The sequence below is a fragment of the Noviherbaspirillum massiliense JC206 genome, assembly GCF_000312045.1.
GTDB classification, from domain to species: domain Bacteria; phylum Pseudomonadota; class Gammaproteobacteria; order Burkholderiales; family Burkholderiaceae_D; genus Noviherbaspirillum; species Noviherbaspirillum massiliense.
Window position 1 is genome coordinate 1,705,609 of record NZ_HE978634.1, and the last position, 115,343, is coordinate 1,820,951.

Below are 115,343 nucleotides of genomic sequence, written 5' to 3' on the forward strand. Positions count from 1 at the left end.
CGGCGTGGCGCTCCATGCCCTCCCGATGCCCCAGGACAATGGGCACTGTCAGTCATCACTGCCTGCATCGAGACCGGGAAACAGAATCTCGGTGAAGCCGAACCGTGAAAAGTCAGTGATCCGCATTGGATAGAGAATGCCCGCCAGATGGTCGCACTCATGTTGCACCACGCGTGCGTGAAAGCCTTCGACATCCCGGCTGATTCGGCTGCCATGCTGGTCGAAGCCCTCATAGCGCAGCCTGGTCCAGCGCGGCACCATCCCACGCAGTCCCGGCACCGACAGGCAACCTTCCCAGTCCTCTTCCTTGTCCTCTGACAAGGGTGTCAGCACCGGATTGATCAGCACGGTTTCCGGTACCGGCGGCGCATCTGGATAGCGCTGACTCTGCCTGAAGCCGAAAATCACAACCTGGGAATTGACACCTATTTGTGGCGCGGCCAATCCTGCTCCGTTGGCCGCATGCATGGTGTCGAACAAATCGCGGATGAGCTGTTCGAGTTCGGGCGTGCCGAACGCGGTAACCGGCTCGGCCTGCCGCAGCAGGCGCGGGTCGCCCATCTTGAGAATTTCCCTGACGCTCATTTCACCGTTCGCAGATATTCAGAAAACGCCGCGCCCAATTCCGGATGTTTCTGTCCCATTGCCACCGTTGCCTTCAGATACCCGAGCTTGGACCCGCAGTCGTAGCGCGTTCCCATATAACGATAGGCAAGCACTGGCTCGGCGTCGAGCAATGCGGCAATGCCATCCGTGAGCTGAATCTCTCCGCCCGCGCCTTTGCCGAGCACTTCCAGGTAATCAAAAATCCTGTTGCTCAGCACATAGCGCCCGACTACGGCCAGCGTCGACGGCGCGTCTTCGGGCGCAGGCTTTTCCACGATTCCGCGCACACGGGCGGCGTCCGGCTTGTCCGGTGTCACGCTTACGATGCCATACTGCCTGGTCTCTGCACGGGGGACGTCCTGTACCGCCAGCAAACTGTTGCCTTCACGCGCAAAAACGTCCGTCATTTGCGCCAGCACCGGCTTTTCACCGGGCTGCACATCCATGAAATCATCCGCCAGCAACACGGCAAATGGCTCATCGCCGACCACGGGCCGCGCGCACAGAACAGCATGGCCCAGGCCGAGAGGCGCCGACTGGCGGATATAAATGCAATTGATCCCCTTCGGCACCGCGCTGCGCACCACTTCCAGTAATTTGGTCTTGCCCGCGGCATCGAGTTCCGCTTCCAGCTCATATGCCGTATCGAAATGGTCTTCGATCGCGCGTTTGTTGCGGCCCGTGATGAAAATGAGATCTGTGATGCCCGCCGCGACTGCCTCTTCCACCGCGTACTGGATCAGGGGCTTGTCGACGATGGGCAGCATTTCCTTCGGCTGCGCCTTGGTCGCCGGCAAGAAGCGGCTACCCAGGCCTGCAACGGGAAATACGGCCTTCCTGATTTTTTTCATTTTTCCTCCAGTAATTTGAGCAAGCCGGCTTCATCGATGATGGGCACGCCAAGCTCCTGTGCCTTGGCCAGCTTGCTGCCGGCTTCTTCTCCGGCCACGACGTAACTGGTTTTCCTGGACACGGAGCCGGCGACCTTGCCTCCGGCCGCCTCGATTTTTTCTGTTGCCTGATCGCGGGTCAGGGTCGGCAGCGTGCCGGTCAGCACAAGAGTCTTGCCCGCCAATACACCTTCGCTGCCCGCCTGTTCCGGCATTAGTTTCAGCAAATCCGCCTGCATCTCCTGCAGCGCACGCAGTTGCTCCCTGTTTGCCGGGGCATCCAGCCAGCCGGCGAGCGCCGTACCTATCTCGGAAGGCAGGCCATAAGCGTCTATCGCAGTGCGGTCGGCATTCGCCAGAGCGGCCAGGCTCACGCCCTTCGCGGCAAGCTGAGCTGCACGGGTTTCGGTCAGCTTCGGGATTGCGAGCGCACCCAGCAATTCCTGCGGCTGCAGCAGATTGCGCAGCTTTGCGCTTGGTGCATGCTCATCCGTGGGCACCACACCAGCGCGCAGCAATTCGTCCAGCGCTTTCTGGTTTTTTGGCTCGGCAAAGAAATCGGCAATCGATTCCGCCACCGCGCCACCGATATCCGGCAGCAGGCGCAGCAGCGGCGCCGGCGCGCGCCGGATCAATTCCAGCTGGCCCAGCCAGTCGGCAAGCGTCTTGGCAGTCGATTCACCGATATGGCGTATGCCGAGCGCAAACAGCAGACGTGCCAAGGTAGGTCTCTTGCTGGCTTCAATGCCATCAATCAAGTTCTCTGCCCACTTGGTGGCAATCTTCCCTTTCTGCACTGTCTCCGGTATGACACCGTCGCGCTCTTCGGCGCGCCGCTTCATCGCGAGCAAATCGGCCACCGTCAGCCGATACAGGTCAGCCAACGCATTCACATAGCCGAATTCGACCAGGCTGTCGATATAGCGATCGCCCAAACCCTCGATATCCATCATGCGGCGACCGGCAAAATGCGCGATCGCCTGCCTGCGCTGCGCCCCGCATACCAGGCCGCCGGTGCAGCGCCAGTCCGCCTCGCCTTCCTCACGGTGGATATGGCTGCCGCAGACCGGGCATTTACCTTGCAGATGGCGGAACATGTCGAACGGCTGGCCGGCATCCGCAGGACGCTTTTCCAGCACCACCGCAACCACTTCCGGGATCACATCGCCGGCGCGGCGCACGATGACCGTGTCGCCCACCCGCACATCCTTTCGCCGCGTCTCGTCCTCGTTATGCAGCGTTGCATTGGTGACGGTCACGCCGCCGACGAAAACTGGCTCCAGCTTTGCGACCGGCGTCAGCTTGCCGGTGCGACCGACCTGCACATCGATATCGCGCACGATCGTCATCTGCTCCTGCGCGGGATATTTGTGGGCCACCGCCCAGCGCGGTTCGCGCGACAGGAAGCCGAGCCGGCGCTGCAGCGCGAAACTGTTGACCTTGTACACGACGCCGTCGATGTCGAATGGAAGCGCATCGCGTATGGCTGCGACATGCGCATGGAATTCCACCAGGCCGTCCGCGCCCTGCACCACCCGTCGCTCGGCATTGACCGGTACGCCAATCTTCTCCAGCGCGTCGAGGGTACCGCTGTGCGTGTCGGGAATGCGCCAACCCTGCACGTCACCGAGGCCATAGGCAAAGAAACTCAATGGACGCTGTGCCGCGACCGCTGGGTCGAGCTGGCGCACTGCACCTGCCGCTGCGTTGCGCGGATTGACGAAGGTTTTCTCCCCCTTCTCGCGCTGGCGCTCGTTCATGCGTTCGAAGTCGTCACGTCGGATATAGACTTCGCCGCGCACCTCCAGCACGGGCGCGCTGCAATTGGTGAGCCTGAGTGGAATTTGCCGGATCGTACGGATGTTTTGCGTCACATCTTCGCCGGTCGCGCCGTCGCCCCGCGTTGCTGCCTGCACCAGGATGCCGTTCTCGTAGCGAAGGTTGATCGCCAGGCCGTCGAACTTCAGCTCCGCAGCGTATTCGACCGGCGGTGCATCGGCATCGAGTCCGAGCTCGCGGCGCACGCGCGCATCGAAGGCGATTGCTCCACCGCTGGTGGTATCGGTTTCGGTGCGGATCGAGAGCATGAGCACGGCATGGCGCACCGGCGCAAATTCCGGAAGCGGCTGGCCGCCCACGCGACGTGTTGGAGAATCGGCTGAGGCAAGCTCTGGATGAGCTTGCTCCAGGTCGACCAGTTCGCGAAACAGCTTGTCGTACTCCGCATCGGGGATGGTCGGATTGTCCAGCACGTAATAGGCATGGCTGTGACGGTTCAGCTCCGTCCGCAGCCATTCTGCGCGCACCTTCCAGTCGGCGGCATCGGGGCCTGCGGAATTCTTTCCGGCCCGCTCATCGCTTGAGAAGAGATCTGACTGCATCGTTAACTGAACAGCCGCAATGCGCGCGTCGAACCGGCCGGAACATTCGCCGTATCCATCTGGCCGTAAAAGGCATAAACCTGGGCAGCGATCTCTTCCAGGGCCGCGTCTGCCAAAGGCTGATTGTCATCGTCGACGACCTTTCCGTCCAGCCTCGCCGCCAGCATCTTCGCGCAGGCCGTCATTGCCCCGAAGCCGTCACGAGCAGGTGCAACGCGCGGCACATCCAGGAGCAAGGTCAGCCGTGAAGTGGTCTCCGCTGCCAGCGGCGCGTTTACCGAAAGCGAAAACAGGCTACCTCCCTCGCCGTCGGGCATGACCAGCCGTCCGTCCGGTCGCAAGTCGAAACCCTGGCGTTCCAGAGCGGAAAGCAGGGTATTGACAGCCCATGGCGCACTATTCGATTGAACGTTCACGCTGAGCTGGGCATCGTATTCGGTCGCGAACTGGTGGAGCGAGCGTGCAGCCGCCATCACTTCCGCCATGTCCGGAACATCGAGTTCGGCATTCATTTCATCCGCAATCTGACGCAGGCGGGTAATGAATTCGGAATATTCCAGTTCGGTCAACGGGGTACTGCGGTTGGCAAGCTGGACGCTTGCGCGCAATCCATAATAAATGCTGCGGTAGGTGATCGGCTCCCAGTTGCCATCCTCGAGCTGCCCGATGAAATGCACCGGCTTGTTGCCCACATGCCGCAGCGACTGCAGCTTCGCCAGGACCTTGTCGCCACGTACCGGACCTTCGAGCGCCAGCGGAACGCAACAGTCGATCAGTTCATCGATGGGGAGGTCCCTGACAGGTACGCGTTGCGAAGGTACTGCCTCCACCGTAGCCGGATTGGACAGATCCGGCGGCATGACCGGCTCCGGAGCGATCGGCATCTGCTCCGGCGCGAAGCTCGGTTCCTGCCGCGGCTGCTCGTCCTCCACAAGTGATGCAGCCGGCTTCATCAGCACATCGTCATGCTCGGAACCGAAAACCCTCTCGACGCTCTTTCTGGCCTTGTACTCCTGCCATTTGTTGTAGGTAATGACAGCGGCCACGATGGTACCGCCGATTGCGATGAGGCTTGCCTGTAAGTCTGTCATGCCATTAATACCTCAAATCCGGATATCCATACTAAGTGCCGATATTGCGCAATGATGCGCAGCTGTAAAGCAAACATCATTTCATTCCATGCATAAAAATCTGCATAGAACGATGTCTATTCTGCCCTATTGCCCCCGCAACCAATACGGCTTCATTACGCACAGACGGGGCAACCGTGCCAAGGGATACCGTGCGACTATCCTGTCACTGTCTATCCAAGTCATGAATTCGCCGAAAAATAATTCCTTGTGCGCAATCTTTTTTTCGTGAAACAAAGTAGCCCCGCAACCCATGGGTTACAGAAACTTACGGTTGACTCTTGTCAATACGGCTACATACCGCTCGCTAATAAAATATGAATCATCGAGAAAACGATCTTGCTGGAAATTTCTGCCGAGGACGTTTCTTTTCAGCGAGAAGCCAGGGTCAAGAGGAAGCGTGCATTCAAGACTTCCTACCTTTCTAACACGGAGGATTGCATGAAGAATGATTATAAGGAAGGTGCGACAAAAACCCGCACAAGTTTTTTTTTCGGCAAGGAAGAACCGTTGAACCCGTACCGGCCGAAAGATAAACGTACCCTGGCCTATGCAAGCCTCGACAAATCCTCTCTCGGCATCCGCGCCAGCGGCACAAGTGGCGTTATGGGATCGAGGGAATTCAAATTTCAGGAGCTCGCCATGCTGTCGATCAGTCCGATTTTCCGCAGCATCCAGAACTGGTGGCTGCAGCGCGCCGAGCGCCATTATCTGATTTGCGCCGACGTTGAGCTGCAACGTGCCCGGGAGGCACAGCTGAATGTGGCTTACTACCAGAAGCGGGCGGCACTTGCGCGTTCGGCGCGCCATTGAATCAGGACTCCATCCTTATGGTTAGTCCAAGGCAGCTGACAGAACTACACCTCGGGCCCGAGGATATGAGGATTCCTCGGGCGACCATCTTGCCTTGATTCAAATCAGGCCGCCTGCGCTTCGGATGTAAGATTCGCGGCCGACTCCATATCCACCGCCACGATACGCGACACCCCCTGCTCCTGCATCGTTACGCCGATCAGCTGCTGTGCCATCTCCATCGCGATCTTATTGTGGGAAATGAACAGGAACTGGGTCTGCGACGACATGCGCTTGACCATGTTGCAGAAGCGCTCGGTATTGGCGTCATCCAGCGGCGCGTCCACCTCGTCAAGCAGACAGAACGGCGCAGGATTCAACTGGAACATCGAGAACACCAGCGCCGTTGCGGTCAGCGCCTTTTCGCCGCCCGACAGCAAGTGAATCGTTGCGTTTTTCTTTCCCGGGGGCTGCGCCATGACCTGCACGCCGGAATCGAGAATCTCTTCCCCGGTCATGATCAGCTTTGCATTACCGCCGCCAAACAAGATCGGGAACAATTCGCCGAAGTGGCGATTGACCTTGTCGAAGGTTTCCTGCAGCAGCTCGCGGGTTTCCTTGTCGATCTTGTTGATCGCATCTTCGAGCGTGTTGATCGCCTCGGTCAGGTCGGCGTTCTGCGCATCAAGGAAATTCTTGCGCTCCGACGCTTGTGCCAGCTCATCCAGAGCGGCGAGATTGACCGGACCGAGTGCAGCAATCGCATTCGTCAGCCGGGTTACTTCGCCCTGCAGGTAGGATGGCCGCATGTCCGGGTTCAGCTTCTCGGCAAGCTGCGCTTCATCAGCTTGGGCTTCCGCCAGTTGCTGCGCGTATTGTTCCTGGTTGAGGCGAGCCGCCTGTTCCTTGAGCTGCAGCTCCATGATGCGCTCGCGCTGCGGTTGCAGACCGCGTTCGCTTTGCAGGCGCAGCTCCTCCTGATGACGCAGTTTCTGCGTGAGCTGGTCAAGCTCGTGACGTGCATCGGCCAGCGCGCGTTCCTGCTCGGTGCGCTTCTCCAGCAAGGCCTGCAGGCCTGCTTGCGCCGCCTGGTCATCCAGGCTTTCAAGCTCCAGATGGCCTTGCTGCATGTTCTCGTACAACTGGGCCGCCTGCTCCAGCGCAGTGGCGATATTGCGCTTCAGTTCCTCGATCCGGTTGCGATGCGACTTCTCGGCAAATTCCGCTTCCTGTGCCGCACGCTCCAGTTCGCGCAAGCGTGAACGGGCATCATTGAGCTGCTGCTCTTTCGACAGGTAATCGGTCTGCCCTTGCTCATGGCTTTCCTGCAATTCCGCCAGCTCCGCATCGAGCTGCTCGAACCTGGCTTCCGATTCCGCCTTGATCTGCTGCTGCTCCGCTTCCTGGGCAGCAATTTCGGCCAGGTCGGTTTCGATCTGCGCACTGCGCTGATTGAACCTTTCCTGGACTTCCGACAGCTTCATCACGTCGATCTGCAAACCATGCGCCGCCTGGGTCAGCGCCGTGACGCGCTGGCGCAACTCCTGCAGCCGCTGCGTGGCCTGCGACAATGCCGCTTCGGCCCGGATGGCGCGCGATTTCGCTTCCTCGGCCAGCATCTGCTGGGCCCGTAACTGCTTGGCGAGATTCTCGATTTCCTGCTGGCGCGCCAGCATGCCGTCCTGCTCGGAATCGGAAGCGTAAAAGCGCACGCTCGACTTGCCGATCACATGGCCTTGCCTGGTAACGAAGCAGCCGCCGACTGGCAGCTTGGCGCGGTCGACGAATGCCGCCGCCGCATCCTCGATGGCAAATACGTTTTGCAGCCAGTCCTGCATCAGGACGCGCAGGCCGGGATCGTTCAGCTGCAGCAGGTTGATGAAGGGTTTCAGCCCCGGCACGGCCTCGGCTGGCGCCGCATTTGCAGCGCCAGCATTCGCGCTGTACAAGGCCAGCTTCGCTGGCGGCGCATCGTTGAAAAATGCCTTGGCCCAGTCGAGGTTGGACACTTCCAGCGCAGAAGTACGCTCGCGAAGGACCGACTCCAGCGCGGTTTCCCAGCCCTGGTCGATGTGCAACTTCTGCCACAGGCGCGGCAGATCGCCCAGCTCATGCTTCTTCAGCCAGGGCTGGACCTTGCCCTGCGTCTGCACGTTTTCCTGAAGCTGCTTCAAGGCACTCAGGCGCGCCTCGAGCTGTGCATTGTTGGCCAGCTCGGCATTGACCTGTTGCTGGGCGGCATTGCGCTCTTCCTCAAGCTTCGGCTGCTGCTCCTGTGCCGCCTCCAGCTGTACCCGCGCCTCTTCCAGTGCCGCCTGCTTTTCTTCCAGCTGCAGCTCCAAGTTGGACAGGTGCGAGCTGTCTGGCATGCTCATGCCATTCTTTTCCTGCGACAGCCGCTCCCTGCGGGATGCCAGGCCGGCAAGGATATTGGAAGCATTGCGCTGGTGGGCCGATTCCAGCTCGATCTGCTGCTGGACCTGCATGATCCTGCCGCGCGATTCAGTCGTCTTGAGCTGGGCTTCGCGCCATGCCTGCTCCAGCGCCGGCAACTGGTCGCTCTGCTGCTGCGCCGCCTGCTGCGCCTGCTCGACTCGGGCCGCATGCTCTTCGAGGCGCATTTCGGCCTCGACCAGCTCTTCCTGCTGCTGCTGGCCCTGGCGCTGCCATTGATCGCGCTGGGCAGTCAAGGAATTGATCTGCGCCTGCAGGCGGGTACGGGACTCGATCACGAACTTGATCTGCGCTTCCAGGCTGCCGATTTCGGAATTGGTCTGATACAGATGCCCCTGCGCCTGGTGCATCCTGTCGCCAGCCGCATAGTGCGCCTGCCGCATGTGTTCGAGTTCGGCCTCGACATGACGCAGCTTGGCGGTTTGCTCTTCCAGTTCGATCTGCGCCTTTTCGATATCGCGGAAAAACTTTTCCTGCTCGGCCTTGGCTTCGTTCTTGCGCAGCAGCCACAGCAGCTTCTGCTTTTCATCCTGGTCGGCCTGCAGTTCGCGGAATTTCTGCGCCACCGCAGCCTGTGCCTCGAGCTTTTCGAGGTTTGCGTTCAACTCGCGCAGGATGTCTTCGACGCGCGTAAGGTTTTCGCGTGTGTCATGCAGCCGGTTCTCGGTTTCCCGGCGACGCTCCTTGTATTTCGACACGCCGGCGGCTTCTTCGAGGAAGATTCGCAACTCTTCCGGGCGCGCTTCGATGATGCGCGAAATCATCCCCTGCCCGATGATCGCGTATGCGCGCGGCCCGAGGCCGGTGCCAAGGAAGATGTCCTGGATGTCGCGCCGGCGCACCGCCTGGTTGTTGATGTAATAAGTCGAGGTGCCATCGCGGGTCAGCGTGCGCTTGACCGCGATTTCCGCATACTGGCCCCATTGGCCTGCGGCGCGACCGTCGCTGTTGTCAAAAACCAGCTCGACCGAGGCGCGGCCGGCAGGTTTCCGGTTCGTAGACCCGTTGAAAATGACGTCCTGCATCGACTCGCCGCGCAACTCGGACGCCTTGGATTCGCCCAGCACCCAGCGCACCGCATCGATGATGTTCGATTTGCCGCAACCGTTCGGACCGACTACGCCGACCAGCTGGCCGGGTACCTGGAAGTTGGTGGGATCGACGAAGGATTTGAATCCCGATAATTTGATGGAAGTTAGACGCACTTTATCGACTATTCTTGGAGTAAGCAGATGTATAGACAAATGCTGCGCTCAAACGAGCAAGCTATGGACGCTGACCCGGTCCCCTGAAAGGGGCTTATCATATCATCTTAGGGTTGCTGGACAGCATTTACTGACAGGCAAGCATTGGCGAAACGCCCTTGAGAGCGGGCGGTATAATGCCGCGTTTGATCAGCTAGCCCCTCAATTGTTTCCGTTCTTCCCATCAATCCCGTGAATCCACTTCTCGACAAGCTTCAGCCTTATCCGTTTGAAAAACTGCGGCAACTGTTTTCCGAAGTCACCCCCAATCCGGCTTTTTCGGCAATCAGCCTCGGCATCGGCGAACCCAAACACCCCACGCCGGCCTTCATCCAGGAAGCGCTCGCCGCCAATCTGAGCGGGCTCGCAAGTTACCCGACGACTGCCGGCTCGGACGCCTTGCGCACAGCGATCGCCGGCTGGCTGGAACGCCGTTACGGATTGCCGCCGCCCGATCAGGCCACCCAGGTTTTGCCGGTAAACGGTTCCCGCGAAGCCTTGTTCGCACTGGCACAGACGGTCATCGATCCTGCCCGCGACGCACTCGTCATGTGTCCGAACCCCTTCTATCAGATCTATGAAGGATCGGCCTATCTGGCGGGAGCCGCCCCCTATTTCGTGAATTCCGATCCGCAGCGCAATTTCGCGCCGGATTACGGTCGCGTTCCGCCCGACGTGTGGGCGCGGGTCCAGCTTCTCTATGTCTGCTCGCCCGGCAATCCCACCGGCGCGGTTCTCACCCTCGACGACTGGCGCGAACTGTTTGCCCTGTCGGACCGCTACGGTTTCGTGATCGCCGCGGATGAGTGCTATTCCGAAATCTACTTCAAGGACGAACCGCCACTCGGTGCGCTCGAAGCGGCGCACAAGCTGGGGCGCAGCGGCTATCCGCGCCTGATCGTATTTTCCAGCCTGTCCAAGCGCTCGAACGTACCGGGCATGCGCTCCGGATTTGTCGCCGGCGATGCCGTCATCCTGAAGAAATTCCTGCTGTACCGCACTTACCACGGCGGCGCGATGAGCCCGGCAATTCAGGCTGCATCGATCGCGGCGTGGAACGATGAACAGCATGTCGCGGAGAACCGCGCCAAATACATTGCGAAGTTCAAGCAGATCACGCCGATGCTGCAGGAAGTGCTGGATGTCGCGCTGCCCGACGCCGGTTTCTACCTGTGGGCGAAAGTCGACAAATGCGTTCCCATCTCGGACACCGAGTACGCGAAGCGCCTCTATGCCGAATATAATGTGACGGTTTTGCCAGGAAGCTATCTCGCACGCGATGCGCACGGCGCCAATCCGGGCCAGAATCGCATCCGCATGGCTTTGGTGGCCGAGGTCGACGAATGCCTGGAAGCCGCTCAGCGCATCGTCGAATTCACTCAAAAGCTCGCCAAGATTCATTAACCAAACCGATACTCCATCCAGATGACTCAACAACTTCAACAGATCATTGATCAGGCCTGGGAAGACCGTGCCAATTTTTCGCCGAAATCCGCTCCTGCGGAAGTCCGTGACGCCGTTGCCCATGTACTTCATCAGCTCGACCAGGGCACGCTGCGCGTGGCGCAAAAGGAAAGCGGCAACTGGACCGTAAATCAGTGGGTGAAGAAGGCAGTGCTGTTGTCCTTCCGCCTGGAAGACAATGTGCCGATGCCGGCCGGTGCCAACATGCAGTTCTATGACAAGGTACCGACCAAGTTCGCCACCTACACCGCGGACGATTTCGCCAAAGGCGGTTTCCGCGTGGTGCCGCCGGCCGTTGCCCGCCGCGGGAGCTACATCGCGAAAAACGTTGTGCTCATGCCATCCTATGTGAATATCGGCGCCTACGTCGATGAAGGCACCATGGTCGATACCTGGGCCACCGTCGGCTCCTGTGCGCAGATCGGCAAGAATGTCCACCTGTCCGGCGGCGTCGGGATCGGCGGCGTGCTGGAGCCGATGCAGGCCAATCCGACCATCATCGAAGACAACTGCTTCATCGGCGCGCGCTCGGAAATCGTGGAAGGCGTGATCGTCGAAGAGAACTCGGTGATTTCGATGGGTGTCTACATCGGCCAGTCAACCAAGATTTACGACCGTGCAACCGGCGAAGTCAGCTATGGCCGCATTCCGGCCGGCTCGGTCGTGGTGTCCGGCAACCTGCCGTCCGCAGATGGCAAGTACAGCCTCTATTGCGCGGTGATCGTCAAGCGCGTGGATGCGAAGACGCGGGCTAAAACCGGCATCAACGAATTGCTGCGCGACGCGTGATTGCACGCCTTGCCGTGCGCTGACAAAAGGAGAGCATGATGGCGATGGATCGCTTGTTCCAGCTGATGAAGGACAAAAAAGCGTCGGACTTGTTCATGTCGGTGGGCTCGCCGGTCCACATCAAAATCAACGGCAACCTCGTCCCGATCAACCAGCAGAAGATGGACAATGCGACCATCCTCAACCTCTTGGGCCAGGTGGTCACGCCGGTACAGCTGGCGGTACTCCAGAGCAGCAACGAGCTGAACATGGGCATTCCGGTCGACGGGGTCGGCAGCTTCCGCCTCTCGGCTTTCCGTCAGCGCGGCACCTTCTCCGCCGTGTTCCGCTACATCCCCGGCGACATCCCGCCGCTCGAAACCCTGCATGTGCCGCCGGTGCTGTCCGAGATCATCATGGAAAAGCGCGGCCTCATCCTGGTCGTCGGTGCCACCGGTTCCGGCAAGTCGACCACTATTGCAGCCATGCTCGACCATCGGAACGCCCTCAAGTCGGGGCATATCCTGACGCTGGAAGATCCAATCGAATTCCTGTTCAGGAACAAAAAATCGATCGTGAACCAGCGCGAGATCGGCACCGATTCGGAAGACTTGAAAACTGCGCTGCGGAATGCGCTGCGTCAGGCGCCGGACTGCATCCTGATCGGTGAAATTCGCGACCGGGAAACCATGTCGGCCGCGCTTGCCTACGCCCAGTCGGGACACCTGGTGGTGGCTACCCTGCATGCAAACAACAGCTACCAGGCACTGACCCGCATCATCAATTTCTATCCGATCGAAACCCGCCCCTCCCTGCTGCCCGATCTCGCCGGCACCATCAAGGCCGTGATCTCGCAGCGGCTGGTGGCGACCGTCGAGAAGACGCGCCGACCGGCGGTCGAGGTACTGGTGAATTCGCGCCACATCGCGGAACTGATCGAACAGGGCGAAATCAGCCAGATCAAGGAAGCCATTGAAAAGAGCATGTCGCCCGGCTCGCAAACCTTCGAGCAGGCGCTGATCCAGATGATCCACGAAGGCGTGATCACCCAGGAAGAAGCGCTCGCCAATGCGGATTCCGCAACCAACCTGTACTGGCTGCTCAACAATTCGCAGACCAACAAGCAGGCCGAACCGGAGCCCGAAGAAAAGAAGGATGACGGCCCGACATTCACCGAATTCACCCTGAACGTGTAAGGCAATGACGACGACCCTGTACGGCATCCCTAACTGCGACCAGGTCAGGAAGGCCCGTACCTGGCTGGACGAAAAAGGCATCGCGTATCACTTCCACGACTTCAAGAAAGCCGGTCTCAGTCGCGAACTGGTCGATACCTGGCTTGGCGAAGTCGAATGGGAAACGCTCGTCAACCGCAGGGGCACGACCTGGCGCGCGCTGAGCGAGGAACGCAAGGCATCCGTCACCGATGCGGAAAGTGCCGCAGTCCTGATGCTGGAATCTCCTTCCATCGTCAAGCGCCCGGTCCTGTCCAGCGGCGGCAAAATCCATGTCGGTTTTTCCGACGCACTTTACCAACAGATTTTCAAGAACTGAACATGAGCAAGACGCTTGCGCTCACCGAAGAGTTGATCGCCCTTTCCTCAGTGACCCCGGATGACAAAGGCTGTCAGCGGCGCCTGGCCGAGTTGCTGACGCCGCTCGGATTCCACTGCGAGACGATTCAATCCGGCGAAGTCACCAACCTCTGGGCGCGCAAAGGCGATGCGCAGCCCTTGCTGGTGTTTGCCGGCCATACCGACGTCGTGCCGACCGGCCCGCTGGAGCAATGGCAATCCCACCCTTTTGCTCCGACACAACGCGGCGGCAAGCTGTACGGACGCGGCGCCGCCGACATGAAGACCTCGATCGCCGCCATGGTAGTGGCGGTCGAAGAATTCATTGCAGCCCATCCCGACCACAAGGGCTCGATCGGATTCCTCCTTACCAGTGACGAAGAAGGACCGGCGACCGATGGCACGGTCGTAGTGTGCGACAAACTGAAGGCCCGCGGCGAACAACTCGATTACTGCATCGTCGGCGAACCTACATCCACCGGAGAGCTCGGCGACATGATCAAGAACGGCCGCCGTGGTTCAATGTCCGGAAAGCTCATTGTCAAGGGCATCCAGGGCCATATCGCCTATCCGCAGATGGCAAAGAATCCTATCCATCTCGCGGCGCCCGCGCTGGCGGAACTCGTTGCCGAAAAATGGGACGACGGCAATGAATACTATTCGCCAACGTCCTGGCAGATCTCGAATATCCATGGCGGCACCGGCGCATCAAACGTGATCCCGGGCGAAGTGGTGATCGATTTCAATTTCCGGTTTTCGACTGCCAGCACTGTCGAAGGCTTGCAGCGGCGCGTGCATGCCATCCTTGACAAGCATGGCTTGGAATACGACTTGAAGTGGACTGTCAGCGGACTGCCCTTCCTCACGCCGCGCGGCGCCTTGAGCGATGCAGTCACGGCGGCAATCAAGGCAGAAACCGGTGTGACGGCGGAGCTGTCCACGACGGGCGGCACTTCCGATGGGCGTTTCATTGCACAGATCTGCCCGCAAGTCATCGAATTCGGGCCGCCGAACGCGAGCATTCACAAGATTGATGAACATATCGAAATTCGCTTCATCGATCCATTGAAGAACATCTACCGCCGCACGCTGGAAAATCTCCTGCTGTAGTTTTCGGACCAGCCTCGCCTGGCGAGGCCAACTCCTCGCGGTGGATACTTCTGCCGCATTCCATAGGTTCCGTCATGACCGCACATCCATTTTCAACCCTGCGTGACCTGTTGCGTTACGCAGTAACTCGCTTCAATACCGCGCAACTGTTTTTCGGGCATGGCAGCAGTAATGCCTTTGACGAAGCAGCCTACCTGCTTCTTCATACTCTCAAACTGCCGCTGGACAAGCTGGATCCTTTCCTCGATGCCCGCCTGCTCCCGGAAGAAATCGACACTGTGCTCAAGGTCATCGATCGCCGTGCAACCGACCGGTTGCCCGCCGCCTACATCACGCATGAAGCCTGGTTGGGGGATTACCGCTTTTATGTCGATGAGCGCGTGATTGTCCCCCGCTCCTTCATCGCCGAGTTGATCCCCGAGCAGTTTGCGCCCTGGATTACTGATCCGGAATCGGTCACGCACATCCTCGAGCTTTGCACCGGTTCCGGCTGCCTGCCCGTCATGCTGGCCGACGCCTTCCCGAACGCGCATGTGGATGCGGTCGATATCTCGCCGGATGCCCTGGCGGTTGCGCAGCGTAATGTTTCTGACTATAGATTGGAAGATCGGATCAACCTGATCGAATCGGACCTGTACGCCAACGTGCCGAAACGAAAATACGACCTGATCGTCACCAATCCGCCCTACGTCAATTCCACATCGATGTCCCAATTGCCGCAGGAGTACCAGCATGAGCCTCGGCTTGCCCTGGCGGGCGGCAGCGATGGCATGGATCTGGTGCGCAGGATTGTGGCTTGTGCCGGACAGCGGTTGAAAAAGGATGGCTTGCTGATCGTCGAGATCGGAAACGAGCGTGCGCATGCCGAAGCCGCTTTTCCCGAGCATGAACTTACCTGGCTGTCGACCAGCGCAGGCGACGACATGGTTTTCCTGCTGAGCGCGGAACAGTTGCAATGATCCGCTTTCAGAATGTCAGCCTGACGCGCGGCATCAAGCCGCTGCTCGAGCAAGCCGATGCAACGCTCAATCCTGGCGAAAAGATCGGCCTGATCGGCGCCAATGGTGCAGGCAAGTCGAGCCTGTTTGCCATGCTGCGCGGAGATTTGCATGCAGACCAGGGAGAAGTCAGCTTTCCATCAGGCTGGCAGCTCGCACATGTGGCACAGGAGACACCTGCGCTGGACCGTCCCGCGCTGGAATATGTGATCGACGGCGACACAAACCTGCGTCGCCTGGAAGCTGAGCTGGCAAGGGTGGAACAACTGCCGGAAGGCCAGGCCGACGGAATCCGCATCGCGGAGCTGCATACCGCACTGGCCGATGCTGACGCCTATACCGTACGCTCGCGCGCCGAGCAATTGCTGATCGGCCTGGGATTTTCGCTCGAGCAAATGCAGCAGCCCGTGGCAAGCTTTTCCGGCGGCTGGCGCATGCGCCTCAATCTGGCGCAAGCCCTGATGTGCCCATCCGACCTGCTGCTGCTCGATGAACCGACCAACCACCTCGACCTCGATGCCATCATCTGGCTGGAGGACTGGCTCAAGCGCTACAGCGGTACCCTGCTCATCATTTCCCACGACCGCGATTTCCTCGATGGTGTGGTGAATGTGATCCTCCATATCGACGAACGCAAGCTCAAGCGCTATGCCGGAAATTACTCGGCTTTCGAAAGGCAACGCGCCGCCCACCTTGCATTAAGCCAGGCGCTGTTCGAGAAGCAGTCGCGTCAGCGCGCGCACCTGCAATCCTTCATCGACCGCTTCAAGGCGAAGGCGAGCAAGGCGAAACAAGCCCAGAGCCGTGTCAAGGCGCTGGCGAAGATGGAAGAACTGGCTCCGCTCAGGGCTGCCGCGGAATTTTCCTTCGAATTCCGCGAGCCCCTTTCGGCGCCAAACCCGTTGCTGGTAATGGAAGATGTGGATGCCGGCTATCGAATCACAACGGAAGACGGAGAACTGGAAGCGTCCCGGACGATCGTTTCCGGTATCAATTTTTCACTTCAGAGTGGCCAGCGCATCGGCCTGCTGGGCGTCAACGGCGCCGGCAAATCGACGCTGATCAAGACCATTGCCGGGGAGCTGCCCCCACTGGAAGGCAAGGCGCATCTCGGCAAGGGCCTCGTCATCGGTTATTTTGCGCAGCACCAGGTGGAGATGCTGCGGCATGACGAATCGCCGCTCTGGCATTTGTCCCGCATCGCGCCCGACGTGCGCGAGCAGGAGTTGCGCAATTTTCTGGGCAGCTTCAATTTTCCGGGGGAGATGGCCACGGCCACGATCGCCCCTTTTTCCGGCGGTGAAAAGGCGCGCCTGGCGCTGGCACTGATCGTATGGCAGCGGCCGAACCTTTTGCTGCTCGATGAGCCCACCAACCATCTCGACCTCGAAACCCGGGAAGCCCTGACAACGGCGCTGGCCCAGTTTGAGGGAACGCTGCTGCTGGTATCCCATGATCGACATCTGCTTCGTGCAACCACCGACCAATTCATGATCGTGACCGATGGCCGGCTGCAGCCCTTCGACGGCGATCTTGACGACTATCGCGACTGGCTGTTCAAGACCAAGCTGAACAAGGCCGATGGCACTACTACGGGGAAAGACGGGGCCAATAGCGGTGCTGATCGCAGCATGAGCCAGGCGGGACCACGCGAAAACAGGCAAGAGAAGCGCCGCCTGGAGGCGGAAGAACGTCAGCGGCTCGCAACTTTGAAGAAACCGATCGAAGCACGGATCAAGCGACTGGATGAGCAGATGGCTAAACTGCACCAGCGCAAGCAGGCCGTGGATGAGCGACTGGCGGTTCCAGCGATCTACGATGACGCCCACAAGGAGGAGCTGAAAGCGCTTCTTCTCGACCAGGCTTATCTGGCCAGGGAATTGGAGCAACTGGAAGCCGAGTGGTTTGAGCAGCAGGAAGCATTGGAAGGGATCGCCGCAAATTCGACCTGATGATTGCCGAATCTGCTGTCGCCCTTGCTGCGCATGCATACCGGCATTTCGGCCGGGCACCGGCGATCAGCGTGTGGAAGGCTGATGCAGCGCAAGATCCCCGCTCATGGGGACAGCCGTTCGGCCGTAACTGCGGCGGTAAAATTCACGGGACGTGATGTCCAACCTGATGCCACTTGCCCGCCCTTTATGAAAATGCACCCGTCCTTTCCGGTACTCGCCACACCGCGTCTCAGGCTTCGGCAAATCCGTTCCTCTGATGCGGAAGCTCTGTTCGCCATTCACTCCGATGCGGAGTGGATGAAGTGGTACGGTGTCGACCCGGTGACTGAACTCAGACAGGCCGATCAACTGGCCGAATTGTTCGCAAGCTGGTTCCCTGCCGGAACCGGTTATCGCTGGGGGCTCGAGCGCCTTGCGGACAGGCGCCTGATCGGCACTTGCGGCCTGTTTCGCTGGAATAAGAGCTGGCACAATTGCGTGATCGGGTATGAGGTGGCACGGGATTGCCAGGGCCAAGGCTATATGCGCGAAGCACTGACGGCCGTGCTCGACTACGGGTTCGACGTCATGCATTTGCACCGGATTCAGGCCGAAACCCATCCTGACAACATCGCTTCCATTGGCCTTGCCACGCGACTTGGATTTCGCTTCGAAGGCGTGCATCGCGAGCAGGCATTCTGGGCAGGCCGCTACCATGACTTGAATTGCTACTCTCTCCTGGCTCGGGAATGGCATCAAAGCGCAGCCTGAAACCTGAGAATCCTGTCTTGTTATCCGTAAGGCATGGTGAAGCAAGACCGTGGTGAAGGAATACAGCCTTGAGCAAGACCCTGAACATTATTGGTGCTGGAAACGTCGGAAAGACGCTGGGGCGACTCTGGTCCATCCACCAGACATTTGCCATCCAGGATGTCATGTGCCGTTCGCTTGACAGCGCGCAGCGCGCCGTAACCTTCATCGGCGCCGGGCGGGCCGTCGACAAGAATGAGGACTTGCGTCGCGCCGATGTTTACATGATCACGACACCGGATGACCGGATAGCGGCTATCTGCGCAAGCCTGGCGGAGGCAAGCTTATTCTCGAATGAAAGCATCGTCTTCCACTGCAGCGGCGCCTTGCGCTCGACGGAATTGCAAGCGGCGCACGGCCGAGGCGCGGCGACCGCGAGCGTCCACCCCATCCGAAGTTTCGCCATGCCCGGGCAGGTTGCGAAGAATTTTGCAGGCACCTTTTGCGGTGTGGAAGGCGATCCGCAAGCCCTTGAAGTGCTTGCCAGTGCATTTTCAGCAATCGGCGCACAACTCGTGCCGATTCTTTCAGAGTCGAAGGTTCTGTACCATGCAGCTTCGGTTTTCGCCTGCAACTACCTGACGACCTTGCTCGATGTTGCCAAAGCATCGTATGTCAAATCCGGAATCCCGCCGGATGTCGCACTCAAATTGATGGAACCCTTGGTGCGGGAAACCGTCGACAACATCTTTCGCATCGGGACTGCGAATGCACTGACGGGGCCTGTCGCACGCGGCGACATGCAAACCGCAGAAAGGCAGCGCAAGGCGCTTGCGGAATGGGACGCGCGCTATGCACGGCTTTACGCGGATTTTATCGAACTGACATCCGAACTTGCGAGGAAAAAGCAGAGGCCGGAGGATTAATTCCCGGGATTGGTTTTGCACTTAGGCTTCGACGCTTTGTTGCCGGCAGCTTGCGCCTCTCTCCTGCTTCAAGCCTGAGTGGCCAATACTGCAATGTCGATGCGAGGCAGTGATTGACGAGAAACCTATGAACCACAGGGAATGCAGCTTCCCGGCCAATGGCATCAACGCTTTTGCGTATAGATATCGTGACTGGCTTCGTCAATCTGGCGACGCAAGGTCCGGCGATCCTCGGGTGACAATTTCCCTTGTTTTTTAGGACTATCCGAGGCACCATTCATGCCGTTTCCTCTTGCCACTTCATAGTCACCTGTCTCGTACAGGCTTTCGCGCAACCGGATGCGGGTGTTCTGCCGATTCGCTTGCTGCTCAATGCGTTGCACGTCGCTATCCGTGAACACTTGCTGAACAAATCGGGCGGACGGTGCTTCCGGCGACTCCCAGTGGCCGCCAGGGTTCGCAAAGGTGTATGCAGCACCTAAAGTCAACAGGAGAATTACAGTTAGTTTTTTCAGTACCGTGTTCATAAATCACTGTTTCCTGATACCCGGCACCAGTCCTCGATATCAGGAGAAGCGCCTTGTCCCGGTCAAGCGGCAAGATGAATCCTAGTGTATTCCTCATCATTGACTGTCATAACGGGTTTAACGTAAAGTCTGTAACAGTTTGTAATGGTTTTGACAACCGATATCGTTCTCCGAATTTCTGAAGTTACCATAGCGCCATGAATACAATGAATGCAACGACGACTCCGCCCAATCAGGGTTCCGGCGGCCACCAGGGCAAAATTCTTGTAGTCGACGACGACCTCCGTTTGCGCGACCTGTTGCGCCGCTATCTTGGCGAACAAGGATTCAATGTCGTCACCGCCGAAAGCGCCGCTGCAATGAACAAGTTGTGGATCAGGGAGCGCTACGATCTGCTGGTGCTCGATCTGATGCTCCCTGGCGAAGATGGCTTGTCGATTTGCAGGCGCCTGCGCGGGGCTGGCGATCAAACGCCGATCATCATGCTTACCGCCAAAGGGGAAGATGTAGACCGGATTGTCGGCCTTGAAATGGGCGCAGACGACTATCTCCCCAAACCGTTCAATCCGCGCGAACTGGTTGCCCGCATCAATGCCGTCTTGCGCCGCAAGGGGCCTGATGAAATTCCGGGCGCGCCTTCCGAAACTCCACAAACTTTCCAATTCGGCGATTTCGTGCTCGACCTTGGGACCCGCACGCTGAAAAAAAACGGCGAAACGATTTCGCTTACCACCGGGGAGTTTTCGGTGCTGAAGGTGTTTGCACGTCATGCCCGGCAACCGCTTTCCCGCGAAAAATTGATGGAGCTCGCACGAGGTCGCGAATATGAAGTGTTTGACCGCAGCCTGGACGTGCAGATCTCGCGCCTGCGCAAACTGATCGAGCCGGATCCGTCTAGTCCGATTTACATCCAGACTGTCTGGGGCCTCGGCTATGTCTTCATCCCTGAAGGGCAACCTCGCTAGCATCACTGGCGCGTCAGCACGGACTTCGATGCCGAATATCCAGCATCGCCTTAACTGGCTGAAGAGCGGCCTGTTTTGGCGGACGTTTTTTCTGCTTGGCTTCCTGATCACCGCCAGCCTCGCGGCCTGGATCACCAGCTTCCGCATGGTGGAGCGCACGCCGCGCGCACAGCAACTCGCAGCCCAGATCATTTCCATCGTCACGGTGACCCGTGCCGCCCTCACCCATTCAGCGCCGGACTTGCGCAGCGAACTGCTGTTCGATCTTGCCAGCAATGAAGGGATACGCATCTATCCGCTGGAAAAAACCGACGTGATCGAGCCGCCTACCGACAGCGCGCTAATGCCGGTGCTCCAGGATAATGTCCGAGCGAGACTCGGTGCCGATACCAAGTTCGCGAAGAAGGTCAATGATGTTGAAGGCTTCTGGATCAGCTTCAAGATCGAAGATGACGAATACTGGCTGCGGCTCGACCGGGACCGCATCGAACGCGTATCCAGCATCCAGTGGATAGGCTGGGCAACCATTACCCTGGTCCTGTCCTTGCTGGGCGCAGTATTCATCTCGCGCCTGATCAATCAGCCGCTTGCCAATATCACGAATGCCACGCGCGCCGTCGCCAAAGGGCAGCCGCCGCCACCGCTGCCGGAGAAAGGGCCAACCGAGATTCGGGAAGCGAATCGCAGCTTCAACCAGATGATCGCGGACCTCAACCGGGTCGAATCCGACCGCGCGATGATTCTTGCCGGCATTTCGCATGACTTGCGCACTCCCCTCACGCGGATGCAACTGGAAGTCGAGATGGCGGGCTTGCCCAGCGAAGCACGCGAAGGCATGAAATCGGATCTGGGCCAGATGGACGCGATCATCGGCCAATTCCTCGACTATGCAAGACCGACAGATGCAGGCAGTTTCGTAGCAGTCAATCTCACCGCGTTGCTCAATGAATCGGCCCATGAGGCGGCTCGCCTGCCGGACGTGAAGGTGGAGACCTATATCACCGGTGGCGTCGAAGTGATGGGCAACCCCGTCGACTTGCGACGCGTGATCAACAACCTGATCGAGAACGCGCGGCGCTACGGCAAGACCCCGGGTACGGGGATTGCGCATGTTGACGTGAACTGCCATGTGGAAGATGCCAAGGCGATTATCGAAATCGCGGATCATGGGGCCGGCGTTCCCGATAATGAAATCGACCGGCTGTTGCGGCCGTTCACACGATTGGATGCGGCCCGAGGCCAAGCCAACGGTGCCGGTCTCGGCCTGGCAATCGTTGACCGCATCGTCAGGCGGCATCAGGGCATTCTCGAGGTCAGCAATCGCGAAGGCGGTGGCTTGCTGATCAAAATTTCCATGCCACGCATCGCTCCCCGCCTCTAGGTCCCGCACCACTCGTTTTAAACAGGGGCAAGCTTCCCGCCTGCGCATGACCTCGCTGGTTGAACTTCAATCACTTTGATCAATCTATTAAGGGTTGCTGGATCTGCAAAAGCAGGCCGCAGAAAGCAGTATCGTGTTTTTCAGCCAGCCTCAATTCGATAGGAGGCCTCATGAATTCGTCATCTTCCGGTACACAAAACAACCAGACAGCCAAACCAACCCGGCTCAATCCTGGCGACGAGGCAATGCCGGGCGCGCCAGGCACGGGGGAGGATTTATGTCTGGAATGCAATGGCACTGGCAAGAAAGAAGGCGGAGCCAAATGCCCGGCATGCAATGGTACCGGCCGGGTTGTCCGGGCAATCGGCGGTGGCTGATTGCCGGTCCCGTTTCTCCCTTCGCCGTTACACGGCATGCGTGTAGAGGCAAGTGATGCTCTTACCGTGAGTTGAATCCGCGCGGACTCAGACTGCCTTCGGCTGGTGCACACACGGCAGCATCGTTCAAGAGGCAGTGAGCGGGCTGCCAGCCCCGTTACGTGCTGCTGGCATAAATCAGCGCCACGGCTTCTGCCGCAATGCCTTCCTCGCGCCCGAGATAACCCAATTTCTCGTTGGTCTTGGCCTTGATGTTCACCCATCCCTTCTCGATTTGAAGGTCTGCGGCAACGTGTTCGATCATCGACGGGATATGCGGTGCCATCTTCGGTGCCTGGGCAATGATCGTTGCGTCAATATTGCCGATCACATAGCCAGCCTGGTTGACCCGCTTGCACGCCTCGCGCAACAGTACCCGTGAATCTGCACCGGAGAATTGAGGATCGGTATCGGGAAAATGGCGGCCGATATCACCGAGGCCAGCCGCGCCGAGGATTGCATCGGTAATTGCATGCAACAGGACATCGGCATCGGAATGGCCGAGCAAGCCCGTTCTATGCGGGATGGTTACGCCGCCGATGATGAGATTGCGACCCTGGACCAGAGCGTGGCAATCATAACCCTGGCCAATCCGGAAGGGCGGTTGATTCATTCGATTCCTTTCAAATACAGTTCTGCCAGTGCAATGTCGTGCGGCAGGGTGATCTTGAAGTTGCGCGGGCTGCCCCCCACCAGTTTCGGCCGCAGACCCAGCGCCTCGACTGCGCTTGCTTCATCGGTGACCTCTTGCGCCTGTTCCAGCGCCCTGCACAGCAACGCATAGCGGAACATCTGCGGTGTCTGGGCTGCCCACATGCCGGCCCGAGGTACGGTTGCTTCTACACGCCCCTCGCCGTCAGCCCGTTTGAGCGTATCGACAACGGGCATGGCAAGCAAGCCACCCACTGCATCTTCCCGAAGCTCTTCCAGCAGACGCGCAACCAGATCAACGCTCAGGCCCGGGCGGGCAGCATCATGCACCAGCACCCAGTCGTCGTCGGCAAGCCGCTCACGCAAATGATGCAGGCCATTGAGCACCGATTGCTGCCGGGTTGAGCCGCCGTCGTAGATCACCGTCAGCCTGTCGGACAGGTGTTTCTCGGATGCCAGGACATCACGGATATAGGCATCGTCCGCATTCACCACCACATAGGTATGCGCGATCGCCGGCAGTGCCGCAAAGGTTTCGAGGGCATGCAGCAGGATGGGCTTGCCGGCAAGCGGCATGTATTGCTTGGGAATGTTTGTGCCCATGCGCGCGCCAACACCGGCGGCAGGGACGAGCGCATAAAAGCGGGAGGTAGTCATTGTTCGTGTTTGCAGGATTTCATGGCCGGCAACGTCGCCGTTTTGGAATGGCTGCAGCCTCAGCTTCGGAAAAGGGCTTAGTTTATAATCACCGGATCTTTTTCGACAATCCAGTCCAGCCGGAATCCCGATGCAAGTGCACTGTCCGGCCTCCATGACATTTTAGATGTCTCTGCTCGATGTCATTCGATTTAAAGAAATCCCTCCCCAAAGCCGGTAACCGTTTCGCCCTGCCTGCAGTCCACGGCTCTACCGATGCCTATGCACTGGCGCAGGCGGCAACGGAGCTCAAGGCGCAGGGACGGATGCTCGCGGTCGTGGCTGCCAGTGCGACCGATGCGCAACGGCTGCGCCAGGAAATCCCCTGGTTCGCTGACAAGGAAGCGAGCTTGCGCTGCCATCTGTTGCCCGATTGGGAAACCCTGCCTTACGACGCATTCTCTCCGCACCAGGACCTGGTATCCGAACGCCTCGCGACGCTTTACGAAATCCAGACCGGACAATGTGATGTCCTGATCGTTCCGGCCACGACGGCACTGGTGCGCATGGCTCCGCCCTCCTTCCTTGCCGCCTACACCTTCTTTTTCAAGCAGGGCGAAACCCTCGACGAGGCCCGGCTCAGGTCCCAGCTGACGCTGGCCGGCTATACCCATGTCAGCCAGGTCATGTCGCCCGGTGAATATTCAGTGCGCGGCGGCCTGATCGACCTGTTCCCGATGGGCTCTGCCCTGCCTTACCGCATCGACCTGTTCGGCGACACCATCGAGAGCATCCGCACCTTCGATGCGGATACCCAGCGCTCGCTCTATCCGGTCAAGGAAGTGCGCATGCTGCCGGGACGCGAATTCCCGATGGATGAACAATCGCGTACGGCCTTCAGAAGCCGCTGGCGCGAAGAATTCGAGGGAGACCCGTCCCGTTCTCCGATTTACAAGGATATCGGCAACGGGATCGCCCCCGCCGGCATCGAATACTACCTGCCGCTGTTCTTCGAAGAAACCGCGACACTGTTCCAGTACCTGCCGCCGGATGCAATACTTGCTCTGGTCGGTGACATCGATGGTGCCATCCGGCGCTTCTGGACCGATACCGAATCCCGCTACAAATTCCTGAAGGCTGACCGGGAACGCCCGCTGCTTCCCCCGGAAAACCTGTTCCTGACGGTGGATGATTTCTTCACCCTGGCCAAGCCGCATGGCAGATGGGTAATACAGCAGGGAGACACAGCATCCGAAATATCGGCGCCGATTCCCAATGTTGCCGTCAACCGCCGCCTCGATGATCCGCTGACCAATCTGCGCGCCTACCTCCTGCAAACCGGCAAGCGCGTGATGATCTGCGCCGACTCGGCGGGTCGCCGCGAAACGCTGCACCAGTATTTCAGCGAATTCGGCCTTGCCCTGCAGCTGTGCGAGGACTACGCCGACTTCGCTACCGCATCGGCCAAGCTGATGCTCGGCGTCGCCCCGCTTCATGCCGGCTTCGAACTCGGCGAATCGAACGGCAACCTCGCCTTCATTACCGAAACCGAACTCTATGCCGGGACCGGGCGCCGCGCCGGCCGGAGGAAGCAGGAAGGCGCAACCCAGGTCGAGTCCATGGTGCGCGACCTGTCCGAGCTCAAGGTCGGCGATCCGGTGGTGCATGTCAACCATGGAATCGGCCGCTACATGGGACTGGTCAGCATGGACCTCGGCGCGGGCGAAACCGAGTTCCTGCACCTCGAGTACGCGAAGGAAACCAAGCTGTATGTGCCGGTCTCGCAACTGCACGTGATCTCCCGCTATTCCGGTGCCTCGCCGGAAGATGCACCCTTGCACGCACTCGGCTCCGGGCAATGGGAAAAGGCCAAGCGCAAGGCAGCCCAGCAGATCCGCGACACGGCGGCCGAATTGCTCAACCTCTATGCCCGCCGCGCAGCGCGGCAAGGCCATGCCTTCCAGTATTCGGCACGTGACTACGAGACGTTCGCGGAAAGCTTCGGCTTCGAAGAAACGCCGGACCAGAGTGCTGCGATCAATGCCGTCATCAAGGACATGACCAGCGGCAAACCGATGGATCGCCTGATCTGCGGCGATGTCGGCTTCGGCAAGACCGAGGTCGCGCTGCGCGCCGCATTTGTCGCTGTCATGGGCGGCAAGCAGGTGGCGATCCTGGCGCCCACCACACTGCTGGCGGAACAGCATGCGCAAACCTTTGCCGACCGCTTTGCGGACTGGCCGGTAAGGATCGCCGAACTGTCGCGCTTCCGCACCGGCAAGGAAGTGACGCAGGCGATCAAGGGCCTGGCCGAAGGCACGATCGATATCGTGATCGGTACGCACAAGTTGCTGTCCGATGAAGTGAAGTTCGCCCGCCTCGGGCTGGTCATTATCGACGAGGAGCACCGTTTCGGCGTGCGGCAGAAGGAGGCGCTGAAAGCCTTGCGCGCCGAAGTCGATGTGCTGACCCTGACCGCGACTCCGATTCCACGTACGCTCGGCATGGCGCTCGAAGGCTTGCGCGACTTTTCGGTGATTGCAACCGCGCCGCAGAAGCGGCTCGCGATCAAGACCTTCGTGCGCCGGGAAGATGATTCGGTGATCCGCGAAGCCTGCCTGCGCGAACTGAAGCGCGGCGGCCAGGTTTACTTCCTGCACAATGAAGTCGAGACCATCGAAAACCGCAAGGCGATGCTGGAAGCCCTGCTGCCCGAGGCGCGCATCGGCGTGGCGCACGGCCAGATGCATGAGCGCGAACTGGAAAAGGTGATGCGCGACTTCGTGTCGCAACGTTTCAATATCCTGCTCTGCACTACCATCATCGAAACCGGCATCGACGTGCCGACCGCGAATACCATCATCATGCATCGTGCCGACAAGTTCGGCCTGGCGCAATTGCATCAGCTGCGCGGCCGGGTTGGCCGCTCGCACCACCAGGCCTACGCTTACCTGCTGGTGCACGATGTGCAGGGCTTGAGCAAGCAGGCCCAGCGCCGCCTTGAAGCGATCCAGCAGATGGAAGAACTCGGCAGCGGCTTCTACCTCGCGATGCATGACCTGGAAATCCGCGGCGCGGGTGAGGTGCTGGGAGAAAACCAGTCCGGCGAGATGCTGGAGGTCGGCTTCCAGCTGTATTCGGATATGTTGAATGAAGCGGTACGTGCCCTGAAGAATGGCAAGGAGCCGGATCTCGCTGCGCCCCTGTCGAGCACCACCGAGATCAATCTGCATGTTCCCGCCCTGCTGCCCAACGATTACTGCGGCGATGTGCATGAGCGCCTGTCGCTCTACAAGCGGCTGGCCAATTGCGAAACGCAGGAAGCGATCGATGACTTGCAGGAGGAACTGGTCGACCGTTTCGGCAAGATGCCGGACGCCGTGCGGGCGTTGATCGAGACCCACCGTCTGCGGATTGCAGCCAAACCGGTCGGCATCGTCAAGATCGATGCGCATGCCGAGGCGGCCTTGTTGCAGTTCGAACCGAATCCGCCGATCGATGCGATGCGCATCATCGAGCTGATCCAGAAGAACCGGCACATCAAGCTGAACGGACAGGACAAGCTGCGCATCACGGCCAACATGCCCGACCTGGCGGCGCGGGTATCGCAGGTGAAGGCGACTATCCGCTCGCTCGTATCTTAATTTTTTTCATCAACTCCAACGAGACTGCATGAGCAGCCCCAACATGAATCTGATTCTCCAAGGCCAGCAAGCCGACAAGACAAGCGTGGAACGCATCGCCGCCCTCGCCGGTGCAAAGCGCATCACCCCCATCCACGCGCATGCCTGGCGCTGCGAAGGCGTGGAACACTCCGGCGCGCTCAAGGAAAGAGTCTATGCCGCCTGCTTCGAGGCGAAGATCGACGGCGCCTTCATCCAGCCTGGCCGCAGGCTGACGGATTTCGGCTTGGTTGCAATGGACATGGACTCCACGCTGATCACGATCGAATGCATCGATGAAATCGCGGATATGCAAGGCCTGAAGCCGCAAGTGGCGGAAATCACCGAGGCTGCGATGCGCGGTGAAATCGAATTCCGCGAAAGCCTGACGCGCCGGGTAGCCCTGTTGAAAGGCCTCGATGCCGGGGCCTTGCAGCGCGTTTACGACGAAAGACTGAAGCTTTCGCCGGGCGCCGAGACGATGCTGCACGCAGTGAAAGCAGCAGGCCTGAAAACCCTGCTCGTTTCCGGCGGCTTCACCTTTTTCACTGACAGGATGAAGGAAAGGCTGGGTCTGGATTACACCCACTCCAATGTGCTCGAGATCATTGAAGGCAAGCTGACCGGGCGCGTGCTCAACGGCATCGTCGATGCGGACGAAAAGAAAAATACGGTAGAGCGGGTCTGCGCCGAACTGGGCATTGCGCCATCACGGGCAATCGTGATGGGAGACGGCGCCAATGACTTGAAAATGATGGGAATCGCCGGCCTGTCAGTGGCTTTCCGTGCAAAGCCGGTTGTCAGGGCACAGGCGAATGTGGCCTTGAATTTCGTCGGGCTGGATGGCATCTTGCCATTGTTCGAATGATCCATGCCATATGGCCTTTGGCCATGCAGAAGGAGCCGCAATGTCTCAGGAAATCGTGTTCGACAGCAATCTCCAGTCCACCAAGAATCTTGCCTGGTGGCTTTATCTCCTGCATGGCGCCAGCTTTCTGTTTTCGCTGGGCGCATTTTCCTGGATTCCGCTCATCATCAACTATGTGAAGCGTGATGACGCCGCCGGCACCTTTGTCTACAGCCATCACGGCTGGCAGATCCGGTCCTTCTGGTGGTACCTGTTCTGGATGGCACTCGGCGTGATCCTGTTCATGACAGTCATCGGCATCCCGCTCGCCTGGCTGGTATTTACCGCGGCCTGGGTGTGGAAAGCCTATCGCCTGATCAAGGGCTTCCTCTACCTGAACGACAACAAGCCCATGCCGACCTGAAGGAGGACGTTGCCTGCGCTTACAACACGGACAGCGCCTGCTCGATGTCGGCAATCAAATCCAGCGGATCTTCCAGACCGATGTTGAAGCGCACGAGTTGTCCCTTGTCAGTCCAGTTCCTGCGCATTCCCTGAATTCGGTAAGGCACGCACAGGCTGTGCGCCCCGCCCCAGCTGAACCCGATCTTGAACAGCTTGAGGCTGTCGACGAAACGATCAGTCTGCTCTTCGGTATAGCGCTCGTCGAAGATCACGGAAAACAGTCCGCCCGCGCCGCTGAAGTCGCGCCTCCATATCTCGTGGCCTGGACAGTCGGGCAAGGCCGGATGCAGCACGCGCGCGATCTCCGGCCGCTCCTTGAGCCATGTGGCGACCTTGCGGGCACCGGCATCATGTGCATCGAAACGCAGCTTCATGGTGGGCAGGCCGCGCAGTACGAGATAGGCGTCATCCGCCCCCACCCCATACCCCATGCGCATGTGTGCCAGTTCCAGCCGATGGATCAAGTCCTTGTCACGGGTGATGACGGCACCCATCAACACATCCGATCCGCCGGACTGGTACTTGGTCAGGGCCTGCATCGAGATGTCGACACCATGCTCGAAGGCGCGAAACCCGAGCCCCGCCGACCAGGTATTATCGATCGCCACGTACACCTTTTGCCCTTGCACGCTTCTCGCTTGCGCCGCCCTGCAAATGGCGGGAATGTCCGGCACTTCCATGGATACCGATCCCGGCGCTTCGGTCCAGATCAGGCGTGTATTCGGCTGGATCAGTTCGGCGATGCCGGCACCGATCAGGGGATCGTACACTCGCGCGCTGATGCCGAAATCCTGCGACAGCCACTTCGCGAGTTCACGATTGGGGTTGTACACATTGTCCGGGATCAGCAGGTCGTCGCCGGCCTTGAGCAGCGCAAAATCCACCATGGCAATCGCCGCCAATCCGCTGGGCGCCAGCAGGCAGTGATTTCCGCCCTCGATTTCGGCCAGACGCGCCTCCAGCGTGAAAGTAGTCGGCGTGCCATGCAATCCATAGGTATAAGCGCTCTTGTCCTGCCAGTTGCGCGAGCGCATGGCGGCCACATTCTTGAACAGCACTGTCGATGCATGATGAATGGCTACCGGCATGGCGGCAAAGCCTGCTGGCGCGGCGTAGTCGCTATGGATCAGCGCAGTCTGGATGGATTTGCGGTCAGTCACGCGGTTCTCGCTTGGATGAATGCGCTCGCCGGGGGAAGGTTTGTCCTCAGGCTTCGGCCCAAAGGTCATGCTCGTCGGCCGCGGTCACCTGGACTTCGACAAACTCGCCGACCCGCAGTTTCCGGTGCGGCTCGTACGGCGGCTTGACATAGACCACGCCGTCGATTTCCGGCGCATCGGCCGCCGACCTTCCCACGCCGCCACTGGCATCGATCTCATCGATCAGCACGCGGATGGTCTTGCCTACCTTTGCCTGCTGGCGTCTTTTCGAAATCTCTTCCTGCAATTCCATGACGCGCGCCCGGCGTTCCTCGCGCACCTCTTCCGGCACCGGGTCCGGCAACTGATTGGCCGTCGCACCTTCTACCGGCGAATAGGCGAAGCAGCCCAGCCGGTCGATCTCAGCTTCCTTCAGGAAGTCGAGCAGGTACTGGAATTCCTGTTCCGTCTCCCCGGGGAAGCCGGCGATGAAGGTGGAGCGGATCGTCAGGTCCGGGCACATCTTGCGCCATGCCTGGATGCGGTCGAGATTCTTCTCGCCATTGGCCGGACGCTTCATCCGCTTCAGCACGTCCGGATGGGCATGCTGCAGCGGCACATCCAGGTACGGCACCACCGTTCCCGCATTCATCAGGGGAATCACTTCGTCGACATGCGGATAGGGATAGACATAGTGCAGCCGTACCCAGGCGCCATACTGGGCCGCGAGCTCGCCCAGCGCAGCCACCAGCTGGGTCATGTGGGTCTTCACCGGCTTGCCGTTCCAGAAGCCGGTACGGAATTTCACATCCACGCCATAGGCGCTGGTGTCCTGCGAAATCACCAGCAATTCCTTCACGCCTGCCTTGAACAGGTTTTCCGCTTCCAGCATCACTTCCGCAATCGGGCGCGACACCAGATCGCCGCGCATCGACGGGATGATGCAGAAGCTGCAGCGATGGTTGCAGCCTTCGGAAATCTTCAGGTAAGCGTAGTGCTTGGGTGTGAGCTTGATGCCTTGCGGCGGCACCAGGTCGATGAAGGGCTCGTGCGGCTTCGGCAAATGCCTGTGCACCGCGGACATCACTTCGCCGACTGCATGCGGACCCGTGACTTCGAGTACTTTGGGATGGACGCTTTGGATGATGTCGTTGCCGGCCGCATCCTTTTTCGCGCCAAGGCAGCCGGTGACGATGACCTTGCCGTTTTCATTCAGCGCTTCGCCGATCGCATCGAGCGACTCCTGCACAGCAGCATCGATGAAGCCGCAGGTATTGACGATGACCAAGTCGGCGCCGTCGTAGGATTTGGCCGTCTCATAGCCTTCGGCACGCAGCTGGGTCAGGATCTGTTCCGAATCCACGAGTGCCTTCGGGCAGCCGAGCGAGACGAAACCGACTTTGGGAGATTGAGGAAGCTTGGACATAACAAAAAAGGGTACAAAGCGAATCCGCTATTGTACCCTTTCATCGACTAGCCTTTGCCCGGTGCAAACCCGGCGCGGCTTGCTCTTATTGAATCATTTCTTGTTCTTTTCGCCTGTCCCGAAGGGAAATGCGGTGAACATGTTCTTGGTCTGATTCTGCATCTGTTCCTGCATCTGGATGAACAGGTTCTTCGATTGCTCGATATAGTTGCTCATCATGCCCTGCATCATCGGCCCTTGCACGTTCATGAACTGCGTCCACATCTCCGGGCTGAAGGGCTTGCCTTCATAGAAACCCTTGGAGCTTTCGGCCAACTTGTTCTGGATGTCGATGAAGGCTTCGATATTTTTCTCCAGGTATGAACCCATCATGCCCTGCATTGCATGTCCGTAATAACGGATGATCTGGGACAAGGCATCGCTGGAGAACATCGGGGTGCCGTTCGCTTCTTCCTCGAGAATGATTTGCAAGAGAATGCTGCGCGTCAGGTTTTCATCCGTTTTGGCATCGACGACGGTGAATTCCTCCCTGTCCAATACCAGCTGCTTCACATCGGCGAGAGTGATGTAGGAACTGGTCTGTGTGTCATAGAGGCGGCGGTTTGGATATTTCTTGATCAAGCGCTCCGAAACCTTTTTTGCACTATTCATTGAATATTCCACATTTTGTATCGCAACAAGCTTTAGCCATGCGGCAGGAAAACGAACAGACGTTCGTCAACTCATGTTCCATTATAGTGCGAAAAAACAAAGATTTACGTCATGCTCATCAATTTGTCCGAGCATATTGCGACGCGGCAGACAGGGCCATGACTGCACTTATTTCAGCGCCGGGGCAGCTTCCGTACGCCAGCAGACAAGACTGCTCAAATGCCAGCAACCAGCCGTGTCAGCGCCGGAACCGCATCTGAGCGCAACACCGAATTCCTGCTAAGCCGCCTTCACCCTGACATAGCGTCCAGGCGCGGGCTCGATGGCCTTGTATTGGCTGTTGCCATAATTCCTGGGCGCCTCGACTTGCCGGCCTGCATGCTTGGCCAGGAATTTTGCCCATTCCTCCCACCAGCTGCCCGGATGCTCGGTTGCCCCGCTCATCCATTCCTGCGCGGAGGCAGGCGTCTTGTCATTGACCCAATAACTGCGTTTCTTCTTCGCCGGCGGATTGATCACGCCAGCGATATGCCCGGATGCGCCGAGCACGAAGCGGTTGTTCCTTTTCTTTTTGGGATTGAGCAGCTGTGTTGACTCGTACGCAGAAGTCCATGGCACGATATGGTCTTCCCGCGACCCGTAAACGAATGTCGGCACATTGATCTTCGACAGGTCGATCTTCTCCCCTGCAACCGTCGCCTTTCCCGGTTCCTTCAGATTGTTTTCGAGATAGGTGTTGCGCAGGTACCAGCAGAACATCGGGCCCGGGAGATTGGTGCCGTCGGCATTCCAGTAGAGCAAATCGAATGCCGGAGGTGGTTCCCCCTTCAGGTAATTCGAGCTCACGTAATTCCAGACGAGGTCATTGGCACGCAGGCTGGAAAAGGCGCAGTTGAAGTCCCGCCCCGGCATCAGCCCGCCCTGCCCGATCGTCTGTTCACGCAATGCCACCTGTGCCTCGTCGATATAGACATCGAGAACGCCGGTGTCCCCGAAATCCAGCAAGGTGGTCAGCAAGGTCAGGCTTTCTACCGGCTTCTCGCCGTGGGCAAAAGGAATCGCCAGGGCAGTGGCCAGGAGCGTGCCGCCGACGCAGAACCCGAGAGTATTGATCTGCTCCTGCCCCGTCACCTCGCGCGCCACCTCGATCGCCTTCATCACGCCTTCTGTTACGTAGTCATCCCATCCCAGGTGGCCCAGCGAGGCATCGGGATTGCACCAGGAAACCAGGAACACGGTGTGCCCCTGCTCCACTGCATAACGGACCAGCGAATTATCGGGCTGCAGGTCCAGGATGTAATACTTGTTGATACAAGGCGGCACAATCAGCAACGGCCGCTCGAACACGGTTTTGGTTAGCGGCTTGTACTGGATGAGCTGGAACAACTCGTTCTCGAAGATCACCGCGCCTTCAGTCGTGGCGACATTCCTGCCAACTTCGAATGCCGATTCATCGCTCTGCGAAATCCTGCCCTTCTGCATGTCTTGCAGCATGTGGGCAATGCCTTTCGCCAGGCTCTTGCCATTGGTCTCGAGCATTTTCTGCTGCGCTTCCGGATTGGTGACCAGGAAATTGGCCGGCGACATGGCATCCACCAGTTGCTGCACGGCGAACCGCACCTTCTGCTTCGCTCTTGGGGGCATCTGCACCGCCTCGGCCATCTCCATCAGGTAGCGCGCATTGAGCAGGTAAGCAGCCGCATTGAAGGCATACAGGCTATTCGCCTGCCACTCAGGTGCCGAAAAACGCTTATCCTTGATCTCCGGCGCCTTGGCGCTGACGAAATCCTGCCAGAGCGAGGAGAATCGCTGGATATAATCGTTCTGCAGTTTCAGAGCCTGGGTCGGGTCGAGCAATGCGCCGAAAGACTGGGTTGCCGAAGCTGCTGCATTTTCCGTGGAAGACTGCGCCTGTTGAAACCAGTTCTGCCAGATATTGGGATCGGTGAAAGGCAACATCCAGGATGGGGTGCCAGCTTGGGGGGGCGACATCTTCATATGCATGTCTCCGTGGGAATGAAGAACCAGATTTTTCCGGACTCGAACTCTATGTATATCGTTGCGCTTGCATGGACCTATGTCGTATTCATGATGTCGGTTGCTGAACAATCGGTCGTCGCCGGTGTTCTGACCTTTCTCATGTACGGACTCTTGCCAGTCACAATCATTCTATACCTCGCTGGCAGTTCCCGACGCAGGAAGCGCCTGCGGAATATGGAAACGCTGCAATCGGACACTTCCCATTTGCAAGGCGAAGAAAGACGCGAGGACTGAGCCGCAGCCTCTTCTATCTTTGATGAAATCTGGCGGTAGTTACTTGATCCAAATCAACGAGGCCATGCGCCCCGTCGTCTTTTCTCGCCGATAGGAATAAAAGCGGCGCGCATCGGTGACGGTACAAAATCCGCCACCATGTACCTTGGCAACTCCTGCGCTGTTCAAACGCATCCTTGCCAGCAGATACAGGTCCGCGAGAAATTTTCCAGGCTGCGCGGGAATCGGCTTGAATGCCCCACGAAAAGCGGGGTCTTGCTTGCGAAAGCAATCAAGGACATCCTCGCCGACCTCGAATTGGTCGGGACCGATCGCGGGGCCGAGCCACGCGAAAATCTGCCCCGCTCCGGCCCTGCGCATCATGCCGATGGTATTTTCAAGGACGCCATTTGCCAGCCCGCGCCAGCCGGCATGTGCAGCACCAACCGTGGTGCCCGTTGAATCGCACAACAATACCGGCAAACAGTCGGCAGTCTGGATCACGCACACGACGCCTCGTTGGGTGGAGACGCTCGCATCGGCTTCCGGCGCATCCTTGACGCCCGCAGCATCTAGCACCGTTGTCCCATGCACCTGGGACAGCCAGGCCGGTTCGGCCGGCAGCACGGATCTCAGCAATGCCCGATTTTGATGTACGTGTTCCGGCCGGTCGCCGACATGGGTGCCGAGATTGAGCCCTCCATCACCCAAGCCATCGTCGTAAGGTGGAAGACTGAATCCGCCGCTGCGCAAGGTAGACAGTGCGCCGATATTGGCAGGAGCACAAGGCCAGTCCGGAACGATGATATCCATGTGCACGCTCCCTGTGATCAAATGTTTTCCAGATGTGAAATGCCGGCCCGTGTGACCAGGTCCGCAAGATCGGCGGGCATGGGCGCCTGCCATTCGCACATCGCGTGGGAAGCCGGGTGGATCAGGCCCAGCCGGTAGGCATGCAGCGCCTGGCGCGGAAACACTGCAGCCAGGTGCGGCTTGCCATACAGGGCATCGCCAACCAGAGGAAAGCCGATCGATTGCATGTGCACGCGGATCTGATGGGTACGTCCGGTTTCGAGCTTGCAGCGGAGCAGGCTGACCGGGCGACCGTCGAGCTTTCCGGTAGCGAGTCGCTCGTAGTGCGTGATCGCCGGCTTGGCGCTCTCATGCCGACTGACCGCCATTCTGATCCGGTCGCGCGGATGCCGGCCGATTGGCGCCTCCACCTTGCCGCCAATCTGCGGCATTCCCCATACCAGGGCGAGATAGTCGCGCTTCACGCTGCGCGCTTGCAGTTGCCGCACCAGGTCGGTTTGCGCCTCCAGGCTTTTTGTCACCACCATCAGCCCGGTGGTGTCCTTGTCGAGCCGGTGCACGATGCCGGCCCGCGGCACACCGGCCAGCGCCGGAACATGATGCAGCAAGCCATTGAGCAGGGTGCCGGACCAGTTGCCTGCAGCCGGATGCACCACCAGGCCGGCCGGCTTGTCGATGACCAGAATTGCCGCATCTTCATGCAAGATCGGCAAGTCCATCGGCTCAGGCGCAAATGCACGGTCTTCCGGCGCGAGCTGCGGGCGGACGACGACTTCCTCGTCGCCGAGGACAATTGTCTTCGTGCGCGCCGGGCGACCATCCAATGTGACATGGCCGCCATCAATCCATTGCTGAAGGCGGCTGCGCGAATATTGCGGGACAAGCCGCGACAACACCTTGTCCAGGCGTTCCCCGCCCATTTCGGGACTCAGCTGCAGCGTAATAGGTTCGGTTTCAGGCAGCGATCCATCGTCATCTTCGAAGTCATCAAGGCTGCCATCAGAAAGGGTTTCAGTCAAAATCGGGTTTCCGGTTGATATCGGGCCAAGATCCATCGGCTATAATCCGAGGCTTGTCCAGATGTGTCCTGCAAAAGTCATGCAAAAAAAGTTGAAATTGGGCGCCCTCCTTCTCGCCATCTCTCTTTCCGGCTGCGGCGTGCTGCCGGAGAAGATGGACGAAACCAGAGGGTGGTCAGCCTCGAAATTATACTCGGAGGCTCGTGACGAACTGGCCGGCGGAAACTACGATAAGGCGATTCAGTATTTCGAAAAGCTCGAGTCGCGCTACCCCTTCGGCACCTACGCGCAGCAGGCCCAGATGGAAATCGCCTATGCATACTATCGCCAGGGCGAGCAAGCCCAGGCACTGGCAGCAGTAGATCGTTTCCTGAAGCTGCATCCGAATCACCCGAATGCCGACTACATGTACTACCTGCGCGGCCTGATCAACTTCAACGACAGGGAAGGCTTTCTGAATTTCCTGGCGAAGCAGGATCCGAGCGAACGCGACCCGAAAGCAACCCGCGACGCTTTCGACGCCTTCAAGCAGCTGGTCGAACGTTATCCGGACAGCATTTATGCCAAGGATGCAACTGCGAGGATGAAATACCTCGTGAATGCAATGGCTCAGTATCAGGTGCATGTGGCCAGCTACTATTTCCGCCGTGGCGCCTACCTGGCTGCGGCCAACCGCGCCGAGACTGCCGTCCAGGAATACCAGGATGCTCCTGCAGTCGAAGAAGCGCTGTCCATCATGGTTCGCTCCTATGACGCCATGGGCTTGACCGAACTGCGCGACGACGCCCTGCGCGTCATGAAAAAGAATTTCCCGAACAGTGCCTATTTCCATGGCGGTCCGCAGGAAAGCAAGCCATGGTGGAAACTCTGGTAATCGACTGGCCTATTCCGTCCTTTCCTGCTTAGTCTTCGATGCGGCGCCGGAACACCCAGCAATTGCCGCTGGATGCGCGCTCCTCAAATCGATATCCCTCGCTGTCGAATTCCTTCAGCTGTCCCGGCCGCGTGATGCCATGCTCTGCTGCATAGCGCGCCATCATGCCGCGCGCGCGCTTTGCATAGAAGGAAATGATCTTGTATTTGCCGTTCTTCCAGTCTTCGAATACGGGGGTGACCACCGGCACAGCCAGGAGCCCAGGCTTGACCGCCTTGAAATACTCTTCCGACGCGAGGTTGACCAGAGCGGAAGACTTGTTCTCTACCAACGCCTTGTTCAGGGCCGCCGTCGGCAGTTCGCCCCAGAAGGCATACAAATCCTTGCCGCGCGCATTTGCCAGCCTGGTACCCATTTCCAGACGGTAGGGCTGCATCAGGTCGAGCGGACGCAGGACGCCATAGAGGCCGGATAGAATACGGATGTGGGCTTGCGCAAAATCGAGCTGTTTCGCACTCATCGAGGGCGCATCCAGCCCTTCATACACATCGCCGTTGAATGCCAGGATCGCCTGCTTGGCATTTTCCTTGGTAAAGCGCGGTGACCAGGTGGCGTAACGCGTGGCATTCAGGGCGGCCAATGCATCCGAAATGCCCATCAGGCTGCCGATCTGGGCCGGCGACAAGGTGCGCAGGATGGCGATCAGTTCGGCGGAGTGTTCTATGAAGTCCGGTTTGGTATGGAGCGCGGTGTGTGCGGGTGTTTCGTAATCGAGGGTCTTGGCGGGGGAAAGAACAATCAGCATGCAAAACTCGGAATCTCAGGCATTCTCAAAAATTCCCGCAATGATACCTAAGCGCGTGGTGCTCGACACCAATGTCTGCCTCGATTTGTTCGTATTCCGGGATCCGCGCTGGATCGGTTTGCTGACGGCGCTTAAAGAAGGAAAAGTGGAAGCCGTCACCCGCGAGGACTGCAGGATGGAATGGCTGGCAGTACTCGAATATCCGCATCTGCCGCTCAGCAGCGAAACCCGCCCGCTAGCCGCGGCGGAGTTTGATGCCCTGATTTCGTTGCACCGTGCTTCCGAAACCGATGCTCGCACCACCGTACCGCTGCCAATCTGCCGCGACCCGGACGACCAGAAATTCCTCGAACTGGCACGCGACTCGGCTGCGCAGTTGCTGATCACGAAGGACAAGGCCTTGCTGAAGCTCGCGAAAAGGACGGCAAAGGCCGGACTGTTTGCCATCATCACCCCCGAGGCATGGAAGCCCGAGGAATAGCTACAATACAATTCCGGATTTCGCCAACGACCGAAAGAACAAAGACCATGCCCTCCTCCACTCGACCCGACACGACACCTCACCTGCAATCCAGGCTGCCATCGGTAGGCACGACCATTTTCACCGTGATGTCTGCGCTGGCGGCAGAACGGGGCGCGGTCAACCTCGGACAGGGCTTCCCGGATTTTGATTGCGACCCGGCGCTTGTCGGCGCAGTCAGCGCGGCGATGAAGCAAGGCTTGAACCAGTATCCGCCGATGGCGGGGGTTCCGGCCCTGCGCGAGGCCATTGCCAGGAAGATTGACCGGATTTACGGCCATGCCTACGATGCGGGCACCGAAATCACGATCACCGCCGGCGCCACCCAGGCCATCCTGACCGCCATACTCTGCAGCGTGCATCCCGGCGATGAAGTCATTGTCATCGAGCCCGCGTACGACAGCTATCTGCCCTCGATCGAGCTGGCAGGCGGCAAGGCGGTATTCGTGCAGATGGATGTGAGCGCGCAAGGTTACGCGGTGCCCTGGACAAAAGTTGCCAATGCCGTCACGAACAAGACCCGCCTGATCATGATCAACTCGCCTCACAACCCGACCGGCTCGGTGCTGCGTGAGCAGGACATCAAGGCGCTGGCCGACATCGTGCGCGGCACCGATATCCTGATCCTGTCGGACGAGGTCTACGAGCACATGGTGTATGACGGCCGCCGGCACGAATCGGTATGCCGCCATCCGGAACTCGCCAGCCGGTCATTCGTGGTTTCGAGCTTCGGCAAGACTTACCACGTCACAGGTTGGAAAGTCGGCTATGTCGCCGCACCGGCTGCGTTGAGCGCCGAATTCCGCAAGGTGCATCAGTTCAATGTCTTCACCGTCAACACGCCGGTGCAGCACGGCCTGGCCGCTTACATGGCCGATCCTGCACCCTATCTCGACCTGCCGGCGTTTTACCAGCACAAGCGCGACCTGTTCCGCAGCCGGCTGGAACGGACACGCTTCAGGCTGCTGCCGTCCGACGGCACCTACTTCCAGTGCGTCGAATACAGCGCGATTTCCGACCAGCCGGAAGCCGAGTTTGCGAAATGGCTGACCTCGGAAATCGGTGTCGCCGCCATTCCGGTCTCGGCGTTTTACCATCAGCCGAAGGAGTCCGGCATCGTCCGGTTCTGCTTTGCGAAGAAGGACGAGACGCTGAATACAGCGCTCGACCGCCTGGCAAAGCTCTGATGCCCTTAAACAATTTCGCCTGGAATTGCAGGCCCGCAGTCGAGGGCCTGTTTTGCATCAGGATGGCTTGCCGCGCGACTTGATCAATTCCTGGTTAACCTTGCGGTCCGCATTGACCTTCTGTGCCGTCGGTCGCTCGCCCAGCATCTTCACGTATTCCCGCACCGGCAGGTCTGCCAGAAGGTCTTCGCCGTAAATCGCCCTGGATGCCATGCTGACCACGGGCAGGTGCACCATCCCCGCGCAATCGGCCATGGTGAATTCCGAACCGGCGATGAAAGGGGAAAATTTCGCGAGCCGGGCAAAGGCTTTCACATTCCGGGTCAGGAGTTTCTTCGTTCTTTCCTTTTGCTCGTCGCTCACCGAACCGCCGAAGAATGCTTCCGGATACAGCTCCCGCGCCACCAGTTCGAGATGCAGTTCCATGAAGGTGATCAATTCCCGCACCTTCGCAGCGGCGAACGGGTCGCCCGGAAGCAGCGGCTTGTGCGGATAGGCCACCTCGATGTAGTCCATGATCACCTGGGACTCGCACAGCGGGCCATGCTCGGTCTCGATGTATGGCACCTTGCCAAGCGGTGACCGTTCCAGCAAGGCTGGGGAGCGGTCTGCCCACACCAATTCCTCTTCAAACTTCACGCCCTTTTCTAGCAGTGCGAACTTCACCTTGTTGTAGTAATTGCTGAGCGCGAAACCACAAAGCTTGAGCATCTTGTCTCCTCGGAATGATTGATGGTTGTTGATGCCACTTGCGTCTTGCAGGACAGAGTATAACGTGCGGCTGATCCACGCTGGACAGACATGGAAGTCCAATTCCTCCGAACGCGAAGCTAGGCCAGCATTTCGGCATGCCGGCTTTTCGCATTTCGGCAATAATATGACTTCAAACCTGAAAAATTCTGGCCGGTCTGAACCGGTCCAAATCATCGCGAAAGTTCTTCCCATGTCTGCCGAACTTCAAGCCTCCCGCCGTGATGCCACGCTGATCCTGACCCTGTCCAATCCCGGTGCAAAGAATGCGCTGCACCCGGACATGTATGCAGCCGCAATCGAAACTCTGGCAACCGCCGAGCGTGACAGCTCGATCCGCGCCGTCGTGCTCACCGGGGCCGACGGCTTCTTCTGCTCCGGCGGCAATCTGAACCGCCTGCTCGAAAACCGCACGAAGGCGAAATCGGCGCAGGCCGAATCGATCGACAGCCTGCACAGCTGGATCGAAGCCATCCGCGACTGTCCGAAGCCGGTTATCGCGGCGGTCGAAGGTGGCGCTGCCGGCGCTGGCTTTTCCCTCGCGCTGGCCTGCGACCTGATCGTCTCCGGGACGTCGGCGAAATTCGTGATGGCCTATGTCAAGGTCGGCCTGACACCGGACGGTGGCGGTTCCTGGTTCGTGTCCAAGGCCTTGCCACGCCAGCTTGCCACGGAAGTGCTGCTGGAAGGCAAGCCGATCCTGGCTCCGCGCCTGCATGAACTCGGTGTCATCAACAAGCTGGTCGCGGATGGCACTGCGCTGGATACGGCGCTGGAATGGGCGGACCAGCTTGCGGCGCAGTCGCCGAATGCGGTGGAACGCATCAAATCGCTGGTGCAGGAGGCGCAGACCGATACCCTCGCCCAGCATTTCGAATCCGAGAAGAAGAATTTCGTGGAAAGCCTGCATCATCGCGATGCGCAGGAAGGCATCACCGCATTCCTAGAAAAGAGAAAGCCCCAGTACAAATGAGTCCATCCCGGAGAAGACGTATTTACCTGATGCGTCACGGCAGCGTCACGTATTTCGATGAGGCGGGCAAGCCGTTCCTGCCGGAACAGGTTCCCTTGAACGAACTTGGTCGCTCGCAGGCGAGCGCCGCCGGCAAGGTGTTCGCCATGGAGAAAATCCATTTTGACCGGGTGATCGTGTCCGGTTTGCCGCGTACGGTAGAAACCGCTACCCGCGTGCTTGCGGAGACCGGGCAGCAGATCGAACTCGAGCGCTGGCCGGAACTGCAGGAAATACGGGGTGGAAAACTGTCAGCCATTCCCGACGAGCGCCTGACGGAAGCCTTCACCGGTGCCTTTGACGGCGTGGTTCCTGAGCACCGCCAGTTTCTCGCCGGGGAAAGCGTCGGACAGCTCATGGACCGGGTGCATCCCTGCATCGATCGCCTGCGCGCCGATACTTCCTGGGATACGGTATTGCTGGTGCTGCATGGCGGCGTCAATCGGGCGATCTTGTCCTACGCCTTGACGAACCAGCGGCTATTCCTCGGCAATCTCGCGCAGACCGCGGGCTGCATCAATGCCATCGATGTCGGTGCCATGCATGCAGACTGGGTGGTTCGCATGGTCAATTATTCACCGCTGTCGCAGCTGCAGGGCGAATCGCGCAGCACGACCATGGAGGTATTGCTGGAGCAGTACAAGAAATTCCGACGCGCATGAAGGCAGCGCCTGCAGAAATATTGAATTGCAAACATGGCGACATGCCGCGCCATTCGAGACGATAGAGCCGGCCCGACCGGCCAACATACCGTAGGAGGAGCAATGTACGAAGAATTCATGGGCACCCGCCCCGTTTCCGAACGCCAGAAGTTCGACGTAGGGGCGATGGAAGAATACATGCGCCGGCATGTCGAAGGTTTCTCCGGCACGCTGAGCGTCGAACAGTTCAAGGGCGGGCAATCCAACCCGACCTTCAAGCTGACCGCCGATGGCAGGCATTACGTGCTGCGCACCAAGCCCGGCCCCGCCGCCAAGCTGCTCGCATCGGCCCATGCAATCGACCGTGAATTCCGGGTCATGGATGCGCTCCACAAGGCAGGTTTTCCCGCTGCGAAGCAATACGCCCTGTGTACCGAAGAATCGGTGATCGGCCGTGCCTTCTACATTATGGATTTCGTGGATGGCCGCGTGCTGTGGGACCAGTCCCTGCCCGGCATGAGCAAGGAAGAACGACGCGCCTACTACGATGAAATGAACCGCGTCATCGCGCAATTGCACACCATCGATTACACGGCGATCGGCTTGGCCGATTATGGCAAGCCCGGCAACTATTTCGTCCGCCAGATCGATCGCTGGACCAAGCAATACAAGGCATCCGAGACAGAAAAAATCGAGGCGATGGATGCCCTCATCGAATGGCTGCCGCAAAACATCCCGCCCGGGGATGAAACCAGCATCGTGCACGGCGACTACCGCCTCGACAACATGATCTTCCATCCGACCGAGCCGCGCATCCTGGCAGTGCTCGACTGGGAACTCTCGACCCTCGGGCATCCGCTCGCCGATTTTTCCTACCACTGCATGAGCTGGCATATTCCGCAAGGCCAGTTCCGCGGCATCGGCGGGCTGGACCTCGAAGCCCTCGGCATTCCGAGCGAGGCGGAATACATCGCGAAATACTGCGAGCGCACCGGCAAAACCATCCGCAAGGAAGATTTCGATTTCTACCTCGCCTACAACATGTTCCGCATGGCCGGCATCCTGCAGGGAATCATGAAGCGCTATGTGGACGGCACGGCCTCCAGCGAACAGGCCTTGAAGGCAGGCCTGGCGGCGCGGCCGATGGCGGAGATGGGGTGGCGCTACGCCAGTGGGAAGAAGAACTGATACCGGCAGGAACGAGCAAGCATACTAACAGGAGACAACATGGACTTCGAATATTCAGACCGTTGCAAGCAGCTGCAGGAAAAGCTCCTGCGATTCATGGACGAGCATATCTATCCGAACGAGAAAGCCTACAAGGAGGAAGTCGACCGCAACGGGCTGGAAAAAGGCAATCGCTGGCTGGCAACCAATATCGTCGAAGAACTCAAGCCCAAGGCGCGGGCCGCGGGACTGTGGAACCTGTTCCTGCCGAAATCGCCGCGCGCGCCGGAAGGCTTGTCGAACCTTGATTACGCGCCGCTATGCGAAATCATGGGCCGCGTGCCATGGGCAGCGGAAGTCTTCAACTGCTCCGCGCCGGATACCGGCAACATGGAAACCATCGAGCGCTACGGCAGCGAAGAACACAAGCGCCAGTGGCTGGAACCCCTGCTGCGCGGCGAGATCCGTTCCGCGTTCGCAATGACGGAACCGGCCGTCGCTTCATCCGACGCAACCAATATCGCTACCCGCATCGAGCGCGATGGCGATGAATACGTCATCAATGGCCACAAATGGTGGATTTCCGGCGCAGGAGACCCGCGCTGCAAGATCTTCATCGTCATGGGCAAGACCGATCCGAATGCGCCCCGCCATTCGCAGCAATCGATGATTCTGGTACCGGCAGACACCAAAGGCATCACCATCAAGCGCCCGCTGAACGTATTCGGCTATGACGACGCGCCGCACGGCCATTGCGAAATCCTGTTCGAAAACGTGCGGGTACCGGCCTCCAATATTCTCCTCGGCGAAGGCCGCGGCTTCGAAATTGCGCAAGGCCGCCTCGGGCCGGGCCGCATCCATCATTGCATGCGTTCGATCGGAGTCGCGGAGCGGGCGCTGGAATACATGTGCAAGCGGCTCAATGAACGCATCGCCTTCGGCAAGCGGATTTCCGAGCAGAGCGTCTGGCATGAACGCATTGCCGAGGCGCGCATCAGGATCGATACTGCCCGCCTCCTGACCCTGAAGGCGGCGTACATGATGGACACGGTCGGAAACAAGCATGCGAAAGCCGAGATCGCAATGATCAAGGTACTGGCGCCAAACGTCACCCAGCAGGTGCTGGACTGGGCGATCCAGGCGCATGGCGCCGGCGGCGTGTGTGACGATTTCCCGCTCGCCTATCAATGGGCAGGCAACCGCACCCTGCGTCTGGCAGACGGTCCGGACGAAGTGCACCGCAATGCGATTGCGAAGCTGGAACTGGCAAAGCATATGCCTATTCCTTCGCCCGAAAAAGAATTGCCGATTACCCGCTCGTAAATCGGACTCGGGCCGCAGCTCAACAGACTGGGCAGCGGCCCGCTCATCGAATAATTCGCTGAATTCCTCTGCACGACCCGAAGAAGGAGAATATGTGATCGACGTTTATTCCGCAGCTACGCCGAACGGCCACAAGGTGCATATCATGCTCGAAGAGTGCGGCCTGCCCTACCGCATTCATCACATCGACATCGGCGCAGGCGACCAGTTCAAGCCCGAATTCCTCGCGGTTTCACCGAACAACAAGATTCCGGCGATCGTCGATCCAGACGGCCCGGATGGCAAGCCGATGCCCCTGTTCGAATCCGGCGCAATCCTCGTCTACCTCGCGAGCAAGGTAGGCAAGTTCCTCGGCGACAGCGATCGGGATAAATTCACGACCCTGCAATGGCTGATGTTCCAAATGGGCGGGGTCGGCCCCATGCTGGGACAGGCCCATCACTTCCGCATTTATGCGCCGGAAAAAATCAACTACGCAATCAACCGTTATACGAATGAGACGAAGCGACTGTACGGCGTGATCGACAAGCAGTTGTCGAAGAATGCCTATCTTGCCGGCGACCAGTACACGATTGCGGATATCGCGACCTTTCCCTGGACCCGATCCTGGAAAAACCAGGGCATAGACTGGGATGACTATCCGCACGCCAAGCGCTGGTTTGATGAAATCAGTGAACGTCCTGCCGTCAAGCGTGGAGTGGAGGTGCTGGCGAATGCCCGAAAGTCCCTGGCGGACGACCCCAAGGCAAAGGAAATGCTGTTCGGCACCGCGCAATACGCGAAGCGCTGATCCCCTGATCTGAAAATTCGCCGCTTTCCATATTTCGGAAAGCGGCGTCTGGGGCCTTACCAGTACCGGCGCGTGATCGATTCCGCCACACACACCGGCTTGTCACCGCCCTCACGCTCCATCGTGACTTGCCAGACCATCTGCGCGCCACGGTCGATTTCCTCGACCGAAATGAGGCTCATCCTGCCGCGCACCTTGCTGCCGGCGGGCACGGGCGCCGGAAAGCGCACCTTGTTGAGCCCGTAATTCACGCCCATTTTGGCATTGGGCATGCTGATCGCGCTTTCCATCATCATCGGCAGCAGCGACAGGGTCAGGAAACCATGAGCAATGGTCGTGCCGTAGGGAGATTCCTTGCGCGCCCGTTCCGCATCGAGATGGATCCATTGATGGTCGCCGGTTGCATCTGCGAACAACTGGATGCGTTCCTGGGAAATCAGAACCCAGTCCGATACCGCCACTTCCTGGCCGACCAGGCTCTTCAATTCATCAAGCGAAGCGATTTCACGCATGTTGTCTCCTTTTGATTTTGAGTTTGATGGAGTCGCAGGTTGGCAGCGCTGCTGTCCTGCGGCCTCCGATGCTTCTCATGCAATGCGAATCACGCCGGGCGGCGCTTGAACATGCCCATGCCCTTGATCGTCGCAACCAGCTCGCCGTGCTGGTTTTTCGCCTGCCACTGCGTGACGACCACGCCACGGTCGGGCTTGCTGTTCGACGGCCGCTTCTCCAGCACGGTAGTGGAAACGGTGAGCGTGTCACCACCGCGTACCGGTTTCAGCCAGCGGATCTCATCCACGCCAGGCGATCCGAGGCTTGCCGCGTCGCGCAGCAAGCCATCTACCATCAGGCGCATGATCATGCCGCAGGTGTGCCAGCCACTGCCGATGATGCCGCCGTAGATCGACTTCTCGGCCGCAGCCTTGTCCACGTGGAAGGGCTGCGGGTCGAACCTGGCGGCGAAATCGATGATCTCTTCTTCCGTGACTTCGCGCGATCCGACTTCGATGGTCTGGCCGACCTCGAAATCGTCGAAATACCACTTGAATTGCGTCATATTGGCCTTTCGTCGTGAGATCTCAACGGTTATGCGGTTTTCCGGAAATCCGGCTGTGCCGCAAACCGTGCCAAGTGGTAGTCGGTATCGCCCAGGGTCACTTCGATTATCGCCAGGCGCTTGAAGTGGTGCGCCGCCGGTAATTCATTGGTAACGCCCATGCCGCCGTGCAGTTGCACCGCCTGCTGACCAACGAATTTCAGCGCCTGCCCGACCCGCACCTTGGCGGCGGAGACGACACGACGCCGTTCGGCAGCATCCGTGGACGTCGCCTTGACCGCAGCCAACGTCGCCATCGAACGCGCTTGTTCGAATTGCATGAACATCTCGGCCATCCTGTGCTGCAGCGCCTGGAATTTCCCGATCGGCACGCCGAACTGCTGGCGCGTTTTGAGGTATTCGAGCGTTGCCGCATTCAGCGCTTCCATTGCGCCCACCGCCTCCGCGCATAGCAGGGCAATGCCGTAATCGGTTGCCGCTTCGAGTAAGTCCCAGCCTGCGCCTTCCTTGCCCAGCAGCGCCGAAGCGGGAACCTGCACATTGTTGAAGCTGATGTCGGCAGCGCGCTGACCGTCAACGCTACGGTAATCACGGACCACCACCCCTTGGGCATCGGCAGGCACGACAAACAGCGAAATCCCATTGATGTCACGCTGGTCGCCGCTGCTGCGCGCAGAAACGATCAGCTTGTCGGCCTGTCCGCCATGAATGACGACGGTCTTGGTGCCATTTATGACATAGTTGCCGCCACTTGCCTTGGCAGTAGTGGCGATATCGAACAGCTCATGGCGGGACTGCTTCTCGCCGAGAGCGCTGGCGAGCTTCAACTCGCCGGACGCCACCTTTTCCAGCGTCGGTTCCTGGCCGCCCGCCAGTTTGAGGAACTGCGCGCCCAGCATTGTGGCGAAATAAGGCTCGACCACGAGGCCGCGTCCGATCTCATGCATCACCACCATCATGTCGACGGCGGAACCATTGAAGCCGCCCTGCTCTTCCGGAATGGGCAATGCCGTCATGCCGAGTTCGACAAGCGTAGCCCAGGCTTCCGCAGAAACGCCCTTCTCCGAATGGATGATCTTGTTGCGGTGCTCGAAGGTGTAATCCTTCTCGATCCAGCGGCGCAGCGCGTCGGAAAACTGTTGCTGCTCTTGGGTGAAATTGAAGTCCATGTTCTCCTCACAGTCCCAGGATCATCTGGGAGATGATGTTTTTCTGAATTTCGTTGGAGCCGCCGTAGATCGAAGTCTTCCGGAAGTTGAAGTAATACGGCGCAAGCGGCGCGGCATCGTCATTCTCCGCGACGCTATGCTCGCGCTCGCCCTCGAGGTAAGCCGGATCGAAAGGCAATGCGTAAGGCCCGATTGCTTCGACCATCAGTTCAGTCAAAGCCTGCTGGATCTCGGTGCCCTTGACCTTCAGCAGGGATGCTTCCGGCCCCGGTCCGCGCTTGCTGCTTTCCTGCGAGACAACGCGCAAGACCGTCATCTCCAGCGCCATGATCTCGATTTCGAGGCTCGCCACTTTGACGGAGAACACCGGATCGTCAAGCAATGGTTTGCCGTTCTTGCGCTGGTTGTTCGCGACCCGTTTCAGGAACAGCAGTTCGCGCTTGGCGCGGCCCACCGCAGCAATGCCGGTGCGCTCATGTCCGAGCAGGTATTTCGCATAAGTCCAGCCCTTGTTCTCTTCACCGATAAGGTTCTGCACCGGCACCTTGACGTTGTCGAAGAAGACTTCATTCACCTCATGCTCTTCATCGAGCATGATGATCGGACGCACGGTGATGCCCGGCGTGTGCATGTCGATCAGGAGGAAGGAAATGCCTTCCTGCTTGCGCACATTCGGATCGGTGCGCACCAGGCAGAAAATCATGTCGGCATGCTGCGCCAGCGTAGTCCAGGTCTTCTGACCGTTGACGATGTAGTAATCGCCCTGACGCTCGGCGCGCGTTTTCAGGGAAGCGAGGTCGGATCCGGATCCGGGCTCGGAATAGCCTTGGCACCACCAGTCGTCGCAGTTGAGAATGCGCGGCAGATAATGGCGCTTCTGCTCTTCATTGCCGAAGGCCATGATGACGGGCGCCACCATGTTGATGCCAAAAGGGAGAATGGGCGGCGTGCCGGCGCGGGCGCATTCCTCTTCCCAGATATGCCGCTGCACCGGAGTCCATCCCGTGCCGCCGTATTCCTTCGGCCATGCCGGTGCAGCCCATCCCTGTTTGGCGACGATCTTGTGCCAGCGGACATAATCTTCCCGGGCAAGGCGTTTATGGTTCAGAACCTTTTCCTGCAGGTCCTTGGGGAGGTTTGCGTCCAGAAATGCGCGGACATGGTCACGGAACGCCAGATCCTCCAAAGTGTAGTTTAAGTCCATGCTGTCTCCTCGTTGCGTTAGCTCAAAAAGCACGATCGTTCGCAAACGATTATACAGTGGATTTCAGGCAGGGAAGCAAGAAATTGCCGGATACAGAATCCTTTTTTACAATGCATACCTGCAGCAGTGGCACTGCAGTTCCATTGCCTGACGTCAGCACCAAATGAAGCTGTTTACTGCAAGGGTTCTTTGAGCGCGTTCGGCACCGAGAGTGACATCACCTCGATGCCCTCTTCCGCCAGTGCAGCGCATTCGTCAAGCGTGGCAACGCCACGGATTCCACGTTCCGCAGTCTCCCGGTAATGAATGCGCCGGGCTTCCTGCGCAAAGCGATCCCCGACATCTTCGGTGTTGTCCAGGACATGGCGCACCATTTCAAGGTACTTCGCTTGCAACTGGCTCATATCGGGCTGCGGCGCTTCTTCAGCATGGGAAAGGTTAAGGCGGGGGGCGGAAGGCAGCCTGCGAACTGTGCAATTGCCGCAAAACGGGCATTCGATCAGCTGGTCCTGTAGCTGTGTACTGCAATCCTCCTCGGAAGAAAACCATCCTTCGAAGCGGTGATCGTGCGCACAACTAAGGTTATAGACTTTCATGAATCTCGTGGGTGTTTCCGCCGCGGAGATGATCCCGCGCCGGGAGTCGGACAGAGGCAAACCATTGGAATTTCGCAAGGAGAATATTTTACTGTTTTCCCCTGACGGTGTTCCTTCCCTGTCTCAGACCCACGTTGCACAGGCTGACTAAGGTCGTCTGGCCGTATCAGACTCCGTACGCGCCGGAGAATACAGGCTCAATCCCACAATCGCCTCAGCCCTCATTGAATTCGAACTGTTGCTGCCGGGGCGTCGACATACCGGCGAGGCGATGAGCCAGCAGGGCTGCCTTTGCCCGGCGGCGGGCGGAGGGCGCTGTGATTTTGCCCGTCAGTTTCTTGACATTGGCCTTCATCTCCAGGATCTGCTCTGACCTCGCCAGCCGCACCAGCGCATGCAATGACTCTCTCAGCACATGTTGCTGGCGACTGCTCGCCTCTTCGCCACAAATGGCGACGATCAATTCCTCGATGACTTCATTGGTACCAAAAGCCTTCTTCATTACGGACCCTGCTCCAAATAGAGAAATTTTCTAAGTAGAAAGTTTGCCCAATTATTCGCAAGAAATGCTTGAGAATTATCAATTCTTCCCCCGCCCAATAAAATAATTCCACAAGGAAATAAAGTCGCGTAGAAATGCCCGGCACCATTTTGCCGCAAAATTCTGATACGTCGGCGTGCCAAGGGAGGTGGCCCATTTCCGCCTACTACAGGAATAACCTGAACAACTGCACACATGTACTCTACTGTGCGCGAGCTCAATATGGGCACCTGCGCTTTTGTTAGGCTTCAGTCATGCCCACATGGATGAAATGAACAAATGGTTGATGATCAAAAGCCTCTTCCCGTCCCGGCTCCAGATGAAGAGTCCATTTCAGAGCAGGATCAGCCACAGGACGAGGCGGGCGATCAGGACCCAACCTTGGCTCCCTCGCCAATCGCAACCCGCCTCAGCCTGCTGGGCAAGCTTGTAATTCCTCCGACGACCAAGTGAGCAGCGCTACCGGCCCGTACCGGTTTGCAGAAACGCACTGACAGGCGAGCAGGCGGGAATCCGACATCGACTGCCTTGCACCTCAGCCTGATTCCGCAACAGGCTGGAGCATCTGCGTTCGATGACAACTTGCTTGCCCCGGGACCTCGGCCACAAGCGTGACTCACTCAATTATTTTTTTCGCCTATGTTTTCCAAACATCACGTCACGGAAATCCTGCGCACCATTTCGTACATTGTGCTGGTGATCGCCACGCTGACTGCCACCTATTTCGTCGCGCAAATCTGATTCGTACTCTAGACCGAGCCCGCGCTTCGCATTGCCCGACACCGACTTCCAATTCCCAGCAAACTCCTGGCTGTACTGGAAAGGTACAACCTCGTTCCCAGTATCTTGAATAGGCTCGCTGCCGCTGCTCCACGGCGATGAAAGCGGTGGGCACCGCGGACGAACTCGACATACTTTCAAGCATCGCAACGAGCAAGGAGGCATAGCCGAAGCTCATCCGCCTGAGTTTTCCGGAATGATTGCGGCACACCTGCTTGCACCGCTTTGTCCTCCCCGTGCAACAAACGCTGTGCCATCCCGGCGAATATGCCTTCAATACCTCTACGGCAACGCCAAGGGGCAGCCTTTTAAGGTAAAGTTCTGGCAAATGGCCTGCACGCAGCACCCGTGCTCTTCCGGCGCTCTGCATGAGTACTACCTATCACGCCATTTGCCCGCGCCTTGTTTCAACCGCGAAGAACCAGTTTATGCAGGGATTTGATCCGCGTTCCTTTCTTATCATTACTGGGCTGCTTGGAACCCTGTGCCTGGTTATCCTGGTCGTCGTCATCCGCAACAGTTTTCCAAAGTCTATCGGTGGCATATCAGAATGGTCCTGGGCTTGCGGTCTCATGGTGGCGGCCGCATTTCTTTTCAGCTCCACCGACATACTTCCTCTGGGAGTGGCACGGCTAATCGCCAATATCCTCCTGCTGTTCGGACTTCTGATGATGTATATCGGCTTGCGCCAATTCGCGGGCCTCGCTCCCAAGCACCGGGGATTGCTTTATTTTCTGCTGCTTATTTCAGTTTTGTTCGGGTGGTACAGCCTCGCGGACAACAATTACCGGATAAGAGTAATCCTTGCGATGTTTGCGCATATGCTCCTGTTTCTTTCATGCGCCAGCCTCGTCTACCGGATGGATCACAAGGGTTTTCCGGAGCGATTCACGCTGGCCGTATTCCTGCTGCTGAGCGTCGCCTCCCTGGTACGCCTGAACGCAGCGGCGTCCCACTACGACAATTTGCAATTCATCGACAGCACTTCTCCGCTCCAGGTTGCCTATGTAGTGACGATCACTTTTTCAATGATCGCGCTGACTGTCGGCTTCATGCTCATGGTCAGCAGGCGTTTGCGCGATACGCTTGGCCATCTGGCCGCGAGCAGTGCGTTCGCGAAGCAACGATATGATGCCCGGATGGAGCTGGAAAGAGATCTGAAAGCCGCGGTGGCAAGCAACCAGCTTGTCATGCACTACCAGCCGCGCGTTGATGTAAAGACCGGCATGGTCGTGGGCGTCGAAGCACTGGTGCGATGGAATCATCCGACCAAAGGCTTGCTGGGTCCCAGCCAGTTCATTCAAACCTGTGAAGAGAGCGGCATGATCCTGCCAATCGGCGAATGGACCTTGCGGCAGGCAGTGTCCGTTCTCAATCGCCTGCAAGCAGAGGCGCGGCCGGGCATCCAGATGTCTGTCAATGTAAGCGCCAAGCAATTCAATTGCGCCTCGCTTGCCTCACAGCTTGAGCCTCTGCTTAAGGATGCCCTCTTCAAACCGCAACAGCTGGAACTGGAATTGACAGAAAGCGTCGTTATCGATGATCCCGCACGCGCAGAAGCGATCATGGGACAGCTCAAGAACATGGGCATCCGGCTGTCCCTGGATGACTTCGGCACCGGCTATTCATCCCTGTCCTACCTGAAGCGCCTGCCGATCGACGGCGTCAAGATCGATCGCTCTTTCGTGATGGACCTGCCGGAAGACCCCGGCGATGCAGCCATCACGCGTGCCATCATCGCAATGGCACATGCCCTGGAACTGCAAGTCGTCGCGGAAGGCGTGGAAAGGACAGAACAGCTTGCCTTCCTGCGCGATATCGGCTGCGACGAATATCAGGGCCATTTGTTTGCCAAGGCATTGCCAGAGCAGGAATTATTGGCATTGCTGGCAGCGAACCACCAGTAAGCTGCCGATTCTGATCCTGCAGACGTTGTAGTTCCCGTTTGCGGCCCGCCTTCCCGGCAACTGCATTCTCAAGTCACTCGCAAATTAGCTCCTCTTAGGCGGCGAGATCACAAGGGTAGTTGACATGGCCAAGTCAAAGATGAAAACTGGCTCCTCGGATCATCGAGACATTTACCAAGAATGATGTAGCTAGTCATCGCCATGGACGCGGGGGTGCGGAGCCGGGAAGCCGCGTTACAGGATGCGAGCGCGGAGCGCATTTGTAGACCGCCCTGGTCGCCAAGGCAAACTGAATAGCCGGGGGAAGCAGCAGGTCGAGCCTTCGAACGGCGCGCCAACGTCTGCAAACAAAAATGGCCTGCCAGGTGGCAGACCATTTTTTACATTACATGTGAAGGAAGCAGCTCGGTCACCTGCCTCCTTGTCGACTCACTGAGCGACCTTATCGCTTGGGAAGCGGATCGAATCGCGCAGCAGGAAGCTCATCGGCATATTCAAGGCGACATTGTTCAGCGCCGGCACCGGGGTCTTGAACCACTTGTCATACAGCTTGTTCAGTTCTCCGGCGTTCATGACTCGTGCCACTTCCCTGTCGACCACGGCCTTGAATGCCGGGTCCTCCTTGCGGAACATGATTGCATACGGTTCGGCTGAAAGCGGATCGCCAACAATATTGAAAGCCGACGGATCTTTCGCCTGCGCCCTCAAGCCGTACAGCACCACGTCACCCATCGCGTAGGCATCGGCCTGCCCTGCTTCCAGAATCTTGAAAGAATCGCCGTGGTTCTTGCCTTCGACGAAAGTCATGTTCAGTGCGCTCGATTCGTTTCTTTCTTTCACAACCCCGTATTGCACCGCGCCTTTCGTGATCACGATGGTCTTGTTGCGCAGGTCATTCCAGTTCTTGATCGGGGAATCCGCCTTCACCATCAGGCGTGCAGACGCAATGAAATGCGGTATGGTGAATGCAACCTGCTTGCGCCGCTCCGGCGTGTTGGTAGTCGTACCACATTCCAGGTCCGCCCTGCCTTCCACAATGGCTGCAATGCGGTTGGAAGAATTGATCGGGACATAGGCCACGTTCAACTGCGGCAGTTTCAATTCTTTCTGAATCGCGTCGACCACCTTCAGGCAAAGGTCTATCGCATAACCGGCCGGTTTTTTATTCTCATCCATGAAAGAAAACGGCACCGACGTTTCCTGGTAAGCAATCGTGACGGTTTTCGTATCGCGAATCTTGCTTAACGTGTCCTCCGCCTGCGCAGAAGCCGGCAGGACGGTAACCAATGCTGCGACGATAGTAGTAGCCAAAGATCCGCATGCGACAAGAGATTTCATGTTCCCCTTCCTTAGTTTTGAATCTTTTATAGTGCCAGGCACCTGTTTATGCTCTATTTCGGAAAAACAGTTTTTCCTGAAAGCAACGCAATGACATCATTGCTTTTTGACAGTGTCAATCGAAGCAATACATTTCGTTGCACTTTTCACAGCGGTCTGTAACAGGTCGTTCAAGATTGAAAGAAAACGTAACTGCGTTTGCCTGATTCAGCGCAAGCGTAAAATTAGTTCAGCTCAACGAGGAGCGAGCCGCCTTGCAGGAAGATTAGCCCACACCGTCGCACCAGGACGGATAACAAGACGAATGGGAGGAATCGATGGGCGCTCGGGCTTCGTGGGCAATGCTGTTCTGCGCACTTCTTGCATTGCATGGCTGCGGTGGAAGCGGAAACGATGGAAATTCCAACTCCGGAGCCAACAGTAACCCAGGTACCCAGCAAAACAACACCGATACGAATACAGGCGGAGACACCAATACCGGTGGCGATACGAATACTGGCGGAGATTCGGATACTGGAGGGAATCCCGGCAATGGCTCCGGCTGCAATGCAAGCATCAGCCGCTGCTTCGATCTCGCCAAAACGCGAGTGACGCGCTACCGGGACAACAAGCAGGCCGCGGCCTCCTATACGTTTGACGATGGCTATGAATCAAGCTTCAACATCGCCAAGATATTCGAAGACCTGAACCTGCGGGCAACCTTCTATATTGTCACAGGAAACGTCACAGACAACGCATGGCCGCGCTGGCAAGCCCTTGCGGCAAAGGGGCATGAGATCGGCAACCACTCGATGACGCATGAAGTCGACATGTCGCTGCCACAGACGGACGCTGTACTCAATACGGAGATCGTCGACTCGAAACATCTCATCGAACAGAAACTCGGGCCGGGACCGATGACCTTCGCCTTTCCCTGGCACGCCTATACGCAGCATGCATTGGACATCGCCAGTCAAAACCATGTCGCGGTACGCAAACTTTCCCTGCCGAACGAGCCCTACGAATTTGCCTTTTTTGATCGGGCAGATCATGAGACCGGTGCGGAAGACGCGCCTCCTGTTCCTGAAGATCAAGTTCTGGCAAGGGTGAATGGGCAACTGGACAGGATGGTACAAGCCGGTGGATGGTTTGTGGCGGGCGGGCATGGCTTGGATGGAGATGGTTGGAGTCCTGTCTCCTCCCAGTTCCTGAAGGATCACCTGAAACATGCAGGCAACTATGCCTCGAAGCTCTGGATCGATACCTTCCTCAACGTCACCCGCTACCGGATGTGCCGGAGCCAGGTCACACCCAAAGTGGACATCCTGTCTTCGGAAAAGGCATTGGTGAGCCTCTCGACCGCTGCCGATCCTGATCTCTGCACGGAGCCGCTGACAGTCGCCATGCCGATCACCGGCCTGTCAAGCGAAAAGATCCGCGTGCGTGATGAGGCAGGAAAGGATTTGCCCGTCAACTGTGACAATGGGACGCTGCTGTTGAATCTGCGCCCCGGCCAGAAGATGAAGGTGGAGATTCTTCAGCCTTGATCCCTGTCCGGTGCTGCAGCCATCCTCAGGTCTGCAGCGTCGTTTCCAGGTTGATCGTGGCGTTCAGCACGCGCGATACCGGGCAGTTTTTCTTGGCGTCGTTGGCGATTTCATTGAATTTATTCTGGTCGATACCGGGCACCTTGGCATCGAGTTTCAGATCAATCGTCGTGATCGTCCAGTTGCCCTGAACCTGTTCCAGGCTGATCGTTGCCTGCGCCGCCAACCGGTCGGGCTTGAAACCCGCACCGCCCAATGCTGCCGACAAAGCCATCGCAAAGCAGCCTGCATGGGCTGCGGCGATCAACTCTTCCGGATTTGTCCCGGCACCATTTTCAAAGCGGGTGGAAAAGGAATACTGCGTATCCTTGAGGACACCGCTCTGGGTGGAAACACTTCCCTTGCCTCCCTTGAGATCGCCTTGCCAGATGGCCGATCCAGTCCTTTTCATGTCTGCTCTCCTATAGAGTTCTTCTTACGATCAAGAAGCGTGGCATCGGCGAGCGTATCGGCCGCCGGTTCATTCGCTCAGACTCGTCCGTTTTCGTCCGGTTCCGGCGCACCCGCATCACGGGTAATGCACCGGCTTGCCGGGCAAGTCGGGCAAGGGGATGAATTCGGTCTCGCCCGGAACCATTGTGAATCTCTGCCTTTGCCAGTCTTCCTTTGCCTGCTCGATCCGGTCCGGCGAACTCGAAACGAAATTCCAGGTGAGATAACGCGGCCCGTCCATCGGTTCTCCACCTAGCAACATGAACCTGGCCGGCGTCTTACCCGATGCAAGCGTCACACCCGCACCGGGCTTAAAGACCAGCAATTGTCCTGCATCGAACACGCCATCGCGTCCCAGATCGAGCTGTCCTTCCACCAGGTAGAGAGCCTGTTCGCCATACTCCGCCGGGATCTGCATCCGTGCCCCGGCTTGCAGCAGCACCTCTACATAGAACAAGTCGGACAGGGTCGGTACCGGCGACTGCTGCCCGAAGAAGCGCCCGGCAATGATCCTTGCCCTGATACCTTCACCTTCCTCGATGGGCAATTTGTCTGCGCCAAAATGCTTGAAGGACGGTGGGGCTTCTTCCTGTGCTCTGGGCAATGCCACCCAGCACTGCAGGCCGAACAGCGAAGCTTCATGTTGTCGCATTTCCTGGGCCGTGCGCTCCGAATGGACGATGCCGCTCCCGGCGGTCATCCAGTTCACTTCGCCCGGCCGGATTGCCTGCACGCTGCCCAGGCTGTCGCGATGCATGATCTCGCCGTCGAACAGGTAGGTGACCGTGGCAAGGCCGATATGCGGATGAGGGCGTACGTCAAGGCCGCGTCCGGCCGAAAACACATGCGGTCCCATCTGATCCAGAAAGACAAACGGCCCGACCATGCGACGCCGGGTGGAAGGCAAAGCGCGACGCACTTCGAAGCTGTCGCCCAAATCATGGCTTCGTGGCACCACAACGGTTTCCAGACTGGTTTCAGCCGGCAATTGGTCATCCATGTTCCATTCCCTCTCTGTCACGATCGATGACTTCCATCATACCCAGCGATGGGAAACCACCCGCCTTCTTCATGCGGGATTGCCCTACCCCATTGAATTCGCTGGCAGAGATTGCCTCACTTCTGAGCCAGCCCATTGTGCGTGCCGCTCGCACCCGGCGGTGCTAGGCGCTATCTCGCTGTCTATTTAGCGGCCTGCTTCTTCGTAATTTGCGCTACGTGCCTCCCCTGGAAACGCGCTATCGCAAGTTCATTCTCGCTCGGCTGGCGCGATCCGTCACTGCCGGTAATGGTAGTGGCGCCGTACGGCGTACCGCCGCTCACTTCATTCATACCGGTCAGGCGCGGCTCCGAATAAGGTACGCCTACGACGATCATCCCCTGATGCAAAAGCGTGGTATGGAAGCTGGTAAGCGTGGTCTCCTGGCCGCCATGCTGGCTGGCTGTACTGGTAAATACGCTGCCAACCTTTCCGATCAGCGCGCCACTCATCCACAGTGCGCCGGTCTGGTCAAGGAAATTGCGCATCTGCGAAGCCATGTTGCCAAACCGTGTTGGGGTGCCGAAGATTATGCCATCCGCGTCCGCCAATTGCTCCGGCCGGATGATGGGGACATGGGCAAACGCCGCCCTTGCCGCCTTCGCCCCGCTCTTTTCAAGGATGTCGTCCGGTACCAACTCGGGCACTTGGTAGATCTGGACATCGACATCCGCCACTTCCCGTGCACCGGCGGTAATGGCTTCCGCCATTTTGTAGATATGCCCGTACATGCTGTAAAACACGACCTGAATATTGGTTGCCATGAAATCTCCTTCTGAAAGCGCCCCGCCCCGACCACAAAAACCTGTGTGAACACGTGCCCGGTGTCTTGACGGCACTCTGCAAGATGACAAGCGGCCAGCGATGACTGATATGGCACGGGATGATCGGAATCCGTGCCCACATCGATTTCAGCGGGGCAAGCTGCCTGGCTCGGAAGCAGTCAGTTCCATTAATGAAGATTGCAAGATCTATTCCCGAGCCCTTGCCGGCTCGGGCTGAAGAATCGGCCGGTCACCGCGCCACAACGCAAGTTCTTTTGCCAATGGCGTGCAGCGGCGTGCGGTGACAGGCGGGCAGTGTCTGCGCACAACTGCCCGGTTCAGACGTAAGTGGCGCGGCTAGCGTGAAGAGTCGGTGGCCGATTCCATCTGTTCCAGCTGGTCCAGCGGAATCAGGTGTCCAAGCTTGGCAGCCTTGGTCTTGAGATAGCGTTCGTTGAAGGGATTGCGGTTCACGATCAGGGCGATGCGTTCGACTACCTCGATGCCCAGCTTTTGCAGCGCATCCACCTTGCGCGGATTGTTGGTCATCAGGCGCAGGCTGGCAATGCCGAGGCGCCCCAACATCGGCCGGCAGAGGCTGTAGTTGCGCAGGTCTGCTTCGAAGCCGAGTTGCAGATTGGCTTCCACCGTATCGGCGCCGGCATCCTGCAAGTGATAAGCGCGGATCTTGCTGACCAGGCCGATGCCGCGGCCTTCCTGACGGAGATAAAGCAGCACGCCGCGTCCCTCGGACGCGATGTTCTTCAGTGCATTTTCCAGCTGTGCGCCGCAGTCACAGCGCTGGCTGAACAGGCCATCGCCTGTCAGGCATTCAGAATGAACGCGCGCGAGCACGGGCTCGCCGTTGGCAACGTCGCCCAGCGTCAGGGCAAGGTGCTCCTTTCCGCTGGAGTGATCGATGAACGCGTGCAATTGGAATGTCGCCCAGGGCATGGGGAGCTCGCAGGACGTGACGTATTCAATATTCTTGTCCGCGGCCAGGCCTTGCTGGCCGCCTTGTGAAGAGGACATGGAGGACCTTATACGATAGATAACATGACGGTTCCGGCGCAAGCTTTGAAGCATCCGCTTTGGAAACCGGCACCGGAAAACCCATCATTATATTGGATGCAAAAGTTCCAGGCGGATCTGGCCCCGCCTACCTTGCTCCTTCAATCCATGTCCTGGCTTGCCATGCTGCTAGGCCGCGACCGCCGCCCGCCTTTCGGCGAAATCTTCCCAGCGCCGCCGGGTATGCCTGCGATCGCGGGCATTGTTCAGGCCCATGTCCGGCGCTTCCGAGAGTTTGTGCATCTCCCCTTCGCGATCCACGCTGTAATTCTTGCAGACGATCATTTCATGCAGATGAACTTCCGGCAGTACGCGCGTGTATTCGAACAGGATGCTGCGCGTGACTTCTGCCTTGGCGCAAATGTGGCTGCCATGCCCGATCCAGGTAGGCCCCACTATTCTTGCGCCAGCCTCGATATGGCAGCCGGAACCGATATAGACCGGCCCTTCGATGCTCGTGCCTTCCCAGTCGATCCGGGTATTCAGGCCGACCCAGACGCCGTCCCGGATCTGCGTCCCGGGTACTTCCATCTGCGCGACTTCGCCCGTGAGGACGCCTTGCAGCACGCTCCAGTAATCCGTCACGCTGCCGATGTCGAGCCAGTTGAAGGGGCGCGTCTGTGCGTAGAATGGCAAGCCTTTCTCGGCCAGCAGAGGAAACAGCTGGGAGCCGATATCGAATACCTCGCCGGAAGGAATCAGATCGATCGCTTCCGGCTCGAAGATGTAGATGCCGGTGCTGGCAAAATTCGACTTCGCCACTTCCCGCTTCGGTTTTTCCTGGAAGCTCAGCACGCGCTTGTCCGCATCGGTGACCACCACGCCATAGTCCGACACCTTGTCCCAGGGCACTTCCTTGGTGATCACGCTGGCGATCGCACCCTTGCTTCGATGCTCTTCCAGCGCGGCCTTGATATCCAGATCGATCAGCGCATCACCGCATACCACGATGGTGGTCTCGTCGAAGAAATGGCCGAATTCCTGGATTTTTTTCATTCCACCGGCAGAGCCAAGAGCTTGCGGCACCACTTCCCCCTGATCGTCCACATACCCCTCGAAGGAATAGCCGATCTGCACGCCGTACTGGTGCCCTTCGCCGAAATAATCCTCGATCTTTTCATGCAGATAGCTGACGTTGACCATGATGTCGCGCACGCCGTGCTTTGCAAGGTGCTCGACGATATAGGCCATGACCGGTTTGCCAAGAACGGGAATCATCGGCTTCGGCACATCATAGGTGAGCGGACGAACGCGGGTACCTTTGCCTGCAGCAAGAATCATTGCTTTCATGTATTTTGACCTTAAACGAATAGAGAGTTGAACAGCTGCTTGATGCGGTGCGGCCCGCACGCTGTGCTGCGAACCGCACGTGGATATTCGTAAGAAAATCAGGCATAGCAACTCTGGTCAGACTGTCTATCTGTCAACAGGTTCCGTGTTTCTTGGTGCGACAGCAATCTTCCTCAAATGAGATTTCCGAACTTCATTTCATCGAGGGAAAACAGGGGCTGCCTCGTTGGCGGCCCGTCTCGTCAAGCCCGAAACTCGCTGCATGGCGCAAGTCGCGGCACACTCCTCCAATTGACTCGCGCTTGGCATTGGCCCGCAGGGCGGAAGACAGGCATCATGCATTTCGACATGCGGGGATAGCGCTCGAAGGCTTTTCGCTGTCGCGCCTTGAATCTCCTTAGTGCTGCACTAGACTCAAATCTTCTGGCCTGCGGGCCGGTAGATTTTTACCGAGCAACCAAGCCTCAGCCGCTGCCTGGAACAGGACATGCGGATAAACACACTCCACAAGCTCCTCGGATGCTTACATCCCGCCGCCTGTATCGATGCCGTTTGGGCAGTCGACTCAGACAGGAATGCCATGCCCCTCCTCCGGAGCATGCTGGCTGCGCATGGCGAAAGAGATGCCTGCCGCGCCGGCCCGGCATGGCGAAATTTGCGACGGATCAATAAAAGGCAAGAATGGTTGTCCAGTGGCGCCGTTCATGCTGCGAAGGTGTTACCGTTGGCAGGCTGATGCACGCGAACCCATTCATCCACGCCATGAAGAAAGTGACGCTTTACAGCAGCTCGACCAGAAACAGGCCAGCCCGGTCAACGGAATCTCCCCCTCGATCCCGGAATGCCGACAGTCAGGCAAGGCCGCCACAGGACGCCCCGAGTCAACCTCAGGTAAAGCAGAAACCAGGCCCCGGTCGGCTGCGCGGCTTCATTTCGCGTCATGAGCGCCTGCTGCTGGTTGCCTCAGCCGCACTGCTCAGCCTGTGCCTGCTGATTGCCTACATCGAAAGCAGGCCGCAGCCACGCAAGATCACCCAGCGCGACATCGACGCCGCGGTGCTCCATACGCTTGATCACAATGTACTGCCTTCACCGGAGGCCAAGGCCTTCGCAGCAGTGCAGCGCTCCGTCGTCCGGGTCCGGCAGCTCCATCATGTCCAGGGAAGCAGCGACGACAGGGTGACCGGTGTGGGTACAGGCGTGGTCATCGTCGACAACGGCACCATCCTCACCAATCTTCATGTGGTGGCAGGGGCGGAACGGGTACAGGTCATCTTCGCCGATGGAACGGAATCGGAAGCCGCGGTAGCCGCCGAGCAACCGGAAAACGACCTCGCCGTGCTGCAGGCAAAGAGCCTGCCCGACGATTTGGTTGCCGCCACCCTTCGTTCCACCAGCGACCTGTCCATGGGCGACCGGGTGATCGCGGTCGGGTTCCCGTTCGGGATCGGCCCGTCCGTATCCTCGGGCGTGGTGTCCGGCCTCAGGCGCGAATATCTTTCCCCGGAAGGCAAGCGTCTCCTGACCAACCTGATCCAGTTCGACGCGGCTGCGAATCCCGGCAATTCCGGCGGCCCGCTGGTGACGATGGACGGGCAGGTAGTGGGCATCGTGACGGCGATACTCAATCCGAGCGGCCAGGGTTTGTCCATCGGCATAGGCTTTGCAGTACCGATTGAAAATGCTGCGGCCGCCGTAGGCGAGCTGCCGTTCTGAACATGCATACGACACACTCAAAGGGCAGTCATTCATGAATGAGAGAGAACCAGGATCAAACGATGTTTCCCTGCAGATGGAGCACATCCTCTATGAGGTGAAGAAGGTTGTCGTCGGCCAGGACCATTTCCTCGAACGCGTGCTGGTCGCCATCCTTGCGCATGGCCACCTGCTGGTAGAGGGCGTGCCGGGACTGGCCAAGACGCTGACCGTCAACACCCTCGCCCACACCATCCGCGGCAGCTTCCGTCGCATCCAGTTCACGCCGGACCTGGTACCTGCGGATCTGGTGGGAACGCGCATCTACAACCAGAAAACAGGCGATTTCACGACGTCCTTCGGCCCGGTGTTTACCAACCTGCTGCTTGCCGATGAAATCAACCGCGCCCCGGCCAAGGTGCAAAGCGCGCTGCTCGAAGTGATGCAGGAACACCAGGTCACGATCGCCGGCGAAACCCACCCGGTGCCGGAGCCCTTCCTCGTCATGGCGACCCAGAACCCGATCGAGACGGAAGGCACCTATCCCTTGCCGGAAGCCCAGGTCGACCGCTTCATGATGAAGGTGCTGGTCGATTACCCAAGCGAAGAGGAGGAATTCGTCATCGTCAACCGCGTGACAGGCAATCCGCAGACCGTGAACCCCGTGACCACCACCCAGCAACTGGTCCAGCTCCAGCGCAAATGCCGCACCGGCTATGTCGATCCCTCGCTGGTGCAATATGCGGTTCGGCTGGTGGCAGCCACGCGCAGGCCGGAGCATTATGGCGTGCCGAACGTCGCCCCCTATCTCACGTACGGCGCCAGTCCGCGAGCGACCATCCATCTGGTGGAAGGTGCGCGCGCCCTCGCGTTCCTGCGCGGGCGTTCCTATGTCCTGCCGGAGGACATGACCGATATTGCGCCGGACGTTCTGCGCCACCGGCTTTCGCTGTCCTACGAAGCGCTTTCCGACGGCATGACCGCGGACCAGATCATCCTCCGCCTAATGAAGCACTTGCCGGCGCCTGAAAGACCCCTCGAAACCCATGTCAAACTGGATGCAAACGCCTGAAACCATCCTGCGCCGGCTTGAATGGACGGTGCTGCGCCGCCTCGACGGCGTCCTGCATGGCGATTACCGGACGCTGTTTCGCGGCCCCGGCGTGGACCTGGCCGACCTGCGCGAATACCAGTATCACGACGATGTGCGCCATATCGACTGGAATGTCACCGCCCGTCTGCAGGTGCCGCATGTGCGGGTATTCAACGAAGACCGGGACCTCACCGCCTGGTTCCTGCTCGACCTCAGCCCTTCGGTGGATTTCGGCTCCGGGCAGGTCAAGAAGCGCGGCGTGGAGATCGACCTGGTGACCATCCTTGCCAGCATGCTGACCCATCACGGCAACCGGATCGGTGCGCTGTTCTATGGCGGCGATGTCGACACGGTGATTCCCGAGCGCACCGGCAGGCGCCAGGTATTGCACATCCTGCGCCGCATGCTGGATCGCCCGGAGGCCTCGCAGGCCGCGCCGACCCGCCTGCAGGACTTGCTGCAAACCGCCTTTCAGGTGATCCGCAGGCGCTCACTGGTGTTCGTCGTGTCCGATTTCATCAGCATGCCGGGATGGGCCAAGCCGCTGGCGCAACTCGCGCAACGGCATGAGGTGGTGGCGGTGCGCCTGTATGACAAACTGGAGATGGAATTGCCGGACCTGGGCGTGCTTGTGGTGCAGGACGCGGAAACCGGCGAGCAATTGTTCGTCGACACGCATGACAGGCTGTTCCGCAGGCGCTTTGCGGCTGCGGCGGCACGCCGCGAGGAAAGCTTGCGCAGCGCATTCCGCGATGCCGGCGTGGATGCGCTGGAGCTCGCCACGAGCGACAGCATCATGGACGCGGTACTTCGCTTCGCCGAACTGCGCAAGGTGCGACAACGTCTGGCCGCAGGCGGCACCATGCCCCGGCACGTGGAGCAATCATGACCTTCTTCTGGCCCCAGATGCTATGGCTGCTGCTGCTCGTACCAGCGTTGGTGGCAGCCTACCTTTTTCTGCTCCGACGCAAGAAAAAGCTGGCGATACGCTATGCAAGCCTGTCCATCGTCAAGGAAGCGATGGGACCTGCGCAGGGAATGCGGCGGCATGTTCCTCCCTTGCTGTTCCTGCTTGCGCTCACCCTGATGATTGTCGCCATCGCCCGCCCGGCGGCGATCGTTACGCTTCCTTCCCAGTACGAGACCATCATCCTGGCCATCGATGTTTCCGGCAGCATGCGTGCCACCGATGTGGCTCCCAGCCGGCTGGGAGCAGCGCAGGAAGCGGTGCGCAGCTTCGTGGCTGATCAGCCAAGCAATACCCGCATAGGCGTAGTGTCGTTTGCCGGCACCGCCTCGGTCGTACAGCCGCCGACCTTCAACCGCGAGGACATTCTCGCAGCCATCGACCGTTTCCAGCTGCAACGCGGCACGGCGGTGGGGAGCGGCATCCTGGTGTCGCTGAAGATGCTCTTTCCGGAGATTGAATTCGACCTGAATGCCTCCAATCCGCGCCCCGAAAGTGCGCGTGAGTCGACGCGCGGCGCTTCGCTCGACAAAGAACCCAAGCCCCAGGCACCGGATTTCAAGCCGGTCGCGCCCGGCTCCTACACCTCTGCGGCCATCATCCTGCTGACGGATGGCCAGACCACGACCGGCCCGGACCCGATCGAATCGGCCAAGATGGCAGCCGAGCGCGGCGTGCGGGTATATACCGTGGGTGTCGGCACGGTCAATGGCGAGGTCATCGGCATGGAAGGCTGGTCGATGCGGGTGCGACTGGACGAAGATGCATTGAAGAGCATAGCGAGCGAAACCAAGGCGGAGTATTTTTACGCCGGCACAGCCACCGACCTGACGCAAATTTACAAGACTCTGAATTCCAAGCTCGTATTCGAAAAGAAAGCCACCGAGATCACTGCGCTGTTCTCTGCCGCTGCGGCCGTCCTGGCAGCGTTGTCGGGCTTGCTATCCCTGCTATGGTTTAACCGCATTCTCTGACGCCGTACTGCAGGCTCCGCAAGGCCCGCGGCATCCCCGGTGTGGCGTTTTCCCTTACGGGACTCAACGATTGCCTATAAAAAAATTGGCAATTATAGAACCTGCCAATGCATGCACGACGAGATCCGCGAGGGGATATCAAAAAGAAAAGGGGTTGCAAGCTCGAACTTGCAACCCCTCGTTTACTACAGCACCTGCGCGCCGGGCCTAGAAAGTCGCGGGATATGAATGCGACCTCTTGGCGATCTCCGAGCCGTGTGCCGAGTTAGCGGCGACCGCGGCCGTGGCCATGGTCATGATCGTCATGGTCGTGATCATGCTTCTTGTGCTTCCATTCCTTGCACTTGTGGCCCCTGCAATCCCAATGATCGCGGTCACGCTCGACGTATACCGGCTCCTTGACAACGACAGTCCTGGGCTGCACGTACACTGGACGCGGCTCGACGTATACCGGTCTGGGCTGGACAACAACCGGAGCCGGGGCCACGGGCACGCCGATATTGACATCGACGTCGACCCTACCAGCCATGGCTGGGCCGGCCGCAAGCATGATGACAGCCGTAGCGACAAGACCTAATGCAGTTGAGCGATGCTTCTTCACTATTGAACTCCCTGGTTGATGATTCTATTAAAACGCTTCACTGTCCTGTGCGGCCAGCCACAAAGCGTAAAAAATGTTGCAGGACGTATCCGTAAAATCGGCGCGCGACCTACCTGCGCTTATGCCTCAATCAGGACTGCATCCCTGCCACCCATTTTCTTCCGGGTGCGGCGGCCTACACTTTATATCAATCCGAAAATGGTTGGCATCTTCCGTGTCTGATTTTTACCTCAACGTAGCCCAGCCTGTGCCATGAAAAGCCGAACGACGGACCGCCACTCCCTTACCCCTAGGGCAAAACAGTTTGCGGCACCAGTCATTAATCGCCGCTTACTGTGATACTCTCCGCGACGGCGGGAAACTCGCCACATACATACTGTTCCGCGACGTTCCAAGGCATATGAAACTCATTCGCAATATCCCCCTGCTGCCGGCATTGGTCGGCGCCATTCTGCTGATCATTTACGCAATTACCCGTATCGGACTGGCCGTCTACACCGGTTTCGATGCCGTTCCACTGTCGCTGTGGCCAGGCATTCTTGTCAAAGGATTATTTTTTGACCTGGCGGTGGCATCCGCACTGCTTGCCCCGGTGCTTCTGTACGAAGCCATCGTGCCAAACCGCTGGCGCGCCTCGCGCGTGCATCATGTGGTGCGCATGGCCTGGCTTTGGGGCAGCATCGCTCTGCTGCTGTTTGGCGCGGTAGCGGAAACGACGTTCTGGATGGAGTTTTCCACCCGATTCAATTTCATTGCGCTGGACTACCTGATCTATACCCATGAAGTCATCGGCAACATCCTCGAATCCTATCCGGTCGGCTGGATCCTTGGTGGCATAGCCGCGCTGGCCGCGCTGATTGCCGGGCTGATTCGCAAGCCGGTCATCCGTGCCGACAGTATTCCCGTGAGCCGTTCGCAGCGGCTCGGCCTGGCCATCTCGGCAATCGCCTTGCCGTCACTGCTGCTGAGCTTCGCCAGCATCGACCAGATGGAAGGACAAGGCAATGCCTATGCAGATGAGTTGTCCGGCAATGGCTTGTTTACCCTGGCTGCGGCAATGCGCCGCAATGAACTCGACTACGACAAGTTTTACCGGACCATGCCTCAGGATGTCGCCGATGTCACGCTGAAAAAGCTGGGCGTGCAGCGTCAGCCCTTGCTTGCGGACGGTGGCCAGGCCTCACCAGAACCGATCTCCTACAAGACGCCTTTTGTGCGCCGGCCGCGCAATGTCGTCCTGATTTCCGTGGAAAGCCTGTCGGCGTCCTATCTCGGCGCATACGGTTCCGACAAGGGCCTTACGCCGAACCTGGATGAAATTGCGCGCAAGGGAATGAAGTTTGAACAAGTGTTCGCCACTGGCACGCGTACCGTCCGCGGCCTGGAAGCGCTGTCCCTCGGCACGCCGCCGGTGCCCGGCCAGGCCATCGTGCGACGCCCGAACAATGACCATCTCGCCACCATCGGCGAAATGCTCGAGCACCAGGGATTCAATACCTTCTTCTTCTACGGCGGGTATGGATACTTCGACAACATGAATGCCTATTTCAGCGCCAACGACTACCGGATCGTGGACAGGACCGACTTCCCCAAGGAGACGATCATGTTCGAAAACGTCTGGGGCGTGGCCGATGAGGCGCTGTTCGACAATGTGCTGCGGACGATGGATAACAAGACCGCTTCGGAAAAGCCGTTCTTTGCCCACGTTATGACGACCAGTAACCACCGGCCGTACACCTATCCCGATGGGCGGATCGACATTGCTTCGCCGGGCGGCCGCAGTGGCGCAGTGAAATACACGGATTATGCGATCGGCAAGTTCCTGAAGGACGCCGAGTCCCGCCCCTGGTTCAAGGACACGCTCTTCGTCATCGTCGCCGACCATTGCGCATCGGTTGCCGGCAAGAGCAAGTTGCCGGTGGAGAGCTACCACATCCCGCTGATTTTCTATGCCCCAGGTCTGCTCAAGCCGGGAAGCTATGCTCCCCTCATGAGCCAGGTCGACATCGCGCCGACCCTGTTGGAAGTCCTTGGAAAGAAAGGCGAAGAAGAGTTCTTCGGCCGCTCCGTATTCGCGGAAGGACCTGCGCCGCAAAGGGCATTCATCAGCAATTACCAGGAATTGGGCTACCTGCGCAACGGCATCCTGACCGTGCTGCTGCCGAAGAAGCGGGTGGAAAGCTATCGCATCGATCCGAAAACCTATGCGTCAACGCCGACGGCGGTCGACCCGCAACTGGTGAACGAAACGATTGCCTTTTACCAGACGGCTTCCCGGGCTTTCAAGGCGGGCGCGCTCAAGGCACCCTATTACGTGAAGCACTGACGGCGAGGTCAGTTCGCCGCGCTAGCCTTCGGCTCTTGCCGAGCGGCGCGGCACGACCGCCATGGTCAGGCGCGATATGCAGACCAGGTGGCCATCCTCGTCAGCAATGCGGATTTCCCATACATGCGTAGTCCGGCCGAGATGGTAAGGCCGTGCAGTACCGGTCACCCAACCATGGCTGGCCGGACGCAGGTGATTTGCGTTGATGTCGAGGCCGACGCAATACGCCTTCTCTTCTTCCACGCACAGATTGGCGGCGCAGCTTCCCACCGTTTCAGCCAGCAGCACCGATGCGCCCCCATGCAGGATGCCGAAAGGTTGTACGGTCCGCGAATCGACCGGCATGCGGGCGGAAAGCCAGTCCTCGCCGATTTCGGTGAACTCGATGCCAAGGCGTTCCGCTGCCGTGTTCGCATTCCATTTCTGGATATCTTCCAGCGATTTTTCTTTCTTCCAGATAGCCATTTTCCTGCTTGCCATGAACATTGATGAGGCAAGCATCTTATCGCATCTGTTCCGATGCGAAATGTCGGACCTGCAATATGGAATAAGGACCGGATACCTTGTGCCGGAGCGAATAGTGCTTGCAAGGCTTGGGCTGCAACCGTTTGCCAGGCGGTGGGCGTCCCTATCTGCCTATCCCGAGATCGATCGTCCCGCTCGGAGTTGTCCCTGACCGAATCGGCGCGCCCTGAACATCATTTCCACCTTGCACGGCCGCAGGCTGGCTGGACACCTGCGCGCCTTCGCGACTGATTGCACAGCCGCAAAGCAATACGAGAAGTACCAGGGGAATGCCAAGCTGTTTCATACGAACTCCGTAGATTGTTTGAAATTTAGATGCGCCCCATGTGTGCCGGTTCGGGCTTTATCGCCCTGTGCTTCGTAGCCGCGCTTGGATCATTCGCCTTCGATCTCTGGTCGATAAAGCGGTTTCCAGGAGCCTGCAAGGGAAAGAAGGTAGGGTGCGCCGTGCGCACCGGGATCGCATGATGCGCACGACGCACCCTACTTCCCATGGCAGATTGAAATTCGCTATAGAGCAGACATGATGGGGAAATGCGAATGCAGGCCAGCTGATTTGACGGCAAGCACGAATGCCACGGTGCTGCCGATTGCCCACACTCTTGAAGACAGTGACGGCCGCGAACGGGGCCTCACAAAATCTGAAGGGAAAAAAACTGAAGGGAAAAAGAATGGGGGGAAAAGCAAAAGGGCCTACCTTTCGGTAGGCCCTTCCTTTGATACTGGTGCGGCTGGCAGGAATCGAACCCACGACCCCTTGGTTCGTAGCCAAGTACTCTATCCAGCTGAGCTACAGCCGCGAAAGACCGAAGTATAGCATCGGTTCAATTAATTTTGGAAGCCCCTTTTTCAAATCAATTGTTTTTTCTTTCGACCGGTCAAAAAAGGATCGTGAAAAACTCCGCGCCTTCGATGGCTACGTCCTGCATTACGGGCAGACGATGAGCTCGTTCTGACACTGGTCTACGTTCTGATTGATTCCGGGAGTTTCCCCGCCATATCCGCCAACCTGCTGCCTCAACGATGCAGCGGGTGCCACCTGCTGCAGCCATAACCTGACCAATCGCCACTACTCATTTCTTTTTCCCTGTTTTCACGCGATTGATTTCAAAACTACTTGTGATAAAGTCCGTCATGACCTTTCCCTAGGGCAATCTTAAATGCGGTGCCTATATCGATTGCAACCGGGCACAAGGTTTTCATCGTCAGGCTAATGTCATTCGGGAACGAGTGTAAAGTTCCGAAGCCCCCCTTGATCCGTCACTGAGACGGACCCGGCTCACAACCCTGGCAAATGCCCGAAATAATTCATAACAGTCTAGCAACATGATGCATGCGGAATGGCTGCCCGTCCTGATGCAGGGCTCGTTCAGCGAAATCTACGTTTTCGATTGCGACACGCTGAGGTTTGTCGAAGTCAACCGTGCCGCGCGCGAAAACCTGGAGTACACGGAAGACGAGCTCGCAGCCATGACGCCCTTCGGCATTGCACAGAATCTTTCCGCCGAAGTGCTGGATCGGACTCTGCAATCCCTGCGCAGCGGCGAAGTCGAACAGGCGACGCTGAATGCCGTCCATGTCCGCAAGAATGGCAGCACTTATCCGATCGAGCTGCGGCTCTTCCACTGCCCTGCCCGACCCGCCTCCTTCTACATCGCCATCGCCAACGACGTCAGCGCGCGCGACGAGTCGGCAAAGGCGCTCAAGGCCAGCGAAGCACGCTTTCGCGCGATCGTCTCGAACACGCCCGGCCTGGTCTATCAGTTCCTCCTGCGTCCCGATGGCAGTGTCGCCTTTCCCTATCTGAGCGAAGGCTGCCATGCGCTGCTCGGCGTCACCGCCGAGCGGCTGCAAGCGAAGGCTTCGCTGTTTCTCGATCTGATCCTGCCGGAAGACAGGCAATCCTATCTCGATTCGATGGCCGCATCGGCTTCGGAACTGAAAGGCTGGAACTGGGAAGGCCGCATCTGGATCGAGAAGTGGAAAGACATCAAGTGGATCAACCTGCGCTCGACCCCGCGTGCGCTTCCCGAAGGAGGCGTGCAGTGGGAAGGCATCATGACCAATATCACCCAGAGCAAGCTGGAAGAGGAAGAAATCAAGCGCTCGCGCGCGCAGCTTGCGGAACTGTCGGCCCACGTCGAAATCGTCAAGGAACAGGAGCGCACCCGCATCGCGCGGGAAATCCATGACGACCTAGGCGGCAACCTGACTGCGATCAAGATGGCTTTGTCACTGGTGGTACGACGTCTGCCGCCGGACCAGAGCCAACTGGCGGACAAGGCGCGCTATGTCGATTCATTGGTGGACCGTACCATTGAAGCGGTACATCGGATTTCGATGGATCTGCGGCCCAGCATTCTCGATTTCGGCATCGTCGCGGCCATCGAATGGCAGGCGCGGGAGTTCGAAAGGCAGGCTGGCATTCCCTGCGAGTTTTCCTCGGACAGTGAAGATATCAGCCTGCATCCGGACCAGGCCATCGCCCTGTTCCGGATCTTCCAGGAAGCGCTGACCAATATCAGCAAGCATGCCGGCGCCAGCAGGGTCGTGGTGCGGCTGAATTGCAGCAGCGATGAAGCCATGCTCGAAATCGCGGACAACGGACGAGGCATTGCCCCCGCCGACCGCATGAAGCCGAAATCTTATGGCATTCGCGGCATGGTGGAACGCGCGAGCGCACTCGGCGGTGAGCTGACGGTAAGCCAGGCGCCGGAAGGAGGCAGCGTTGTCGCGATCCGGATTCCGCTTTCCTGAATCATCTGTCGCCGGCCAGGCACCGGCCGGCATGAGCAAAGAATGAAACCTGAAGAAGTACCCGATGAAAAAGAATGAAAAAATCAAGATCCTGATCGCCGACGACCACGCCATCGTCCGCGAAGGACTGAAACAGATCCTTGCCGATACCAAGGATATCGTCGTCGCAGGCCACGCCGAGAATGGCGCGGACGCCATCAAGCTGGCGCGCAAGGGCGACTGCAACGTCCTGCTGCTGGACATTTCCATGCCCGACCGCAGCGGGATCGAAGTATTGAAGCAGGTCAAAAAGGATGTGCCGAAGATGGCAGTCCTCATGCTGTCGATGCACCGCGAAGACCAGTACGCCATCCGTTCGCTCAAGGCAGGCGCGGCCGGCTACCTCAACAAGCAGAGCGCACCGAACGAACTGGTCGATGCCATCCGGCAGGTGGCATCCGGCCGCAAGTATGTCACCCCTGCCCTTGCGCAGGAACTGGCCAACCAGGTCAGCGACGAACGCCTGGAAAAACCCCCGCATGAAACCCTGTCGGATCGGGAATACCAGACACTGATCATGATCGCTTCGGGCAAGACGGTCAGCGACATTGCCGCCGAACTGTCGCTTTCGGTCAAGACGATCAGCATGTACCGCTCGCGCCTCTTGCAGAAAATGAAACTGCGCCACAATGCCGAACTGACGCATTACGCGATCAAGAACCAGCTGGTCGAGTAAGACCGCCTGCGCGGCCTTCGCTTCCGAAATCCGGAACTGGCCGCGCTTTCACGCCCTAATCCGGCCATTGCCGGTCCATGCCGCGGCATATCATGGTGCAATCCCTATCCTCGCCGGATTGCACACGCCGCAATGCAGGACAAGAACAGACAATCCGAACAGCAGAGCGCTGCCGATATCGCGCGAGAGGCGTTTCGCCGCCTCGCGCTGCGCCGCATTGCGCCTACGCCAGAGGCCTATCAGGAGGTCTACAACGAGATAGCCGGCATACCGGCTCAAGCTTCGGCCGAAAAAGTGCTGGCGGAATTTGCAGTGCGCCTGACCAAGGCTCCGCCCGAAATCGGGGTCGTGGCACCGCGCCTGGTCAAGGCGGTGGAAGCACGCAACTGGCAGGAATGCGGCAATTGCCTCGCGCTGCTGCTTGACCGGGGAACTGCTCATCCTCCTGCGCCGCAGTCCGTGACGGATGCCGGTGAGTCCTCGCCACGCCTCGACCCGATCCAGCGACTCAATGCACTTGGCGCATCCTTCGGAGACGGCAAGCAGACGCGCATGCTGCGCGACCTGCTGGCCCGCACCCTGACGCTCGCAGTTGCCGCCCTTCTGCAGCGTGCCCCGGAACTCGCGGAAGAATCGGAAACACTGGCTCGCCTGGTGAAGGAAGCGAATACGGAACAGGCGCTGAACGATGTCGCAGCGCGCCTGAAGCAACTGTGCTTCAGGATTGAGCTGAAGAGTGCCGACATGGCCGAGGAGCACGAACTGCTGCTGCGCCTGTTCCGGCTATTGCTCGAAAACGTCGGCAACCTGGTGGAAGAGGATTCCTGGTTCAGCGGCCAGGTCGCCACCGTACAGAACCTGCTGTCCGGTCCCATCACCTATGGCGCGCTGATGGATGCCACCCGCAGCATGAAGGAAGTGGTCTACAAGCAGGGCACGCTCAGGAACAGCCTGACCGAAGCCAAGGCCACCGTCCGCAACATGGTCCTCACCTTCATCGACCGCCTCGGCGCAGTGGCCGACAGCACGGCCAGCTATCACGACAAGATCGACAAATATTCGCAGAAGATCAGCCAGGCCAAGCACATCGGCGAGCTGAATGCCATCCTCCAGGATGTGATGCGCGACACCCGCACCGCGCAGACCGAAGCACTGCGCTCGCGCGACGAAATGATCAGCGCGCGGCAGGAAGTGCAGCAGGCGGAAGCCCGCATCCAGCAACTGGAATCCGAGCTCGAGCAGATGAGCGAACTGGTGCGCGAAGACCAGCTGACCGGCAGTCTCAACCGGCGCGGCCTGGACGACGTTTTCGAGCGTGAACTGGCCCGTGCCGAGCGCCGCCAGTCGCCCTTGTGCATCGCCCTGCTCGACCTCGACGATTTCAAGAAGCTCAACGACACCCACGGTCACAGCGCCGGCGATGACGCGCTGGTTCACCTGGTGCGCGTGATCAAGGACACGCTGCGCACGATGGACGTCATCGCCCGTTTCGGAGGCGAGGAATTCCTCATCGTCCTGCCCGACACGCCGCTCGAAGAAGCGAAGATGGTGGTGCAGCGCCTGCAGCGCGAACTCACCAAGCGCATCTTCATGTACAACAACGAACGACTGCTGATTACCTTCAGTGGGGGCGTGGCAATGCATCGCCCGCAGGAAGATCAGGCCTCGCTGGTGCGGCGGGCGGACGAGGCCTTGTACAAGGCTAAGCGGGCAGGGAAAAACCGGGTGGTTGCAGAAGAGTGATGCTGTCCCGGCTTATCCAATGCATAGATGCCAAACCAGAATAAGGACCAGTCATGGCCAAATTATTGATTGCCGTTGCTACACACAACCGCCCGCTCATCACTGAGCTTTCCCTTTCCATGTTGAACCAGATCAAGGGCCCGGAAGACACGCTGATCGTCTACGACGATGGCTCGACGGCGTACGGCGAGAAGTGGCTGAAGAGAATGGCCGACGAGGTAATCAGGATGCCAGTCTCCGGTGGCATTGAACGGCTGCGCGCCCGGAATTTCAAGGATTTCGCCACTGTATTCAGAGAGTACGATTTTCTCTATACGACTGACAATGATGCCGTCCATGATCCTGCGTTTTCCCTGATGCTGCGCGGGCTCTACAATCGTTACACATACGGCAACCAGAAACTGCCGGTCTGCCTGTATCACAGCACATTTCACAGCCACCAGGATAACGTGAAGTGGAGCAATGATGAAGTCAGCCTGCGTCTGACGGCACCCGGGATATCACAGATGTACGACCGAGAGATGGCTGAAGTCATCGTTACAGGGCTACGGGCCAGACCGGAACTGGAGTCGCGCTATGGCTATGACTACCATTTTCCCCTCATGCTGAAGCGGCCTTTCATCCAGAGCAACGTCTCTTATCTGGAGCATTTTGCACGGGATCGTTACGAGGGCGGCATTCACGCCGCGAATTCCGGCACAGGAGCTGAAGCGCTCAAGGATTTTGAAAGAGACCGCGCAATCCGCCCCACTGCACATCTTGAGGCATTAAGGCCGGTAATCATCAATTACATCCTGAATGGCGTGCCGAGCGAAATGGAGACGGAGCAATGATCCCGAAAACAATACATATCATCTGGGTCGGGGATGATGGCAAACGCCCTGACGACTGTATCCAGTCCTGGGTCGATCTCAATCCGGGCTGGCAAGTCGCTCTCTGGACAAATCAGGACCTGGCCGACTACGGCTGGATCAATGCGCGGCACATGCGCGAACTCGCCGATCGCGATCTTGCGGGACTGGCCGACCTGATGCGTTGGGAGATTCTGTACAACGAAGGCGGAATCGTCGTCGATGCCGATACAGTCTGCGTCCGTGCCCTCCCCGACTGGATAACCGAATGCGAGGCATTCGCCTGCTGGGAGAGTGAGACCGGCAACCACGGGCTGATTTCCACTGTGTGTGTAGGCAGTGAGCCCGGCAATGCCTTCTTCGGCCAGATCATCCTCGACATCGAAAACGAGCTGACCGTATGCGACCGGCCGGCCTGGATGAATACCGGCCTGCAGCGGCTTACCGGGGCATGGAAAACGCACAAGTACCAGAACCTGACCATTTTCCCTTCCCACTTCTTTTTACCGAGACATTATTCCGGGACTGCCTATACTGGACCCGGCCCGGTTTACGCGCACAAGAAATGGAATTCCAGGCTGTTTGCCACTAATGGCACTCTCCGCGCCGATTGCGCTGTGTTTACACCCGGCGCGCTTGACCGGCTCCCCGAACCATTGCTCACCGTCGGAATGGTTACCTGGAACCGGGCCGAATACATTGGCGAAGCAATTGAATCGGTGCTTTCCCAGGATTACCGGAATTTCGAACTGCTGATCGTCGACGATGGCTCGACTGATCATACGGAAGAAGTCGTTGCAGGCTTTTCCGACCCTCGCATCCGTTACATTCGGAAGGAACATTCCGGCCTTGCTCCAACCCGCAATCGGGCGCTGGCGGAGGCACGCGGAGACTACATCGTCTGGCACGACAGCGACGATGTGCTGCTGCCTGGTGTACTTGACGCCTATGGCAAGCTCGCCCGCACTTGGCCGGAAGTGGCGGTCGCCTATGGCGATCTGATCGTCGTTGGTGCTTCCGGCAACATGCTTGGTGAGCTCAAGTCAGACAATCACGCTGGCAACGCCCATTTCCTTGCCCGCCTTGCTAGACGTAACGCGCTACCGATTGGCGGCACCATGGTGAAAACCTCCGTCATGCGCGCTGTCAATGGCTTCGACGACAGCCTCACTGCAGCCGAGGATTACGATCTATGGGTGCGTATTGCAGCGCAACGCCTCCCCTTCATGCATCTCGACCGCTTCGTTTGCAAATATCGTCAACACGGCACCAACGTTTCATTAAAACGGGATGAAGTCCGCGCACAAGACCTTTTGGTGCTACGAAAAATGCTAAACAGCTATGACCTCAAAAGTCTCTGTTCCGATCTTGATTGGCGCTACCCCGTTCAGGCTGAAATCGCTGCATGCGGACGTGTCGCTTCGCTGCTGCAGCAAAAAGGCGACCAGCAGGCGGCAATCGACTGGTTGCAGCGCGGAACTGAACTGCTCGGCACCTACTGCAAACCTACATTTGCGATCGATCATTGAAGAAGGGTCCGTTGGTCCGCACTAGCGACTCTGCAATCAAGGAAAATTCGAATGTCAAAACAAAATTCTCGGCAGACAGGCAAGCACTCTTTGCAGGTTGGCTACACACAAGTGTTCGAGAAAGCCTTGGCACTACAAGAGGCAGGGAGGAAAACAGAGTCTGCTGCCATCTGCAACGAGATTCTGAAGAAGTTTCCACGGCATGCACATGCAGCACATCTGCTCGGACTGATCGCGCTGGATGGGAAGGACAATGCCACAGCCGAAGCCTGGTTCCGGAAAGCGGCTGCAGTGGATCCGCGCAACCCCGGATTCCTGTCGAATCTCGGCGTTTCCCTGCGACGTCAGGGCCGACTCGACGAAGCCATCAGCCTGTTCGAACAGACCTTGAGGATTGCGCCTCACCATACTCCAGCCCAGAGCGGCCTGACCTCTGCTCTGCTTGAGAAAGGCGATGCTGCTACCGCGGTTGCTCATTTCGAGAAGACGGTGAAGCAGTTTCCCGATTCGCCCGACGCATTCAACAATCTGGGTAGTGCATTAATCGATGCGGGCCGTTACCAGGACGCGGTCGACACTCTGCTCAAGGCCCTGGCGCTGAAAATCGATTTTGTCCCGGCGCATACCAACCTCGGCATCGCCTTCAAGCAGCTCGGGATGCTGGACGAAGCCATCGAATGCTACAAAACTTCACTGACGCTAGACCCGAAAAACGTTCTTGCATATAACCATTTGGGACTTGTGCATGCGAAGAAAGGCACATTGGAAGAAGCGTTTCAGGCATACCGCAAGGCGCTCGAAATCGCACCGGACTATGCGGACAGCTACAACAATCTGGGCACACTCCATCTGCAGATGGACCGTTACCGAGACGCGGAGCAATGTTTCAGGAGAGCGCTGGAGCTGAATGCCAAACATTACATGGCCCAGAACAATCTGGGCCTGGCCCTGCACAAGCGCGGTGCGCTCGCGGATGCGATACCGGCCCTGGAAGAAGCGGTGACGATGCGGCCGAATTTTCACGAAGCGCGCCACAATCTGGGCCTCAGCCAGTTGCTCGCCGGCGATTTGATTCCTGGCTGGGCCAATCACGAGGCGCGCTTGCTGATGAAGGAAAACGCAGCCAAGTACGCACGCTCGCGGGAAATCTTCGCGGCCATTCCGGAATGGGATGGAAAGTCCTCGCTGGCAGGCAAGCACGTGCTACTGGTTCCCGAGCAGGGATTTGGCGACATGATCCAGTTCGCCCGGTATGCGCAACTGCTTGCGGCGCAAGGCGTATCCGTGACACTCAACATTCCGAAGCCGCTCGAGCGCTTGTTCCGTTCTCTCGACGGCGTCCGGTTGGCAATCGACGGCGATCCGCTGCCAGAATGCGACTATGCCTTCCTGCTGATGAGCCTGCCGCATGTGATGGGCACGACACTCGACACGATTCCGTCAAAGCCGAGCTATCTGCTAGCGCCCACGGCCGAGGTCGAAGCCTGGCGCGAACGTCTCAATCGGATGACGGAAAACAGCGGTGACCTGCGCGTGGGACTGGTCTGGGCCGGCAATCCGGCCCACGCCAACGACCGCAACCGGTCCCTGCCGCTATCCTCCCTGGCCCCACTGGCGGAAATCCAAGGCGTTCGGCTGTTCTCGCTGCAAAAGGGAGCAGTGACCGACCTGGAGCACTTGCGGGAGCAGATGAACATCACCGACCTTGGAAGCAGCTGCAACGACTTCGCGGATACGGCGGCTGCCATCGCCAACCTCGACCTGGTCATCGGCGTCGACACCTCGGTCGTCCATCTGGCCGGCGCACTCGGCACGCCGGTGTGGACCCTGCTTGCCTTCTCTCCCGACTGGCGCTGGCTTACCGACCGCGAGGATTCGCCCTGGTATCCGAGCATGCGGCTGTTCCGGCAACCCCGCCAAAATGATTGGGAAGGCGTGGTTGGCCAGGTCTGCTCCGCCCTTTCCCTACTGGTGCAGCCGCCACAATTAACAAAAAGGTAATAATAAGCAACGACCGACCATCGGCCGGCAGGTAATACCCAAGTCGCCGGCCGCCGCATTCATCCTCCCCGCAGTTAACGCAATGTCGCCCGAAACAAGGAAAAGGCGGCTTGAAACCGCTCTTACCCGGGGCTCGCCAGGCAATAACTCCCCTAAAATGCAAAAAGACAATAAAAATTGATCAAGCCCCTAAACTTTTTTGGAACCCCTCCGATAAAGGAAGCAACAGCGGTCTGCATGGTACGAAAAATCGACGTAGACCAAAGTTAAAGACGCTTAGTCGGAAATCATCGGACCAAAATTTTAGGAGAACAATATGCCTGCTGTTATCAATACAAACATCGCATCGCTGAATGCCCAGCGTAACCTCAGCACCTCGCAGTCCTCGTTGAATACGTCGATCCAGCGCCTGTCCTCGGGCCTGCGCGTCAACAGCGCCAAGGACGACGCTGCCGGCCTGGCAATCTCTGAACGCATGAATGCCCAGATCAAGGGCATGAACGTGGCGATCCGCAACGCTAACGATGCCATCTCCCTGTCGCAGACTGCTGAAGGCGCGCTTGGCAAGGTGGGTGATTCTCTGCAGCGTATGCGTGAACTGGCAGTTCAGGCCGCGAACGGCACCAACGATTCCGGTGACCTTTCCAATCTGGATGCGGAATACAAGCAATTGTCCGAAGAGGTCAGCCGCGTGCTGAGCGGTACCAAGTTCAACGGCAAGGACGTATTTACGTCCGGCTCCCTGACCTTCCAGGTCGGCGCGAACAATACCAGCAACGACCAGATTTCCGTGTCCACCTCGGCCCTCGCGACAAACAGCAATATCACTGCAGCGACTTCTGGGACACTGTCAACCCAGAGCGGCGCGCAGGCTGCCATGGACGCCATCGACGACGCGATCACTGAAATCACCAGCGCCCGTGCTACTTTCGGTGCAGTCCAGAACCGCTTCGAGGCAGTTATCGGCAACCTGCAGATCGCTTCCGAAAACCAGTCCGCATCGCGCAGCCGCATCGTCGACGCTGACTTCGCAGCGGAAACCGCGAACCTTACTCGCGGCCAGATCCTGCAGCAGGCCGGTACCGCGATGCTGGCGCAGGCCAACTCGATGCCGAACAACGTGCTGTCCCTGTTGCGCGGCTGATGACTGACCACAAGTCAGTGCAGTAAGAAGTGCTGTACGGAGCGAGTGAAATCCTCCGTACAGCTTTTTCACAAGGAGTCGTGAAATGTCGATTTCATCTATCAATGGCTACGTACCGTCCGAATTTGCAGCCGAAGGCAGCAGGATCAAGTCTGCTCCGGATGCAAAGCCTGCCGCATCGGCAGCGGAACCGGGCTCGCCTGCTGGCGTCGCGCCGGCATCGCCGAGCAGAAGCGATGTGATAGATGCGATCAAGACTCTGAACAAGTTTGTCGGGACATCCTCCCAAGGCATCCAGTTTTCAATTGATGAGGAAACCGGCAAGACGGTCGTCAAGGTGGTCGATTCCGAAACGAAGGCAGTGCTGCGCCAGATGCCCAGCGCGGAGGCACTTTCCATTGCACGTTCGATCGACAAGTTGCGCGGATTGCTGATCCAGCAGAAGGCATAAACAGTGGCGCTTCGCCGGCTCCGGCCGGCAAGCATGGGAGAAAGACATGGGAATCAGTTCCTCCGGCGTCGGTTCCGGCCTTGACGTCAACGCCATCGTCACGCAGTTGATGGCTGCCGAAAGCAAGCCGCTCACCATCCTGCAGCAACAGGAATCCAGCTACAAATCGAAGCTCTCCGCCTATGGCACCCTGAAGAGCACATTGTCGAATTTCCAGACGGCGCTCAAGGGCTTGAACGGCTCCGCATTCAATGCTCAAACCGCGACGGCCAGCAACACAGACATCCTGAGCGCGACGGCAGGCAGCAGCGCCACGCCCGGCACTTACGCCATTCAAGTCACCCAGCTTGCCCAGCAACAGAAGCTCACTTCCGCCGGCGTTGCTGACAGCTCGGCCAGCCTGGGCACCGGATCGCTGACCATCAAGGTGGGCAATGCAGATGCCATCACTATTCCGGGCACCGGAACGGCGAGCTATACCCTGCAAAGCCTGCGCGACGCGATCAATGCCTCCGGCGCGGCAGTGAGCGCGACCATCGTCAATGACGGATCTGCTGCCGGCAACCGGCTGGTACTTACCGCCAAGGATACCGGCGCCGTGAACACCATCAAGATCACCGGCAGCGGTGCCCTGGCCCAGTTTTCCTATGACCCGGCCTCCCCAGTCGTCTATGATCCGGCCAACCCAACTACCGGCATGAGCCAGCTTCAGGCTGCGAAAGATGCCAAGCTGACGATCGACGGCATTCCTGTCACGAAGTCATCGAACACGATCACCGACGCAATCCAGGGCGTAACACTGAAGCTGACGAAGGAGACTGCCGGAAGTGCCATCACCCTGACAGTGGCGCGTGACACTGCCACCGTGAAGTCCTCCATCGAAAGCTTCGTCAAGGCCTACAACGATCTCAGCGGCAAGATCAAGACGATGACGGCCTACGACCCGACCACCAAGACCGGGGGCGCGTTGCAGGGCGATTCCGGAGCAAAGTCGGTCCTGACCCAGATTCGCGGCGCCCTTGGTGAAGCAGTGGACGATGCCGGCAGCCTGCGTTTGCTGTCTGACATTGGCGTGACATTCCAGAAAGACGGCACGCTGGCGATCGACGATAAAAAACTGCAGAAGGCAATGGACGGCAAGTTCGACGATATCGCCAAGCTCTTCTCCTCCAGCACCGGATATGCCACCCGGTTGATCAAGCTGGCCGATGACATGCTGGGTGAAAAGGGCATCATCACAACGCGTACCGATGGCCTCAACGCCAGCATCAAGAATCTGACCGATCGCGAAGATGACATGCAGGCCAGGCTGGATGCGGTCGAAAAGCGCTACAGGGCGCAGTTCACTGCCCTGGACGCCGCACTCGCGAGCATGCAGAACACCAGTGCCTATCTGTCGCAGCAACTTGCGGCAATTGCCAAGAACAGTTAACCACCAGAGGAATTTCCATGTTCGGATCACTGCAACACGGCGCGAACGCCTATGCGAAGGTCGGCATCGAGACAGGCGTCCTGGCCGCCAGCCCGCACAAGCTGATTGTGATGCTGTTCGAAGGTGCGACTGTCGCCCTGTCGACAGCCATTCAGCAAATGAAAGCCGGCGACGTCGCGGGCAAGGGACAATCCATTTCCAAGGCGATCGCGATCATCGACAACGGTTTGCGCGCGAGCCTGGACAAGAAGGCCGGCGGCAGTATCGCACTGAGCCTGGACGCGCTGTATGAATACATGAGCAGCCGGTTGCTGACGGCCAATCTCAAGAACCAGCCGGAACTCCTGGAAGAAGTGCAGCACCTGCTGCAGGACCTGAAAGGTGCATGGGATGCCATAGGCACGACGGCTGACCCAGCGCCGCAGCCGATGCCCAAGGCGCCCCAGATGCCGGCGTATGAGACCGCCACTTCCTATCCATCCCGCTTAGTGAAGGCCTGAACAATAATGAATAACCAAGAAATCATTTCCATCTACGAGACAGTGGCGGGGATCACGGACCAGATGCTGGCGGCAGCGCGCAGCGGCGACTGGGAACTGCTGGCGGAACTGGAAACGCAGTGCAGCAGCCAGGTCGAGATTCTCAGGAAGAATGACCGGCCGCGCGAAGCGCTCACCGAAGCCGCCCGCGAGCAGAAAACCCGCGTCATCAAGAAAATTCTTGCCGACGACCGCGAGATCCGCAACCTCACCGAGCCCTGGATGGCACAGTTGTCCGTCATGCTCAATAGCGCCGGCACCGAGCGCAAGCTGTCCCGGACATACGGCGCAAGCCAGCGATAGCATCCGCAATGATCAACCGGACCGACCTCGGCGGCACCCGGCCTCCGGCGTCGGTGCAAGCGCCCGCGCGCGTGGCATCGGCCACGGACACGGGACAGGAAGCCTTCCGTCGGCTGTCCCGGATTGCCATCGGCAGCGAACTGCAGGCGAAAGTGCTTTCCCTGCTGGAGGATGGAACCCATCTGGTGCGACTGGCCGACACGACGGCGCGCATGGCGCTTCCCTCCGGTATCCGTGCCGGCGACACGCTGAACATGACGCTGCTGGCCCGGCAGCCCCGTCCCCTCTTCCTGCTGGCAGGCGGCGCTGAAAGCGCAACTGCCTCGCTCAGCTCGGCTGGCCGCCTCATCGATGCCCTGCTCCACGCCATTCCCGAGGGAGAGTCTGCGGCGCTCCGCGCGCAATCACCATTGCTGCCGGCAGCGCAGTTACCCGATCCGAAACAGCTGGCGTCGACCCTGCAACAGGCGCTTGACGTCAGCGGCCTGTTCTATGAATCCCATCTGCAGGAATGGCTGGCAGGCAGGCGCTCGCGGGAGGAACTGCTGCGCGAACCACAGGCGCAGTTCGGCAAGGACGCGGGACAGGAAGGCGCTGCAGAGGCAGACGATTTGCAGGGATTGCTGAGGCAGCTCGCCGAGATCACCCGGGCCGCGCAGGTCAAGACCGAAGCCGCAGCCAAGACAGGCATCGATGCACTCGCTGTCACCCGGCCCCAGGACGCACAACTCCAGATGGACTCGGAACAGGCACGCATGGTCGGGCTTCAACTCAATACCCTGGAACAGCGGCAGTTGCGCTGGCAGGGCGAACTCTGGCCCGGTCAGCCCTTCGATTGGGAAGTCGGGGAAGATCCGCCGGACGGAAACAAAGGCGATGCTGCGCCGTCCTCATGGACCAGCACGATGCGGCTTGAACTCCCGCAGCTTGGTCCGGTGTCGGCCTCGCTGCGGCTCACGGGCGACCGGGTGCTGATACAGATAGACGCGGCGAGCGATGCCACGGCAGCCGCAATGCGCACGCATGGGAAGGAACTTGGCGATGCGCTGGATGCGGCCGGCTCGAAGCTCGACGGATTGACGATCAGAGGAAGCCATGAACCCGGATAAGCGCTCGCGCAGTGCGGTGGCGCTGGCTTACCAGACCGGGGACGTGGCGCCGAAGGTAGTGGCGCGCGGACGCGGCCTGGTGGCCGAGCAGATCATCGAGCGCGCGCGCGAGCACGGGATATTCGTGCATGAATCGAAGGAACTGGTTGCTCTGCTGATGCAGGTGGACCTCGACCGGCATATTCCGCCCGCGCTGTACCGCGCGGTGGCGGAACTGCTGGCCTGGCTCTACCATCTAGAGCGGATCGAGGGCCAATACAAGGGTGGCGCTGCCCCGCTTCGGGATGCAGCGCAAGGCGCGGCGCGCGGGACAGGGTGGCCACCCGCCCAAGCGCCGCAACGTGGCGATCCGCCCGAAGAGGGGTAGCCCTGCGAGTGAGATCAAGGGCCGGCGATTGCGGCGTTGCGCGGCTTGCACTCCCCTGCCCTTGACCTCACGACGCCCTTGTATTGGCCCTCGATCCGCTCTGGAACCTGCCCAGAAGGCGGGCAACGCGGTATCATACAGCCCCGACGGCAGCCGGCAGCCATATCAGACAGCAGGGAATGATGGAATTCAATAGCAATTTGGAATCGGAGGATCTCAGCCAGTACGAGGTGCGTTCGCGCCGCGAAATCGTGGCGCTGCTGCGAGCCATCCAGGAACGCAAGCAGCTGGTGACGATGCTGATCGACGGCGGCCCGGAAGCGATCGTGACGTCCATCCTCGACGTGGACGAAGCCAGCGACATGGTCATCATCGACCAGGCGCCCAATCCTGCCATGAACCAGCGCCTTGTCAGCAGCAGCGATTCCTCCCTCGAGACCAGTCTCGACAATATCCGCATCCTGTCCTTCGCCTCCGGCATCAAGCCCTGCCTGTACGACGGCCTGCCCGCCCTGCGCTTCGCCATCCCGGGGAGCATGATCCGCCTGCAGCGGCGCGAACATTACCGCGTCGCCACGCCGGTGACCAACCCGCTGCGCTGCACGTTCGAGCTGAAGGACGCAGCCGGCAAGCCCGTAGGTCGTGTGGCCCTGCCCCTGCACAACATCAGCGGCGGCGGCATTGCCGTCATCGACGAGAAGAAGCAGCTCGACAGTACCGTGGGCCGGGTCTACAAGGATTGCAAGATAGAAATGCCGGGCGCCAGCCCGGTGGTGGCGACGCTCGAAATCCGCAGTTCCGTCGATCTGTCCCTCTCCAACGGCAAGGCGGTGCGCCGCCTCGGCTGCATGTTCGTCGGACTGTCGGCGCCGATGCTGGCGGCGGTGCAGCGCTACATTACGAAGCTCGAACGGGAACGCAACGCCAGAGCAACCGGTCTGGGTTGATCGCTCCCTTTTTCCCCAAGGGATAAATCGCGTCATTTCCAGGGTCAAACGGCAAGCTGTTCGCATGTGCGGACAGAATACGGACCCACGAGGCCGCCGATGCAGGCAGCGCTTGCGACGGAAATAATGCCGATATGAAACCCGACTCTTTCGAGACCTATTCTCGACCGGCAATTCTTCTCCACTGGCTGATCGCCATCCTGATCATCGGCATGCTCGCCCTTGGGTGGTACATGGGCAGTCTCGAAAAGGGCCCGACGCGGGACTGGTACTACAACCTCCACAAGTCGATAGGCACCGTCACCCTTCTCCTGGTGGCGTTGCGCATCGCATGGCGCATCGGGCACCGTCCGCCGGAACTGATAGCGACGATGCCCATGTGGCAAAGAACGGCCGCGCATGCGGTGCATCATCTCCTTTATCTCGCCATGACGGTCATGACCCTGACCGGATTTCTCGCCAGCATTTTCGGCCGAGGCATCGTGTTCTTCGGCCTGCCCCTGCCAAGGCTGGTTCCGGAAAACCGTCCGCTCGGGCACCTGCTCAACGAGGTGCATGAGTTCACCGCGTGGGCGCTGGCAGTCCTCGTCGGGCTGCATGTCATCGCGGCCCTCTATCACCAGTTTGTCCTGAAAGACAGGTTGCTCATGCGTATGCTGCCGGGCGGGTCGCGTAATTAAGCCTGTCCGCAAAACATCTCCAGTTGCAGGCACCGGACTTATTTTTCTTGATCCAGAGAAACTTCCTTCCGGACGGGAAGCGATACAGGCTTATTGTCTGTTAGAGATTTCACCCCGCTTCGAGCCCTACCTTACAATGGCGGATTCGCTTTCCGTTGCCCATCATGCCTTTGCCGTTCCCTGTTTCACCCACCACATCGAAAGACTCCCCTGCACCGGAGCGCAGGCCGGCGCAAAGTCCTTATCTGCCGCCACTGCTGGCCGGGATCATTCTCGTCCTGTCCCTGCTCGTTACCTACGAAATGTGGAACGGCGCGCAGCTGGCCGCAAAAAAGAACCTGCAGGCCGAATTCGATTTTCGGGTGAGGGAAATCATCGAGCGGATCGGGCAGCGTATGGCGACCTATGAAGAAGTCCTGCGCGGCGCAAAGGGGCTGCTGCTCGGCTCGGACGACGTTGACCGCGCCGAATTCCGCACGTATGTAGCGACGCTCCATCTCGAAGACCACTATCCGGGCATCCAGGGCGTGGGCCTCTCGGAGATCGTGCCGAAGGCGGAAAAGAATGCCCACATCGCCCGCATACGCGCACAAGGATTCCCGGAATACGCCATCCTCCCGCCAGGCGATCGCGATCCCTACACCGCCATCACCCTGATCGAGCCGTTCAACGCGATGAACCAGCGCGCCTTCGGCTTCGACATGTATAGCGAACCGGTACGTCGTGCTGCCATGCAGCAGGCGCGGGATACGGGCCAGGCGGCGCTTTCCGGCAAGGTCACCCTGGTGCAGGAAGGCCCGGCCAGCAGCCAGCCCGGCTTTCTCATGTACCTGCCGCTGTACCGTGAAGGCGTGCCTGTCGATACTGCAGAACAGCGTCGCAACGCCATCACCGGCTGGGTCTATGCGCCCTTCCGCATGAATGACTTCATGGAAGGCCTGGGCGGCGAGCGTTCCACCGACCTCGGGCTCAGGATCAATGACGGCGAAGACATGTCGGCCCGGGCGCAGCTGTACGACTCGTTCCCCGATGCCCAGGGCGGCGAGACAGGCGCCCCGCTCTTCACGGCGATCAGAAAGATCAGCATCGCCGGTCATCCATGGACGCTGGAAATCGCCTCCGGCCCAAACTTCGAAGCCCGGATGAACCGGGAAACGCCGCGCTTCATCGCCATTGCCGGCGCCGGTATCAGTCTGCTGCTTTCGATGCTGGTCTGGACGCTCGCCAGCGGACGCAGCCGCGCGCTGGAACTGGCCATGAACATGACGCGCGAGCTGAGGGCCAGCGAGTTCCGCTGGAAATATGCGCTCGAAGGCGCGGGCGACGGCGTCTGGGACTGGGACCGCGGGACCGGCGAGGTGAGCTTCTCCCGGCGCTGGAAGGAAATGCTGGGGTATGACGAGGATGACATCGGCAATACCCTCGGGGAATGGGAAAAGCTGATCCATCCGCAGGACCGGCAGAAGGCGATCGCTGCCCTGGAGGACTATCTGGACGGCGGGGTCGCAAGCTATGTCAATGAACTTCGCATGCGGTGCAAGGACGGTTCCTGGAAATGGGTACTGACCCGGGGCATGGCCGTCAGCCAGGACACAGACGGCAAACCGCTGCGCATCATCGGCACGCATACCGACATCACCCGCCGCAAGCATGACGAGGAAGCGCTGCGTGCCACGCATGAGCGGATTGCCGCGGAACAGCAGCGCATGAAGGTGATTCTGGAAAACTCGCACGACGCTTTCGTGGCGATCGACGCCGAAGGACGCGTCACCGACTGGAATACCCGGGCCGAGCAGACCTTCGGCTGGAGCGCGGAAGAAGCCATCGGCCAGGAACTGGCCAAGCTGATCGTTCCGGAAGACCGTCGCGACGCCCATCTTGCCGGCATGCAGCGCTTCGCCGAAAGCGGCACCGGCCCCATGGTCAACCGGCTTGTCGAAGTCATGGCCCTGCATCGCAGCGGAACACTCATTCCGGTGGAACTGGCGATCGCACCGATCAAAAGCGATTCCGGCTACGTCGCCAATGCCTTCATCCGCGATATCAGCGAACGCAAGGAGGCCGAGCAGCGGGAAGCGCGGCGCCAGCGGGCGCTGGAGGAAGCCCGCGCCGCGCTGCAGCATTCCCAGAAGCTGGAAGCGATCGGCAAGCTGACCGGCGGCGTGGCGCACGACTTCAACAACCTGCTTCAGGTCATCACCGGCAATATCCAGCTGCTGCTGGTCGACGGCGACAACGGGCAGCTGAGGGAGGAGCGCCTGCACAACGCCCTTACCGCAGTGGAGCGCGGCGCCAAGCTGTCGTCGCAACTGCTGTCCTTCGCGCGGCGTCAGCCCCTGCAGCCGAAGGTGGTCAACATCCGCCGACTGGTGCGTGACATGGATGACTTGTTGCGGCGGACATTGGGAGAGACGGTGGAAGTTGAAACCGTCGTTGCCGGCGGGCTGTGGAATACGCTGGTGGATCCTCATCAGCTGGAAAGCGTCATCCTGAACCTGGCCATCAACGCACGCGATGCCATGAAAGGCAGCGGCAAGCTCACCATCGAGCTGGGAAACGCGATGCTGGACGAAGGTTACGTGCAGGCCCAGTCCGAGTTAAGGCCGGGGCAGTATGTGATGCTGGCCGTATCGGATACGGGATCGGGCATGACGGCCGAAGTCATGGAACGCGCCTTCGATCCCTTCTTCACCACCAAGCCGGAAGGAGAAGGCACCGGGCTGGGCCTGAGCATGGCCTACGGCTTCATCAAGCAGAGCGGCGGGCATATCCGGATCTACAGCGAGCCGGGCCATGGCACCACCGTCAGGATCTACCTGCCACGCTCCTTCGAGCCGGAAGACGAAGTGGCGCCCAAGCCGAGCGAGCCGGTAGTGGGCGGCACCGAAACCGTTCTTGTGGTAGAAGACGACCCGGGTGTGCGAAAAACCGTGGTCGCCCTGCTCGCCGGATTGGGCTACCGCGTGCTGACCGCGCACGACGGCGAGAGCGCGCTGGCGGTCATCAGGAGCGGCACGGCCATCGACGTGCTGTTCACCGACGTGGTGATGCCCGGGTCGCTGCGCAGCCCCGACCTCGCAAGGCAGGCCAGGTCGATCCTGCCCGGCCTCGCCGTGCTCTTCACCTCCGGCTATACCCAGAATGCGATCGTGCATGACGGGCGTCTCGATCAGGGGGTGCAACTGCTGAGCAAACCGTACCTGCGCGAGCAGCTGGCTCGCAAGCTGCGCGAGATCATCGACGCCCAGCAGCAGGTCAATGCGTCGACAAAACCCGCCGTCGAGCCGGCCGCCCCCGAGGCGCCACAGGCGAGCAAGAGCAGGTCGCTGCGGATACTGGTCGTGGAAGACAATGACGATTTGCGCCTGATTGCCTGCGAACTGCTCTCCACGCTCGGGTACAGGGCGCAGGGTGCGCGCAGCGGCGAAGACGCGCTGGACATGCTGGCGAAGGACAGCTTCGATGCTCTGCTGGTCGATGTCGGACTGCCCGGCATGAGCGGCATTCAGCTGGCGGAAAGCGTCAGGAAGACAAGGCCGGGGGTGCGGATCGTGTTCGCAACCGGCCGGGGAGATGCCTTGCATGAACTGAAGGACTCCGGATCGCGGGTGCTGACCAAGCCGTACAATCTGAGCCGCTTGCAGCAGGCCCTGGAAGAGGGATAAGCCGGTCGACTACACGGGAACGACATGATGAACACTGACAGAAACGTGGCCATTCCGGCCTTCCTCTCCGGCGGCGGGGAAGCCGGAGAGCTGATGCGCTCGCGCGACTGGTCCACCTCGCCGCTGGGCGACCCCGGTACCTGGCCGCAGTCGCTGCGCACGGTCGTCGACCTCATGCTGCATTCCAAGTTTCCGATGTTCGTTGCCTGGGGGCCCGAGCTCGGTTTCCTCTACAACGATCCCTACGTGGACATCCTCGGGGCCAAGCATCCGGCTGCAATGGGCGCCCGCTTCAAGGAAGTCTGGGCCGAAATCTGGCATGACCTCCTGCCGATGATAGAACGGGCCCTGGCGGGGGAAGCAACCTACCACGACAATCTTCCGCTCCTGATGCGGCGCAAGGGCTACGACGAACCGACCTGGTTCACCTTTTCCTACTCGCCCGTGCATGACGAAAGCGGCAAGGTCGCTGGCATGTTTTGCGCCTGCACCGAGACCACGGCGCAGGTGCTGGCCGAACGCTACCGCGCGGAGGAGCTTGAGCGCCTGCGCGGGATGTTCGAGCAGGCCCCGGGATTCATGGTGCTGCTGCGCGGGCCGGAGCATGTGTTCGAGCTGGTCAATGCCGCCTATTACAAGGTGACAGGTCCACGCCCGCTGCTTGGCAAGCCGGTACGTGAAGCGCTGCCCGAAGTGGCGGGTCAGGGTTTCTACGAGTTGCTGGACCGTGTCTATGCGACGGGCGAGCCCTATGTCGGCCGCGCCATGGCGATCAATCTGCACCGTACGCCAGGCGGCGCACGGGAGCAGCGCTTCCTCAATTTCATCTACCAGCCGATCAGGGACGCAGCCGGGCAAGTTACAGGGATTTTCATCGAGGGAAGCGATGTCACCGAATCGGTCAAGGCTACCGCCGCCCTGCGCGAGAGCGAGGCACGCCTGCGCCAGCTGGCCAACACCATTCCGCAGCTTGCATGGATCGCGGATCCGGACGGTGCGGTTCACTGGTACAACGACCGCTGGTATGAGTACACCGGGACCACTTTCGACCAAGTAAAAGGCTGGGGCTGGCAGAGCTTGCATGACCCCGAGTTTCTTCCCCGTTTCGCACAGGAATGGAAGGAGGCGCTCGCCAAGGGAAGCTCGATACAGATGACATTTCCGCTGCGCGGCGCCGATGGCAGGTACCGCCATTTTTATACCTCCGTTGCGCCTTTGCACGACGCATCGGGCCGGATCGTGCAATGGTTCGGAACCAATACCGATATCACTCCCCTGCTGGAGGCGCAACAGGCCTTGAGTGAAAGCGAGGAAAGATTACAGCAGGGATTGCGTGCCGCCCGCATGGTGGTATGGGAGTGGGATCTGGCCACCGGCGGACTCGAGTATTCTTCCAACGCCGCCGAAGTGTTCGGCCAGGCCTGGAACAGCGAGGAGCCGGTCTGGGAGGCTATGCACCCGGACGACCTGCCGCAGGCACGCGCCGCAGTAAAGCATGCCATTGACACCAACGGCCACTACGACGTGGTGGTGCGCATGACCCGCCCGGACAATGGAGAAACAATCTGGATCGATTTCGAGGGCCGCGTCATCGCCGATGCATCGGGCAAAGCCACACGCGTCAAGGGCATTGCGCTTGACGTCACGCAGCGCAGGCGCGCAGAGGAAGAGCTGCGCATCGCCAATCGGCGCAAGGACGAGTTCCTGGCCATGCTGGCGCATGAACTGCGCAATCCCCTTGCGCCGATCAGCGCCGCCGCCCGGCTGCTCAAGATGAATCGCCTGGATGAAGCGCGCATGCGCCGCACCAGCGAGATCATCTCTCGTCAGGTGGACCACATGACCAAGCTGGTGGACGATCTGCTGGACGTATCCCGGGTGACACGTGGCCTGGTCACGCTGGACAGGCAAACGATCGATCTCAACGAAGTGGTCGCGGATGCGGTCGAACAGGTTCATCCCCTGCTCGATGCGCGCCGTCACCAGCTTACGGTGCAGACCTCGGGCCGGCCGATGATGATGGAAGGCGACCGCACGCGCCTGGTGCAGGTTTTCACCAACATCCTCAACAATGCGGCCAAGTACACGCCTCCCGGCGGTGCCATCACGCTCAGGATGGGCATGGAAAACGGCCAGGCCGAGATCGGCGTGCGCGACAACGGCATCGGCATTCCGGGCGAGTTGCTGCCCTATGTCTTCGACCTGTTCACCCAGGCCGAGCGCTCGCCCGACCGCTCCCAGGGCGGCCTCGGACTGGGCCTTGCGCTCGTCCGGAGCCTGGTCGAACTGCATGGCGGAAGCGTCGCCGCAAAAAGCGAGGGCGCCGGCAAGGGCAGCGAATTCATCATCCGCCTGCCGCTACTGGCCCAAGCAGCCGACGAGAATACAGAACAGCAGGACAACGCCGGCAGCGGAGGTTCGAACCGGGCACTGCGCCTGATGATCGTGGACGACAATGCCGACGCGGCGCAAACCCTTGCCATCCTGCTGGAAATGGATGAGCACAAGGTATCGGTGGAATATGATGCGCGCAGCGCCCTGGAACGCGCCCCGCTGGAACGGCCGCAGGTACTGCTGCTGGACATCGGCCTGCCGGATATGGATGGCTACGAACTCGTGCGCCGGTTGCGCCAGATGCCGGAGACCGCACAGGCGGTATTCATTGCGCTGACCGGCTACGGGCAGGAGCAGGATCGCGGCCGCTCGAAGGATGCGGGCTTCGATCACCACCTGGTGAAACCGGTGGACACCGCCCGGCTCGCACGACTGATTGCCGACATCGCTTCCGCGAAGCACGCGGCTGGAAAGAATACTTAGGAAACCAAGCATGGAATCGCCGACAAAGCTCCCGACCCGCACCCTGGTGGTCGAGGACAATCCGGATTTCGCCCAGCTGATCCGGGATATCCTGGAAATCAAGGGTTGCGAAGCGCGGGTTGCCTCGAATGCGCGCAACGGGCTCAAGGCTGCGCAGGAAATGCAGCCGGACATCATCTTTTGCGATATCGGCCTGCCGGGCGAGCTGAACGGCCTGGAATTCGCCCGTGCGCTGCGCGCGGACGCCAACCTGTCCCGCACTCCCCTCGTCGCCGTGTCCGGCTATACCAGCGAAGCCGACAGGCTGCGCGCCATCGAAGCCGGGTTCGACATGGTGTTTCCCAAGCCGGTGAAGTTCGCGGACCTGACAGCGGCACTTGAGCGGTTTGCGACCTAAGGCAGCTCGATCGGGCGACCGTCGCTTTTGCAACAGATCCCTGCGCAGGTTGCCTATCGGCCGCCGCCGGGACAAGCGCTTTCCACCGGACTGATATGAAAAGGAGGTAGGGTGCGCCATGCGCACCATGCAATTCCGGTGCGCACGGCGCACCCTACTTCCTCTCGGATTTGGCATTGGGCCTTGCGATTTTCATCACGCGGGACTGCACACGGCCTGATTGCCTGCGGCCGGGCATCCTGTTAACCTGCCCTGACGATAATGTGAAAAAGGAAGAATTGTGCGAGCGACGTTCCGTTATCAGCGTGGTGACCTGATCAGCGATCTGCAGTTGGGCGGCCTGCCGTATCGAATAGAGCGGCGGCTGCGTGACGAGGACACCGGTGTCGGCCTGTATGTGATCAAGCGTGTCGACAGTAACACCGAGCTGCTGCGAAATGGCAAGCTGATCGACAATTCGGCTTGCTTTGGCCTGTACAAGGAATAGTAATGGACAAGCCTGGTGCAGACACGGACCGGCAGGAGCTGGAAGCAGCCATTGTTCGCCTGACGGAAGGCAAAGCCGGCAAGGATCCGGAAACCGTCTACTATCGCAATCTCTTTGAAGTCATCCGGGAAGAGTACCGGTTGAGGCGGAACAGATCGGATGAAGAGTACGCAAAGTCGCACCCCATCCCGAAGTCGCTGGAACAACAACGGTTGGAATGGAAACCGATCATGATCAAGGCGGATGACGCCGACATGGCGTCATTTGAAGAGGCTGCGCAGAGCTGGCAGAAGCGAGCTGGGCAGAAGGACGCATAGAGGCCTTCCAGCGAGAACGGGCCGCCGACGCCTTGTCAGCATTCAGCTTAACTGCCTTCCAGTTCCCTCTACACAGCCTCTACACAAATCATATTCACCCCGGCGAAGTGGGTGAACAGCTTCTCAGATATTCCCTTCAAAGCCATTTTTCCTTCCCAATCAATGGGAAAGAACTCAAACCTGCATGTTCATGATGTCGTGATAGGCCGACACCAGCTTGTTACGCACCTGCACGGTGGTCTGAAAGGTAATGTTCGCCTTCTGCATTGAAATCATCACGTCCGACAGGTTCACGCTGTCGTCTCCCATCACAAAACGTTTGCCGAGCTGCTCGGATTGCAGCTGGACATTGTTCACCTGATCCAGCGATGCCTTCAGGGCGGTCGCGAAGTCCAGTTTCCCCGCGGGCTTCTCGGCCCGGATCGGCCCCGCCTCATCCTGTGGCCTGGTCGCAGCTGCCTTCAGCTGCGAAATCATGGACTGGATCCTGCTTGCATCAATCATTGCCGGTTTCATTGTTCGCTCGCTTCCCTCAAAACGGTCCTCGGGACTTTTTCACGCCGCTACAGTAGCACGCGCACCTTGCGGCCTGAACCCGATTAGCGCGGGAAATCTTCCTCTATTCGGGGGATCGGATCGCGATAACACAAGGACAATTCACGCTAAGCCGCAAACCCCTGCGCCGGGAATCGATCCGGCAAACGGACAGTGACATGGACCAGACAAACCTGAATTGCAGACCTCGCAGAGGCCGATCATGGAAGTAACAGAAACCAGCGCCCCCACCCCGGCGCTCGTCAGCTTCGCGCAAACGCCAGGCGGCAAGAACTTTTTCCTGATGCTGGGCGTTGCTGCCGTCGTGGCCGTCATGGCCGGCGTCTGGATGTGGGGCCAGCAGCCCGATTATCGCGTGCTGTTTTCCAATTACTCGGACCGCGACGGCGGCGCGATCATCGCCTCGCTGCAGCAGATGAACGTGCCGTACAAGTTTGCCGAAGGCGGCAATGCGATCCTGGTGCCGGCGGCCCAGGTGCATGACACGCGGCTGAAGCTGGCGTCCCAGGGCTTGCCGAAGGGTGGCAGCGTCGGCTTCGAACTGATGGAGAACCAGAAGCTGGGCGTGTCGCAATTCCTCGAACAGGTCAATTTCCAGCGCGCCCTCGAAGGCGAACTGGCCCGCTCCATCCAGTCGATCGCAGCCATCCAGGCTGCCCGCGTCCATCTCGCCATGCCGAAAGCCTCGGTATTCGTGCGCGACCAGCAGAAGCCCACCGCATCGGTGCTGCTCAACCTCCATCCCGGCCGCGGCCTCGATCCGCAGCAGGTGAGCGCGATCGTGCACCTCGTGGCGAGCAGCGTGCCCGACCTGCCGACGAAGAACGTGACCGTGGTCGACCAGAACGGCAACCTGCTGTCCGAGAACAACAAGCTCGCCAACAGCAATGGCCTCGACCCGACGCAGCTGAAGTATGTACAGGAGCTGCAGCAGAGCATCGTCAAGCGCATCGAATCGATCATCACGCCCATCGTCGGCGCGAACAACGTGCGTGCCGAGGCAACCGCGGACGTCGACTTCTCGCACACCGAACAGGCCGCCGAGACCTACACGCCGAACCAGGGACCGAATGCGGCGGCAGTGCGCAGCCAGCAGAGCAGCGAATCGCAGAACGGCGGCAATACGGCCTCCGGCGTGCCCGGCGCGCTCACCAACCAGCCGCCGGCTCCCGCGACCGCCCCGCTGACGGCGCCCGCCGTGCCGCCGGCAGCGAATGCGGGCGCAGCGCCAACGTCCAGCCACAAGGACATGACGGTCAACTATGAAGTCGACAAGACGGTGCGCTACGTGCAGCAGCCGATGGGCGGGTTGAAGCGCCTGTCGGTGGCGGTGGTGGTCAACTACCGGAAGGAAGTCGACAAGAACGGCAAGGTGTCGATGAAGCCGCTGAGCGAACAGGAGAAGTCGCAGATCACCGACCTGGTGAAGGAAGCGATGGGATACAGCAAGGAGCGCGGCGATTCCCTCAACGTGGTCAACAGCCCGTTCGCCGGTGCCGAGAAGGAAATCATCGAGGAGCCGCCGATCTGGAAGCGCCCGGAAACGATCCAGACCGCCATGGGCATGGGCAAGTACCTGCTGATCGGCGTCGCGCTGCTCTATCTGTTCTTCGGCTTCCTCAAGCCCCTGCTCACCCGGGTCAAGCACAACATCAGCCCGCCGCCGCCCCTCCCCGCTCCCGAGGCGGAGGATGAGGAAGACGCACTGGTACAGATTTCGCACGAAGCGGAAAACGCCGCGGAAAAGCCGCGCAACTTTCAGAACAACCTGGAGCATGCGAAGGAACTCGCGCGCCAGGACCCGCGGATAGTCGCCAATGTCGTAAAAAACTGGGTAAGCAAGAATGAGTGACGACGGAGTTCAGAAAGGCGCGATCCTGATGCTCGCGCTCGGCGAAGAGGAAGCGGCGGAGGTGATGAAATATCTCAGTCCGCGCGAAGTGCAGAAGCTCGGCGCCGCAATGTCCACCATGAAGGCGGTGTCCAGCAACGAACTCGACCGGGTGCTGAACGAGTTCCGCACCCAGACCGAGGAAAGCACCTCCTTCGGCCTGGATTCGGACGAATACATCCGCGCGGTGCTGACCAAGGCGCTGGGCGAAGACAAGGCGGCCACCCTGCTGCACCGCATCCTCGGTAGCCGGGATGCGAGCGGCATCGAGAGCCTGAAATGGATGGACGGTCCCTCGGTGGCGGACCTGGTGCGCAACGAGCATCCGCAGATCATCGCCACCATCCTGGTGCACCTGGAGCGTTACCACGCCTGCGAGGTGCTGAACTGCTTCTCCGAGCGGCTGCGCAACGACGTGGTGCTGCGGATCGCCACCCTCGACGGCGTTCAGCCGGCGGCATTGCGCGAACTGAACGATGTCCTGACCAAGCTCCTGACCGGCAATGAAAACCTGAAGAAGAAACCGATCGGCGGTGTACGCGCGGCAGCGGAAATCCTCAACTTCCTCTCCGGCGACATCGAAGCCTCGGTGATGGAAAACCTGAAGAACTACGACTCCGACATGGCGCAGAAGATCATGGACGAGATGTTCGTATTCGACAACATCATCGATATCGACGACCGCGGCATCCAGATCCTGCTGCGCGAAGTGCAGTCCGAATCGCTGATCATTGCCTTGAAAGGCGCCAGCCAGGAACTGCGCGACAAGATCTTCAGGAACATGTCGCAGCGCGCGGCGGAGATGATGCGCGAAGACCTGGAATCCAAGGGCCCCGTGCGCCTGTCGGAAGTCGAGACCCAGCAGAAGGAAATCCTGCAGATCGTGCGGCGCCTGGCCGACGAAGGACAGATCGTCCTCGGCGGCAAGGGCGAAGACACCTTTATCTGATAGCTTCCGAACAGGATCACCATGAGCTCCACCGTCATACCCAAGGAAAAACTGTCCGCCTACCAGCGCTGGGAACTCGCCTCGTTCGACGACTTCCGGCCGGCTCCCGCCGCGCCGCAGAACGAGGCCGAGAATGCCGAGATGCTCGCCGCGCTGCGCGAGCAGGCGACCCAGGAAGGCCATGCAGCCGGCCATGCGGAAGGCTATGCCGCCGGGCTGGAAGCCGGCCGTGCGGCAGCCGCGGAAGAGACGGCCCAGCTCCTGCGTCTCGCGGAAACCTTCGGCCACGAGATCGCCAAGGCCAACGAGATGATCGCGGACGACATGCTCAACCTGTCGCTCGATGTCGCCAAGGCAATGCTCAAGACCGCTCTGAATGTGCGCCCCGAGCTGATCCTTCCGGTCATCGGCGAAGCCATCCGCTACCTGCCGACGGTGCAGCAGCCCGCCCTGCTGTTCCTGCATCCCGAGGATGCGGTGCTGGTGCGCGAACGCATGGGCGACGAACTCGAAAAGGCTGCCTGGCGCATCACCGAAGACGCGCACATGGAACGCGGCGGCTGCCGCATCGAAACGCCAAGCAACCAGATCGACGCCTCGCCGTCGACCCGCTGGCAACGCATTGCAGCTGCGCTCGGCAAGGAATCGGACTGGCTTGCGGAGTAAGACATGAATCCCCCCGCATCCCCTTCGTTGCGCTGGCAGGCCTACCTGCGCGACTGCAGCGCGCTGGCATCGATTGCGGAGCCGATGCTGGTCTCCGGCCGCGTGACCCGCGTGGCCGGGCTGGTGATGGAAGCAGTCGGCCTGAAGCTGGCGGTGGGCAGCGCCTGCACGATCCCGCTGGCAAGCGGCGCGCGCATCGAAGCCGAAGTGGTCGGTTTCGAGGATGACAGGCTGTTCCTGATGCCGCAAAGCGATGTGGAAGGCGTGGTGCCGGGCACCCGCGTCTATCCGGTGGAAGTGGTGCAGACCCTGCCGAAGCCGGGTTCCGTCGAGCACCCGCGCCGCCGTCCGAGCGACCGCGGCCGGCATCTGCCGGTGGGCGACGAATTGCTGGGCCGGGTCCTCGACGGCGCCGGCCGGCCGCTCGACAATCTCGGCCCCCTGCGCGCCGCGCATGCCGCGCCGCTCAACGTGCGCCCCGCGAACCCGCTCAACCGCGCGCCGATCACCGATATCCTCGATGTCGGTGTGCGTGCCATCAACAGCATGCTGACCGTCGGTCGCGGGCAGCGCATGGGCCTGTTCGCCGGCTCCGGCGTCGGCAAGAGCGTGCTGCTCGGCATGATGGCGCGGTATACCGAAGCCGACGTGATCGTGGTCGGCCTGATCGGCGAGCGCGGCCGCGAAGTCAAGGAATTCATCGAGCAGATCCTCGGCACCGTCGGTCTCGCGCGTTCGGTCGTGGTCGCCGCACCAGCAGATACGCCACCCCTGATGCGCCTGCAGGGCGCCGCCTACGCCACTGCCATCGCCGAGCATTTCCGCGACCAGGGCAAGAACGTCCTGCTGATCATGGATTCGCTCACCCGCTATGCGATGGCGCAGCGCGAGATTGCGCTTGCGATCGGCGAACCGCCCGCGACCAAGGGCTATCCGCCTTCGGTCTTCGCCAAGCTGCCGACGCTGGTGGAGCGCGCCGGCAACGGCAAGCCGGGCGGCGGTTCGATCACTGCCTTTTACACTGTCCTGACCGAAGGCGACGACCAGCAGGATCCGATCGCCGATTCCGCCCGAGCCATCCTGGACGGGCACATCGTGCTCAACCGCACGCTGGCCGAAGCAGGCCATTATCCGGCGATCGACGTCGAACAGTCGATCAGCCGTGCCATGCACAACATCACCGGTGCCGATCATCAGAAGCAGGCGCGGCGCCTGAAGCAGCTGTATTCGCGCTACCAGCGCAACCGCGACCTGATCAGCGTCGGCGCCTACGCCGCCGGCACCGACCCGGTGCTGGACGAAGCAATCGCCCTGCAGCCGAAGATCGAAGCCTTCCTGCAACAGGACATCGACGAGCAGGCCGGCATATCCGAAAGCTTGGGGCAACTTTCCTCTCTGTTCGGACGATAGACGTCTCTCCGGAAGTTCTAGACTTGGGTCACTATGGCAACCAATTCGGCAATCGACACGCTTGTCGAGCTGGCGACGACCCAGGCGGATGAAGCCGCGAAGCGGCTTGGCCTGGCAATACGCGCCTGCGAAGACTCGGAACAGAAACTGGCACTGCTGCTGCAGTACCGCGACGATTACCAGGCGCGCTTCCAGTCCGGGCTCGTGTCCGGGCTCACGGCGGCGGCTTACCGGAATTTCCGCAACTTCATGGACAAGCTCGACCTGGCGATTTCGGGCCAGCAGCAGATCGTGGACGATGCCAAGAGACGCATCCAGCAAGAGCGCAGCACCTGGCAGGAAACCGAACGCAAGCGCATGTCCTATGACACCCTGGCCGGCCGCGCACTTCGGGAACAGCAGCGCAAGGAAAGCCGCCGCGACCAGAAAGCAATGGATGAATTTGCAACGCGGGCATCGCTCCCGAAGACTTAACCGACATCATGCAGACCTCGCCAATACTCAACCCGATCAACGCCCTGTCCAGCCCTGCACCCGCGCCAAAGCAGCCGGATAGCCCGGCTTCAGGCCCCGGCTTCAACCAGGTCCTGTCGCGTGAAGTGGCAGAGCGCAGGCCGGCCGCCGAAGCAGCCAAGGCACCCGCGAAGGAACAGGCCGGCAACGGCGCACCGAAGCAGGCGGAGGCAGCGAAAAATCCGAATTCGCCCGCCAAGTCCGCCGAAAACAAGACCGAACAGGACGGCGACAAGCCGGAAGAAGACACCGAAGCGACCGCGTCCGCCCCGGCTGACATGCTCGCGCTGGTTGCCAGTCTCGGCCAGGTGGCCGCGGTCCCGACCGAAGCGCGCGCCCAGGGCGCAAAGGCCGACGACGCTGCCGTAATTGCGACCGACAAGGATGGCCGGGCCTCCCGCGCCTCGCTGGCACAGTTGTCGCAGTCAATCGAAGGCACAGCGGCATCGGCAAAAACTGCGACCGACGGCGAAGCAGGTTTCGGCGCAGCCATGGACCAGGCCGCAAAGAAAATGCCGGCAGACGCCTTGCAGCCAGGAGAGTTGTCCGCCGCAGTAAAACGTTCTGTGGGCGAGCTCGCCGCCAAAACCCAGGAACAGACCATCGCCACCCAGCCGGCAAGCCTGACGGCGGCCGCGCAGCCGCTGGCACCGGCGGCGCTGAATGCGGCCCAGGCTGCCGGTGCGCATGCAAGCGACAGACTGACCCCGCCGGTCGGCAGCCCTGCCTGGGACCAGGCGCTTGGGCAGAAGGTGGTGTGGATGGTCGCCGGCGAACAGCAAAGCGCGTCCCTCACGCTCAATCCGCCCGACCTCGGGCCGCTGCAGGTGGTGCTCAACGTGTCGAATTCCCAGGCCAATGCGACCTTCATCGCCGCCCAGCCGGAAGTTCGCCAGGCGCTGGAAGCGGCCCTGCCCAAGCTGCGCGACATGCTGGGCGAGGCCGGCATCCAGCTCGGCCAGGCTTCGGTCAATGCCGGCACCCCGAACCAGCACGGCTCGCAGGGCGAACAGGCTTCGCAGGGCGCACGCCGGCATGAGACGGCGGGTGCGGGCGGCGTCGGTGGCGTCGATGCCCCATTGCGCACGGCCCGGGTCCGGCCGGCAAGTGGCGGCGTGGGGATGGTCGATACCTTCGTGTGAGCTTCCCTCTCCTTCGAAGGCGACATAGCAGTGGTAGGGTGCGCCATGCGCACCGTTCGTACGGTATTGAGCACACGGTGCGCATGGCGCACCCTACTTCTAGACGGATCAGGTCGGCAGCCGGCGGCGTGGGGATGGTCGATACCTTCGTGTGAGATTCCCTTCCCTTGAAGGGAAAGGAGCTACCAACTCGACCTTGCAAGGCCTCGGGGTGAGTCGGACGTGAAGCGGCGCTTCGCGAAACGCCCGACACCTCCCCCTCCAGGCAATGGTAGGGTGCGCCATGCGCACCGTCCGGACGGCGTTGGGCATATCCGGACGACGTTGGGCATACGATGCGCATGGCGCACCCTGCTTCTACTGAGCGCTAACGAAGCCCCGTCGCCTGCAAGGGACAGACAAATACGTACAGCAGCACCTTCACAAGCCAGAATATGCGCCGACTTCCTCCTTCTATTCGACGCATCCTGCCTGCCTGCTTTTCCCGATAATTAAAAAACAATGCTCCCAGCAGGACAAAGGAAACGCCATGGCAACCGCTCCGAAAGCAGCCCAGAAAGCCCCCTCCAAGGTCGTCGCCATCGAGGAAGGCGCCGCTGCGCCGAAGAAATCCAAGACTACCTTGATCCTGATCCTGGTCATCGTTCTGCTGGTGGCCGGCGGCGCTGGCGGCGCGTGGTATTTCATGAGCCACAAGGCCGAAGGCGCAAGCCACACCGAAGCCAAGCATGAGGCACCGAAACCGCCGGTCTTCGTCAACATGGACCAATTCATCGTCAACCTGCAACCGGACGACCTTGGCGAAAAATATCTGCAGGTGCAGTTCACCCTGCAAGTGCCCGATCAGGAAACGGTAGACCGGTTGAAGCTTTACATGCCCCAGGTGCGCAGTCGGCTGCTGCTTCTCCTTTCGAGCAAGACGGCGACGGAAATCTCGAGCGCCGAAGGCAAGAAGAAGCTGTCGGAAGACATCATCGCGCAGGTGAAGCAGCCGTTTGCACCCAACGCCAAGCCGCAGGAAGTCGGCGGCGTGTTCTTTACCTCATTCGTCATCCAGTAATCGGGATCGTGGAGTAAAACCATGGCGGACAGTTTTCTCTCCCAGGAAGAAGTCGATGCCCTGCTTCGGGGCGTGACCGGCGAGGAGGATGACAAGTCCGGCACGGAGGACAGCTCCGGCATACGCCCCTACAACCTGGCGACGCAGGAGCGCATCGTCCGCGGCCGCATGCCGACGCTCGAAATCATCAACGAGCGTTTCGCGCGCCTGCTGCGCATCGGCCTGTTCAATTTCCTGCACCGCACTGCCGAAGTATCGATCGGGCCGGTGCGTGTCCACAAATACAGCGAATTCATCCGCAACCTCGTGGTGCCGACCAACCTCAACCTGGTCCACATGAAGCCGTTGCGGGGCACGGCGCTGATCGTGTTCGATCCGAACCTGGTGTTCCTGCTGGTGGACAACCTGTTCGGCGGCGATGGCCGCTTCCATACCCGGGTCGAGGGCCGCGACTTCACCCAGACCGAGCAGCGCATCATCCATCGGGTGCTGCAGATCGTGTTCGAAAACTATGCGAAATCCTGGGAGCCGGTCTACCCGGTCGAATTCGAATACGTGCGCTCGGAAATGAATACTCAGTTCGCGAATATCGCGACGCCGAACGAAGTGGTGGTGGCGACCACCTTCACCGTCGAGCTTGGCCCGGTCAGCGGAGAAATGCATTTCTGCACGCCCTATTCCATGATCGAGCCGATCCGCGACATCCTGACCAGCAGCCTGCAGGGCGAAACGCTGGAGATGGACAAGCGCTGGATACGGCTGATGAAGCAGCAGATCCAGACTGCCGAAGTGGAAATCGTGGCCGACCTCGGCACCACGAAGATGACGCTCGGCGACGTGCTGAAAATGAAGGCCGGCGACGTCATCCCGATCAACATCCCCGAAATGGTGGAAGGCAAGGTGGATGGCGTGCCGGTGATGGAATGCACCTACGGAAAATTCAATGGCCAGTATGCGCTTCGCGTCGAGAAGCTGCTGACCTACAGTACCAGCGAATTCAATCAGGGAGATGACAATGGCTGACGATAACGCGAGCCAGATGAGCACCGACGACGACTGGGGCGCGGCCATCGCCGAACAGGCGAAGGCCGAAGCCGCTGCCAAGACCGCGCAGTTCAAGGACCTGTCGGCCGGCAGCGTCAACAGCGGCACCCATAACGACATTGATTTCATCCTCGACATCCCGGTCCAGCTGACCGTCGAGCTCGGACGCACCAAGATCGCGATCAAGAACCTGCTGCAGCTCGCGCAGGGCTCGGTGGTGGAACTGGACGGGCTCGCGGGCGAGCCGATGGACGTGCTCGTGAACGGCTGCCTGATCGCGCAGGGCGAAGTGGTGGTGGTGAACGACAAGTTCGGCATCCGCCTGACCGACATCGTCACGCCGTCCGAACGGATCAGGAAGCTGAACAAATGATGGCACGCGCCCTCCTCGTCGCAGCGCTGGCCGGCGCCAATGCCGCGGCATTTGCGGCGCAGCCGAGCGCGGCGACCACTGTGAGCACTGCCAGCACCGCCGGCAGCCTGTTCCAGGTTCTGCTCGGCCTCGGCGTGGTGCTCGGCCTGATGGCGGGCGCCGCCTGGCTGCTTAGGCGGCTCGGCATGGCGAGGGGCCCCGGCGCCGGCGTGGCACGCATCGTCGGCGGCGTCAGCGTCGGCAACCGCGAGCGGGTAATGGTGGTGGAAGTGGCCGACCAGTGGATCGTGGTCGGCGTGGCCCCGGGCCGCGTCAACGCCCTGTCCACCATGCCGCGCCAGGAACAGCCGGTTCAGACAAGCAATGCGCAGGCAAGCGGAAATTTCGCCGCATGGCTCAGGCAGAGTATTGACAAGCGCAATGGCGGCTAAGCAGATGTCCGAGATTGTTGAATTGGGGCGCGGCCAGGCTCACTCCCGTTCAGGGGGAAGGCGCAACTGGGGATGGCTTTCAATCGCTGCAAATGCCCCTGCCCGCCTCGCAGGAAGTAGGGTGCGCCATGCGCACCGCGCCGTCCCGGTGCGCATGGCGCACCCTACCTCCTTACCCCTCCAGGCTTGCGAAAGCCGCTTCAGAACATGAACCTCGCTCCATCTCGTCTCGTTCAGACCGCCGCACGACTGGCACGCCGCTGGCTTCCACTGGCATTGGGCTGCCTGCCGCTTCTCGCCAGCGCGCAGACCGCAGGCCTGCCGGCCGTCACCAGCACGCCTGCGGCAGGCGGCGGGCAAACCTATACCCTGAGCCTGCAGACCCTGCTGCTGCTGACCTCGCTCACCTTCCTGCCGGCAGCCCTGCTGATGATGACCAGCTTCACCCGCATCATCATCGTCCTGTCGCTGCTGCGGCAGGCGCTCGGCACCCAGACCGCGCCTCCGAATCAGGTGCTGATCGGGCTGGCGCTGTTTCTCACGCTGTTCGTGATGGGGCCGGCATTTGACAAGATCTACACCGAAGCCTACCAGCCGCTGTCGGACAACAAGATCACCATGCAGCAGGCACTCGAACGCGGCGTCGCGCCGCTCAAGACTTTCATGCTGAAGCAGACCCGGCAGAGCGACCTCGCCCTGTATGTGAAGCTGTCCAATGGGCCGCAGCTGGAAGGCCCGGAAGACGTGCCGCTGCGCGTGCTGATCCCGGCCTTCATCACCAGCGAATTGAAGACCGCCTTCCAGATCAGCTTCGCCATCTTCATTCCCTTCCTGATCATCGACATGGTGGTGGCCAGCATCCTGATGTCGATGGGCATGATGATGATGTCGCCCGCGATCGTTTCCCTGCCATTCAAGCTGATGCTGTTCGTGCTGGTCGACGGCTGGCAGTTGCTGATCGGCTCCCTTGCACAAAGTTTTTACTGAGGTATTGCCATGACTCCGGAAAGCGTAATGACCCTCGGCCGCCAGGCCATGGAAGTCACCCTGATGGTATCGGCTCCGATGCTGCTCGTGGCCCTGGTGGTCGGCCTCGTGGTCAGCATCTTCCAGGCCGCGACCCAGATCAATGAAATGACCCTGTCCTTCATTCCGAAACTGGTCGGCATCTTCGTCACCCTGGTGGTGGCCGGGCCGTGGATGCTGTCGGTCATGCTCGATTACATGCGGCAGATGTTTTCCAGCATTCCGAACATGGTCGGCTAGGCTGCCCCTCCAGGCGCGAGCCGCACAAATTCCTCTACGCAGCACCGCATGATCACCGTCAGCAGCGCCGAACTGAACGTCTGGATCGCGGCCCTCATCTGGCCGCTGACGCGCATCCTCGGCCTGCTCGCGGTCGCGCCGCTGTTCGGCAACCTGAACGTGCCGATGCGCATCAAGGTCGGCCTCGGCATCATGCTGTCGCTGATCATCGCCCCGACCGTTCCGGAATTGCCCGCGCTGGACCCGCTGTCGCTCGCCGGCCTTCTCATCCTTGCCCAGCAGCTGGTGATCGGCCTCGCACTCGGATTCGCCATGCGCATCGTGTTCGCCGCCGTGGAATTCGCAGGCGAGGTCGCCGGCCTCACGATGGGCTTCGGCTTCGCCAGCTTCTTCGACCCCAACACCCACGGCCGCTCGTCCGCGATCAACCAGTTCCTCTCGCTGCTGGCGATCCTGCTGTTCCTCGCGCTGAACGTGCACCTGATGATGCTGTCGACACTGGCCGAAACCTTCCAGATCCTGCCGATCTCCTCTGCGCCCTTCTTCGGCGGCGGCTTCCAGCAACTGGCGAGCTGGGGCGGTCGCATCTTCAGCGCCGGCCTGCAACTGGCGCTGCCCGTCATCGCCGCCCTCCTCATCACGAACGTCGCCCTCGGCATCCTGACCCGCGCAGCCCCGCAGCTCAACCTGTTCGCGATCGGCTTCCCGATCACCCTCGGCGTCGGGCTGATCGTGATTGCGCTGAGCCTGCCGTATATTGCGACGCCAATGGCGAACTTCTTTCAGGAAGGGATCAATATGATGGGGCGGATTGCGGCGGTTGCGGGTGGGCGGTAGCGGTTGTTACGCGGCGAATTCGGCAGATTCTATTTCCGACCGACAAAGCTCATAAGAGCAGAGAAAATCTCTTGCCACATAGACATGAGAGAGCTCATCCTTTAAGCTTTGACGCTCATTGTGAAGGCAAGGATGCTACCGACTAACCAGCGCCGGAGAAATTTGGAACCTGTTTAGTCAAGCCTTGTTTCACGTTTATTTATCACTGCATGGATAAACAGTGTCGCTTCAAAGCCAGCACTGGTGCGGGTAGCGGACAGTCGAGCTGCTTTGCATATCAGCTTGGCGCCATGCATAGCGGACACTGGGTGTCCATCTAATTATTCAGTTAGGCACCATACATGCGCGAGTTCATAGTTTCACTTGAAGGTGTTAATTCATTTGACGAGTTCGTGGCTGCTTTTAATTCCGGGTTTTGTAATGCAGTAGGCGGACATTGGAACGGGCGAAGCTGGGATGCTTTTAACGATTACCTATCATGGCCCGAAGAGAACGAGTATCGTTTGTCGTTTGAAGGCTGGCATAAATGCCCCAGTCTTAGTGCTGAGGACCGCAGAATGATTACAGAAATTGTGAGGGGCAATCCTCATGTTGCCGCTAAATATGCCTAACATTTCAATGGACACCGACGGCTGCGCCGCGGGTCATTTTTAACGTTAGAGCCAACGGTGCGACTCCAACCGTACTTCTGAATGAACCTCATGAGAAAGACCATAGAACAGCTAGAGGGCGCAGTGTGGCGCGAACCTGCGCATGGTTCGCATCTAGCCGCGACGTGCCACCAATTAAGAAAGAAGCCAATAAATCAGTTCAGCGTTGAAGATTTGCGACTGATGATTGGCCAAGATATCGGGTCGGAATATCTCGTGCCTGTCGCAATGGAAGTCCTGGAGAGGGACCTACTTGCCGAGGGCGACTATTACCCGGGCGACTTGCTCAAGTCCTTGATTACCCTGCCAAAACAGTATTGGGAAACACACTCAAAGCAGCTGCGGCAAGCGAGAGATGTGGCCTCACGCGCATTCACCAGGTTGGAAGAAGCCGCACAGCTGGACGCCCGCCCGAGCAACCGAGATTTGATGGCAGCAATTGAGAAGTTCTTGAACGAACCGCCCCTATAAGCGCTACCCGAGGTCGACCGGCGCTACCCTTCCCCTCACCCAATGTAATTAAACAGCGACAGCTTGGAAATCTGCACGAAGGTCTGCTGTGCCGCGTCGAGCGTGATTTTCTGCTGCGTGAGGTCGGATGCGGCCTTGGCGTAATCCAGGTCCTGGATCGTGGACAGGGCGTCGCTGTACTGGAGGTCGACGTCGGTGCCGAGATTGTCCAGGGACTCGATTTCCTTCAGGCGGGCGCCGACGGAAGCGCGCACCGTCAGTACGTTGTCGAGCGCCTTGTCGATATTGCCGTGCGCGGTATCCAGTCCGGCCGTCAGTCCGGCCGTGCCCGGCGTCTGCAGCAGGGTCACGAGGTCGTTGAGTGTCTTGAACACGTCCTGCGGTGTGCCGGTGCCGAACACGGTGTCGCCCGTCACGTTCATCGCGATCTGGCGCGAGCCGTCGACCTGCACCATCTGCTGCCCGCTGTCGCCGATGTAGGTCGCACCGGCGGCGGTCCTGGTGAAGGGCTGGGTGTCGCTCTTGTAGCCGGAGTACATGTAGTTGCCGAGGCCGTCGCGGGCGTTGGCCAGGCTGACGAGCTGGTCCAGCTGTTCCTTCAGGTCGATGGCGATCGAGTTGCGGTCGGCATCCGAAAATGCGCCGTTGCCCGCCTGGATCACGGCGGTCTTGGCGTCCTGCAGCAAGGTGGTGACCGATCCCAGGTTGCTCTCCACCAGGTTCAGCGCATCCTTGACGTTCTGCCGGTTGACGCCGTACTGGGTATTGACGGACTGCGACTGGGAGATCTCGAGCGCGCGTGCCGAGCCGACCGGATCGTCCGACGGTGCGAGGATGCGCCGGCCGGTCGCGATCTGCTGCTGGATCTTGGCCAGGCTGGTCTGCTTTTCCATGAGCCGGGCCACGCCGGTTTCGTAGAAGTTGGCTGTGCTGATGCGCATGATGATTTACTCCTAGTTGCCGATGCTGAGCAGGACGTCGAACAACTGGCTGGCGGTCTGCATCACCTTGCCCGCTGCCTGGTAGGCCTGCTGGTAGCGCAGCAGGTTGGTGGCTTCCTCATCGAGGTTCACGCCGGATTCGTTCTGCTGGGCGGCTACCGCCGATTCGAGCAGCTTGGCCTCCGCCGCGCTGGTCACTTCGAGTTCATGCGTCTTGCTGCCTATCTGGCTGACCAGCTGGCCGTAGGCACCCTGGAACGTGTCGCCGCCGAGCACCTTGCTGGTCTGCAGTTTCGCCAGCAGCAAGGCATTGTCGTTGTCCTTGGGGTCCGCAGGCGTTGACCCGGCAACGGCGATCTTCGTGGTATCACTGATCGCAAGTCCGAATTGCGAAGCGCCGTTCGCGGTGGGCCGCACCAGGAAACGGTCGCCGAGCGCCGGGGTGCCGGATGTCAGGTTGAAGTCCACGCCGTCGACGGTGACCGGGAAGCCGGAGAAGTTGGTGACCGTGCCGTCGGACACGCGGGTAATCCTGTATGCGCCCGTGCCGACGGCTTCGAGCATGTAGTCGCTGGTCGTCAGTGCGGACGGATTGCTGATGCTGGCGCCGACCATGGCGGCCGCCGTCTTGTCGTTCGTGCTGCTCGCATGTACCAGCGGCACGGCCGCCGTGAAGAATGCGCTCCCCGCTACACCGTTCTGGTCGTACCCTTGCGCATGCTGGGCATTGAAGGTCATCGCCAGCCCGAGCGCCACGCGGCCGAGCGCGTTCTGCGCCTGGTCCAGCGTCTTCGAGCGGAAATCAAAGAGGCCGCTCAGCCGGCCGCCCGTCAGGTTGCTTTCGGGCAGCACGGTCGTCGTGCCGTTCGAACGATAGGCCACTTCCAGACGCGTGGGGTCGGTATCCGACGGCACCGCCGCGAGTTCGTAATTTTTCGCGCCCATCACCACCGGCTGACCATTGCCGATGAAGACGTTGTAGCTGTTGCCCTGCTTGACCACCGAGACCTTGACTTCCTTGCTCAGCTCCGACACCAGGTAATCACGCTGGTCGAGCAGGTCGTTCGGCGCATTGTCGATGCCGCCCGCGCTCTGGGCCTTTTCGATGGAGTCATTCAGCTTGGCGATCTGGCTTGCGTAATTGTTGATCGTGCTGACCGAGGATGAAATTTCCCCATTCACCGCTTCGCGCATCTCGCTCAGTCTGCCGCTCATCGCCTGGAAGCGCGCTGCCAGGGCCGATGCATTCGACAGCGCTAGCTGGCGTGATCCCGAAGCATTCGGATTGGTCGTCAGGCCCTGGATGCTGTTGAAGAACTCCTGCATCGAGGACGAAATGCCCGACGAGGTATCGGCGAGCATGTTGTCGATCTGCTTGATCTGGCTGTAGTAGCTGTCGAGGGCGTTCTTCGAGGTCTGCGCGCTGAGCACCTGGTTGTTCAGGAATTCGTTGTAGACCCGCTTGACCGCGACGACCTCGGTTCCCTTGCCGACGAATCCGTATCCCGCATACTGGGCATTCGCCGGGCCCTGGATCACCACCTGGCGGCTGTAGCCGGGCGTATTCGCATTCGCGATGTTGTGGCCGGTCGTGGCGAGTCCCGTCTGGGCTGCCGCCAGGGCGCTTTGGCCGATGCTGAGGATACTGGAAGCCATAGGATCTTTTTCTTTATAGCGTTAGCTGCTTCAACGGCAGGCCGCGGGAAAACTTGAGGCGGCTGTCTTTCTTGTCAGGCCGACAACGAATGCTTGATGATCCGCGCCAGCTTCGTCGCATAATGCGGGTCGGTGGCATAGCCGGCCTGCTGCAGGCCGCGCGCGAAGCCGACGGCGTCCTGCGCGCTGGCCAGCACGTTCTCGTAGCGCGGATTGTTTTTCAGCAGCCTGGCGTAGTCGCGGAAGGCGTCGGCATAGGAATCATAGGCACGGAACTTCGCGATCCTGGTCTGCGGGACGCCGTTCACGTATTCGGTGGTGGCCACTTCCACCACCTTGCCCTTCCAGCCACCGGTGGCCTTGATTCCGAAGAGATTGTGGCTGTTGGTGCCATCGGCTCCCCGGATTTCCCGCTTGCCCCAGCCGCTTTCCAGTGCCGCCTGCCCGAGCATGAACTTGGCGGGAACGCCGGTGGCGCGGCTTGCTGCCTCCGCATGGGCGGCGAAGCGCTCCTGGAAGGCCCGCACATGCGCCGACTTGGAGGTCCTGGGCCTGACTGTATCGGCGACGGGTGCCGCCGTTTCACTGGCCGGCTTGCCCGACTTGACTGCTTCAACTGCATTCGCGGCCGCAGCTTCCTTGTCCGGCGCCGGCTGCGGCGTCCGGGACAGCTGGCGCACCAGCACATCGGCCAGCCCTACCCCACGCGAGGCCAAACTCTGGCTCAGCTGCTGGTCGAGCATGGAGGTGTACATGCGGCTCTGTTCGCTGTCGAAGGGACTGTCCTGCGGTGTCGCCTGCCGCATGCTCTTCATGACCATGTTCATGAACAGGGCTTCGAACTGCTTCGCGGTCGCCTTCAATGCCTCGGGCGATTCCTGCTTCGCCGCCTGGCGCAGCTCGTTCATGTCCTTCACATCGAGGGCGAACCGGCCGGAGAGATTGGTGGAATTGATCATGGCGCGAGTCCGTCAGATGATTTCCAGTTCGGCGCGCAGCGACCCCGCCGCCTTCATCGCCTGCAGGATCGCCAGCAAGTCCTGGGGCGTGGCGCCGATGGCATTCAATGCCTTGACCACGTCCGCCAGAGAAGCGCCGCCCTTCAGCATCAGGACCTGGCCCGGCTCCTTCTTGATGTCAATCTGCGAAGACTGGGCGACCACCGTCTGGCCGCCGGAGAATGGCGCCGGCTGGCTGATGACCGGCTCGGAATGGATCACGACCGAAAGATTGCCGTGCGAAACGGCACAGTCTTCCAGCGTCACTGCCTGATTCATCACGACCGACCCGGTACGCGCATTCAGGATCACCTTTGCCGCCATCTGTGCCGGCGTGACGTTCAGGCTTTCCAGCGCGCCGAGGAAGGACACGCGCTCATCGCTGTCGACCGGCGCACGAACGCGGATGACGCGGCCGTCGCGGGCGGCTGCGGTACCGGGGCCGAAATTCTTGTTGATTGCCTCCACCACCCGGCTCGCAGTGGAGAAGTCGGTTTCATTCAGTTCCAGATGGATGCTGTCGCCCTGGCCGAGCGAAGTCGGCACCGCGCGCTCCACTGTCGCTCCCGCCGAGATCCGGCCCACGCTCAGGTGATTGACCTGGGTCTTGCTGCCGCCTGCTGCCGCGCCCACGCCGCCCACCAGCACATTGCCCTGGGCCATGCCGTAAATCTGGCCGTCGGCACCTTTGAGCGGCGTCATCAGCAGCGTGCCGCCGCGCAGGCTCTTGGCGTTGCCCATCGAAGACACGGTGACATCCACGGTCTGGCCCGGCTGCGCAAAGGGCGGCAGCGAGGCCGTGACCATGACTGCCGCGACATTTTTGAGCTGCAGGTTGGTGCCCGGCGGCATATTCACGCCCATGCCCTGCAACATGTTGATGACGCTTTGCACCGTGAACGGCGTCTGCGTCGTCTGGTCGCCGCTGCCATCGAGGCCGACCACCAGGCCGTAGCCGAGCAACTGGTTCTGGCGCACGCCCTGGATGCTGGCGAGTTCCTTCAGGCGCTCAGCTGACGCGAGCGGCGCTGCCGCCAGGCAGAAGAGGCCGAATACGGCCGGGATGAATTTTTTTCTGAATGCTTGCATGCTGCGGTCCTCGGTTTACAGCGGCGCCAGGCTGAAGAAGAAGCGCGCGATCTGGGACATGAATTCAGCATGGTCGATGCGGCTGTTGGTGCGGTATTCGATGCGCGCATCCGCCACCTGAGTCGAGGGAACGACGTTACCGGCGGCGATGGTGTCGGGATTGACCACGCCCGAGAAGCGCACGTATTCCACGCCCTTGTCGAAGGCAACCTGCTTTTCGCCCACGACCACCAGGTTCCCGTTCGGCAGCACATCGGACACGGTCGCGGTAATGATGCCGGTGAAGTTGTTGCTGGAGCTGGCAGCGCCCTTTTCCTCGAACTTGTTCGCGGTGGAAGCGCCTGCGCCGATGTTGGCAAGCGTGGATGCCGGCACGCTGAACAGCTTGGATATCGAGGACGAGGTGCTGCCGTCCTTGCTGCCGGATGTCGCCGAAGACTTGCCGGCGCTGGTTTTCTCGTTGATGGCAATCGTGATGACGTCGCCCACCAGGCGCGCGCGCCGGTCTTCGAACATCGGGCGATAGGAGGAGGTCTGGAAGATCGCACCATTCGGCACGGCCGGCGCAGCCGCCTGCTGCGGGCGAACCATCGTCGGCTGCTGGACGATCGTGGTCGGTGTGGTGGTGCAGCCGATCAGGCCGGCGGCGACGGCAGCCAGCAAACCGCTTGAAGAAATCTTGTTCATCTCAGTCTTGCTCCCTTCGGGGACTGCGTGTCATCCCAGCCCCAGCCAGCCATCCTAGAGCTGCGACAGCCGCTGCAGCATCTGGTCGGATGTCGTGATCGCCTTGCTGTTGATCTCGTAGGCGCGCTGGGTCTGGATCATGTTCACCAGTTCTTCCACCACGTTCACGTTGGAGGTTTCGACATAGCCCTGCGCCAGCAGGCCCGCGCCATTGGTGCCGGGTGTGGTGGTGTTCGGATTGCCGGACGAGGCGGTCTCCACGTACAGGTTTTCGCCGCGGCTTTCCAGCCCGGCGGGATTGATGAAGGTTGCCAGTTGCAGCGCGCCCACCTGGATCGGGTTCACGACGCCGGGCTGCGTCACGGACACGGTGCCGTCACGGCCGATGGTGAGGGTTTGCGCATTGGCGGGAATGGTGATCGCCGGCTGCACCGGGTAGCCGCTGGAAGTCACCAGCTGCCCCTGGCTGTCCATGTGGAAGGAACCGTCGCGGGTGTAGGCGGTGGTGCCATCCGGCAGCAGCACCTGGAAGAAACCTGCGCCCTGGATCGCCACGTCCTTGTCATTGCCGGTTTGCTGCAGATTGCCCTGGGTGAAAATGCGCTCGGTCGCCACCGGACGCACGCCGGTGCCGATCTGCAGGCCGGTGGGCAACTGCGTCTGCTGCGAGGATTGCGCGCCCGGCTGCCGCATGGTCTGGTACAGCAGGTCTTCGAACACCGCGCGCGAACGCTTGAAGCCACTGGTGCTGACGTTGGCCAGGTTGTTGGAGATCACGTCCATCTGCGTCTGCTGCGCATCCAGACCGGTTTTGGAAATCCATAGCGAACGAATCATTTTCTTCTCCCGTCGGCCGCTGCCCGGCCGGCACTGTACCGGTTCACGTACCGGTGCTCATGGTGGATTATCTGCTGGCCGTGCTCAGCCCAAAGACAGGAGCTGGCTGGCTTTCGTATCGTTGCTCTCCGCATTCTTGAGCACGTTCATGTGGGCTTCGAACTGCCGCGCGAGGCTGATCATGTTGACCATGGCATCGACCACATTGACATTGCTGCCCTCCAGCGCGCCGCCGATCAGCGTCACATTTGCATCTGCATCCGCGGGATTGTCATCCTTCAGGCGAAACAGGCCGTCATCGCCGCGCGTCAGGTTCTCTTCCGGCGGATTCACCAGCTTGATGCGTCCAAGCACGGTCACCGACCTCTTGCCATCGGTCGGAATCGTCGAGATCGTGCCGTCCTTCGCGATCGTGACGCTGACATCGGGCGGAATGCTGATCGGTCCGCCGTCGCCCATGACGCTCAATCCGCTCTGGGTTTGCAGCACGCCGTTCTCGTTCATCTTGAGGCTGCCGTTGCGGGTATAGGCCTCGCCGCCGTCGGCCGTCTCGACCGCGATCCAGCCCTGCCCCTGCACTGCGACATCGAGGTCGCGGCCGGTGTTCTGGATCGGGCCGGCCCGGAAGTCGGAACCGACCGTGGCATCCACTACGAAGGCGCGCGTGGGCAAGCCCTCGCCCAGCACCGGCACGGCGCGGAAGGAATCGAGCTGGGCCCGAAAGCCGGTGGTGTTGGCATTGGCCAGGTTGTGCGAAACATTGGCCTGCTGCTCCAGGATATGCTTCGCGCCGGTCATGGCGGTATAGATCAGGCGGTCCATGTTTCTCCCTCGGCTATAGCCCGCAATCCTGCCCCTTCCCCCTTGCAGGGGGAAGGTCGGGATGGGGGTAATGAGTGCCGATCATCTATTGATCAATCAATAGCTCAAGCAAGCCATTACCTCAGGTTGACCAGCGTCTGCATCAGCTGGTCCTGCGTCTTGATGGTCTGGGCATTGGCCTGGTAGACGCGCTGCGCGGTGATCATGTTCACCAGTTCGGCCGTCAGGTCGACGTTCGAATCCTCGACTGCCGAGGCTTGCAGGGTACCGAGCTTGCCGGTTCCGGGCTGGCCGGCGACGGCGACATCCGAAGCGGCGGTCGGCGCCCACAGGTTGTTCCCCATCGGTTGCAGGCCGTTCGGATTCGGGAAGCTGAACAACGCCACCTGGCCCAGCGACCTGGTCTGCCCGTTGCTGTAGCGGCCGAGGACGATGCCGTTGCCGTCCACGGTGAAGCTGGACAGGTTGCCGTCCACGTAGCCGTTCTGGGTCAGGGTCCTCACATCGAAGGAAGAGCCGTATTCGGTTGTGCCCGCAATGTTGATCGTGATGTTCAGCGGATCGACGCCGGGAATGTTGATCGCGGGGACGGTAAGCTGCCCCGGGGACGGCGTGGCCAGGGAACCGTCGGTATTGAAGGTCAGTGCCCCCAGGTCCATCGACGGCCGCGGCGTGGGCGGCGGCTGGACCGTATCGTCCGCGGCATAGACATGCCAGTCGGTCGCCGTCTTCACGTAGTACAGTTGCAGCTGGTGCGAATCACCCTTGCTGTCATAGGTGATGATGGACGTGGAATTGTTGTAGGTCAGCGGATCGTCAGGATTGAAGGGAGAAACGGTCGGAGGTTTTGCTCCCGTCTGGAGATTCACCGCAGTCGTGATGGTGCTCGTCGCCTGCGGCGGCATGGCGGCCGATGGAATCTGCAGGTCGACGATCTGGCCGCTCGGCACGCCATTCGCATTGAGGTTGTAGCCGCTCAGCCGGAGCCCCTGGGAGTTGACGATGTAGCCCGACTTGTCGAGCGTGAACTGGCCGTTGCGGGTGAAGTACACCGTGCCATTGTCGTTCATGCCGAAGAAGCCGCCGCCGTTGATCGCGATATCCAGCGGATTGCTGGAAGAAGTGATGTTCCCCTGGGAGAATTGCTGCGCGATCTGCGTCACCTTGGTGCCGATGCCGACCTGCGATGTGCCGCCGCCGTTTAGCGAGCTGGCGTAGATGTCGGCGAACTGCGCCTGCGATCCCTTGAAGCCTACGGTATTGGCGTTGGCCACGTTGTTGCCGATGACTTCCAGATTCTTGGAAGCCGCATTCAGGCCGCTCAGTCCCTGTTGAAAGCTCATGTCGTTCTCCTGTTGTCCTGTTTCCCGCGGCGGTCAGATGATCTGCCGCACGTCATTCAGCGTCACCGAGCCGATGGCGGGCACGTTGAGCTTCACGCCCTGCGCGCCGGTCGTCACGCTGCCGACCACGCCGAACGCGAGCGACGTGGCTTGCACCTGCTGTTCCCCGCGCGTCGCGACGACCTGGAAGCTGTAGGCTCCCTCGGCCGCATCGGCACCGCTGTCGGTCTTGCCATCCCACTGGAAACCCTGGATGCCGGCCTCCTGCGAGCCGAGGTTGATGCTGCGCACGACGCTTCCCGATGCATTCATGATCTTCACTTCCAGCTTGTCGGCCGGTTCGGCAAGCTCCACACCGAAAGCACCGATGCCTTCGGCCAGGTTCAGGTTCGATCCCGGCACCAGCACGCCATGTCCGATCATGCCGGCCGCCTGCAGCCTCTGGTTGGACTGGTAGTTGCCCATCAGCGCTTCGAGCGAGCTGTTGAGCTTGTCGATGCCGGTGACGGTCGACAGCTGCGCGAGCTGGCTGGTGACCTGGGCGTTGTCGAGCGGATTGAGCGGGTCCTGGTTCCGCATCTGCGTGACCAGCAGGGTCATGAAGCGGTCCTGGGCATCGGCAACCGTACTGTTCCCGCCCGACTTCGTCGGATTCATCGTCGACAGCAGGTCGGAAGACACGGCATTGGATTGAATCGTCGTCATGGGAATCCTCTCTTACTGGCCGAGCGTCAGGGTTTTGAGCAGCATGGTCTTGGCGGTATTCATCGCTTCCACATTGGTCTGGTAGGAACGCGAGGCGGAAATCATGTTCACCATTTCCTCCACCACATTCACGTTGGGCATGGTGACGTAGCCGTTTTCATCGGCCTGCGGATGCTTGGGATCGAACACCTTTTTCAGCGGCGAGGCATCCTCCACCACCTGCTGCACCTTGACGCCGGTGGCTTCCTGGCCGGCGACCGGCACTGCGGAAAACACCACCTGCTTCGCCCGATAGGTCTCGCCGGTGGAACTGGTGGTGCTGTCGGCGTTGGCGATATTGCTGGCAACGACGTTCAGGCGCTGGCCCTGCGCGCTCATGGCGGAACCGGCGACATTGAAGATATTGAAGAGCGACATGATTATTGTCCCTGGATGGCACTAAGCATTTTCTTGATTTCGGCGCTGACCATGGTCAGCCCGGCTTCGTAGCGCACGGCGTTGTCGATGAACTGGTTGCGTTCGGCATCCATGTCGACGGTGTTGCCGTCGACGCTGTCCTGTCTCGGCGAGCGATACAGCAGTGGCACGCCTGCGGCGGTGCCGTTTGCACCCTGCCCCTGGAGATGCGCAGCGGTGGTCGTTGTCATTGCGCCGGGTGTCGCGCCGCCCTGCGACAGGGCCTGCTTCAGGGCGCCGCTGAAGTCGATGTCGCGCGCCTTGTAGTTCGGCGTATCCGCATTCGCAATATTCGATGCCAGCAGCTGCTGGCGCTGCGCCCGCAGGCTGAGCGCCGTTTCATGGAAACGCAGCGCTTGGTCGAGTTTTGTTATCATCACCGCCTCCGCAATGGTCCGGCTAAA

Annotated in this window: 107 protein-coding genes and 1 tRNA gene; 65 read left to right on the plus strand and 43 right to left on the minus strand. The window is 59.8% G+C overall.

The window, feature by feature from the left end:
* Positions 1-48 precede the first annotated feature (48 nt).
* The 4 genes from def to HGHM_RS08450 are packed head-to-tail and all read right to left on the minus strand — an operon-like array spanning position 49 to position 4,968.
* Entirely contained in the window at positions 49-585 is a 537-nt protein-coding gene (gene def, locus HGHM_RS08435) for a peptide deformylase (protein ID WP_019141084.1), read from the minus strand.
* Positions 582-1,457, minus strand: a complete 876-nt coding sequence (gene galU / locus HGHM_RS08440; protein ID WP_019141085.1) for a UTP--glucose-1-phosphate uridylyltransferase GalU — start codon at positions 1,455-1,457, stop codon at positions 582-584. The genes def and galU overlap by 4 nt, the downstream gene beginning before the upstream one ends.
* Positions 1,454-3,877: an NAD-dependent DNA ligase LigA gene (gene ligA / locus HGHM_RS21020; RefSeq protein ID WP_019141086.1), complete on the minus strand. Its 2,424-nt coding sequence runs from the start codon at positions 3,875-3,877 to the stop codon at positions 1,454-1,456. Before ligA ends, galU begins: the two co-directional genes overlap by 4 nt.
* Positions 3,878-3,879: 2 nt before the next feature.
* Positions 3,880-4,968: a cell division protein ZipA C-terminal FtsZ-binding domain-containing protein gene (locus HGHM_RS08450; protein ID WP_019141087.1), complete on the minus strand. Its 1,089-nt coding sequence runs from the start codon at positions 4,966-4,968 to the stop codon at positions 3,880-3,882.
* A 378-nt stretch (positions 4,969-5,346) separates the two neighbouring features.
* Between HGHM_RS08450 and HGHM_RS08455 the strand changes: the two genes are divergently transcribed.
* On the plus strand, positions 5,347-5,820 hold the full coding sequence (locus HGHM_RS08455) for a hypothetical protein (RefSeq protein ID WP_019141088.1): 474 nt from the start codon (positions 5,347-5,349) through the stop codon (positions 5,818-5,820).
* Positions 5,821-5,924: 104 nt separating this feature from the next.
* Here the strand turns inward: HGHM_RS08455 and smc are convergent, their stop codons facing one another.
* Positions 5,925-9,458 carry a chromosome segregation protein SMC gene (smc, locus tag HGHM_RS08460; protein ID WP_019141089.1) on the minus strand — a complete coding sequence of 1,178 codons (3,534 nt, stop codon included), beginning with the start codon at positions 9,456-9,458 and terminating at the stop codon, positions 5,925-5,927.
* 231 nt (positions 9,459-9,689) lie between these two features.
* Between smc and dapC the strand changes: the two genes are divergently transcribed.
* The 9 genes from dapC to HGHM_RS08510 all read left to right on the plus strand — a co-directional run bounded on the left by dapC (position 9,690) and on the right by HGHM_RS08510 (position 19,021).
* Entirely contained in the window at positions 9,690-10,901 is a 1,212-nt protein-coding gene (gene dapC / locus HGHM_RS08465) for a succinyldiaminopimelate transaminase (protein WP_019141090.1), read from the plus strand.
* A gap of 21 nt (positions 10,902-10,922) precedes the next feature.
* The gene (dapD, locus tag HGHM_RS08470; RefSeq protein ID WP_019141091.1) at positions 10,923-11,750 is read left to right on the plus strand and encodes a 2,3,4,5-tetrahydropyridine-2,6-dicarboxylate N-succinyltransferase; all 828 of its coding nucleotides are present in this window, start codon (positions 10,923-10,925) and stop codon (positions 11,748-11,750) included.
* A 38-nt stretch (positions 11,751-11,788) separates the two neighbouring features.
* Positions 11,789-12,925, plus strand: coding sequence for a PilT/PilU family type 4a pilus ATPase (locus HGHM_RS08475; RefSeq protein ID WP_019141092.1), 1,137 nt, complete (start codon positions 11,789-11,791; stop codon positions 12,923-12,925).
* Between the two features lie 4 nt (positions 12,926-12,929).
* Positions 12,930-13,283 (plus strand): ArsC family reductase, encoded by a 354-nt coding sequence (locus HGHM_RS08480; RefSeq protein ID WP_019141093.1) that lies wholly within the window; start codon positions 12,930-12,932, stop codon positions 13,281-13,283.
* 2 nt (positions 13,284-13,285) lie between these two features.
* Positions 13,286-14,413 (plus strand): succinyl-diaminopimelate desuccinylase, encoded by a 1,128-nt coding sequence (dapE, locus tag HGHM_RS08485; RefSeq protein WP_019141094.1) that lies wholly within the window; start codon positions 13,286-13,288, stop codon positions 14,411-14,413.
* Between the two features lie 74 nt (positions 14,414-14,487).
* Positions 14,488-15,372, plus strand: coding sequence for a 50S ribosomal protein L3 N(5)-glutamine methyltransferase (prmB, locus tag HGHM_RS08490; protein ID WP_019141095.1), 885 nt, complete (start codon positions 14,488-14,490; stop codon positions 15,370-15,372).
* Positions 15,369-17,363, plus strand: coding sequence for an ATP-binding cassette domain-containing protein (locus tag HGHM_RS08495; protein ID WP_019141096.1), 1,995 nt, complete (start codon positions 15,369-15,371; stop codon positions 17,361-17,363). The genes prmB and HGHM_RS08495 overlap by 4 nt, the downstream gene beginning before the upstream one ends.
* 189 nt (positions 17,364-17,552) lie before the next feature.
* Positions 17,553-18,116 (plus strand): GNAT family N-acetyltransferase, encoded by a 564-nt coding sequence (locus HGHM_RS08505; RefSeq protein WP_026075826.1) that lies wholly within the window; start codon positions 17,553-17,555, stop codon positions 18,114-18,116.
* Positions 18,117-18,184: 68 nt separating this feature from the next.
* Positions 18,185-19,021, plus strand: a complete 837-nt coding sequence (locus tag HGHM_RS08510) for a Rossmann-like and DUF2520 domain-containing protein (RefSeq protein WP_019141099.1) — start codon at positions 18,185-18,187, stop codon at positions 19,019-19,021.
* A 164-nt stretch (positions 19,022-19,185) separates the two neighbouring features.
* Here HGHM_RS08510 and HGHM_RS23480 read toward each other — a convergent pair whose 3' ends face one another.
* Positions 19,186-19,548: a hypothetical protein gene (locus HGHM_RS23480; RefSeq protein WP_019141100.1), complete on the minus strand. Its 363-nt coding sequence runs from the start codon at positions 19,546-19,548 to the stop codon at positions 19,186-19,188.
* Positions 19,549-19,754: 206 nt separating this feature from the next.
* On the opposite strand from HGHM_RS23480, the gene ompR reads away from it, so the two are divergent.
* Together ompR and HGHM_RS08525 are read left to right on the plus strand one after the other, a co-directional pair.
* A complete protein-coding gene (gene ompR / locus HGHM_RS08520; RefSeq protein WP_019141101.1) occupies positions 19,755-20,513 on the plus strand; it encodes an osmolarity response regulator transcription factor OmpR in 759 nt (252 codons plus the stop codon).
* A 28-nt stretch (positions 20,514-20,541) separates the two neighbouring features.
* Positions 20,542-21,894, plus strand: coding sequence for an ATP-binding protein (locus HGHM_RS08525; RefSeq protein WP_019141102.1), 1,353 nt, complete (start codon positions 20,542-20,544; stop codon positions 21,892-21,894).
* A 534-nt stretch (positions 21,895-22,428) separates the two neighbouring features.
* Here the strand turns inward: HGHM_RS08525 and ispF are convergent.
* Both ispF and ispD read right to left on the minus strand, forming a co-directional pair.
* A complete protein-coding gene (ispF, locus tag HGHM_RS08530) occupies positions 22,429-22,923 on the minus strand; it encodes a 2-C-methyl-D-erythritol 2,4-cyclodiphosphate synthase (protein WP_019141103.1) in 495 nt (164 codons plus the stop codon).
* Positions 22,920-23,618: a 2-C-methyl-D-erythritol 4-phosphate cytidylyltransferase gene (gene ispD / locus HGHM_RS08535; protein WP_019141104.1), complete on the minus strand. Its 699-nt coding sequence runs from the start codon at positions 23,616-23,618 to the stop codon at positions 22,920-22,922. Before ispD ends, ispF begins: the two co-directional genes overlap by 4 nt.
* A gap of 179 nt (positions 23,619-23,797) precedes the next feature.
* On the opposite strand from ispD, the gene mfd reads away from it, so the two are divergent.
* Genes mfd through HGHM_RS08550 form a run of 3 tightly spaced genes read left to right on the plus strand, consistent with a single transcriptional unit; the run spans position 23,798 to position 28,530 of the window.
* Complete coding sequence (gene mfd / locus HGHM_RS08540) at positions 23,798-27,241, plus strand: transcription-repair coupling factor (RefSeq protein WP_019141105.1); 3,444 nt, start codon at positions 23,798-23,800, stop codon at positions 27,239-27,241.
* A 43-nt stretch (positions 27,242-27,284) separates the two neighbouring features.
* Positions 27,285-28,127, plus strand: coding sequence for a phosphoserine phosphatase SerB (serB, locus tag HGHM_RS08545; protein ID WP_026075828.1), 843 nt, complete (start codon positions 27,285-27,287; stop codon positions 28,125-28,127).
* Positions 28,128-28,167: 40 nt separating this feature from the next.
* On the plus strand, positions 28,168-28,530 hold the full coding sequence (locus HGHM_RS08550) for a DUF4870 family protein (RefSeq protein WP_026075829.1): 363 nt from the start codon (positions 28,168-28,170) through the stop codon (positions 28,528-28,530).
* A 19-nt stretch (positions 28,531-28,549) separates the two neighbouring features.
* Here the strand turns inward: HGHM_RS08550 and HGHM_RS08555 are convergent, their stop codons facing one another.
* The 6 genes from HGHM_RS08555 to HGHM_RS08585 form a co-directional block, all read right to left on the minus strand.
* Positions 28,550-29,731, minus strand: a complete 1,182-nt coding sequence (locus tag HGHM_RS08555) for a cystathionine beta-lyase (protein ID WP_020693834.1) — start codon at positions 29,729-29,731, stop codon at positions 28,550-28,552.
* Positions 29,732-29,777: 46 nt separating this feature from the next.
* On the minus strand, positions 29,778-31,136 hold the full coding sequence (gene rimO, locus HGHM_RS08560; protein WP_019141109.1) for a 30S ribosomal protein S12 methylthiotransferase RimO: 1,359 nt from the start codon (positions 31,134-31,136) through the stop codon (positions 29,778-29,780).
* A 93-nt stretch (positions 31,137-31,229) separates the two neighbouring features.
* Entirely contained in the window at positions 31,230-31,787 is a 558-nt protein-coding gene (phaR, locus tag HGHM_RS08565) for a polyhydroxyalkanoate synthesis repressor PhaR (protein WP_019141110.1), read from the minus strand.
* 279 nt (positions 31,788-32,066) lie between these two features.
* On the minus strand, positions 32,067-33,785 hold the full coding sequence (gene phaC, locus HGHM_RS08570; RefSeq protein WP_075111702.1) for a class I poly(R)-hydroxyalkanoic acid synthase: 1,719 nt from the start codon (positions 33,783-33,785) through the stop codon (positions 32,067-32,069).
* A gap of 315 nt (positions 33,786-34,100) precedes the next feature.
* Positions 34,101-34,853, minus strand: coding sequence for a peptidoglycan editing factor PgeF (gene pgeF, locus HGHM_RS08580; protein WP_019141113.1), 753 nt, complete (start codon positions 34,851-34,853; stop codon positions 34,101-34,103).
* A 17-nt stretch (positions 34,854-34,870) separates the two neighbouring features.
* The gene (locus HGHM_RS08585; protein WP_019141114.1) at positions 34,871-35,908 is read right to left on the minus strand and encodes an RluA family pseudouridine synthase; all 1,038 of its coding nucleotides are present in this window, start codon (positions 35,906-35,908) and stop codon (positions 34,871-34,873) included.
* A 43-nt stretch (positions 35,909-35,951) separates the two neighbouring features.
* Here HGHM_RS08585 and HGHM_RS08590 point away from each other — a divergent pair, with 43 nt between their 5' ends.
* Positions 35,952-36,746 carry an outer membrane protein assembly factor BamD gene (locus tag HGHM_RS08590; RefSeq protein WP_019141115.1) on the plus strand — a complete coding sequence of 265 codons (795 nt, stop codon included), beginning with the start codon at positions 35,952-35,954 and terminating at the stop codon, positions 36,744-36,746.
* A gap of 28 nt (positions 36,747-36,774) precedes the next feature.
* On the opposite strand, the gene yaaA is transcribed toward HGHM_RS08590, so the two are convergent.
* Complete coding sequence (gene yaaA, locus HGHM_RS08595; protein WP_019141116.1) at positions 36,775-37,551, minus strand: peroxide stress protein YaaA; 777 nt, start codon at positions 37,549-37,551, stop codon at positions 36,775-36,777.
* A 40-nt stretch (positions 37,552-37,591) separates the two neighbouring features.
* Between yaaA and HGHM_RS08600 the strand changes: the two genes are divergently transcribed.
* Complete coding sequence (locus tag HGHM_RS08600; protein ID WP_019141117.1) at positions 37,592-38,032, plus strand: putative toxin-antitoxin system toxin component, PIN family; 441 nt, start codon at positions 37,592-37,594, stop codon at positions 38,030-38,032.
* Positions 38,033-38,079: 47 nt separating this feature from the next.
* Positions 38,080-39,258, plus strand: a complete 1,179-nt coding sequence (locus tag HGHM_RS08605; RefSeq protein WP_026075830.1) for a pyridoxal phosphate-dependent aminotransferase — start codon at positions 38,080-38,082, stop codon at positions 39,256-39,258.
* Between the two features lie 57 nt (positions 39,259-39,315).
* On the opposite strand, the gene HGHM_RS08610 is transcribed toward HGHM_RS08605, so the two are convergent.
* Entirely contained in the window at positions 39,316-39,969 is a 654-nt protein-coding gene (locus HGHM_RS08610) for a glutathione S-transferase (protein WP_019141119.1), read from the minus strand.
* Between the two features lie 232 nt (positions 39,970-40,201).
* On the opposite strand from HGHM_RS08610, the gene HGHM_RS08615 reads away from it, so the two are divergent.
* From HGHM_RS08615 to HGHM_RS08635, 5 genes are all read left to right on the plus strand, one after another.
* A complete protein-coding gene (locus HGHM_RS08615) occupies positions 40,202-40,981 on the plus strand; it encodes an oxepin-CoA hydrolase, alternative type (RefSeq protein WP_026075831.1) in 780 nt (259 codons plus the stop codon).
* Positions 40,982-41,010: 29 nt separating this feature from the next.
* Positions 41,011-41,682: a histidine phosphatase family protein gene (locus HGHM_RS08620; RefSeq protein ID WP_019141121.1), complete on the plus strand. Its 672-nt coding sequence runs from the start codon at positions 41,011-41,013 to the stop codon at positions 41,680-41,682.
* Positions 41,683-41,784: 102 nt separating this feature from the next.
* Positions 41,785-42,849 carry a phosphotransferase family protein gene (locus tag HGHM_RS08625; RefSeq protein WP_019141122.1) on the plus strand — a complete coding sequence of 355 codons (1,065 nt, stop codon included), beginning with the start codon at positions 41,785-41,787 and terminating at the stop codon, positions 42,847-42,849.
* A gap of 39 nt (positions 42,850-42,888) precedes the next feature.
* Complete coding sequence (locus HGHM_RS08630; protein ID WP_019141123.1) at positions 42,889-44,151, plus strand: acyl-CoA dehydrogenase family protein; 1,263 nt, start codon at positions 42,889-42,891, stop codon at positions 44,149-44,151.
* Between the two features lie 94 nt (positions 44,152-44,245).
* Positions 44,246-44,941 (plus strand): glutathione binding-like protein, encoded by a 696-nt coding sequence (locus HGHM_RS08635; protein ID WP_019141124.1) that lies wholly within the window; start codon positions 44,246-44,248, stop codon positions 44,939-44,941.
* Between the two features lie 56 nt (positions 44,942-44,997).
* On the opposite strand, the gene HGHM_RS08640 is transcribed toward HGHM_RS08635, so the two are convergent.
* The 6 genes from HGHM_RS08640 to HGHM_RS08665 all read right to left on the minus strand — a co-directional run bounded on the left by HGHM_RS08640 (position 44,998) and on the right by HGHM_RS08665 (position 49,469).
* Positions 44,998-45,453, minus strand: coding sequence for a MaoC family dehydratase (locus HGHM_RS08640; protein WP_019141125.1), 456 nt, complete (start codon positions 45,451-45,453; stop codon positions 44,998-45,000).
* Positions 45,454-45,542: 89 nt separating this feature from the next.
* On the minus strand, positions 45,543-45,998 hold the full coding sequence (locus tag HGHM_RS08645) for a MaoC family dehydratase (protein ID WP_019141126.1): 456 nt from the start codon (positions 45,996-45,998) through the stop codon (positions 45,543-45,545).
* A gap of 29 nt (positions 45,999-46,027) precedes the next feature.
* Positions 46,028-47,167, minus strand: coding sequence for an acyl-CoA dehydrogenase family protein (locus HGHM_RS08650; protein WP_019141127.1), 1,140 nt, complete (start codon positions 47,165-47,167; stop codon positions 46,028-46,030).
* Between the two features lie 7 nt (positions 47,168-47,174).
* The gene (locus HGHM_RS08655; protein ID WP_019141128.1) at positions 47,175-48,371 is read right to left on the minus strand and encodes an acyl-CoA dehydrogenase family protein; all 1,197 of its coding nucleotides are present in this window, start codon (positions 48,369-48,371) and stop codon (positions 47,175-47,177) included.
* A 173-nt stretch (positions 48,372-48,544) separates the two neighbouring features.
* Positions 48,545-48,967, minus strand: coding sequence for a DUF1178 family protein (locus HGHM_RS08660; protein ID WP_026075833.1), 423 nt, complete (start codon positions 48,965-48,967; stop codon positions 48,545-48,547).
* Between the two features lie 214 nt (positions 48,968-49,181).
* Entirely contained in the window at positions 49,182-49,469 is a 288-nt protein-coding gene (locus HGHM_RS08665) for a hypothetical protein (RefSeq protein WP_019141130.1), read from the minus strand.
* A 1,391-nt stretch (positions 49,470-50,860) separates the two neighbouring features.
* Between HGHM_RS08665 and HGHM_RS22260 the strand changes: the two genes are divergently transcribed.
* On the plus strand, positions 50,861-52,195 hold the full coding sequence (locus HGHM_RS22260) for a putative bifunctional diguanylate cyclase/phosphodiesterase (protein ID WP_019141133.1): 1,335 nt from the start codon (positions 50,861-50,863) through the stop codon (positions 52,193-52,195).
* Between the two features lie 429 nt (positions 52,196-52,624).
* Here HGHM_RS22260 and HGHM_RS08685 read toward each other — a convergent pair whose 3' ends face one another.
* On the minus strand, positions 52,625-53,533 hold the full coding sequence (locus HGHM_RS08685; RefSeq protein WP_034348457.1) for an amino acid ABC transporter substrate-binding protein: 909 nt from the start codon (positions 53,531-53,533) through the stop codon (positions 52,625-52,627).
* 317 nt (positions 53,534-53,850) lie between these two features.
* On the opposite strand from HGHM_RS08685, the gene HGHM_RS08690 reads away from it, so the two are divergent.
* Positions 53,851-55,059: a polysaccharide deacetylase family protein gene (locus tag HGHM_RS08690; RefSeq protein ID WP_081583554.1), complete on the plus strand. Its 1,209-nt coding sequence runs from the start codon at positions 53,851-53,853 to the stop codon at positions 55,057-55,059.
* A 25-nt stretch (positions 55,060-55,084) separates the two neighbouring features.
* On the opposite strand, the gene HGHM_RS08695 is transcribed toward HGHM_RS08690, so the two are convergent.
* From HGHM_RS08695 to HGHM_RS08715, 5 genes are all read right to left on the minus strand, one after another.
* Entirely contained in the window at positions 55,085-55,510 is a 426-nt protein-coding gene (locus HGHM_RS08695) for an OsmC family protein (RefSeq protein WP_019141136.1), read from the minus strand.
* 117 nt (positions 55,511-55,627) lie between these two features.
* A complete protein-coding gene (locus HGHM_RS08700; RefSeq protein ID WP_019141137.1) occupies positions 55,628-56,551 on the minus strand; it encodes a pirin family protein in 924 nt (307 codons plus the stop codon).
* A gap of 182 nt (positions 56,552-56,733) precedes the next feature.
* The gene (gene wrbA / locus HGHM_RS08705; RefSeq protein ID WP_019141138.1) at positions 56,734-57,354 is read right to left on the minus strand and encodes an NAD(P)H:quinone oxidoreductase; all 621 of its coding nucleotides are present in this window, start codon (positions 57,352-57,354) and stop codon (positions 56,734-56,736) included.
* 357 nt (positions 57,355-57,711) lie between these two features.
* The gene (gene ribA, locus HGHM_RS08710; RefSeq protein WP_019141139.1) at positions 57,712-58,386 is read right to left on the minus strand and encodes a GTP cyclohydrolase II; all 675 of its coding nucleotides are present in this window, start codon (positions 58,384-58,386) and stop codon (positions 57,712-57,714) included.
* A gap of 168 nt (positions 58,387-58,554) precedes the next feature.
* Positions 58,555-59,715 carry a sugar phosphate nucleotidyltransferase gene (locus HGHM_RS08715; RefSeq protein ID WP_034348460.1) on the minus strand — a complete coding sequence of 387 codons (1,161 nt, stop codon included), beginning with the start codon at positions 59,713-59,715 and terminating at the stop codon, positions 58,555-58,557.
* Positions 59,716-60,450: 735 nt separating this feature from the next.
* On the opposite strand from HGHM_RS08715, the gene HGHM_RS08720 reads away from it, so the two are divergent.
* Genes HGHM_RS08720 through HGHM_RS08735 form a run of 4 tightly spaced genes read left to right on the plus strand, consistent with a single transcriptional unit; the run spans position 60,451 to position 64,444 of the window.
* Positions 60,451-61,431 carry a S1C family serine protease gene (locus HGHM_RS08720; RefSeq protein WP_019141141.1) on the plus strand — a complete coding sequence of 327 codons (981 nt, stop codon included), beginning with the start codon at positions 60,451-60,453 and terminating at the stop codon, positions 61,429-61,431.
* Between the two features lie 34 nt (positions 61,432-61,465).
* Entirely contained in the window at positions 61,466-62,482 is a 1,017-nt protein-coding gene (locus HGHM_RS08725) for an AAA family ATPase (protein WP_026075835.1), read from the plus strand.
* Positions 62,469-63,392, plus strand: a complete 924-nt coding sequence (locus HGHM_RS08730; RefSeq protein ID WP_019141143.1) for a DUF58 domain-containing protein — start codon at positions 62,469-62,471, stop codon at positions 63,390-63,392. The genes HGHM_RS08725 and HGHM_RS08730 overlap by 14 nt, the downstream gene beginning before the upstream one ends.
* On the plus strand, positions 63,389-64,444 hold the full coding sequence (locus HGHM_RS08735; RefSeq protein ID WP_019141144.1) for a VWA domain-containing protein: 1,056 nt from the start codon (positions 63,389-63,391) through the stop codon (positions 64,442-64,444). The genes HGHM_RS08730 and HGHM_RS08735 overlap by 4 nt, the downstream gene beginning before the upstream one ends.
* A 265-nt stretch (positions 64,445-64,709) precedes the next feature.
* Here the strand turns inward: HGHM_RS08735 and HGHM_RS23710 are convergent, their stop codons facing one another.
* The gene (locus HGHM_RS23710) at positions 64,710-64,994 is read right to left on the minus strand and encodes a hypothetical protein (RefSeq protein WP_075111703.1); all 285 of its coding nucleotides are present in this window, start codon (positions 64,992-64,994) and stop codon (positions 64,710-64,712) included.
* A gap of 451 nt (positions 64,995-65,445) precedes the next feature.
* On the opposite strand from HGHM_RS23710, the gene HGHM_RS08745 reads away from it, so the two are divergent.
* Positions 65,446-67,371 (plus strand): LTA synthase family protein, encoded by a 1,926-nt coding sequence (locus HGHM_RS08745; RefSeq protein WP_019141146.1) that lies wholly within the window; start codon positions 65,446-65,448, stop codon positions 67,369-67,371.
* A gap of 21 nt (positions 67,372-67,392) precedes the next feature.
* Here the strand turns inward: HGHM_RS08745 and HGHM_RS08750 are convergent, their stop codons facing one another.
* Positions 67,393-67,836: a hotdog fold thioesterase gene (locus HGHM_RS08750; protein ID WP_026075837.1), complete on the minus strand. Its 444-nt coding sequence runs from the start codon at positions 67,834-67,836 to the stop codon at positions 67,393-67,395.
* 783 nt (positions 67,837-68,619) lie between these two features.
* Positions 68,620-68,696 (minus strand) — tRNA-Arg (locus HGHM_RS08760).
* A gap of 526 nt (positions 68,697-69,222) precedes the next feature.
* Between HGHM_RS08760 and HGHM_RS21040 the strand changes: the two genes are divergently transcribed.
* The 20 genes from HGHM_RS21040 (at position 69,223) to HGHM_RS08860 (ending at position 92,147) form a co-directional block, all read left to right on the plus strand.
* Positions 69,223-70,653, plus strand: coding sequence for a PAS domain-containing sensor histidine kinase (locus tag HGHM_RS21040; protein WP_019141149.1), 1,431 nt, complete (start codon positions 69,223-69,225; stop codon positions 70,651-70,653).
* A 64-nt stretch (positions 70,654-70,717) separates the two neighbouring features.
* Positions 70,718-71,368, plus strand: a complete 651-nt coding sequence (locus HGHM_RS08770) for a response regulator (RefSeq protein ID WP_019141150.1) — start codon at positions 70,718-70,720, stop codon at positions 71,366-71,368.
* Positions 71,369-71,500: 132 nt separating this feature from the next.
* On the plus strand, positions 71,501-73,111 hold the full coding sequence (locus HGHM_RS08775) for a GGDEF domain-containing protein (RefSeq protein ID WP_019141151.1): 1,611 nt from the start codon (positions 71,501-71,503) through the stop codon (positions 73,109-73,111).
* A 53-nt stretch (positions 73,112-73,164) separates the two neighbouring features.
* Complete coding sequence (locus HGHM_RS08780) at positions 73,165-73,944, plus strand: glycosyltransferase family 2 protein (protein ID WP_019141152.1); 780 nt, start codon at positions 73,165-73,167, stop codon at positions 73,942-73,944.
* On the plus strand, positions 73,941-75,491 hold the full coding sequence (locus tag HGHM_RS22265; protein WP_019141153.1) for a glycosyltransferase: 1,551 nt from the start codon (positions 73,941-73,943) through the stop codon (positions 75,489-75,491). Before HGHM_RS08780 ends, HGHM_RS22265 begins: the two co-directional genes overlap by 4 nt.
* A 51-nt stretch (positions 75,492-75,542) precedes the next feature.
* Positions 75,543-77,492, plus strand: coding sequence for a tetratricopeptide repeat protein (locus tag HGHM_RS08790; RefSeq protein WP_081583555.1), 1,950 nt, complete (start codon positions 75,543-75,545; stop codon positions 77,490-77,492).
* Between the two features lie 316 nt (positions 77,493-77,808).
* Entirely contained in the window at positions 77,809-78,636 is an 828-nt protein-coding gene (locus HGHM_RS08795) for a flagellin N-terminal helical domain-containing protein (RefSeq protein WP_019141155.1), read from the plus strand.
* Between the two features lie 85 nt (positions 78,637-78,721).
* Complete coding sequence (locus HGHM_RS22630) at positions 78,722-79,087, plus strand: flagellar protein FlaG (RefSeq protein WP_019141156.1); 366 nt, start codon at positions 78,722-78,724, stop codon at positions 79,085-79,087.
* 46 nt (positions 79,088-79,133) lie between these two features.
* A complete protein-coding gene (fliD, locus tag HGHM_RS08805; protein ID WP_019141157.1) occupies positions 79,134-80,519 on the plus strand; it encodes a flagellar filament capping protein FliD in 1,386 nt (461 codons plus the stop codon).
* Between the two features lie 17 nt (positions 80,520-80,536).
* Entirely contained in the window at positions 80,537-81,019 is a 483-nt protein-coding gene (fliS, locus tag HGHM_RS08810) for a flagellar export chaperone FliS (RefSeq protein WP_019141158.1), read from the plus strand.
* A gap of 6 nt (positions 81,020-81,025) precedes the next feature.
* Positions 81,026-81,361 carry a flagellar protein FliT gene (locus tag HGHM_RS08815; RefSeq protein WP_019141159.1) on the plus strand — a complete coding sequence of 112 codons (336 nt, stop codon included), beginning with the start codon at positions 81,026-81,028 and terminating at the stop codon, positions 81,359-81,361.
* 8 nt (positions 81,362-81,369) lie between these two features.
* Positions 81,370-82,470 carry a flagellar hook-length control protein FliK gene (locus HGHM_RS08820; RefSeq protein WP_019141160.1) on the plus strand — a complete coding sequence of 367 codons (1,101 nt, stop codon included), beginning with the start codon at positions 81,370-81,372 and terminating at the stop codon, positions 82,468-82,470.
* The gene (locus HGHM_RS21050) at positions 82,457-82,837 is read left to right on the plus strand and encodes an EscU/YscU/HrcU family type III secretion system export apparatus switch protein (protein ID WP_019141161.1); all 381 of its coding nucleotides are present in this window, start codon (positions 82,457-82,459) and stop codon (positions 82,835-82,837) included. Before HGHM_RS08820 ends, HGHM_RS21050 begins: the two co-directional genes overlap by 14 nt.
* 179 nt (positions 82,838-83,016) lie before the next feature.
* Positions 83,017-83,784, plus strand: a complete 768-nt coding sequence (locus HGHM_RS08830; protein WP_019141162.1) for a flagellar brake protein — start codon at positions 83,017-83,019, stop codon at positions 83,782-83,784.
* A 134-nt stretch (positions 83,785-83,918) separates the two neighbouring features.
* Entirely contained in the window at positions 83,919-84,464 is a 546-nt protein-coding gene (locus tag HGHM_RS08835) for a cytochrome b (protein WP_019141163.1), read from the plus strand.
* 164 nt (positions 84,465-84,628) lie between these two features.
* Positions 84,629-88,129 (plus strand): CHASE domain-containing protein, encoded by a 3,501-nt coding sequence (locus tag HGHM_RS21055; RefSeq protein WP_019141164.1) that lies wholly within the window; start codon positions 84,629-84,631, stop codon positions 88,127-88,129.
* A gap of 24 nt (positions 88,130-88,153) precedes the next feature.
* The gene (locus HGHM_RS22275) at positions 88,154-90,946 is read left to right on the plus strand and encodes a PAS domain-containing hybrid sensor histidine kinase/response regulator (protein ID WP_019141165.1); all 2,793 of its coding nucleotides are present in this window, start codon (positions 88,154-88,156) and stop codon (positions 90,944-90,946) included.
* A 10-nt stretch (positions 90,947-90,956) separates the two neighbouring features.
* A complete protein-coding gene (locus HGHM_RS08850; protein WP_019141166.1) occupies positions 90,957-91,343 on the plus strand; it encodes a response regulator in 387 nt (128 codons plus the stop codon).
* A 280-nt stretch (positions 91,344-91,623) separates the two neighbouring features.
* Positions 91,624-91,830 (plus strand): hypothetical protein, encoded by a 207-nt coding sequence (locus HGHM_RS08855; protein ID WP_019141167.1) that lies wholly within the window; start codon positions 91,624-91,626, stop codon positions 91,828-91,830.
* Positions 91,831-91,832: 2 nt separating this feature from the next.
* The gene (locus tag HGHM_RS08860; RefSeq protein WP_019141168.1) at positions 91,833-92,147 is read left to right on the plus strand and encodes a hypothetical protein; all 315 of its coding nucleotides are present in this window, start codon (positions 91,833-91,835) and stop codon (positions 92,145-92,147) included.
* 174 nt (positions 92,148-92,321) lie between these two features.
* Here HGHM_RS08860 and fliE read toward each other — a convergent pair whose 3' ends face one another.
* Complete coding sequence (fliE, locus tag HGHM_RS08865; RefSeq protein WP_026075839.1) at positions 92,322-92,663, minus strand: flagellar hook-basal body complex protein FliE; 342 nt, start codon at positions 92,661-92,663, stop codon at positions 92,322-92,324.
* A gap of 241 nt (positions 92,664-92,904) precedes the next feature.
* On the opposite strand from fliE, the gene fliF reads away from it, so the two are divergent.
* The 15 genes from fliF to HGHM_RS21065 all read left to right on the plus strand — a co-directional run bounded on the left by fliF (position 92,905) and on the right by HGHM_RS21065 (position 105,405).
* On the plus strand, positions 92,905-94,554 hold the full coding sequence (gene fliF, locus HGHM_RS08870; protein ID WP_034348916.1) for a flagellar basal-body MS-ring/collar protein FliF: 1,650 nt from the start codon (positions 92,905-92,907) through the stop codon (positions 94,552-94,554).
* Positions 94,547-95,542, plus strand: coding sequence for a flagellar motor switch protein FliG (gene fliG, locus HGHM_RS08875; protein ID WP_019141171.1), 996 nt, complete (start codon positions 94,547-94,549; stop codon positions 95,540-95,542). The genes fliF and fliG overlap by 8 nt, the downstream gene beginning before the upstream one ends.
* A gap of 21 nt (positions 95,543-95,563) precedes the next feature.
* Positions 95,564-96,208, plus strand: coding sequence for a flagellar assembly protein FliH (locus HGHM_RS08880; RefSeq protein WP_019141172.1), 645 nt, complete (start codon positions 95,564-95,566; stop codon positions 96,206-96,208).
* Between the two features lie 3 nt (positions 96,209-96,211).
* Positions 96,212-97,618, plus strand: coding sequence for a flagellar protein export ATPase FliI (fliI, locus tag HGHM_RS08885; RefSeq protein WP_026075840.1), 1,407 nt, complete (start codon positions 96,212-96,214; stop codon positions 97,616-97,618).
* Positions 97,619-97,651: 33 nt separating this feature from the next.
* Positions 97,652-98,092, plus strand: a complete 441-nt coding sequence (fliJ, locus tag HGHM_RS08890) for a flagellar export protein FliJ (RefSeq protein ID WP_019141174.1) — start codon at positions 97,652-97,654, stop codon at positions 98,090-98,092.
* Between the two features lie 8 nt (positions 98,093-98,100).
* Complete coding sequence (locus HGHM_RS08895; protein WP_019141175.1) at positions 98,101-99,273, plus strand: flagellar hook-length control protein FliK; 1,173 nt, start codon at positions 98,101-98,103, stop codon at positions 99,271-99,273.
* 529 nt (positions 99,274-99,802) lie between these two features.
* Positions 99,803-100,333 (plus strand): flagellar basal body-associated protein FliL, encoded by a 531-nt coding sequence (gene fliL, locus HGHM_RS08900; protein ID WP_019141176.1) that lies wholly within the window; start codon positions 99,803-99,805, stop codon positions 100,331-100,333.
* A 21-nt stretch (positions 100,334-100,354) separates the two neighbouring features.
* Positions 100,355-101,356: a flagellar motor switch protein FliM gene (gene fliM / locus HGHM_RS08905; protein WP_019141177.1), complete on the plus strand. Its 1,002-nt coding sequence runs from the start codon at positions 100,355-100,357 to the stop codon at positions 101,354-101,356.
* Positions 101,349-101,750 carry a flagellar motor switch protein FliN gene (gene fliN / locus HGHM_RS08910; protein ID WP_019141178.1) on the plus strand — a complete coding sequence of 134 codons (402 nt, stop codon included), beginning with the start codon at positions 101,349-101,351 and terminating at the stop codon, positions 101,748-101,750. The genes fliM and fliN overlap by 8 nt, the downstream gene beginning before the upstream one ends.
* Entirely contained in the window at positions 101,747-102,181 is a 435-nt protein-coding gene (fliO, locus tag HGHM_RS08915) for a flagellar biosynthetic protein FliO (RefSeq protein ID WP_019141179.1), read from the plus strand. The genes fliN and fliO overlap by 4 nt, the downstream gene beginning before the upstream one ends.
* A gap of 207 nt (positions 102,182-102,388) precedes the next feature.
* On the plus strand, positions 102,389-103,168 hold the full coding sequence (gene fliP / locus HGHM_RS08920; RefSeq protein ID WP_051155290.1) for a flagellar type III secretion system pore protein FliP: 780 nt from the start codon (positions 102,389-102,391) through the stop codon (positions 103,166-103,168).
* A 9-nt stretch (positions 103,169-103,177) separates the two neighbouring features.
* On the plus strand, positions 103,178-103,447 hold the full coding sequence (gene fliQ, locus HGHM_RS08925) for a flagellar biosynthesis protein FliQ (protein WP_026075842.1): 270 nt from the start codon (positions 103,178-103,180) through the stop codon (positions 103,445-103,447).
* Between the two features lie 48 nt (positions 103,448-103,495).
* On the plus strand, positions 103,496-104,284 hold the full coding sequence (gene fliR / locus HGHM_RS08930; RefSeq protein WP_019141182.1) for a flagellar biosynthetic protein FliR: 789 nt from the start codon (positions 103,496-103,498) through the stop codon (positions 104,282-104,284).
* A gap of 341 nt (positions 104,285-104,625) precedes the next feature.
* Positions 104,626-104,895, plus strand: a complete 270-nt coding sequence (locus tag HGHM_RS23165) for a barstar family protein (protein WP_148415449.1) — start codon at positions 104,626-104,628, stop codon at positions 104,893-104,895.
* Between the two features lie 90 nt (positions 104,896-104,985).
* The gene (locus HGHM_RS21065) at positions 104,986-105,405 is read left to right on the plus strand and encodes a contact-dependent growth inhibition system immunity protein (protein ID WP_148415451.1); all 420 of its coding nucleotides are present in this window, start codon (positions 104,986-104,988) and stop codon (positions 105,403-105,405) included.
* A gap of 35 nt (positions 105,406-105,440) precedes the next feature.
* On the opposite strand, the gene flgL is transcribed toward HGHM_RS21065, so the two are convergent.
* From flgL to flgB, 11 genes are all read right to left on the minus strand, one after another.
* Positions 105,441-106,346, minus strand: a complete 906-nt coding sequence (flgL, locus tag HGHM_RS08940; RefSeq protein WP_019141184.1) for a flagellar hook-associated protein FlgL — start codon at positions 106,344-106,346, stop codon at positions 105,441-105,443.
* A 12-nt stretch (positions 106,347-106,358) separates the two neighbouring features.
* Positions 106,359-108,002: a flagellar hook-associated protein FlgK gene (gene flgK, locus HGHM_RS08945; RefSeq protein WP_019141185.1), complete on the minus strand. Its 1,644-nt coding sequence runs from the start codon at positions 108,000-108,002 to the stop codon at positions 106,359-106,361.
* 74 nt (positions 108,003-108,076) lie between these two features.
* Positions 108,077-108,961: a flagellar assembly peptidoglycan hydrolase FlgJ gene (gene flgJ, locus HGHM_RS08950; protein WP_019141186.1), complete on the minus strand. Its 885-nt coding sequence runs from the start codon at positions 108,959-108,961 to the stop codon at positions 108,077-108,079.
* Positions 108,962-108,973: 12 nt separating this feature from the next.
* Positions 108,974-110,089 (minus strand): flagellar basal body P-ring protein FlgI, encoded by a 1,116-nt coding sequence (locus HGHM_RS08955; RefSeq protein WP_019141187.1) that lies wholly within the window; start codon positions 110,087-110,089, stop codon positions 108,974-108,976.
* A gap of 15 nt (positions 110,090-110,104) precedes the next feature.
* Positions 110,105-110,776, minus strand: a complete 672-nt coding sequence (locus tag HGHM_RS08960) for a flagellar basal body L-ring protein FlgH (protein ID WP_019141188.1) — start codon at positions 110,774-110,776, stop codon at positions 110,105-110,107.
* Positions 110,777-110,830: 54 nt separating this feature from the next.
* Complete coding sequence (gene flgG, locus HGHM_RS08965; protein ID WP_019141189.1) at positions 110,831-111,613, minus strand: flagellar basal-body rod protein FlgG; 783 nt, start codon at positions 111,611-111,613, stop codon at positions 110,831-110,833.
* Positions 111,614-111,697: 84 nt separating this feature from the next.
* On the minus strand, positions 111,698-112,435 hold the full coding sequence (gene flgF / locus HGHM_RS08970; RefSeq protein ID WP_019141190.1) for a flagellar basal-body rod protein FlgF: 738 nt from the start codon (positions 112,433-112,435) through the stop codon (positions 111,698-111,700).
* Between the two features lie 116 nt (positions 112,436-112,551).
* On the minus strand, positions 112,552-113,778 hold the full coding sequence (gene flgE, locus HGHM_RS08975; protein WP_019141191.1) for a flagellar hook protein FlgE: 1,227 nt from the start codon (positions 113,776-113,778) through the stop codon (positions 112,552-112,554).
* 33 nt (positions 113,779-113,811) lie between these two features.
* Positions 113,812-114,483 (minus strand): flagellar hook assembly protein FlgD, encoded by a 672-nt coding sequence (locus tag HGHM_RS08980; protein ID WP_019141192.1) that lies wholly within the window; start codon positions 114,481-114,483, stop codon positions 113,812-113,814.
* A 12-nt stretch (positions 114,484-114,495) separates the two neighbouring features.
* Positions 114,496-114,900: a flagellar basal body rod protein FlgC gene (gene flgC / locus HGHM_RS08985; protein WP_019141193.1), complete on the minus strand. Its 405-nt coding sequence runs from the start codon at positions 114,898-114,900 to the stop codon at positions 114,496-114,498.
* 2 nt (positions 114,901-114,902) lie between these two features.
* Positions 114,903-115,316 (minus strand): flagellar basal body rod protein FlgB, encoded by a 414-nt coding sequence (gene flgB / locus HGHM_RS08990; RefSeq protein ID WP_026075844.1) that lies wholly within the window; start codon positions 115,314-115,316, stop codon positions 114,903-114,905.
* Positions 115,317-115,343: the final 27 nt, after the last annotated feature.

Coding starts and splice junctions, on each gene's coding strand:
- def (WP_019141084.1), bottom strand. CDS start 585: ATGAGCGTCAGGGAAATTCTCAAGATGGGCGACCCGCGCCTGCTGCGG.
- galU (WP_019141085.1), bottom strand. CDS start 1,457: ATGAAAAAAATCAGGAAGGCCGTATTTCCCGTTGCAGGCCTGGGTAGC.
- ligA (WP_019141086.1), bottom strand. CDS start 3,877: ATGCAGTCAGATCTCTTCTCAAGCGATGAGCGGGCCGGAAAGAATTCC.
- HGHM_RS08450 (WP_019141087.1), bottom strand. CDS start 4,968: ATGACAGACTTACAGGCAAGCCTCATCGCAATCGGCGGTACCATCGTG.
- dapD (WP_019141091.1), top strand. CDS start 10,923: ATGACTCAACAACTTCAACAGATCATTGATCAGGCCTGGGAAGACCGT.
- HGHM_RS08475 (WP_019141092.1), top strand. CDS start 11,789: ATGGCGATGGATCGCTTGTTCCAGCTGATGAAGGACAAAAAAGCGTCG.
- HGHM_RS08480 (WP_019141093.1), top strand. CDS start 12,930: ATGACGACGACCCTGTACGGCATCCCTAACTGCGACCAGGTCAGGAAG.
- dapE (WP_019141094.1), top strand. CDS start 13,286: ATGAGCAAGACGCTTGCGCTCACCGAAGAGTTGATCGCCCTTTCCTCA.
- prmB (WP_019141095.1), top strand. CDS start 14,488: ATGACCGCACATCCATTTTCAACCCTGCGTGACCTGTTGCGTTACGCA.
- HGHM_RS08495 (WP_019141096.1), top strand. CDS start 15,369: ATGATCCGCTTTCAGAATGTCAGCCTGACGCGCGGCATCAAGCCGCTG.
- HGHM_RS08505 (WP_026075826.1), top strand. CDS start 17,553: ATGAAAATGCACCCGTCCTTTCCGGTACTCGCCACACCGCGTCTCAGG.
- HGHM_RS23480 (WP_019141100.1), bottom strand. CDS start 19,548: ATGAACACGGTACTGAAAAAACTAACTGTAATTCTCCTGTTGACTTTA.
- ompR (WP_019141101.1), top strand. CDS start 19,755: ATGAATGCAACGACGACTCCGCCCAATCAGGGTTCCGGCGGCCACCAG.
- HGHM_RS08525 (WP_019141102.1), top strand. CDS start 20,542: ATGCCGAATATCCAGCATCGCCTTAACTGGCTGAAGAGCGGCCTGTTT.
- ispF (WP_019141103.1), bottom strand. CDS start 22,923: ATGAATCAACCGCCCTTCCGGATTGGCCAGGGTTATGATTGCCACGCT.
- ispD (WP_019141104.1), bottom strand. CDS start 23,618: ATGACTACCTCCCGCTTTTATGCGCTCGTCCCTGCCGCCGGTGTTGGC.
- mfd (WP_019141105.1), top strand. CDS start 23,798: ATGTCATTCGATTTAAAGAAATCCCTCCCCAAAGCCGGTAACCGTTTC.
- serB (WP_026075828.1), top strand. CDS start 27,285: ATGAATCTGATTCTCCAAGGCCAGCAAGCCGACAAGACAAGCGTGGAA.
- HGHM_RS08550 (WP_026075829.1), top strand. CDS start 28,168: ATGTCTCAGGAAATCGTGTTCGACAGCAATCTCCAGTCCACCAAGAAT.
- rimO (WP_019141109.1), bottom strand. CDS start 31,136: ATGTCCAAGCTTCCTCAATCTCCCAAAGTCGGTTTCGTCTCGCTCGGC.
- phaR (WP_019141110.1), bottom strand. CDS start 31,787: ATGAATAGTGCAAAAAAGGTTTCGGAGCGCTTGATCAAGAAATATCCA.
- phaC (WP_075111702.1), bottom strand. CDS start 33,785: ATGAAGATGTCGCCCCCCCAAGCTGGCACCCCATCCTGGATGTTGCCT.
- pgeF (WP_019141113.1), bottom strand. CDS start 34,853: ATGGATATCATCGTTCCGGACTGGCCTTGTGCTCCTGCCAATATCGGC.
- HGHM_RS08585 (WP_019141114.1), bottom strand. CDS start 35,908: ATGGATCTTGGCCCGATATCAACCGGAAACCCGATTTTGACTGAAACC.
- HGHM_RS08590 (WP_019141115.1), top strand. CDS start 35,952: ATGCAAAAAAAGTTGAAATTGGGCGCCCTCCTTCTCGCCATCTCTCTT.
- yaaA (WP_019141116.1), bottom strand. CDS start 37,551: ATGCTGATTGTTCTTTCCCCCGCCAAGACCCTCGATTACGAAACACCC.
- HGHM_RS08600 (WP_019141117.1), top strand. CDS start 37,592: ATGATACCTAAGCGCGTGGTGCTCGACACCAATGTCTGCCTCGATTTG.
- HGHM_RS08605 (WP_026075830.1), top strand. CDS start 38,080: ATGCCCTCCTCCACTCGACCCGACACGACACCTCACCTGCAATCCAGG.
- HGHM_RS08610 (WP_019141119.1), bottom strand. CDS start 39,969: ATGCTCAAGCTTTGTGGTTTCGCGCTCAGCAATTACTACAACAAGGTG.
- HGHM_RS08615 (WP_026075831.1), top strand. CDS start 40,202: ATGTCTGCCGAACTTCAAGCCTCCCGCCGTGATGCCACGCTGATCCTG.
- HGHM_RS08620 (WP_019141121.1), top strand. CDS start 41,011: ATGCGTCACGGCAGCGTCACGTATTTCGATGAGGCGGGCAAGCCGTTC.
- HGHM_RS08625 (WP_019141122.1), top strand. CDS start 41,785: ATGTACGAAGAATTCATGGGCACCCGCCCCGTTTCCGAACGCCAGAAG.
- HGHM_RS08630 (WP_019141123.1), top strand. CDS start 42,889: ATGGACTTCGAATATTCAGACCGTTGCAAGCAGCTGCAGGAAAAGCTC.
- HGHM_RS08640 (WP_019141125.1), bottom strand. CDS start 45,453: ATGCGTGAAATCGCTTCGCTTGATGAATTGAAGAGCCTGGTCGGCCAG.
- HGHM_RS08645 (WP_019141126.1), bottom strand. CDS start 45,998: ATGACGCAATTCAAGTGGTATTTCGACGATTTCGAGGTCGGCCAGACC.
- HGHM_RS08650 (WP_019141127.1), bottom strand. CDS start 47,167: ATGGACTTCAATTTCACCCAAGAGCAGCAACAGTTTTCCGACGCGCTG.
- HGHM_RS08655 (WP_019141128.1), bottom strand. CDS start 48,371: ATGGACTTAAACTACACTTTGGAGGATCTGGCGTTCCGTGACCATGTC.
- HGHM_RS08660 (WP_026075833.1), bottom strand. CDS start 48,967: ATGAAAGTCTATAACCTTAGTTGTGCGCACGATCACCGCTTCGAAGGA.
- HGHM_RS08665 (WP_019141130.1), bottom strand. CDS start 49,469: ATGAAGAAGGCTTTTGGTACCAATGAAGTCATCGAGGAATTGATCGTC.
- HGHM_RS22260 (WP_019141133.1), top strand. CDS start 50,861: ATGGTGGCGGCCGCATTTCTTTTCAGCTCCACCGACATACTTCCTCTG.
- HGHM_RS08685 (WP_034348457.1), bottom strand. CDS start 53,533: ATGAAATCTCTTGTCGCATGCGGATCTTTGGCTACTACTATCGTCGCA.
- HGHM_RS08690 (WP_081583554.1), top strand. CDS start 53,851: ATGGGCGCTCGGGCTTCGTGGGCAATGCTGTTCTGCGCACTTCTTGCA.
- HGHM_RS08695 (WP_019141136.1), bottom strand. CDS start 55,510: ATGAAAAGGACTGGATCGGCCATCTGGCAAGGCGATCTCAAGGGAGGC.
- HGHM_RS08700 (WP_019141137.1), bottom strand. CDS start 56,551: ATGGATGACCAATTGCCGGCTGAAACCAGTCTGGAAACCGTTGTGGTG.
- wrbA (WP_019141138.1), bottom strand. CDS start 57,354: ATGGCAACCAATATTCAGGTCGTGTTTTACAGCATGTACGGGCATATC.
- ribA (WP_019141139.1), bottom strand. CDS start 58,386: ATGTCCTCTTCACAAGGCGGCCAGCAAGGCCTGGCCGCGGACAAGAAT.
- HGHM_RS08715 (WP_034348460.1), bottom strand. CDS start 59,715: ATGAAAGCAATGATTCTTGCTGCAGGCAAAGGTACCCGCGTTCGTCCG.
- HGHM_RS08720 (WP_019141141.1), top strand. CDS start 60,451: ATGCACGCGAACCCATTCATCCACGCCATGAAGAAAGTGACGCTTTAC.
- HGHM_RS08725 (WP_026075835.1), top strand. CDS start 61,466: ATGAATGAGAGAGAACCAGGATCAAACGATGTTTCCCTGCAGATGGAG.
- HGHM_RS08730 (WP_019141143.1), top strand. CDS start 62,469: ATGCAAACGCCTGAAACCATCCTGCGCCGGCTTGAATGGACGGTGCTG.
- HGHM_RS08735 (WP_019141144.1), top strand. CDS start 63,389: ATGACCTTCTTCTGGCCCCAGATGCTATGGCTGCTGCTGCTCGTACCA.
- HGHM_RS23710 (WP_075111703.1), bottom strand. CDS start 64,994: ATGCTTGCGGCCGGCCCAGCCATGGCTGGTAGGGTCGACGTCGATGTC.
- HGHM_RS08745 (WP_019141146.1), top strand. CDS start 65,446: ATGAAACTCATTCGCAATATCCCCCTGCTGCCGGCATTGGTCGGCGCC.
- HGHM_RS08750 (WP_026075837.1), bottom strand. CDS start 67,836: ATGGCTATCTGGAAGAAAGAAAAATCGCTGGAAGATATCCAGAAATGG.
- HGHM_RS21040 (WP_019141149.1), top strand. CDS start 69,223: ATGATGCATGCGGAATGGCTGCCCGTCCTGATGCAGGGCTCGTTCAGC.
- HGHM_RS08770 (WP_019141150.1), top strand. CDS start 70,718: ATGAAAAAGAATGAAAAAATCAAGATCCTGATCGCCGACGACCACGCC.
- HGHM_RS08775 (WP_019141151.1), top strand. CDS start 71,501: ATGCAGGACAAGAACAGACAATCCGAACAGCAGAGCGCTGCCGATATC.
- HGHM_RS08780 (WP_019141152.1), top strand. CDS start 73,165: ATGGCCAAATTATTGATTGCCGTTGCTACACACAACCGCCCGCTCATC.
- HGHM_RS22265 (WP_019141153.1), top strand. CDS start 73,941: ATGATCCCGAAAACAATACATATCATCTGGGTCGGGGATGATGGCAAA.
- HGHM_RS08790 (WP_081583555.1), top strand. CDS start 75,543: ATGTCAAAACAAAATTCTCGGCAGACAGGCAAGCACTCTTTGCAGGTT.
- HGHM_RS08795 (WP_019141155.1), top strand. CDS start 77,809: ATGCCTGCTGTTATCAATACAAACATCGCATCGCTGAATGCCCAGCGT.
- HGHM_RS22630 (WP_019141156.1), top strand. CDS start 78,722: ATGTCGATTTCATCTATCAATGGCTACGTACCGTCCGAATTTGCAGCC.
- fliD (WP_019141157.1), top strand. CDS start 79,134: ATGGGAATCAGTTCCTCCGGCGTCGGTTCCGGCCTTGACGTCAACGCC.
- fliS (WP_019141158.1), top strand. CDS start 80,537: ATGTTCGGATCACTGCAACACGGCGCGAACGCCTATGCGAAGGTCGGC.
- HGHM_RS08815 (WP_019141159.1), top strand. CDS start 81,026: ATGAATAACCAAGAAATCATTTCCATCTACGAGACAGTGGCGGGGATC.
- HGHM_RS08820 (WP_019141160.1), top strand. CDS start 81,370: ATGATCAACCGGACCGACCTCGGCGGCACCCGGCCTCCGGCGTCGGTG.
- HGHM_RS21050 (WP_019141161.1), top strand. CDS start 82,457: ATGAACCCGGATAAGCGCTCGCGCAGTGCGGTGGCGCTGGCTTACCAG.
- HGHM_RS08830 (WP_019141162.1), top strand. CDS start 83,017: ATGATGGAATTCAATAGCAATTTGGAATCGGAGGATCTCAGCCAGTAC.
- HGHM_RS08835 (WP_019141163.1), top strand. CDS start 83,919: ATGAAACCCGACTCTTTCGAGACCTATTCTCGACCGGCAATTCTTCTC.
- HGHM_RS21055 (WP_019141164.1), top strand. CDS start 84,629: ATGCCTTTGCCGTTCCCTGTTTCACCCACCACATCGAAAGACTCCCCT.
- HGHM_RS22275 (WP_019141165.1), top strand. CDS start 88,154: ATGATGAACACTGACAGAAACGTGGCCATTCCGGCCTTCCTCTCCGGC.
- HGHM_RS08850 (WP_019141166.1), top strand. CDS start 90,957: ATGGAATCGCCGACAAAGCTCCCGACCCGCACCCTGGTGGTCGAGGAC.
- HGHM_RS08860 (WP_019141168.1), top strand. CDS start 91,833: ATGGACAAGCCTGGTGCAGACACGGACCGGCAGGAGCTGGAAGCAGCC.
- fliE (WP_026075839.1), bottom strand. CDS start 92,663: ATGAAACCGGCAATGATTGATGCAAGCAGGATCCAGTCCATGATTTCG.
- fliF (WP_034348916.1), top strand. CDS start 92,905: ATGGAAGTAACAGAAACCAGCGCCCCCACCCCGGCGCTCGTCAGCTTC.
- fliG (WP_019141171.1), top strand. CDS start 94,547: ATGAGTGACGACGGAGTTCAGAAAGGCGCGATCCTGATGCTCGCGCTC.
- HGHM_RS08880 (WP_019141172.1), top strand. CDS start 95,564: ATGAGCTCCACCGTCATACCCAAGGAAAAACTGTCCGCCTACCAGCGC.
- fliI (WP_026075840.1), top strand. CDS start 96,212: ATGAATCCCCCCGCATCCCCTTCGTTGCGCTGGCAGGCCTACCTGCGC.
- fliJ (WP_019141174.1), top strand. CDS start 97,652: ATGGCAACCAATTCGGCAATCGACACGCTTGTCGAGCTGGCGACGACC.
- HGHM_RS08895 (WP_019141175.1), top strand. CDS start 98,101: ATGCAGACCTCGCCAATACTCAACCCGATCAACGCCCTGTCCAGCCCT.
- fliL (WP_019141176.1), top strand. CDS start 99,803: ATGGCAACCGCTCCGAAAGCAGCCCAGAAAGCCCCCTCCAAGGTCGTC.
- fliM (WP_019141177.1), top strand. CDS start 100,355: ATGGCGGACAGTTTTCTCTCCCAGGAAGAAGTCGATGCCCTGCTTCGG.
- fliN (WP_019141178.1), top strand. CDS start 101,349: ATGGCTGACGATAACGCGAGCCAGATGAGCACCGACGACGACTGGGGC.
- fliO (WP_019141179.1), top strand. CDS start 101,747: ATGATGGCACGCGCCCTCCTCGTCGCAGCGCTGGCCGGCGCCAATGCC.
- fliP (WP_051155290.1), top strand. CDS start 102,389: ATGAACCTCGCTCCATCTCGTCTCGTTCAGACCGCCGCACGACTGGCA.
- fliQ (WP_026075842.1), top strand. CDS start 103,178: ATGACTCCGGAAAGCGTAATGACCCTCGGCCGCCAGGCCATGGAAGTC.
- fliR (WP_019141182.1), top strand. CDS start 103,496: ATGATCACCGTCAGCAGCGCCGAACTGAACGTCTGGATCGCGGCCCTC.
- HGHM_RS23165 (WP_148415449.1), top strand. CDS start 104,626: ATGCGCGAGTTCATAGTTTCACTTGAAGGTGTTAATTCATTTGACGAG.
- HGHM_RS21065 (WP_148415451.1), top strand. CDS start 104,986: ATGAGAAAGACCATAGAACAGCTAGAGGGCGCAGTGTGGCGCGAACCT.
- flgL (WP_019141184.1), bottom strand. CDS start 106,346: ATGCGCATCAGCACAGCCAACTTCTACGAAACCGGCGTGGCCCGGCTC.
- flgK (WP_019141185.1), bottom strand. CDS start 108,002: ATGGCTTCCAGTATCCTCAGCATCGGCCAAAGCGCCCTGGCGGCAGCC.
- flgJ (WP_019141186.1), bottom strand. CDS start 108,961: ATGATCAATTCCACCAATCTCTCCGGCCGGTTCGCCCTCGATGTGAAG.
- HGHM_RS08955 (WP_019141187.1), bottom strand. CDS start 110,089: ATGCAAGCATTCAGAAAAAAATTCATCCCGGCCGTATTCGGCCTCTTC.
- HGHM_RS08960 (WP_019141188.1), bottom strand. CDS start 110,776: ATGAACAAGATTTCTTCAAGCGGTTTGCTGGCTGCCGTCGCCGCCGGC.
- flgG (WP_019141189.1), bottom strand. CDS start 111,613: ATGATTCGTTCGCTATGGATTTCCAAAACCGGTCTGGATGCGCAGCAG.
- flgF (WP_019141190.1), bottom strand. CDS start 112,435: ATGGACCGCCTGATCTATACCGCCATGACCGGCGCGAAGCATATCCTG.
- flgE (WP_019141191.1), bottom strand. CDS start 113,778: ATGAGCTTTCAACAGGGACTGAGCGGCCTGAATGCGGCTTCCAAGAAT.
- HGHM_RS08980 (WP_019141192.1), bottom strand. CDS start 114,483: ATGACGACGATTCAATCCAATGCCGTGTCTTCCGACCTGCTGTCGACG.
- flgC (WP_019141193.1), bottom strand. CDS start 114,900: ATGTCGCTCTTCAATATCTTCAATGTCGCCGGTTCCGCCATGAGCGCG.
- flgB (WP_026075844.1), bottom strand. CDS start 115,316: ATGATAACAAAACTCGACCAAGCGCTGCGTTTCCATGAAACGGCGCTC.